This is a genomic window from Candidatus Binataceae bacterium (assembly GCA_035308025.1).
In the GTDB taxonomy this organism is placed as follows: Bacteria; Desulfobacterota; Binatia; order Binatales; family Binataceae; genus JAJPHI01.
This window is the reverse complement of the sequence record DATGHL010000012.1, coordinates 57672-171868: the sequence shown is the minus strand read 5'-3', so window position 1 is coordinate 171868 and position 114197 is coordinate 57672. Positions and strand designations below refer to the sequence as shown.

Annotated in this window: 114 protein-coding genes and 1 tRNA gene (1 of these 115 only partly in view); 53 read left to right on the top strand and 62 right to left on the bottom strand. The window is 62.5% G+C overall.

Going from position 1 to position 114197, the window contains the following annotated elements:
- From atpD to VKS22_03525, 7 genes are all read right to left on the bottom strand, one after another.
- Positions 1-352: the 5' end (the start) of a F0F1 ATP synthase subunit beta gene (atpD, locus tag VKS22_03555; protein ID HLW69679.1), read on the bottom strand. It extends 1076 nt beyond the left edge of the window; 352 of the gene's 1428 nt are visible here — the first part of the coding sequence; it begins with the start codon at positions 350-352; its stop codon lies beyond the left edge, outside the window.
- Positions 353-394: 42 nt separating this feature from the next.
- Complete coding sequence (gene atpG / locus VKS22_03550; protein HLW69678.1) at positions 395-1267, bottom strand: ATP synthase F1 subunit gamma; 873 nt, start codon at positions 1265-1267, stop codon at positions 395-397.
- A 21-nt stretch (positions 1268-1288) separates the two neighbouring features.
- Complete coding sequence (gene atpA, locus VKS22_03545) at positions 1289-2812, bottom strand: F0F1 ATP synthase subunit alpha (protein ID HLW69677.1); 1524 nt, start codon at positions 2810-2812, stop codon at positions 1289-1291.
- 51 nt (positions 2813-2863) lie between these two features.
- Positions 2864-3400 (bottom strand): ATP synthase F1 subunit delta, encoded by a 537-nt coding sequence (atpH, locus tag VKS22_03540; protein ID HLW69676.1) that lies wholly within the window; start codon positions 3398-3400, stop codon positions 2864-2866.
- Positions 3397-3975, bottom strand: coding sequence for a hypothetical protein (locus tag VKS22_03535; GenBank protein ID HLW69675.1), 579 nt, complete (start codon positions 3973-3975; stop codon positions 3397-3399). The genes atpH and VKS22_03535 overlap by 4 nt, the downstream gene beginning before the upstream one ends.
- Entirely contained in the window at positions 3976-4437 is a 462-nt protein-coding gene (locus tag VKS22_03530) for an ATP synthase F0 subunit B (GenBank protein HLW69674.1), read from the bottom strand. It lies immediately after the preceding gene.
- Between the two features lie 87 nt (positions 4438-4524).
- Positions 4525-5103 (bottom strand): polymer-forming cytoskeletal protein, encoded by a 579-nt coding sequence (locus tag VKS22_03525; protein HLW69673.1) that lies wholly within the window; start codon positions 5101-5103, stop codon positions 4525-4527.
- Between the two features lie 197 nt (positions 5104-5300).
- Here VKS22_03525 and VKS22_03520 point away from each other — a divergent pair, with 197 nt between their 5' ends.
- On the top strand, positions 5301-5699 hold the full coding sequence (locus VKS22_03520) for a PPOX class F420-dependent oxidoreductase (GenBank protein HLW69672.1): 399 nt from the start codon (positions 5301-5303) through the stop codon (positions 5697-5699).
- 65 nt (positions 5700-5764) lie between these two features.
- On the opposite strand, the gene VKS22_03515 is transcribed toward VKS22_03520, so the two are convergent.
- Positions 5765-5965 carry a hypothetical protein gene (locus tag VKS22_03515; GenBank protein ID HLW69671.1) on the bottom strand — a complete coding sequence of 67 codons (201 nt, stop codon included), beginning with the start codon at positions 5963-5965 and terminating at the stop codon, positions 5765-5767.
- Between the two features lie 66 nt (positions 5966-6031).
- The gene (locus tag VKS22_03510) at positions 6032-6718 is read right to left on the bottom strand and encodes a 2OG-Fe(II) oxygenase (GenBank protein ID HLW69670.1); all 687 of its coding nucleotides are present in this window, start codon (positions 6716-6718) and stop codon (positions 6032-6034) included.
- A gap of 115 nt (positions 6719-6833) precedes the next feature.
- Between VKS22_03510 and miaB the strand changes: the two genes are divergently transcribed.
- Both miaB and VKS22_03500 read left to right on the top strand, forming a co-directional pair.
- Positions 6834-8186 carry a tRNA (N6-isopentenyl adenosine(37)-C2)-methylthiotransferase MiaB gene (gene miaB, locus VKS22_03505; protein HLW69669.1) on the top strand — a complete coding sequence of 451 codons (1353 nt, stop codon included), beginning with the start codon at positions 6834-6836 and terminating at the stop codon, positions 8184-8186.
- A 63-nt stretch (positions 8187-8249) separates the two neighbouring features.
- Entirely contained in the window at positions 8250-12167 is a 3918-nt protein-coding gene (locus tag VKS22_03500; GenBank protein HLW69668.1) for a DUF748 domain-containing protein, read from the top strand.
- 26 nt (positions 12168-12193) lie between these two features.
- Here VKS22_03500 and VKS22_03495 read toward each other — a convergent pair whose 3' ends face one another.
- A complete protein-coding gene (locus tag VKS22_03495) occupies positions 12194-12964 on the bottom strand; it encodes a glucose 1-dehydrogenase (GenBank protein ID HLW69667.1) in 771 nt (256 codons plus the stop codon).
- A gap of 92 nt (positions 12965-13056) precedes the next feature.
- On the opposite strand from VKS22_03495, the gene rpsU reads away from it, so the two are divergent.
- Complete coding sequence (gene rpsU, locus VKS22_03490) at positions 13057-13254, top strand: 30S ribosomal protein S21 (protein ID HLW69666.1); 198 nt, start codon at positions 13057-13059, stop codon at positions 13252-13254.
- Between the two features lie 33 nt (positions 13255-13287).
- On the opposite strand, the gene VKS22_03485 is transcribed toward rpsU, so the two are convergent.
- From VKS22_03485 to VKS22_03465, 5 genes are all read right to left on the bottom strand, one after another.
- Positions 13288-13833: a hypothetical protein gene (locus VKS22_03485; GenBank protein ID HLW69665.1), complete on the bottom strand. Its 546-nt coding sequence runs from the start codon at positions 13831-13833 to the stop codon at positions 13288-13290.
- A 742-nt stretch (positions 13834-14575) separates the two neighbouring features.
- Entirely contained in the window at positions 14576-15940 is a 1365-nt protein-coding gene (locus VKS22_03480; GenBank protein HLW69664.1) for a hypothetical protein, read from the bottom strand.
- A 54-nt stretch (positions 15941-15994) separates the two neighbouring features.
- Positions 15995-17293, bottom strand: a complete 1299-nt coding sequence (gene asnS, locus VKS22_03475) for an asparagine--tRNA ligase (protein ID HLW69663.1) — start codon at positions 17291-17293, stop codon at positions 15995-15997.
- A 189-nt stretch (positions 17294-17482) separates the two neighbouring features.
- On the bottom strand, positions 17483-17770 hold the full coding sequence (locus VKS22_03470; protein HLW69662.1) for a hypothetical protein: 288 nt from the start codon (positions 17768-17770) through the stop codon (positions 17483-17485).
- 123 nt (positions 17771-17893) lie between these two features.
- Complete coding sequence (locus VKS22_03465) at positions 17894-18442, bottom strand: hypothetical protein (GenBank protein ID HLW69661.1); 549 nt, start codon at positions 18440-18442, stop codon at positions 17894-17896.
- A gap of 82 nt (positions 18443-18524) precedes the next feature.
- On the opposite strand from VKS22_03465, the gene VKS22_03460 reads away from it, so the two are divergent.
- Positions 18525-21395 (top strand): FAD-binding and (Fe-S)-binding domain-containing protein, encoded by a 2871-nt coding sequence (locus tag VKS22_03460; protein HLW69660.1) that lies wholly within the window; start codon positions 18525-18527, stop codon positions 21393-21395.
- 36 nt (positions 21396-21431) lie between these two features.
- Complete coding sequence (locus VKS22_03455; GenBank protein ID HLW69659.1) at positions 21432-22454, top strand: LLM class F420-dependent oxidoreductase; 1023 nt, start codon at positions 21432-21434, stop codon at positions 22452-22454.
- A 78-nt stretch (positions 22455-22532) separates the two neighbouring features.
- On the opposite strand, the gene VKS22_03450 is transcribed toward VKS22_03455, so the two are convergent.
- The 5 genes from VKS22_03450 to VKS22_03430 form a co-directional block, all read right to left on the bottom strand.
- Positions 22533-23456: a hypothetical protein gene (locus VKS22_03450; protein HLW69658.1), complete on the bottom strand. Its 924-nt coding sequence runs from the start codon at positions 23454-23456 to the stop codon at positions 22533-22535.
- 249 nt (positions 23457-23705) lie between these two features.
- The gene (argC, locus tag VKS22_03445; protein HLW69657.1) at positions 23706-24761 is read right to left on the bottom strand and encodes an N-acetyl-gamma-glutamyl-phosphate reductase; all 1056 of its coding nucleotides are present in this window, start codon (positions 24759-24761) and stop codon (positions 23706-23708) included.
- A gap of 278 nt (positions 24762-25039) precedes the next feature.
- Positions 25040-25438 (bottom strand): 30S ribosomal protein S9, encoded by a 399-nt coding sequence (rpsI, locus tag VKS22_03440; protein HLW69656.1) that lies wholly within the window; start codon positions 25436-25438, stop codon positions 25040-25042.
- A gap of 43 nt (positions 25439-25481) precedes the next feature.
- Positions 25482-25922: a 50S ribosomal protein L13 gene (gene rplM, locus VKS22_03435; GenBank protein ID HLW69655.1), complete on the bottom strand. Its 441-nt coding sequence runs from the start codon at positions 25920-25922 to the stop codon at positions 25482-25484.
- A gap of 59 nt (positions 25923-25981) precedes the next feature.
- Positions 25982-26059 (bottom strand) — tRNA-Asp (locus VKS22_03430).
- A gap of 485 nt (positions 26060-26544) precedes the next feature.
- Here VKS22_03430 and VKS22_03425 point away from each other — a divergent pair.
- The 4 genes from VKS22_03425 (at position 26545) to VKS22_03410 (ending at position 29929) form a co-directional block, all read left to right on the top strand.
- Positions 26545-26751, top strand: coding sequence for a ferredoxin (locus VKS22_03425; GenBank protein ID HLW69654.1), 207 nt, complete (start codon positions 26545-26547; stop codon positions 26749-26751).
- A 14-nt stretch (positions 26752-26765) separates the two neighbouring features.
- Positions 26766-28070 carry a cytochrome P450 gene (locus tag VKS22_03420; GenBank protein ID HLW69653.1) on the top strand — a complete coding sequence of 435 codons (1305 nt, stop codon included), beginning with the start codon at positions 26766-26768 and terminating at the stop codon, positions 28068-28070.
- A 219-nt stretch (positions 28071-28289) separates the two neighbouring features.
- The gene (hrcA, locus tag VKS22_03415; protein ID HLW69652.1) at positions 28290-29324 is read left to right on the top strand and encodes a heat-inducible transcriptional repressor HrcA; all 1035 of its coding nucleotides are present in this window, start codon (positions 28290-28292) and stop codon (positions 29322-29324) included.
- An 80-nt stretch (positions 29325-29404) separates the two neighbouring features.
- Positions 29405-29929, top strand: coding sequence for a GNAT family N-acetyltransferase (locus VKS22_03410; protein HLW69651.1), 525 nt, complete (start codon positions 29405-29407; stop codon positions 29927-29929).
- 90 nt (positions 29930-30019) lie between these two features.
- Here VKS22_03410 and dnaB read toward each other — a convergent pair whose 3' ends face one another.
- The 7 genes from dnaB to VKS22_03375 all read right to left on the bottom strand — a co-directional run bounded on the left by dnaB (position 30020) and on the right by VKS22_03375 (position 38547).
- Positions 30020-31399: a replicative DNA helicase gene (gene dnaB, locus VKS22_03405; GenBank protein HLW69650.1), complete on the bottom strand. Its 1380-nt coding sequence runs from the start codon at positions 31397-31399 to the stop codon at positions 30020-30022.
- 247 nt (positions 31400-31646) lie between these two features.
- Complete coding sequence (locus VKS22_03400; protein HLW69649.1) at positions 31647-32321, bottom strand: rhomboid family intramembrane serine protease; 675 nt, start codon at positions 32319-32321, stop codon at positions 31647-31649.
- Between the two features lie 61 nt (positions 32322-32382).
- A complete protein-coding gene (locus tag VKS22_03395; GenBank protein HLW69648.1) occupies positions 32383-33060 on the bottom strand; it encodes a nitroreductase family protein in 678 nt (225 codons plus the stop codon).
- Between the two features lie 73 nt (positions 33061-33133).
- Entirely contained in the window at positions 33134-33793 is a 660-nt protein-coding gene (locus VKS22_03390) for a response regulator transcription factor (GenBank protein HLW69647.1), read from the bottom strand.
- Positions 33793-35421, bottom strand: coding sequence for an ATP-binding protein (locus VKS22_03385; protein ID HLW69646.1), 1629 nt, complete (start codon positions 35419-35421; stop codon positions 33793-33795). Before VKS22_03385 ends, VKS22_03390 begins: the two co-directional genes overlap by 1 nt.
- 24 nt (positions 35422-35445) lie before the next feature.
- Positions 35446-38214 carry a UPF0182 family protein gene (locus VKS22_03380; protein ID HLW69645.1) on the bottom strand — a complete coding sequence of 923 codons (2769 nt, stop codon included), beginning with the start codon at positions 38212-38214 and terminating at the stop codon, positions 35446-35448.
- Positions 38215-38232: 18 nt separating this feature from the next.
- Positions 38233-38547 (bottom strand): hypothetical protein, encoded by a 315-nt coding sequence (locus VKS22_03375; protein ID HLW69644.1) that lies wholly within the window; start codon positions 38545-38547, stop codon positions 38233-38235.
- Between the two features lie 108 nt (positions 38548-38655).
- On the opposite strand from VKS22_03375, the gene VKS22_03370 reads away from it, so the two are divergent.
- Positions 38656-40350: a thiamine pyrophosphate-binding protein gene (locus tag VKS22_03370; GenBank protein ID HLW69643.1), complete on the top strand. Its 1695-nt coding sequence runs from the start codon at positions 38656-38658 to the stop codon at positions 40348-40350.
- Here VKS22_03370 and VKS22_03365 read toward each other — a convergent pair.
- The 3 genes from VKS22_03365 to VKS22_03355 all read right to left on the bottom strand — a co-directional run bounded on the left by VKS22_03365 (position 40333) and on the right by VKS22_03355 (position 42396).
- Positions 40333-41073 carry a thioredoxin family protein gene (locus VKS22_03365; protein HLW69642.1) on the bottom strand — a complete coding sequence of 247 codons (741 nt, stop codon included), beginning with the start codon at positions 41071-41073 and terminating at the stop codon, positions 40333-40335. The genes VKS22_03370 and VKS22_03365 overlap by 18 nt on opposite strands.
- A 56-nt stretch (positions 41074-41129) precedes the next feature.
- Positions 41130-41684, bottom strand: coding sequence for a carboxymuconolactone decarboxylase family protein (locus VKS22_03360; GenBank protein ID HLW69641.1), 555 nt, complete (start codon positions 41682-41684; stop codon positions 41130-41132).
- Between the two features lie 85 nt (positions 41685-41769).
- Complete coding sequence (locus VKS22_03355; protein HLW69640.1) at positions 41770-42396, bottom strand: DedA family protein; 627 nt, start codon at positions 42394-42396, stop codon at positions 41770-41772.
- A 200-nt stretch (positions 42397-42596) separates the two neighbouring features.
- Between VKS22_03355 and VKS22_03350 the strand changes: the two genes are divergently transcribed.
- Positions 42597-43367 carry a dienelactone hydrolase family protein gene (locus VKS22_03350; GenBank protein ID HLW69639.1) on the top strand — a complete coding sequence of 257 codons (771 nt, stop codon included), beginning with the start codon at positions 42597-42599 and terminating at the stop codon, positions 43365-43367.
- 6 nt (positions 43368-43373) lie between these two features.
- Here the strand turns inward: VKS22_03350 and VKS22_03345 are convergent, their stop codons facing one another.
- The 5 genes from VKS22_03345 to VKS22_03325 all read right to left on the bottom strand — a co-directional run bounded on the left by VKS22_03345 (position 43374) and on the right by VKS22_03325 (position 46683).
- Positions 43374-44156, bottom strand: coding sequence for an enoyl-CoA hydratase/isomerase (locus VKS22_03345; protein HLW69638.1), 783 nt, complete (start codon positions 44154-44156; stop codon positions 43374-43376).
- A 47-nt stretch (positions 44157-44203) separates the two neighbouring features.
- Positions 44204-45316 carry a hypothetical protein gene (locus tag VKS22_03340; protein HLW69637.1) on the bottom strand — a complete coding sequence of 371 codons (1113 nt, stop codon included), beginning with the start codon at positions 45314-45316 and terminating at the stop codon, positions 44204-44206.
- Positions 45317-45505, bottom strand: a complete 189-nt coding sequence (locus VKS22_03335; protein ID HLW69636.1) for a hypothetical protein — start codon at positions 45503-45505, stop codon at positions 45317-45319.
- Between the two features lie 79 nt (positions 45506-45584).
- Positions 45585-46472: an IS1595 family transposase gene (locus VKS22_03330; protein HLW69635.1), complete on the bottom strand. Its 888-nt coding sequence runs from the start codon at positions 46470-46472 to the stop codon at positions 45585-45587.
- Between the two features lie 88 nt (positions 46473-46560).
- The gene (locus VKS22_03325; GenBank protein HLW69634.1) at positions 46561-46683 is read right to left on the bottom strand and encodes a hypothetical protein; all 123 of its coding nucleotides are present in this window, start codon (positions 46681-46683) and stop codon (positions 46561-46563) included.
- Between the two features lie 352 nt (positions 46684-47035).
- Here VKS22_03325 and VKS22_03320 point away from each other — a divergent pair, with 352 nt between their 5' ends.
- Complete coding sequence (locus tag VKS22_03320) at positions 47036-48055, top strand: hypothetical protein (GenBank protein HLW69633.1); 1020 nt, start codon at positions 47036-47038, stop codon at positions 48053-48055.
- A gap of 38 nt (positions 48056-48093) precedes the next feature.
- Here VKS22_03320 and rbfA read toward each other — a convergent pair whose 3' ends face one another.
- The 7 genes from rbfA to VKS22_03285 form a co-directional block, all read right to left on the bottom strand.
- Entirely contained in the window at positions 48094-48447 is a 354-nt protein-coding gene (gene rbfA, locus VKS22_03315; protein ID HLW69632.1) for a 30S ribosome-binding factor RbfA, read from the bottom strand.
- Between the two features lie 49 nt (positions 48448-48496).
- Entirely contained in the window at positions 48497-48778 is a 282-nt protein-coding gene (locus tag VKS22_03310) for a DUF503 domain-containing protein (protein HLW69631.1), read from the bottom strand.
- Positions 48779-48817: 39 nt separating this feature from the next.
- Positions 48818-51859 (bottom strand): translation initiation factor IF-2, encoded by a 3042-nt coding sequence (infB, locus tag VKS22_03305; GenBank protein HLW69630.1) that lies wholly within the window; start codon positions 51857-51859, stop codon positions 48818-48820.
- A 29-nt stretch (positions 51860-51888) separates the two neighbouring features.
- Positions 51889-52167, bottom strand: coding sequence for a YlxR family protein (locus tag VKS22_03300; protein HLW69629.1), 279 nt, complete (start codon positions 52165-52167; stop codon positions 51889-51891).
- Positions 52145-53590 carry a transcription termination factor NusA gene (nusA, locus tag VKS22_03295; GenBank protein ID HLW69628.1) on the bottom strand — a complete coding sequence of 482 codons (1446 nt, stop codon included), beginning with the start codon at positions 53588-53590 and terminating at the stop codon, positions 52145-52147. The genes VKS22_03300 and nusA overlap by 23 nt, the downstream gene beginning before the upstream one ends.
- 65 nt (positions 53591-53655) lie before the next feature.
- Entirely contained in the window at positions 53656-54135 is a 480-nt protein-coding gene (gene rimP, locus VKS22_03290) for a ribosome maturation factor RimP (GenBank protein HLW69627.1), read from the bottom strand.
- A 183-nt stretch (positions 54136-54318) separates the two neighbouring features.
- Positions 54319-55287, bottom strand: coding sequence for a quinone oxidoreductase (locus tag VKS22_03285; protein ID HLW69626.1), 969 nt, complete (start codon positions 55285-55287; stop codon positions 54319-54321).
- An 83-nt stretch (positions 55288-55370) separates the two neighbouring features.
- On the opposite strand from VKS22_03285, the gene tsaD reads away from it, so the two are divergent.
- From tsaD to VKS22_03240, 9 genes are read left to right on the top strand one after another with little or no spacing between them, the layout of a single operon-like run.
- Positions 55371-56375, top strand: a complete 1005-nt coding sequence (gene tsaD, locus VKS22_03280) for a tRNA (adenosine(37)-N6)-threonylcarbamoyltransferase complex transferase subunit TsaD (GenBank protein ID HLW69625.1) — start codon at positions 55371-55373, stop codon at positions 56373-56375.
- Between the two features lie 58 nt (positions 56376-56433).
- Positions 56434-57294, top strand: coding sequence for a 16S rRNA (adenine(1518)-N(6)/adenine(1519)-N(6))-dimethyltransferase RsmA (rsmA, locus tag VKS22_03275; protein HLW69624.1), 861 nt, complete (start codon positions 56434-56436; stop codon positions 57292-57294).
- Positions 57287-58120, top strand: a complete 834-nt coding sequence (gene mutM, locus VKS22_03270; protein ID HLW69623.1) for a bifunctional DNA-formamidopyrimidine glycosylase/DNA-(apurinic or apyrimidinic site) lyase — start codon at positions 57287-57289, stop codon at positions 58118-58120. The genes rsmA and mutM overlap by 8 nt, the downstream gene beginning before the upstream one ends.
- 44 nt (positions 58121-58164) lie before the next feature.
- Positions 58165-59028, top strand: a complete 864-nt coding sequence (locus VKS22_03265) for a prepilin peptidase (protein HLW69622.1) — start codon at positions 58165-58167, stop codon at positions 59026-59028.
- Complete coding sequence (tmk, locus tag VKS22_03260; protein ID HLW69621.1) at positions 59028-59693, top strand: dTMP kinase; 666 nt, start codon at positions 59028-59030, stop codon at positions 59691-59693. The genes VKS22_03265 and tmk overlap by 1 nt, the downstream gene beginning before the upstream one ends.
- Positions 59690-60763, top strand: coding sequence for a hypothetical protein (locus tag VKS22_03255; protein HLW69620.1), 1074 nt, complete (start codon positions 59690-59692; stop codon positions 60761-60763). The genes tmk and VKS22_03255 overlap by 4 nt, the downstream gene beginning before the upstream one ends.
- A complete protein-coding gene (gene ricT, locus VKS22_03250) occupies positions 60763-61632 on the top strand; it encodes a regulatory iron-sulfur-containing complex subunit RicT (GenBank protein HLW69619.1) in 870 nt (289 codons plus the stop codon). Before VKS22_03255 ends, ricT begins: the two co-directional genes overlap by 1 nt.
- Before the next feature lie 17 nt (positions 61633-61649).
- Positions 61650-63335, top strand: coding sequence for a methionine--tRNA ligase (gene metG, locus VKS22_03245; GenBank protein ID HLW69618.1), 1686 nt, complete (start codon positions 61650-61652; stop codon positions 63333-63335).
- Positions 63332-64114 (top strand): TatD family hydrolase, encoded by a 783-nt coding sequence (locus VKS22_03240; protein HLW69617.1) that lies wholly within the window; start codon positions 63332-63334, stop codon positions 64112-64114. Before metG ends, VKS22_03240 begins: the two co-directional genes overlap by 4 nt.
- 9 nt (positions 64115-64123) lie before the next feature.
- Here the strand turns inward: VKS22_03240 and VKS22_03235 are convergent, their stop codons facing one another.
- Genes VKS22_03235 through VKS22_03225 form a run of 3 tightly spaced genes read right to left on the bottom strand, consistent with a single transcriptional unit; the run spans position 64124 to position 68151 of the window.
- Positions 64124-65614 (bottom strand): flippase, encoded by a 1491-nt coding sequence (locus VKS22_03235; protein ID HLW69616.1) that lies wholly within the window; start codon positions 65612-65614, stop codon positions 64124-64126.
- Positions 65615-65662: 48 nt separating this feature from the next.
- Entirely contained in the window at positions 65663-67030 is a 1368-nt protein-coding gene (locus VKS22_03230) for a TolC family protein (GenBank protein ID HLW69615.1), read from the bottom strand.
- A 26-nt stretch (positions 67031-67056) separates the two neighbouring features.
- Entirely contained in the window at positions 67057-68151 is a 1095-nt protein-coding gene (locus VKS22_03225) for an efflux RND transporter periplasmic adaptor subunit (GenBank protein ID HLW69614.1), read from the bottom strand.
- Positions 68152-68574: 423 nt separating this feature from the next.
- On the opposite strand from VKS22_03225, the gene VKS22_03220 reads away from it, so the two are divergent.
- The 8 genes from VKS22_03220 (at position 68575) to VKS22_03185 (ending at position 78306) form a co-directional block, all read left to right on the top strand.
- Entirely contained in the window at positions 68575-69210 is a 636-nt protein-coding gene (locus VKS22_03220) for an HNH endonuclease (protein ID HLW69613.1), read from the top strand.
- Between the two features lie 150 nt (positions 69211-69360).
- Complete coding sequence (smc, locus tag VKS22_03215; GenBank protein HLW69612.1) at positions 69361-72906, top strand: chromosome segregation protein SMC; 3546 nt, start codon at positions 69361-69363, stop codon at positions 72904-72906.
- Positions 72907-73151: 245 nt separating this feature from the next.
- Positions 73152-74453, top strand: a complete 1302-nt coding sequence (gene ftsY / locus VKS22_03210; GenBank protein HLW69611.1) for a signal recognition particle-docking protein FtsY — start codon at positions 73152-73154, stop codon at positions 74451-74453.
- A 40-nt stretch (positions 74454-74493) separates the two neighbouring features.
- A complete protein-coding gene (gene zapB / locus VKS22_03205; protein ID HLW69610.1) occupies positions 74494-74727 on the top strand; it encodes a cell division protein ZapB in 234 nt (77 codons plus the stop codon).
- A 94-nt stretch (positions 74728-74821) separates the two neighbouring features.
- Positions 74822-75100 (top strand): cell division protein ZapA, encoded by a 279-nt coding sequence (locus VKS22_03200; protein ID HLW69609.1) that lies wholly within the window; start codon positions 74822-74824, stop codon positions 75098-75100.
- A 346-nt stretch (positions 75101-75446) separates the two neighbouring features.
- Positions 75447-76073 (top strand): 5-formyltetrahydrofolate cyclo-ligase, encoded by a 627-nt coding sequence (locus tag VKS22_03195; GenBank protein HLW69608.1) that lies wholly within the window; start codon positions 75447-75449, stop codon positions 76071-76073.
- Entirely contained in the window at positions 76073-77632 is a 1560-nt protein-coding gene (rny, locus tag VKS22_03190; GenBank protein HLW69607.1) for a ribonuclease Y, read from the top strand. Before VKS22_03195 ends, rny begins: the two co-directional genes overlap by 1 nt.
- A 131-nt stretch (positions 77633-77763) precedes the next feature.
- Positions 77764-78306, top strand: a complete 543-nt coding sequence (locus tag VKS22_03185; protein HLW69606.1) for a hypothetical protein — start codon at positions 77764-77766, stop codon at positions 78304-78306.
- Between the two features lie 108 nt (positions 78307-78414).
- On the opposite strand, the gene VKS22_03180 is transcribed toward VKS22_03185, so the two are convergent.
- The 9 genes from VKS22_03180 to VKS22_03140 form a co-directional block, all read right to left on the bottom strand.
- Positions 78415-78990 (bottom strand): hypothetical protein, encoded by a 576-nt coding sequence (locus VKS22_03180; protein HLW69605.1) that lies wholly within the window; start codon positions 78988-78990, stop codon positions 78415-78417.
- 201 nt (positions 78991-79191) lie between these two features.
- Positions 79192-79410: a Fe-S cluster assembly protein IscX gene (gene iscX / locus VKS22_03175; protein ID HLW69604.1), complete on the bottom strand. Its 219-nt coding sequence runs from the start codon at positions 79408-79410 to the stop codon at positions 79192-79194.
- Positions 79411-79461: 51 nt separating this feature from the next.
- Positions 79462-81285, bottom strand: coding sequence for a Fe-S protein assembly chaperone HscA (gene hscA / locus VKS22_03170; protein ID HLW69603.1), 1824 nt, complete (start codon positions 81283-81285; stop codon positions 79462-79464).
- Between the two features lie 92 nt (positions 81286-81377).
- Positions 81378-82028 carry a hypothetical protein gene (locus VKS22_03165; GenBank protein ID HLW69602.1) on the bottom strand — a complete coding sequence of 217 codons (651 nt, stop codon included), beginning with the start codon at positions 82026-82028 and terminating at the stop codon, positions 81378-81380.
- A gap of 48 nt (positions 82029-82076) precedes the next feature.
- The gene (locus VKS22_03160; protein HLW69601.1) at positions 82077-82391 is read right to left on the bottom strand and encodes an iron-sulfur cluster assembly accessory protein; all 315 of its coding nucleotides are present in this window, start codon (positions 82389-82391) and stop codon (positions 82077-82079) included.
- A 15-nt stretch (positions 82392-82406) separates the two neighbouring features.
- The gene (iscU, locus tag VKS22_03155) at positions 82407-82829 is read right to left on the bottom strand and encodes a Fe-S cluster assembly scaffold IscU (GenBank protein HLW69600.1); all 423 of its coding nucleotides are present in this window, start codon (positions 82827-82829) and stop codon (positions 82407-82409) included.
- Positions 82830-82920: 91 nt separating this feature from the next.
- On the bottom strand, positions 82921-84138 hold the full coding sequence (locus VKS22_03150; protein HLW69599.1) for an IscS subfamily cysteine desulfurase: 1218 nt from the start codon (positions 84136-84138) through the stop codon (positions 82921-82923).
- Positions 84139-84350: 212 nt separating this feature from the next.
- Positions 84351-85115, bottom strand: coding sequence for an SDR family oxidoreductase (locus tag VKS22_03145; GenBank protein HLW69598.1), 765 nt, complete (start codon positions 85113-85115; stop codon positions 84351-84353).
- Positions 85116-85145: 30 nt separating this feature from the next.
- The gene (locus VKS22_03140; GenBank protein HLW69597.1) at positions 85146-85826 is read right to left on the bottom strand and encodes an EthD family reductase; all 681 of its coding nucleotides are present in this window, start codon (positions 85824-85826) and stop codon (positions 85146-85148) included.
- A 130-nt stretch (positions 85827-85956) separates the two neighbouring features.
- On the opposite strand from VKS22_03140, the gene VKS22_03135 reads away from it, so the two are divergent.
- The 4 genes from VKS22_03135 to VKS22_03120 all read left to right on the top strand — a co-directional run bounded on the left by VKS22_03135 (position 85957) and on the right by VKS22_03120 (position 89762).
- A complete protein-coding gene (locus VKS22_03135) occupies positions 85957-86895 on the top strand; it encodes a cobalamin-binding protein (protein ID HLW69596.1) in 939 nt (312 codons plus the stop codon).
- A gap of 13 nt (positions 86896-86908) precedes the next feature.
- A complete protein-coding gene (locus VKS22_03130) occupies positions 86909-87709 on the top strand; it encodes a hypothetical protein (protein HLW69595.1) in 801 nt (266 codons plus the stop codon).
- A 466-nt stretch (positions 87710-88175) separates the two neighbouring features.
- Positions 88176-88736, top strand: a complete 561-nt coding sequence (locus VKS22_03125) for a hypothetical protein (GenBank protein ID HLW69594.1) — start codon at positions 88176-88178, stop codon at positions 88734-88736.
- A 39-nt stretch (positions 88737-88775) separates the two neighbouring features.
- Positions 88776-89762, top strand: coding sequence for a site-specific DNA-methyltransferase (locus tag VKS22_03120; GenBank protein ID HLW69593.1), 987 nt, complete (start codon positions 88776-88778; stop codon positions 89760-89762).
- Positions 89763-89838: 76 nt separating this feature from the next.
- On the opposite strand, the gene VKS22_03115 is transcribed toward VKS22_03120, so the two are convergent.
- The 4 genes from VKS22_03115 to VKS22_03100 are packed head-to-tail and all read right to left on the bottom strand — an operon-like array spanning position 89839 to position 92892.
- Entirely contained in the window at positions 89839-90789 is a 951-nt protein-coding gene (locus VKS22_03115; protein HLW69592.1) for a metallophosphoesterase, read from the bottom strand.
- An 11-nt stretch (positions 90790-90800) separates the two neighbouring features.
- Complete coding sequence (locus VKS22_03110) at positions 90801-91520, bottom strand: HAD family hydrolase (protein HLW69591.1); 720 nt, start codon at positions 91518-91520, stop codon at positions 90801-90803.
- Positions 91521-91530: 10 nt separating this feature from the next.
- Positions 91531-92688: a hypothetical protein gene (locus VKS22_03105; protein ID HLW69590.1), complete on the bottom strand. Its 1158-nt coding sequence runs from the start codon at positions 92686-92688 to the stop codon at positions 91531-91533.
- Between the two features lie 6 nt (positions 92689-92694).
- Positions 92695-92892 carry a hypothetical protein gene (locus VKS22_03100; GenBank protein ID HLW69589.1) on the bottom strand — a complete coding sequence of 66 codons (198 nt, stop codon included), beginning with the start codon at positions 92890-92892 and terminating at the stop codon, positions 92695-92697.
- 4 nt (positions 92893-92896) lie between these two features.
- On the opposite strand from VKS22_03100, the gene VKS22_03095 reads away from it, so the two are divergent.
- A complete protein-coding gene (locus VKS22_03095; protein ID HLW69588.1) occupies positions 92897-93355 on the top strand; it encodes a TspO/MBR family protein in 459 nt (152 codons plus the stop codon).
- A gap of 28 nt (positions 93356-93383) precedes the next feature.
- On the opposite strand, the gene VKS22_03090 is transcribed toward VKS22_03095, so the two are convergent.
- From VKS22_03090 to VKS22_03080, 3 genes are read right to left on the bottom strand one after another with little or no spacing between them, the layout of a single operon-like run.
- Complete coding sequence (locus VKS22_03090; GenBank protein ID HLW69587.1) at positions 93384-94214, bottom strand: ABC transporter ATP-binding protein; 831 nt, start codon at positions 94212-94214, stop codon at positions 93384-93386.
- On the bottom strand, positions 94211-95236 hold the full coding sequence (locus VKS22_03085) for an iron ABC transporter permease (GenBank protein HLW69586.1): 1026 nt from the start codon (positions 95234-95236) through the stop codon (positions 94211-94213). The genes VKS22_03090 and VKS22_03085 overlap by 4 nt, the downstream gene beginning before the upstream one ends.
- Complete coding sequence (locus VKS22_03080; protein HLW69585.1) at positions 95229-96245, bottom strand: helical backbone metal receptor; 1017 nt, start codon at positions 96243-96245, stop codon at positions 95229-95231. The genes VKS22_03085 and VKS22_03080 overlap by 8 nt, the downstream gene beginning before the upstream one ends.
- Positions 96246-96577: 332 nt before the next feature.
- On the opposite strand from VKS22_03080, the gene rpmH reads away from it, so the two are divergent.
- From rpmH to jag, 5 genes are read left to right on the top strand one after another with little or no spacing between them, the layout of a single operon-like run.
- A complete protein-coding gene (gene rpmH, locus VKS22_03075; protein ID HLW69584.1) occupies positions 96578-96736 on the top strand; it encodes a 50S ribosomal protein L34 in 159 nt (52 codons plus the stop codon).
- Between the two features lie 41 nt (positions 96737-96777).
- A complete protein-coding gene (gene rnpA / locus VKS22_03070) occupies positions 96778-97113 on the top strand; it encodes a ribonuclease P protein component (protein HLW69583.1) in 336 nt (111 codons plus the stop codon).
- Positions 97110-97445, top strand: a complete 336-nt coding sequence (gene yidD / locus VKS22_03065; GenBank protein HLW69582.1) for a membrane protein insertion efficiency factor YidD — start codon at positions 97110-97112, stop codon at positions 97443-97445. Before rnpA ends, yidD begins: the two co-directional genes overlap by 4 nt.
- Entirely contained in the window at positions 97438-99129 is a 1692-nt protein-coding gene (gene yidC / locus VKS22_03060; GenBank protein HLW69581.1) for a membrane protein insertase YidC, read from the top strand. Before yidD ends, yidC begins: the two co-directional genes overlap by 8 nt.
- The gene (jag, locus tag VKS22_03055) at positions 99126-100268 is read left to right on the top strand and encodes an RNA-binding cell elongation regulator Jag/EloR (protein HLW69580.1); all 1143 of its coding nucleotides are present in this window, start codon (positions 99126-99128) and stop codon (positions 100266-100268) included. Before yidC ends, jag begins: the two co-directional genes overlap by 4 nt.
- Positions 100269-100422: 154 nt before the next feature.
- On the opposite strand, the gene VKS22_03050 is transcribed toward jag, so the two are convergent.
- Positions 100423-100779 carry a ferredoxin family protein gene (locus tag VKS22_03050; GenBank protein HLW69579.1) on the bottom strand — a complete coding sequence of 119 codons (357 nt, stop codon included), beginning with the start codon at positions 100777-100779 and terminating at the stop codon, positions 100423-100425.
- Positions 100780-101038: 259 nt separating this feature from the next.
- On the opposite strand from VKS22_03050, the gene fumC reads away from it, so the two are divergent.
- The 13 genes from fumC (at position 101039) to tsf (ending at position 114171) form a co-directional block, all read left to right on the top strand.
- Positions 101039-102445, top strand: coding sequence for a class II fumarate hydratase (gene fumC / locus VKS22_03045; protein HLW69578.1), 1407 nt, complete (start codon positions 101039-101041; stop codon positions 102443-102445).
- 41 nt (positions 102446-102486) lie between these two features.
- Positions 102487-102978, top strand: a complete 492-nt coding sequence (locus tag VKS22_03040; protein HLW69577.1) for a hypothetical protein — start codon at positions 102487-102489, stop codon at positions 102976-102978.
- Between the two features lie 77 nt (positions 102979-103055).
- Positions 103056-104465, top strand: a complete 1410-nt coding sequence (gene leuC, locus VKS22_03035) for a 3-isopropylmalate dehydratase large subunit (protein ID HLW69576.1) — start codon at positions 103056-103058, stop codon at positions 104463-104465.
- Between the two features lie 81 nt (positions 104466-104546).
- Complete coding sequence (locus VKS22_03030) at positions 104547-105599, top strand: LLM class flavin-dependent oxidoreductase (GenBank protein ID HLW69575.1); 1053 nt, start codon at positions 104547-104549, stop codon at positions 105597-105599.
- 168 nt (positions 105600-105767) lie between these two features.
- Positions 105768-106355 carry a 3-isopropylmalate dehydratase small subunit gene (gene leuD / locus VKS22_03025; GenBank protein ID HLW69574.1) on the top strand — a complete coding sequence of 196 codons (588 nt, stop codon included), beginning with the start codon at positions 105768-105770 and terminating at the stop codon, positions 106353-106355.
- Positions 106356-106362: 7 nt separating this feature from the next.
- Entirely contained in the window at positions 106363-106908 is a 546-nt protein-coding gene (gene sodC, locus VKS22_03020) for a superoxide dismutase [Cu-Zn] SodC (GenBank protein HLW69573.1), read from the top strand.
- Between the two features lie 2 nt (positions 106909-106910).
- Positions 106911-107888, top strand: a complete 978-nt coding sequence (locus tag VKS22_03015) for an RluA family pseudouridine synthase (protein HLW69572.1) — start codon at positions 106911-106913, stop codon at positions 107886-107888.
- A 213-nt stretch (positions 107889-108101) separates the two neighbouring features.
- A complete protein-coding gene (locus tag VKS22_03010; GenBank protein HLW69571.1) occupies positions 108102-109457 on the top strand; it encodes a DUF1329 domain-containing protein in 1356 nt (451 codons plus the stop codon).
- 83 nt (positions 109458-109540) lie between these two features.
- Positions 109541-109966 (top strand): hypothetical protein, encoded by a 426-nt coding sequence (locus VKS22_03005; protein ID HLW69570.1) that lies wholly within the window; start codon positions 109541-109543, stop codon positions 109964-109966.
- Between the two features lie 7 nt (positions 109967-109973).
- On the top strand, positions 109974-110642 hold the full coding sequence (locus VKS22_03000; GenBank protein HLW69569.1) for a GNAT family protein: 669 nt from the start codon (positions 109974-109976) through the stop codon (positions 110640-110642).
- A gap of 704 nt (positions 110643-111346) precedes the next feature.
- Entirely contained in the window at positions 111347-112594 is a 1248-nt protein-coding gene (gene rho / locus VKS22_02995) for a transcription termination factor Rho (GenBank protein HLW69568.1), read from the top strand.
- Between the two features lie 109 nt (positions 112595-112703).
- A complete protein-coding gene (gene rpsB / locus VKS22_02990) occupies positions 112704-113465 on the top strand; it encodes a 30S ribosomal protein S2 (protein ID HLW69567.1) in 762 nt (253 codons plus the stop codon).
- Between the two features lie 88 nt (positions 113466-113553).
- Entirely contained in the window at positions 113554-114171 is a 618-nt protein-coding gene (tsf, locus tag VKS22_02985; GenBank protein ID HLW69566.1) for a translation elongation factor Ts, read from the top strand.
- Positions 114172-114197 lie beyond the last annotated feature (26 nt).

Below are 114197 nucleotides of genomic sequence, written 5' to 3'. Positions count from 1 at the left end.
TCGGCATCCGGCGCTCGAAGGCGATCGGTCCGGCCTCGTCAATCGGCTCGCCGATCACGTTCATCAGGCGGCCGAGCGTCCCATCGCCGACCGGCACCGAAATCGGGCCGCCGGTGTCGAGCACTTCCATCCCGCGCACCAGTCCTTCGGTCGAGTCCATCGCGATGCATCTGACGACGTTTTCGCCGAGATGCTGCTCGACTTCGAGCACCAGATTGCCGGCGCGATCGTCGATCGACGGATTGCTGACGCGCAGCGCACTCATAATTGCGGGCAACGAGCCGTTGGAAAACTCAACGTCGATGACGTTGCCCAGAACCTGATTGATATGGCCTGCGGTTTGTCCACTCATGGCGTAATTTTCACCTGGGATTGTTTTTTTCGGCGACGCCGCCTAGCTCCGCAGAGCTTCGGCGCCACCCACAATATCCATCAGCTCGCGCGTGATCGTCGCCTGGCGCGCACGGTTCATTTCGAGTGTGAGCGACGCGATCATCTCGGCGGCGTTGTTGGACGCGGCGTCCATCGCGGTCATCTTCGCGCCGTACTCGCTGGCTTCGGCTTCGAGCAGGGCATGGAGCGTCGCGGCTTCGATATAGCTGCGCAGGACGACCGGAACGATTTCACTCGGGCTCGGTTCGACCAGGTAATCGGTGACCGCGATCGGCGCGGAGCCGCCGTCGGTCGTGGGCTGCGCGATCGGGAGTAGTTGCTCGTAAACCGGCCGTTGCGAGATGGCCGAACGAAACTGCGTGTAGACCAGGCCCGCCTCGGCGATCGCGCCGGAGCGCCAACTGCCGAGGATGATCGCGGTGAGGTCGCGCGCGAGACCGATGGTCGCAAGACGCGGCGCGTTGCCGATCCGCTCGCCTTCGAGCGGTTGCCGCGAGCGCCGGAAATGATCGAGCGCCTTGCGCCCGACCGCAAAGAGCTTGAGGTCAGCGCCGGCCTGGCGCTGGCGGCGGACTTCAAGCTCGGCGGCGCGCAGCAGATTCGTGTTGTAACCGCCGCACAATCCGCGGTCAGACGACACCACGATAATCAGCGATGCGCGCGCGGCGTTCTCGGCCGGGGCCGCGACTTCAGGCGCGGAGAGCAGCAGTGAATCAGCGACGCGCTTGAGCGCCTCGTGGTATGGGCGCGCATTGACCAACGCCTCCTGCGCGCGCCGCAGCCGCGCCGCCGCTACGAGCTTCATCGCGCGCGTGATCTGCTGCGTCGATTTGACCGAGCTGATCCGCCGCCGGATTGCCTTGAGTGTCGCCATCGAGTGTTCCGCTCACCCCGCTCAGGCGGCCTTATCCGGCGCAAAACCCTTCATGAAGTCGTCGAGCGCCGCCACCAGCTGCTTGCGCAGATCGTCGCCGATCTCACGCTTGGTGCGAATCTCGTCGAGCAGTACCTTGTGATGCGCGTCGATAAAGCTGTAGAGCTCGCGTTCGAAGAGCTTGACCTGCTCGACGGCGATCTTGTCGAAGTAGCCTTCGTTGGCGGCAAAGATAATCAACACTTCCTTCTCCATGGGGAGCGGATCGTATTGATTCTGCTTGAGCATCTCGGTGAGCCGCGCGCCGCGATTGAGGAGGCGCTGGCTCGAGGCGTCAAGGTCGGAGCCGAACTGCGCGAAGGCTGCCATCTCGCGATACTGCGCAAGATCGAGCTTGAGGGTCCCGCCGACCTGCTTCATGGCTTTGACCGCGGCCGAAAAGCCGACGCGCGAAACTGACAGGCCGACGTTAACCGCGGGCCGGATTCCCGAGTAGAAAAGATCGGCGTCGAGCACGATCTGGCCGTCGGTAATCGAGATGACGTTGGTCGGAATGTACGCGGAAACGTCGCCCGCCTGCGTCTCGATAATCGGCAGCGCCGTCAGCGATCCCCCGCCGAGCTCATCGGACATGCGCGCGGCGCGTTCGAGCAGGCGCGAATGTAAATAAAAGACGTCGCCAGGATAGGCCTCGCGGCCGGGCGGGCGGCGCAACAGCAGCGAAAGTTGCCGATACGCCTGGGCGTGCTTGCTCAAATCGTCGTAGACCAGCAGCGCGTGGCGGCCACTGTCGCGAAAATACTCACCCATTGTGCAGCCGGAGTATGGCGCAATAAACTGCAACGGCGCGGCTTCCGACGCGGTCGCGGCAACGACCGTGGTGTACTCCATCGCGCCATAGCGGTTGAGCTTCTCGACCACCTGGGAAACCGTCGAGCGCTTCTGCCCGATCGCGACGTAGATGCAATTTACGCCCTGGCCGCGCTGATTGATGATCGTGTCGATCGCGAGCGCGGTCTTGCCGGTCTGCCGATCGCCAATGATCAGCTCGCGCTGACCGCGGCCGATTTGCAGCATCGAGTCGATCGCCTTGATCCCGGTCTGGATTGGCTCCTTGACCGGTTGGCGTTTGATGATCCCGGGCGCCTTGATTTCGATCCGCCGGCTCTCGCTCGACTTGATCGGGCCCTTGTCATCGATCGGCTGGCCCAACGCGTTAACGACGCGCCCGAGCAGCGCCTCACCGACCGGGACTTCGGCGATACGGCCGGTGCGTTTGACTTCGTCGCCCTCGCCGATCGCATCCGGGTCGCCGAAGAGCGCCGCCCCGACGTTGTCTTCCTCGAGATTCAGGACCATCCCGAGGATGGCGTTGGGGAACTCGAGCAACTCGCCCGAGGCCGCGTTCTGCAGGCCGTAGATGCGCGCGATACCGTCGCCGCAGGAGAGCACTCGCCCCGTCTCGCGCACGGCGACCGAGCCTTCAAAGCCTCGAATCTCATTGCGCAGAATTTCGCTGATTTCCGCTGGTCTAATATCCGCCATAAAAGTAGTCCGCCAATAGTTTCTGCAAAATATCTCTGATCGGCTGCAAATCTAGCCGGCGAGCCTGCGCGCCGCTTCCGCGAGCCGGCTTGCGAGGCTGCCGTCGTAGGTTTTGCCTTCGAGTTCAACGACCACGCCGCCAATCAGCGCGGCGTCAAGGTTCAGGGTTGGAAGGATTTTTTTGTGGGAGATTGCTTCAAGTCCCGCAACAATTCGCGCTAGCGTTTCGTCGCTTGGGGCTTGTGGAAACGTCAGGGTTGCCCGCGCCCGCACCATCAGATCATCGAGCATCCGCCGATAGGCTTCCGCGACCGCCGGCAGATCATCGATACGGCCGTGGCGTGCAAGGACGGTCGCGAACGAGCGCATCGGATAGCTGAGCTCGAGTTTTTCGCCAATTTTCGCCAGAGCCTCGCTCTTCGCCGACGGCGCAATCTCCGGCGACGCGAAGGCGACGCTGATTTCCGGCGCCGCGACAATCCGAGCTAGCCTTTCAAGCTCCGCACCCCAGGTTTCGAGCTGTGCAGGGTCACTCGAAAGGCCGAGCATGGCCCGCGCGTAGCGCTTGGCGACCTTCGAGCTTCTCATCGAGGCGCCTCCTCGCCGAGTTTGGCGACGAAGCGATCGAGCAGACGAGCCTGATCGGCCGGCTGGAAGTCGCGTTTGACCAGCTCCAGCGCGAGACGGGCGGTCGCGCTCGCGAGCGCCTCGCGCAGGCGTCGCTGACCGCCCTCACGTGCGGCGTTAACGCTAATCGCACTGTCGCGCTTGATTCGTTCGGCGGTCTCCCGCGCGAGTTCGTCGAGATGTTTGATTTGGAACGCGGTCTCGGTCGCGAGATCGGCAGCCAGACGGCTCTTCTCGGACGCGAGCCCGGCAGTCAGGTCGGCGGCGCACCGCGCGAGCGCCTGCGCGTCTTTGAGCGCGGTTTCGGAGCGGCTCGCGGTTTCGCGGATCGATTTGGCGCGGTTCGTGAAAAACGCGGAAATTTGTGGTCCGCCGAAGTAGCGAATGACCCAGAGAAACAGCCCAAAATTGATGACGTAGAAGATCAGCGCCGTCCAGCTCCCCGAAGCCTCAGGCCCTTCGGCGGCGAATGCGCAAAGCGGGCATAACAGCACCGTCACAACCGCGATGATTGTGTGAAGTGATTGGCGTTTCATCTAATTGTCGAGACTGGGCTGCGAGCCATTGCCGGCCGGACGTTCGAGCACGCGCGCGGCGAGCTCAGTCGCCAGGGCGCCAGCTAGCTCTTCCAGTTGTTGCGCGGCGGCGGCGAATTCCGCGTCGATTCCCGCGCGGACCTTTTCCAGCTCGTCCCGCGCCGCGGCGCGGGCGTTTTCAATCAAGTGCGTCGCCTGTTCGGTCGCGGCCCGCCGCTCCTGTTCGCGTGAGGCCAAGGCGGCGCGCCGGACTTCGCTCAACTCGTGCTCGCGACGTGCCAGCACTTCGCGCTCCTCGCCGAGCAGCCGCTCGGTCTCCGCGTGCAACTCGTTCAGCCGGCGTTCGCGAGCGCTCAGCAAACGCAGAAACGGTCCGAAAAAAAGCCATCCGAAGATGACCCAGAAGATCAGAAACGAAATTACCAGGGTTCCGAGGATGCCCCAGTCCGGCGGCAGATGCATTTACAGTCTCAACTCCACCGGCAGACGGTAACTGACGCCGATGTGAGGAGCAAGACTATTGGCGCAGTGAAAAAGTGAAAAACGGCTTCAGGCCTGCTTTTGCCCGACCGCCTGATTCACCGGGCTCACCTGATTCACCGGGCTCAGCCGCTCCTCCTTCGGGAACATCGTCACCTTGCGTTCGTCGCGCACGCCCTCCGGCGTCATCGAGCAATGGCCCTCGAAGGTTGCGCCCTCATGAACCACCAACACGGGCGCAGCCAAATTGCCGATTATCCTGGCGGAAGGGCGAATCTCGATCCGGTTGCTCGCGGAGATGTCGCCGCTGACTTTGCCCGCGACCACAATCGAGGCGGCGCGGATCTGCGCTGTCACGACCGCGGTCTCGCCGATTGTCAGGCTGTCCTTGGCGTTAATCTCGCCATCCACCTGCCCGTCGATGCGGCTGGGGCCGTCGAAGGACAGCTTGCCGCTGATCTTCGATCCGCCGTCGAGATACGCGCCTGCGGTGGAAGGCGCGACGCCCGCGCGCATCGAGGGCTTCTCCGGGCTACTCGCGACGGCAGGGGTGGCCGATGGGGGTGTAGCCTGCACCAGCGGAGCGGTCTTTGGTAGAACTTCCGCCCGCGCGTTCCGATCCTGTTCCTTGTTATTGAATAATGCCATCGTGCTGAACTCCTTGCTCGTAAACACGGCGCGGGAACACTGATGGATCGGCGCGCAACCCAGCCGCCTGCCTCCGGTCTTCCCCCCTTGATTCGCTATTAGACCATAGGCTGGATCGAGTCAAATTGCTACACGCGATCATGCTGCTGCCGAACGCCGAATGATCTGTGTTACGCTGCCCCAATGGAGGATTAGTAATGGCAACGATTCCCGAGAATTACCTGGACCTGCTCGGCGCCAAGAAGGCTTTCGCGAATATCGCGACAGTCCTGAAGGACGGTTCGCCGCAGGTCACCCCGGTATGGTTCGACTACACCGGCGGCAAAATCCGCGTCAACACGGCGCGCGGCCGCGTCAAGGCGAAGACGATGCGGATGGGCGCGCCGGTTGCGCTCGCGATCATGGACCCGGAAAATCCCTACCGTTATCTGCAGATTCGCGGCAAGATCGTCAGCGTCTCCGAGAACGGCGCCAACGCCCATATCGATTCCCTGGCCAAGAAGTACCTCGACCAGGACAAATATCCGTTCCACCAGCCGGGCGACGTCCGTGTGATGTACGAAATCGAGCCGGCGTCGGCGCAGGCGATGGGGTAATAGTTTAACTGATCTCTTTGTTCTCGGCGCTGACCGATGGCCGCGATCGCAGCCTGAGGCGTGGGCTAAATCAATCGGCCCACCGTCGGGGCCCTCTCGACGGTGGTGCCGCATTCAGAGCCGCAGTCTGGGCAGAGGTATTCATATTTGTCGCCGTCGGGCAGAACCAGCAGGAGGCGCTTGCGCACCGGCACCGCGCGCTTGCATTTGGGACAGGCGAGGAGGCTGGCCTCCAGGCGCTCGAAAGCGGCTCGTCGCTGCGGCATATCAATTTAACAGATAATCATGCGCGACGGTCGCCGCAACCGATCGCGGGCCGCTGAACAATTAGTTTATTTCGCGTCGTGGAAAATGATTCCGAGAGTGAAGCGGGCGCCCGCGTCAACCGTCGCGACCCCGTGCCTGACGTTGACTCGGTAATAGCCCCGCGTGCTCCGCATCGGGCGGTAGCGGGTCGCGAATAAAATCGCAGCGCCCAGTTCCAGGCGGACCGCATGGCCGCGCGATTGTGCGCGCGGCCGCTGTTCCATCAGGAGGAACTCGCCGCCACGGTAATCCACCTCGGCGCTCAACATAAAGGTGAACTGCAGCGGGAAGACGACCTCGCCATAAAGGTCCTGATGAAGGCAGTTGTAGCCGCCCGCCGTGTAGCGCAACATCAGCGGCGTCGGCTTGGTCTGCCCGCTCCGATGGCAATGATCAAGGAAGACGTCGAGGGCGGCAGGAAAACGCTCGGCGCTGCGCAGCGCGGCCATCCAGTCGTTGGCGATCGCGGCGACGGCGGGGTAGAGCGTCGCGCGCAGAGTTGCCACCAGGGGCGGAATCGGCGCAGCAAAATACTTGTACTCACCGAGCCCGAAGCGCAGTCGCGCCATATCGACTTTGCTGCGAAAACGGTCGCGTTGGTCGTAGAGCGCGATCAGGCTCGCGCATTCCCCCGGCGTGAGGATCGGCGGGATCATCGCGTAGCCGCGTTCGTCGAGCTCGACGCGAAGCTGCGCCCAGTCGAGTTTGTTCAATGAATCTTGCAACGGCTATCTAAACCCTTGGTTTGGCGCTTCGTGAAATCTCCCAAATTGCGCTGCGCCAGCTTTGCGAGGCGGCGAAAAACCGCCTAAGATTCTTACCTTATCGATGATTGAGACTACCACTAGCTCCGAGGCGGCGCGGGTTTATCTCGAGACCTACGGCTGCCAGATGAATATCGCCGACTCGCAGACGGTCGCCGCGGTGCTGCGCCAGGCCGGCTATGGGGTGGCGATCCGTCCCGAGGAAGCCGACATAATCCTGCTTAATACCTGCGCGATTCGCGAGCATGCCGAGGATCGTGTGATCGGCCGCTTGAGCGACCTCGCGCGGCTCAAAGGCTCGCGTCCGCAGCTCCAGCTCGGGCTGCTCGGATGCATGGCGCAGCACAATCGCGCGGCCCTGATGGCGCGGGCGCCCTGGCTCGACCTCGTCGCCGGGCCCGACACCTATCGGCGGCTGCCCGAGCTGCTCGGCCGCGCCCAATCCGGCCCAGCGCAATCCGACTTCGCAGTTGACGTGCGGCTCGATCGCGGCGAGACCTATGCCGACATCTCGCCTGACTACGAGTCAGGCGTGCGCGCCTATGTCACTGCGATGCGCGGGTGCGATCGCTTTTGCACCTTCTGCGTGGTTCCCTACGTGCGCGGGCGCGAGCGCAGCGTGCCGCCCGCTGATCTCCTCCGCGAAGTTCGCGCGCTCGCCGCGCGCGGGGTCAAGGAAGTCGTGATGTTAGGCCAGACCGTCAATGCCTATCGCCACGATGCGACCGATTTCGCCGCGCTGCTGCGCCGGCTCGCGGAGGTCGACGGCATCGAGCGGATTCGTTTCACCTCGCCCCATCCATGCGACATGACGCCGGCGCTGATCGCCACGATGGCGAGCGAACCCAAGGTGCAGCCGTACTTGCATCTGCCGCTGCAATCGGGCTCGGATCGGGTGCTCGCTGCGATGGAGCGCGGCTATACGGTCGATCAATATCTCGACCTCGTCGCGCGACTGCGCTCGGCGATCCCCGACCTCGCGCTCTCGACCGATATCATCGTCGGCTTTCACGGCGAGGAGGAGCGCGATTTCGCGGCTACGCTCGAGCTCTTGCGCGCGATTCGCTTCGACTCCGCTTTCTCCTTCAAATATTCGGTGCGCGAGCACACGCGCGCCCATCGCCTGGGTGATTCCGTGAGCGAAGCCGAAAAGGGCCGCCGGCTCGCCGAGGTCATCGCGCTTCAGGAGGAGATTGCGCTGGAGCGTAATCGCGCCCTGATCGGCCATAACTTTGCCGTGTTGGTCGAGGGTCCGGCGCGGCGCGGAGCCGGAAAGCTTGCGGGCAAGACGCCGCAATTCAAGACCGCGGTGTTTAGCGGGACGGCCGCAATCTCCGCTGGCGATTCGGTTCAGGTCCGAGTCGAAGCGGCGACCGGCCATTCGCTGATGGGCGCGATCGTCGCAAGTGCGCAGTGATTACCGCCTGAGTCCTTTACTCCGCGCGGTTGCCGTAAGACATTAGGCCTCCGGTAGCTGCGGATGGACGGAATTTTTCAGGCGATCGCCAAGTGGCTCGGTGAACGGTTCGCGCCGATGCGTCAGCGGCGCTGGGTCCGCCGCGTCGCCATCACGCTGCTGGTCGTTCTGATGCTCTATGGTCTCGTTGGCTTCTTCGGCGTGCCCTACGCGCTCCGCCGTATCCTCACCGGTCAGGTGGCGACGGCGATTCATCGGCCGGTGACCGTCGGCAAGATCAGCTTCAATCCCTATCGGCTGCGGCTCGCGATCGATCAACTGCACATCGGTGATCGTGATCCGCAACTCCCGTTTGTCGATCTCGGTCATCTGCGGGTCAAGCTTTCATGGTCGTCGCTGCTACGGCTCGCGCCGGTCGTCGGTCAGGTGACGCTCACGCAGCCGGTCTTTCATCTGGTGCGCACAGGAGAGCAGGTCTTCAATTTTTCGGATTTGATTGCCCAGCCGAGTCCGCCGCCGCGCAAGCCGCCGGCGCGCAAGCCGTTGCGCTTCGCGATGTCGAATATCGAGCTGACCGGCGGCGCGATCTACCTTGACGATCAGGTGCTCAAGCAGCACCACACCGTCGAGCATATCCGGTTGGGCGTACCGTTTATCGCGAATCTTCCGGCCGACGTGAATATCTTCGTCCAGCCGCTTCTCCGCATGGTCGTCGATGGCAGTCCCTTCCGGCTCGACGGCAAAGCCAAGCTCTTTGCGCACACCCAGGAAACCATCGTCGATCTGAGTCTCCATCAGCTCGACCTTCCGCGCTACGTTGCCTACGTCCCCGTCAAGCTGCCGATCAAGCTGCCCAAGGGGACGCTCTCGGCGCTCCTCCATCTGCACTTCATTAACGACGTGAATCAGCCGCACATCAGTCTGGACGGCGGTTTCGCCCTGGATTCGCTCGAACTGCATGACGCGGCCGACGCGCCTTTGCTCAGCCTCGGTCATCTGGCGACGGAGTTGGATCAGATCAAGCCGCTCGAGCGGGTGATCCATCTGAAACGGATCTATATCGATGCGCTGAACGCCCATCTGACGCGCAACGCCGACGGTACGACGAACCTGCCGCCGATCATCGGAAGCGCCGCGCAGCCCTCGAAGGCGGCCACGCCGAGCCCGTCGTCAACGCCCACGCCGTCGATTCAGCCGACGGCGACGCCTACGCCCCAGGCCGCCGCGGCGCCGGTCGCGTCACAAGTCCAGGTTGCCGCACCGGCGGCGTCGCCAACCCCACCGACTCCGCGCGCTTCCCCGGGCGGCAAGGCGCCGCTGGATTTCGCGCTGGGATCGTTTGAGCTGGCAGACAGCGCGATCGAGGTTACCGATCGCAGCCAGCCAACACCGGCCGTTGCGACGCTGAATGCGATCCACGCGACGCTCGGCAATTTGCGCACGGTCGGCGAGAGCACCGCCCCCTATGATTTGAAGGCGAACTTTGCGGGCGGCGGCACGCTCGCCGCAAAGGGCGGCCTCGAACTCTCACACAATCGGGTGACGACGGAGGCGATGCTCGACCAGGTTGACCTGCCGGCGTTGAAGGCCTTTGCTGCGCCGATCCTCAACGGCGATCTGGCGGGCGGCAAACTCACCGCCAGCGCGTCGGTCAAGACCGACTTTGCTCCTGGCGCTGTCAATCTTCACGTCGAGCCGGCGAGCGCGGCGATCGACAATCTGGAGCTGCACGGCGGCGATCCGAACGAAAATCCGCTGGCGTGGACTCGCTTTGCCGTCGCGGTGGGACAGCTTGATCTCGCGACCCATCAGGCGGTGATTAACGCGGTGACTGCCGACGGGCTCAAGCTCTTCGTCAAGCGCGACCAGCAGGGGCAGCTCAACCTGCAATCGTTGATCCGTGCGACGCCACAAGCTTCACCAGTTGCGCCGCCGGCGCCGGTCGTCGCCGCGCGCGCGCCCCGGCGCGCGCTCACGCGCGTCGTGAAAAAACCGGTCGCCGTGTTATCACAGGGGGCATCGCCTGGATCTTCGCCCGCGCCGGGCTCCACCCAGCAATGGCAGTATCGAATCGATTCAGTCGTTGTGGACAAGGCCGAGATTCACTCGCTCGACGAGCGCGCGGCGCGTCCGGTGAAACTCGACGTCGTGCCGCTCGACCTCAACCTGAAGGCCATCTCGAGTGACATGAGTAAGCCGATTGCGGTCGAGGCCGACGGCGTCGTCAACGGCAAGGGCAGCTTCAAAATCGACGGGACGGCAATTCCTGCGCCGCTCGACGCCAAGCTCAACCTCGCGACTAGGCGGCTAGACCTGACCGCCGTGAATCCCTATCTCGGCAACCAGTTCAACGCGACACTGGCGGCGGCGCTGCTGACGATGAACGGGCAGGTGACGGCGACTAACCAGCATGACCATCTCAAGGCCGCCTATCGCGGCGATCTGACACTCGGCGGCGTCAGGCTCCTCGATAAGCTCACCCGGGAAAACTTCGCGAGCTGGAACTCGTTCAGCGCCAGCCATATCGCGGCCGAGTATGGCGGCGACAAGCCGCGCATCCGCATCGGCGGACTGGCGCTGTCAAAGTTCTACTCGCGCATCATCCTCAATAGTAACGGCCAACTGAATCTGAAAGACATCGTCTCGAGTCCCCAGGAGGCGCCGAAGTCGCTGACCCGAGTGAGTAACGCCGTGCCAGCGTCGCCCTCACCGACGCCGACACCAACCCCGGCCTCGGCGCCGACGCCGGGGGGCGGTCAAGCCGCGACGCCTCCGCCTGCGCCGAAGCCGCTGCCGGCGGAAATCGCGATTGGCGGTATCACGCTGCAGAGCGGTCACGTCAACTACACCGACAATTTTATTCAGCCGCACTACACCGCCGATCTCACGGCGATCGGCGGCAAAATTGGCGCGTTGAGCACCTCCTCGAAAGAGCCGGCCGACGTGCTCTTGAATGGACTGGTAAACGGCAGCGCGCCGCTCAATATCAAGGGCTCAGTGAACCCGCTCACCCCGCTCGCGTACGTTAATCTCGGCGCCAAAGCCGATGCGATCGAGCTGCCGGGGCTCTCGCCCTATTCGACCAAGTATACCGGCTATCCGATTGTCAAGGGCACGCTGACGGTGGACGTGCATTATCTGCTGCAGGATCAGAACCTCACCGCGACCAATCATATTTTCATCGATCAGCTCACCTTCGGCGACAAGGTTGCAAGCAAGGACGCGATCAACCTGCCGGTGCGTCTCGCGGTCGCGCTGCTCAAGGATTCCAGCGGCGCGATCGATTTGACGATCCCGGTTTCCGGATCGCTGAACGATCCGCAATTCAGTATTGGCGGCGTCATCTGGCAGGTGATCAAGAACTTGCTGGTTAAGGCGGTGACCTCGCCCTTCAGCCTGATCGGGGCGGCGGTTGGCGGCAGCAACGGCGGGGCGGAGCTCAACTATATCGAGTTCGCTCCGGGCTACGCGGTCCTGACCCCGGACAGCCTTAACCGCCTCGCGACCATAGGCAAAGCGCTGACCGATCGTCCGTCGCTTAAGCTGGATATCTCCGGACGGGTCGACCCGCGCGTCGATGAGGACGGACTGCGCGAGGCCAAGGTCGATCATCTGGTGCGCGAACAGCAGCTCAAGGCCGGGGGCGAGTCTGAAAGCGGCGCCGAGACGCCGCTGACGAAGGACGATTACGACAAGTACCTCGCGAAAGTTTATAAGGCGGCCAAGTTCGAGAAGCCGAAGGATCTTATCGGGCTGACCAAGTCGCTCCCGCCGGACGAGATGAAAAAGCTCCTGATCGCCAATCAGAAAGTGAGCGACGAAGACCTCCATCAGCTCGCCGACGCGCGGGCAAATGCGGTCCGCGCGGCGCTGAGTCAGAAGATCGCGCCGTCCCGCCTGTTTATCCTGCCGTCCAAGCTCAACGCCAACGACATCAAAGACAAGGGCAAGACCACCCGCGCTGATCTGTCTCTGGAGTAAAGTCCGAGTAATCTCCGACGGAGCCACTAATTGATCGAGCGGCCTTGGGCGCCGTCCACCGGCACACAGGCCCCGGTGATCCAGCTTGCGCGCGGCGACGCCAGCATCACGACGGCGTAGGCGACCTCTTCCGGCCGCCCGAGCCGTCCGGCGGGAAACTCGTGGCTGAGGAAATCCTGCTCGAAGCCGGGATTGGCCTTGAAGACATTCTCCCAAGTACCCCCCGGATAAAGGATCGAGCCCGGCGCGATCGAGTTGACCCGCACGTTCTTGGGGGCGAGTTCCCGCGCCAGCCCCTTGGTAAAGGAGATCATCGCGGCTTTCGAGCTGTTGTAGCTGATTGGCCCGCCGGCCTCGCGGCCATAGACTGAGCTGATGTTTATAATTGAGCCGCCGCCGCGTTTCTCCATCGCGGCGGCGCACAGCCGTGACAGCCGGACTGTCGAGAAGAAATTCAGCTCGAAGGCCTGACGCCAGGCCTCTTCGTCGAGCTGTTTGAGCGTGCCGACCTTGGCGCCGCCGGCATTGTTGATCAGGATATCAACGCCGCCGAACTCGCTGACCGTCGCCGCCGTCCAGGTTTCCATCGCACCGCGGTCGTTGACGTCCGCCGCCTGGGCAAGCACGCTCGCGCCGGCGGTCTTTAGCTCGGCCGCCGCCGCTTCGAGCGCCTCGCCGCCACGGGCGCAGATGCTGATCCGCACCCCCTCAGCCGCCAGCGCCCGGGCCATCGCACGCCCCAAGCCGCGACTCGCTCCGGTGAGCATCGCCACTTTTCCGTTCAGGTCCAAGTCCATCATTCGCCTCCTGCGGGAATCGGGGCTGCGGTTGACAGTCAGGGGAGCCGCCCCTATCCTCGACTGTCTAGCTGAATTTACGGCGGAGGACTATGGAAATCAGAGTCGAAGGCTCCCTCGATCAGGCGATGCGCGTGCTCAAGCGCAAACTCGCCAAGGAGGGAGTGTTCAAGGAGATGAAAAAGCGGGCTTTCTATGAGAAGCCCAGCGTCAAGCGCAAGCGCAAGCGGGCCGAGGCTCAGCGTCGCCGACGCAAGGAGCAACGTCGCCGGCGCGCTTCTTCGATGTAATTTTCGTCGTTGATTTCACTTTGGTCCGGCCGTCTACGGCTTGCGCAACGGCCTCCAGGTGAAAATCAGTTGCTGGTTGCGGACGTAGGAATCCAGCTCAAAGTGCGGCAGGCCGAAGGCGGCGCGCAGCCGGCGAAACTCCTCGATCGATTGGCGGATCTCGTCCGCCACCGACACTTCATAGCGACCCGATGAAGCCCGAGCACCGCTTATGCGCATCGGCGCGAGGGCCAGACTAACGCAGCCTGCGGTCTGATGACGCGCGAGGGCGCCTTCACCAAACTCGACTCGCACGCAAGCCAGGCAGAGCGCGATCTCGGCGGATCCAATTTTAGACTCATCAGAACGCGACTCGTCGGAACGGGAATCGTCAAACCGCGCAAGGGGAACTCCACATTCCTCCCAGGACTCATGCGCGCGGGTGGTCGAGTAGCGCCGGATGGCGCGCGCCAGTTTGCTCAGCGTAACCTCTTCGGTGTTGGTCGCGAAGTTGAGCATCGTCGCGCCCGACTCGTCCACAACCGTGCCGAGCTGGTCAGCAAGAAATTCTCTCAGGTTGATGGGCAGACGACATTCCAAATGCACACACGAAGGCTTGAACAGGGTTTTTTGCGTGGTTATCGGGTCCGACGCTAGCGCCGCCTTCCGGCCGAACAGTCGGCTCGAGCTCGCCGCAGCAGACGCTGATGAAGCTGCGATTGTCACACGGGAGACTTTCGCGCCTCTTCGTACCAACGGTCCGTTCCGCAAATTGCCTCTCCTTTAGATACAGCCGTTGGTCGCGCGGTCACACTGCCGATTGCGACTTCACCGGCACTCGCACAGTAGATTTCGCCACCCGGTAGCTCGCCTGCGTCATCGTCGCGCGTCCGAGTTTCCCAACAAATCCGCGCCTGCCCCTGATTCGTGGTTTAGCGCGGGGGCAAAGTTGCGGCAATGGGCTGCGACCGGAGTTTCGTGGAAATCAGCTTTGATGCAAGCGAGATCGGGACGAGCGCGTCGCGGCATCAACCGCCGCGTGATGCGATAGATTATCAGAAACGCTTATATCTAAAACTGGCCGCGGTCCGCTGTTGAACGCTCGTTCCAGATTATGGAAGCCGTTGTACGGCATCGATTTGTTGTCGATCAGGCTTTCCGCGAAGTGCCGGACTGGGACTGGCATAGCGCTCTTCTGACCGAATTCAGCGAGCTGGTAAAATTAAAGAAATGAATATCTCGGCATAAGCTGACGCGGTCAGTCTACCGTCGAGTGATAACTTTATTTTGTCGAACCCGCCGAGCTGATTTTGTGGACAACTCGGCGAGGACGGGCGTTAAGTCAGTCGCCCATTGTCTGCAATTTGGCAAAGACGCGATTGCGCAGGGGCTCATCCCAGAGGGCGGAAAGCGGCTGCATGAGTTGGAAGACTTCGAGCACTGCGCGCTGCACGGTGACATCTTCGGCCTGGAGCAGGTCGAGGGCTGCGAAGTAGCGGGCACCCTCGGCGACCATAGGCGGGCGCTCGCCGCGCGTCTGCGGATAGGCGAAATCGAAATTCGCCGCCAGCGTCCACGGCGTGCTGATGACCTCGGCAGCCTTCGGGAAAAATGCGCCCGCCAGACCCTCGATTCCCTGATTTTGCGTCACGCGTTCACTCAACAGTTCCTGAAAAGCGCGCACTTGCAGCGCGGCCGAGGTCATCCCTTGCCCGTAGACCGGATTGAAGCTGCAGATCGCGTCGCCGATTATTACGAAGCCCTCGGGGAAGCTCGGCATCCGTTCGTAGTGGCGCTGGATACTGGTCGGAAAGCGATGATGCGTGATGTCGTCGAGGCGCTCGGCATCCTTGATCAGCTCGTAAAGGCGCGGCGAGGGCAGGGCCTTGGCGAAGGCAAAAAATCCCGCTTCGTCGATAGGTGGGTAGTCGCCGAAGCGCCCGGCCAAGCTGACGTGCCAGACGTCATTTTCGATTTGGAAAATGCCGCCGCCGGCGGGTTGCTGTGGCGGGCGGCCGCCGATCAGGATCATGGGTTCTTCGGCGTAGGCTGCCGGTTTACGGAATTTCGTGCTGGTGTAGGCGAAATCGACGCCGATCGTGGTCTCTTGCGGCGCCGGAAAACCCATCGCGGCCAGCCAGCGCGGAGCGTGAGAGCCGCGGCCGCCCGCGTCGACCACGAGGTCGGCATCGAGCGAATGCGCGGCGCCTGCACGCTCATAACTGACGCCGCGAACACGCCGGTCGGCGTAAGGCAGCGCCTGCACGGCGACGCCGCTCTCCAGCTTAACGTTGGGAATCGCTACGGTCCGCCGCCGCACCAGTGATTCGAGCAGGGCGCGGCTCTGGCTGTGGGCCTCGAGGCCGAGGTCGCGTCCTTCGCGCACTGAGCCGGTGAGGTTGAAGGATTTGCCGCCGGGGGAGTAAAAAGCCAGGTCCATCCCCGGTCGCCAGCGGACCGCCCCGAGTTCGCACAACTCGTCGGTGAAGCCCGGGTAGAGCGCCGCCAGGACCTGCTGCCCACCTTGCAGCAGCGCGTGCAGATGGTTGCCCTGCGGAACAGATTTGTGCAGGACAATGCCGTCGGGCAGCGCGTCGCGCTCGAAGACCGTGACCTGGTCGAAGTGATCAGACAGGACGCGCGCGCTCATCAGGCCGGCCAGACTGCCGCCGATCACGATCGCATAGGCTCCCAAACGGTTCGTCATGTTCGCTGTTGCCTCATCTGTCTCACTTTGTATTCTCGGGGTCTTCGGGAAAGGTCACGGCTCGAGCCGTTCCATCATGCGCGGGAAGGGGATGGCCTCGCGAATATGATGTATACCGCAGCACCACGCCACCATCCGTTCGATCCCCATGCCGAAGCCGGCGTGGGGCACCGTGCCGTAGCGGCGCAGGTCGAGATACCAGTCGAAGGGTTCGAGCGGCAGACCGTGATCGACGATGCGCTGGCGTAAGGTCTCGTAATCGTCCTCGCGCTGGCCGCCGCCGATAATCTCGCCATAGCCTTCCGGCGCGAGCATATCGACGCAGAGCGCAACCTCAGTGCGCGCGGGATCGCGTTTCATGTAGAAAGCCTTGCAGGCCGACGGGTAGCGATGGACCATCACGGGCGTCTCGAAATCGCTTGAGAGCGCGGTCTCCTCGTCGCCGCCGAGGTCGTCGCCCCAGTTAACCATCATTCCTTTTGCCTTCAGGCGGGATATAGCTTCGTCGTAGGTGATACGGGGATAGGGTTTCGTCGCGGCGCATTCGAGCTTGCTCGTGTCGCGTTCGAGCACCTTCAGCTCTTCGCGCCGCCGATCGAGTACGCGCGACAGGATGTAAGCGACGAACTCCTCGGCGAGATGCATGTCGTCGTCGAGCGTGAACCAGGCGACCTCCGGCTCGACCATCCAGAACTCGGTCAGATGGCGGCGCGTCTTGGATTTCTCGGCGCGGAAGGTCGGACCGAAGCAATAGACCTTGCCGAAGGCGAGAGCGCCGGCTTCGGCATAGAGCTGACCGCTCTGCGTGAGATAGGCCTTGCGCTCGCCGAAGTAATCGATTTCGAAAAGATTGGTGGTGCCCTCGCAGGAGGTGGGCGTCAGAATCGGCGAATCGAACAGCACGAAGCCGCGCTCGTGGAAGAAGTCGCGGCAGGCCGCCTCGACTTCACTGCGGACGCGCAAAATCGCGTGCTGGCGCGAGGAACGGATCCATAGATGACGCTGATCGAGTAGGAAGGCGACCCCGTGCTCTTTCGGTGTGATCGGATAATCGAGGGCGGGCGCGCAGACCTTGAAGTTAGTGACTGTGAGCTCGCGGCCGCCCGCCGCGCGCTTGTCTTCGCGCACCAAACCGGTCACTTCGAGCGAAGTCTCCTGGCCGAGATGGTCGGCCTGCGCGAAGGCCTCGGCGCCGAGATCGGCCATCGAGGCGACGCACTGGCAAATTCCGGTGCCGTCGCGGATGAGCAGAAAATGGATTTTGCCGCTCGAGCGCCGGTTGTAAAGCCATCCTCGAATCGTGACCTCGTCGCCAAGGTGACGGCCAAGATCCTCGATATATGATATGGTCATCCCGGTCAGTTTAGGTGGTTGACGCGAGACTGACTACGCGCTGCCCGCGACCGGTGTGGGCCTTCCTGCCGGTTTAGCAGAAGCTCGGCCTTGGTTGAGTTAGCCGCTCTTTTCGACGCCTTGCATTGGATGGACCTTCACCAGTCGATAGTTTAGCAACGGCGATCGCAGCGAGCAAGGTCGCCTTGTTCACGGATACTGCGTCGGCTCCGGCGCTCCACGGCGGACTGGCGTTCGCATCGCGATAGCATTGGCATGCGATTCCAGCGGTGGCTTCAGCACGAAGGTGAACAGTTTTTCACCTGGGGAGGCCGCGTTAACCTTGGGCAGCTCGAAGGGCTGCGCGAACAGCAGCGTCTGGTCTTCGAAGTCCCCGACCTTTACCTGCGGGTCCGGACTGCAGCGGCTCGTGATTTTCATCGTGTAGGTTTCGACGAGTCTCTGCGGGAATACACTCTGCTCTTCGCCCGCTTTCATCCAGATTTTGTATTTGAATTTGAGCCGGGTGGTGGCTCGCGGGCCGATTCCGATGGAAATCGAGGTGTTGAAGCCGTCGCGCCCAATCTGGATCGGGGTTTGCAGCCGTTCCTGGCCGCCTAGTTAGATCGACGTAACCGTCCCGAGCCGCTGCTCGCCCTGCCCGAATTCGTCAGGCTTCAAGAAAATCATCGATTCGTTGAGGGACTCGCGATCCTGCAACAGGTTTTTAATCTGGTAGTCGGTACAGACCTCGACTTCGTAGGCAAGCAGATCGCTCCGGTACTCTCGAATCTCGATTTCGCGTGTGGCGGTTGATGCACAACTCGCCATTTTTACCATTTGCTGGGCGTAGTAGTGGAGCACCGTATCCGGAATGTCCGTTGTTCCGAACAGGATTTTAATGCGGTCATTGAGACTCTTCGCATAAGGGTTTTCGGGCTTTTCCAGCGACACAATCGAAATCGCCAGGCCCACGACGGTGAAGAAAAGCAGTTCTCCGAGCCACGCGAAGAAGACGTCGCGCTCGTAGTCAACCCGATGGGTTGCGGCAGAAGCGTCGATCAACAGCCAGCCGACGAAAATCGTCAGGCCCCACGCGACTAAGAATGCGAGCGCAATCTTGCGCAGCCTTACGTCTTGAAGGTCACGGCGGAAAGTCCATTTCGGCACGACATCGCTCCTGCGCCCGAGCAACCAATGAGCGCGCTGAGTCTATCGTGGACGGCGCGCGACTGCACTAGAATCCCCGGCGATGGTTTCGCTTGACGTGCTGGCCGGCGAATTGCGCCGCTCGATTGACGGGGAAGTCCGTTTCGACGCGGCCGCCCGTGCGCTCTATTCTACCGACGCCTCGAACTACCGCCGCCTGCCGGCGGGCGTCGTCATCCCGCGGCACAACGGCGACGTTATCCGGACCGTCGCGCTGGCGCGCGAGAACGGCCTGCCGATTCTCTCGCGCGGCGGCGGCACCGCGCTCGCCGGTCAGACCACGACCAACGGCATCGTGCTGGATTTCTCGAAATATATGAATGCCGTCCGCGCGATCGATCCGGCGCGGCGGCTCGCGACGGTCGAGCCGGGGGTCGTGCAGGCGCAGCTTAACGCGGCGGCAAGCGGGCATGGATTGTTCTTCGCGCCCGATCCGACGACCAAGGATCGATGCACGATCGGCGGCATGATCGGCAACAATTCCTGCGGTGCTCATTCGGCGGCCTACGGCAAGACAGTCGATAACGTCGCGGCGCTTGAGGTCCTGCTCTACGACGGCGCGCGGCTGACGCTCGGTGACGCGCGGCGCGGCGGCGAGGCGAGCGCTCCGCCGGATGCCCGCATGATCGCACTCGATGCAACGCTGCATCAGCTAGCCGAACGTTACGGCGATCGCGTCCGCGAGCGTTATCCGAAAATTCCGCGTCGCGTCTCGGGCTACAATCTTGATCAGCTATTGCCCGAAAACGGCTTCAATCTGGCGCGCGCGATCGTTGGCTCCGAGGGTACGCTCGCCGTCGTACTCAGCGCGACGGTGCATCTCGTGCCGACGCCGGCGGCGATCGCGCTCGTCGTGATGGGCTTCTACGACGTCTTTGCCGCGGCCGATCAGACGCCGTGGCTGCTCGAGTATCGGCCCGACGCGCTTGAAGGCTTCGATCATCATCTACCGGATTTTGCGCGGGCGAAGGGAATGGCGGCCGTCGAGTTGCTGCCGGCAGGCCGCGCCTTTCTGGTGATGGAGCTTGCGGGCACCACCGCCGACGAGGTTCGCGGAGTCGCCGAGACGGTCAGACGGCGCGCCGCAAATGTGAAAGCGTGCCGCGGTGCGGTAGTATTGACGGACGCGGCCGAGCAGCGCGCCGTGTGGGGGATTCGCGAATCCGGACTCGGCGCCGGAGCGCTGATCCCCGGCCATCCGCGCACCTGGCCGGGAGCGGAGGATTGCGCTGTGCCGCCGGCGCGGCTCGGTGACTTTCTGCGGCGGTTCGTCCCGATGTTGGCGCGCTACGATCTCGCCGCCGCAACCTACTATGGACATTTCGGCGAGGGTTGCGTTCACTGCCGCGTCAACTTTGATTTCTTCACCGCCGACGGGATCGCGAAGTTCCGCGCCGCGATGATCGATCTGGCTGAGCTGGTGACGGAGTTCGGCGGCTCGCTTTCCGGCGAGCATGGCGACGGCCTCGCGCGCTCCGAACTGCTGCCGCGGATGTTCGGCGCTGAGTTGATCGGAGCTTTCCGCGAGTTCAAACGAGCCTTTGATCCTGCTGGGCGGATGAACCCCGGCGTGATCGTCGATCCCGAGCCGCTCGACGCCCATCTGCGCGTCCGTCCGCTGCCCGATCCGGCGAGCCTGCGCACGCACTTCGATTTCAGTGCGGAGGGCGGACTCGCGGGCGCGGCGCTCAAATGCGTGGGGCTCGGCAAATGCCGTAAGACCGACGCCGGCACGATGTGTCCGTCATATATGGCGACGCGCGAAGAGATGCATTCGACGCGCGGGCGCGCCCACCTGCTCTACGAAGCGCTGACCGGCGGCCTGCGCGACGGGCTCGCGGACGACACGCTCTACCAAAGCCTCGAACTCTGCCTCTCCTGCAAGGCGTGCAAGAGCGAGTGTCCCGCCGCGATCGATATGTCGGCGTACAAGGCGGAGTTCCTTTCGCACTATTACCAGCTCCATCGGCGGCCGCTGCAGGCGAGCTTCTTCGGCCATATCCACGAGTTCGCCCGGATAGCGTCAGCCGCGCCGCGCATTGCGAATCTGTTTTCGAGCGGCCCACTGGCCGGGCTCTCGCGCGCGATGCTCGGATTCCATCGTGAGCGCGCGCTGCCGGTCTTCGCGCGCGAGACTTTTCGCGCCTGGTTTTCGCGCCGCCAAAGTTTGAACGCCTCGGCGCCCGCAGTCGTGCTGTTCCCCGACACGTTCACGAATTTCTTCGAGCCCGCGGTCGCGATTGCGGCGACCGAGGTGATGGAGCGGGCGGGCTTCCGCGTCGTCATTCCGGCGCGCGATCTATGCTGCGGCCATCCGCTCTACGAAGCCGGGATGCTCGATGCGGGACGGGCGCGGCTGGTCGAAGTTCTCGACGTGCTGCGACCCTTTGTCGAGAGTGGGACGCCGATCGTTGGTGTCGAGCCGAGTTGTCTCCTCACCTTGCGCGACGAGTTGCCCTCGATGTTTCCGCGCAGCAGCGCGGCGCGCCGCCTGGCCAGTCAGGCCTTGCTGTTCGACGAGTTCATCAATGCGCAGGCGCCGAATATCGCGATGCCCGCGCACGAAGGGCGAGCGCTGGTCCACGGCCATTGTCATCATAAGGCGCTGGCCGGCATGGGCTCGGAACTCGCCGTGCTCGGACGTGCACGCGGGCTGGTCGTCGATACGCCTGACAGCGGATGCTGCGGGATGGCCGGCGCGTTCGGCTATGGCAAGGATCGTTTCGAGGTTTCGCGCACGATCGCGGAGCGTGTGCTGATGCCGGCAGTGCGCGGCAGCACGCCCGAAACATTGATCATCGCCGATGGATTTGCCTGCCGCACGCAAATTCGGCAATTCTGCTCTGACCGCCATCCGCTCCATCTGGCGCAGGCCTTGAACCTGATGGGCAGCGCCGGCCTCACGGACGGCTGAAAAATCGAGACCGGCTAAAAATCGAGGTTGATCTATATGATGCGCTTGGGAATCACGATTCCGCTCGAAGGCTTTCACGGCCGCCACTTTGGTGAACTGGTGCGCCGCGCCGAACAGCTCGGCTATAGCGACGCCTGGACCTACGAGACTTTTCAGGGCGACGCGATTACTCCGGTCGCGGCGGCCGCGACGATCAGCGAGCGGATGCGGCTTGGCACCGCGATCGTGCCGGTTTTCACCCGCCCGCCGGCGCTGATCGCACTGTCGGCCGCGGGCCTCCAGCAGCTCTCGGGCGGCCGCTTCATCCTCGGCGTCGGCATCTCGACGCCGACCATTGTCGAGAATTGGATGGGCGTGCCGTATCGGCTGCCGATGACGCGCTTGCGCGAGACGGTCGCTGCGATCCGCGCGGCTTTCAGCGGCGAAAAAGTCACGATGGAAGGCAAGACCGTGCGCATCAACGGCTTCCGTTTGGCCGCCCGGCCTGAATCGCCGCCGCCAATCTATGTCGGTGCGCAAGGGGAGCAGATGCTGCGGGTGGCCGCGGAAATCGGCGACGGCGTAATCGTCAACTACATCACGCCCGAGACCTTCGCGAAGATGCTCGCGCCGATCCACGAGGGCGCGCGCAAGGCCGGCCGCGACACCACCACACTCGATATTGCCTGCCGCATCTTGGTCGCGATCGATGAAGATGAAAACGTTGTGCGCGAGAATCTCCGTCGCGAATTGACCGCGTACGTGACGGTGCCGCAGTACAACAAATTCTTCCGCTGGCTCGGTTACGAGAATGAAGCTGGCGCGGTCTTCGACGCCTGGGCTGCGGGCGATCGTAAGAAGGCGCTATCCCTGATGCCCGACTCGATGATGGAGGCGATCTACGTCTTCGGCCCGCCGGCAAAAGTCGCCGCCCGCCTGCGCGAATACGAGCGCGCAGGCATTACCTCGACAGCGTTGCAATTCGTCTCATATGCAAAAGACCCCACGGAAAAGCGCACACGTATCCTGCGCGCCATGGAGACGCTGGCGCAGGCATGGCCGCTCGCAAAATCTTCCTGACAAATTGATCTCGTCGCGACACGCTAAAAAAACGCCCCGCCGTACGGCGGGGCGTTTTCCCAAGTTCAGACGTTAGCTCTAATGCGCGCCGAGTAGCAGCGGCAGCGCCGCGACCAGTGCATTCGTGGTCGGACTGCCATAGGCCGTGTTGCCGTAGTACTGGCTGGCGTTGCCATAATTGCTGTTGCCGTAGTACGGCGCAGCGCCGGTCAGCAGCGCGGAGAGCGGCGAGGAGGCCGGATAGTTGACGCCCTGCCCATAGGCCGCGTTCGGCGCGAAAGCTGACGGACCGTAGGCGGCCGGCGCGTAACCCGGATTGCCATTGTAGCCGATCCGGCGATTGAGCGAGGCGATCCGCTGATCCAGTCCACGCACAACCCCGAGCATCCGATTGGCGCCGCGGTTGTCACCCCGCGCGCGCATCCGGGCAATAATCCCCATCGCGCGCTGGCGACGATTAATCAGCCAGGCGCGTTGCTGAGCGATACCGAGGTTGGCTGGCGGCTGCGCCTGGTACCAGGAATAGGGCGCGCCGTAATTATAACCACCGTTGTTCTGCCAGTACTGCGAGCCGTAGTTGTTAGTCCACCGGCAGCTATCTCCGTCGCCGTCGTCGTCGCATTGATAATTGCGATTCCAACTCGGCGGATAGCCGTTGTTCCAGCCGGTCGGTTGCGGTTGCGCCCAGTAGCGTCGCGGTTCTTGATTGTTGTTCCAGCCTATCGGTCGTGGCTCAGCCCAGTAGCGCCTCGCTCCCTGATTATCGTTGCGGCCATACCAGTTCGGCGCGACTCGCGGCTCCGCATAGTATCGATGTGGATTGAAAGAGGGCTCGGCGGTGGCTAGCCGATGCTGCGCCCAGCCGTTATGAAAGCCCCGGTCGTGGTAGGCGTATGGACGCGGATTGTAGTTGTCTCCACGATGCTTGGCCAAGGCGGTGACGGGCATCGCCATCATCGCTACTCCGGCCATCGCTGAAAGGATTTGCTTACGGGATAACATGATCAGGGACCTCCTTGTGCCTAGACGCATGGGGTCGTCGCCCCGTTTACATGACGTCGTTCGGCAATCTGGGGAGATAACGGAGCATGGACTGTGCCCGCATCTGCTACTAGAAAAAAGGCCCGCCCAGAGGGACTTATTCGCGCAAATTCGGCGGGATGCTCCCGCGCCGCAACGGGCCGGTCTTGAACCGGAACCGCTAGACCGAAAAGGTCGGATTCAAGCTGAACGAATCTTAAGTCTCTGCGACTAAGGGACCGGGGCGGTAGCGAGCAGTCCGGCCGCTTCGTCATAGCCGAGCATCAGGTTGAGATTCTGCACCGCCTGACCGGCGGCGCCCTTGCCGAGGTTGTCAATCGCGGTGAAAACGCACAGCGTCTGCGTGCGGCGATCGAGCGTGAATGACAATTCGCAGAAATTCGTCGCGCGGACGTTGCGCAGCTCGGGCAGCTCACCCGCCTTAAGGATCCGCAGGAAGCGCGATTTCGCAAAGCTCGCCTCGAAGGCCGCGCGCACGTCCTGCTCATTGGTGCCCGCGCGCGGGCGCATAAAAATCGAACTCAGGATGCCGCGCGTGACCGGCAACAGATGGGGCACGAACATCACCGTGATCTCGCGCCCGAGCGCGGCGCCGATCTCCTGCTCCATCTCCGGCACATGACGATGGTTGCCGACTTTGTAGGCGCGGAAGTTCTCGTTGACCTCGGCGAAAAGCTGCTCGACCGCGGCCTGCCGACGCGCCCCGGTAGTGCCCGATTTGGCGTCGATCACGATTGAAGAAGGGTCGATTAGGTCGCGCTTGATCAGCGGAATGATTCCCAGCAGCGCCCCGGTCGGGTAGCAGCCCGGATTCGCAACGAGCCGGGCCTCGCGCAGCTCGCGTCGATGGAATTCGCTGAGGCCGTAAACCGCCTCCTTGAGCAACGCAGGCGCAGGATGATCGGCGCCATAGGTCTGCCGATAGGCGGCCGGATCATGCAGGCGGAAATCCGCGGAAACGTCGATCACCTTGACGCCGGCGCCGACCAGCGACGCTAGAATCGGGGCGCCGATCCGCTCCGGCAGGCACGAGATAACCACCTCCGCGCGGCCCTTGATCGTGTCGTCACGCAGCTCCTCGAAGGGTGGCAGGTCGATGCCGCACAGGTGGCGATAAACCTCTGCCACTTCGCGCCCGGCGTAATGCTCCGACGTGACCATCGCGACCTCGACGAACGGATGGCTCGCGAGGATGCGCACCGCCTCGATTCCCGAGTAGCCGGACGCACCCAGTACCGCGACTTTGACCCGATCAGATGGAGCCATTTCAGGGAACCTCTATCGCTGCGGGAAGAGTTAACGACAGAGCAACGAAATTAGCATCAATCCGTATAGGTATCCAGCTACGCCGCCGCGAGCCTATCAACAGGCGGCATTCCCACGCGAAAGCACATCGCTACTTTCCGTAGCACTAAGCCACTTTGTGTCATTACTGAGCGAAGGCTGCCTAAGCGAAAGCCCGCCCTGAGCCTGTCGAAGGGAATCCCGGATTTTTCGCACAGCTGCCGTTCCGAATGAACCAGCCCAGCTTGTGATGACCTTCGCTAGCGCTTCGAGTATTGAGGACGCTTGCGGGCTTTGTGATGACCGTACTTCTTGCGCTCGACCTCGCGCGGGTCGCGCGTGAGCAGGCCGCCCTTGCGCAGCACCGGCCGCAGCGTCTCCGAGGACCGCACCAGGGCGCGCGAGATCCCATGGCGAACCGCGTCGGCCTGCGCCGATATGCCGCCGCCGCGCACGCTTACGATCGCGTCAAACTGCCCTTTGGTCTCGGTCAGCTCGAAGGCTTCGAGGATGCGCATGCGCGAGGTGTCGCGCGGAAAGTATTCTTCGAGCGTCCGCGCATTGACGGTGATCGATCCCGCGCCGGGGAAGAGGCGCACGCTGGCGACCGCCGTCTTGCGCCGCCCGACGGTTCTGATGAGATTTTTCTTTTCCGGCATCCCTGATTCCTAATACTGAAGTCTGCTGACAGGCGTCGCCGTTCTAAAGCGCCATCGTTTCTGGTTGTTGCGCCGCATGCGGATGTTCCGCGCTGCGATAGACCTTGAGCTTGGTGAAGAGCCGCCGTCCGAGCCGATTCTTCGGCAGCATACCGCGCACTGCGGTTTCGAGCAGCCGCTCGGGCTTGACCGCGAGGATCTTGCCGGCCGTTGTGGTCTTCAGACCGCCCGGATAATCGGTGTGCCGATGATAGAGCTTGTCCACGAGCTTTGTGCCGGTCAGCTTCACGCGCGCTGCATTGATAATGATCACGAAATCGCCGGCATCCTGATGCGGCGTGAAATCCGGGCGATGCTTGCCGCGCAGGACGCTGGCCGCGCGCGACGCGACCCGTCCCAAGGCGCGCCCGTCGGCATCGATCAGGACCCAGCGGCGGCCTTTGAGCGCATTTTCATGCGAGATACTTTTGGTCTGTTCGGTCAGCTTCAACTCTGCGCAACCTTGGCATCGAAGGCGTAAGGGGCACTCGATGCGACATAATCTGGCGGGGCCGATGGGATTTGAACCCACGACTTCCGACGTGACAGGCCGGCGTTCTAACCGGGCTGAACTACGACCCCGCCGCGAACCATACTTTGTATCGTTTCCAATCGCTTGAAACAACCGCCTTGCGGCAGGCGGTTTTGAGTGTCAATCCCAATGCTCCACGCATTTGGTGATTCTGGAATTTGGCTTCTGTAGCCCATGCTCTCCCATACAGACGCCTTTGTTGCAATGGACACAGAAAATCCAAGTCAGACGCAGCCGTCCGAAAATGTGCTCGCATGTCCGGCAGGGGACCGCAAGCTTCTTTTCAATTTTGACCCGATCATTATTTGCTTCATCGAAATCGCTCAGGTCCTGATTCCATGCCATCGAAATGTAGCTCCTTTTAGATTTTCGTCCGTGCGCATCCTATTGGATCACGCTTGCGCTAGCACTTGGAAGTAGCAAGCGGGCGAGCGAGCATTGCTGGTAGGCCGTGTCGCCACTGTGGTGAGCGATTGCCCTTGTGTGACTGTTGCTTCATATACGACAATCATCGCCGCACTGAGGAGAGTTCGCCATGAAGGTAGAGGTCGACCTCGAAATTTGTGTCGGACACGGCAAGTGTTACCTCGCCGCGCCCGAGGTCTTCGAACCCGGCGATGATGTCGGACGCACTCGGATTCTGCGCGAGGTCGGTCCGGACGAGCCGGATCTTTTGCGCAGAACCAAAAATGCGGTCGCCGGTTGCCCCGAGGGTGCCCTTAGGTTCGTCGAAGAAAAATAAACGAGGACAAAATCATGAGCGAGGCGACTGCGATCGCGGCCGGCGCAAACGGCCACAGCTTGTACTCCAATTTCGATCATATCCATCCGCCGATCGGGCCCGATGGCACGCCGAACGCATTTTACGAGGCGCTGCGCGATGAGAGCGTTGAAGCCAACCGGCCGATTGGCTGGAGCGAGGCTTACAACGGCTTCTGGGTGATCACCGGTTACCCGGAAGTGCTCGACGCGATGCACAACACGACCGCATTCTCCAATGATGCGGTCACCTTCCCCAGCTATGGGGTGAACGAACCGCTGATGCTGGCGGGTCAGGACGATCCCGCGCACAAGCGCGCGCGCCTGCTGGTCAACGAACCTTTCTCGCCCGGGAAAGTAGTCGATTTCACCCGCCTGCTGCGCGACAACGTCAACAGTCTGATCGACGGTATCATTCAAAGCGGCAGTGCCGACGTCGCCAAGATCATCGGCAATCCGGTTCCAGCGATCCTGACTGCAGTCATTATGGGCCTACCGGCTGAGCTTGGACCGCGCTTCTTCAGTTGGACGTGGGCGCTTTCGCACGGCAGTTTCACCGATCCCGAAGCCGCTGGCGTCAAGATCAAGGAGATGTACGCCTACTTCGAAAAAGTGATCGAAGATCGGCGCGCCAATCCGGGCGAGGACGTCCTCTCACGCGTCGTGCAGGCCAAGATTGACGGCGACTACCTCAACCAGACCGAGCTCCTCGGCTTCTGCACCACGCTGCTCCTCGGCGGTATCGACAACACCAGCAAGCTTATCGCGACGGCGTTATGGCGCCTCGCCTGGGACCTCGAACTGCGCCATCGCCTCACCCGCGATCCGCGCGTCATCCCGACCGCCATCGACGAGTTCCTGCGCTACTATGCGCCGGCTTCGGTCGGCCGCCTGATCAAGGAAGACGTTACGATAGCTGACGTGCCAATGAAGGCCGGCCAATACGCGATGCTCATGGCGCCGATTGCGAATCGCGACCCGCGCGTCTTTCCGTATCCCGATACGCTTATCGCCGATCGCAGCCCGAACAAGCATCTCGGCCTTGGGACTGGAATCCATCGATGCCTGGGCGCGCACGTCCTGCGGGTAGAGTCCAAAATCGTGCTCGAGGAATTTCTTAAGCGGATTCCCGAGTTCGAGTTGGATCGATCGCAGCCATCAGAGTGGGCTGCGGGTCAAGTCGCCGGCATGGGCACCGTGCCGATCGTCTTCGAGCCGGGCGAACCGCTGAGCAGCGAGCCGCTCAACGAAGGCGTGCGCACCTGGTTGGACCACGCGGCGGGCAAAGAAGCGTTCAACTAAATCGACGCTGGAGTTCGCAGACTGCGGCTAACGCAGGGGCGCGGCCGCGTACGCAAGCCGCCATCCCGCGGCGTCATCGCGAGCGAATTCTTGGGCGTCACCGGGGCTAGTGAACGATTGCCCTTGTGTCACTGTCGCTCCATATACGACAATCACTGAGGGCCAGACCGATGCTGGATCATCGCGGCAGCATCGCGCGGCCGGTAACGACCTACGCCGATGGAAAGCAGCAGCAAGGAGCTCAGCCAACGCCAACACGCGCTCTTGCTGGCGGCGGTGGAGGAGTTTATCGCGAGCGCCGAGCCGGTCGGCTCGCAACATCTGGCGCAGCATCGCTCGCTCGGCGTGCGCGCCGCGATGGTGCGTAACCTGATGGGCGAGCTCGAAGAGGCGGGCTTTCTGACCCAGCCCCATACCTCGGCCGGCCGCATCCCGACCGAACGCGCCTTCCGCTATTACGTCGATCATCTGGCCGCGCCGATTCCGTTCAGCGATCGCGCGCAGATCGAGCTGCATTATTCGGCACCGCCGCTCGACCTCAACGGCGTCATTCGCGATACCTCGCGGCTGCTCGCGCTGATGACCGGGCAGGCCGCGCTGGTGACGGCGCCGCGTCCGCTCGCGGTCACGATCGAGCGGGTGCAGTTTATCCGGCTGCGCGAGCGGCAGGTGCTCGCGGTTTTCGTCGCGGCCGCCGGGCCTATCGAGAATCGGCTTGTCGCCGCCGACCAGGATTATCAGCAGGCGGAACTCGACCGGATGGCGGCGTATCTGAACGAGTCGCTGGCCGGACGCACGCTTGAACAGGCGCGCGAATGGATCGAGAAGAGCCTGCGCGAGGACCGCGCCAATTACGACCGTTTCATGCGCGCGGCGCTGACCCTTGGCGGCGCGGTCACGCGGATCGGCGCCACCGCGGAAGTGTATGTCGAGGGCAGCCTCAAAGCCCTCGAGCAACCCGAGTTTGCCGACCGCGACAAGCTGCGCGAGCTCTTGCGGGCCCTCGAGGACAAGACCGCGCTGCTCGACCTGCTCGAGCGGACGCTGCGGCAGAGTGGGGCGATCGTCTCGATCGGCGCGGAAAACGTCGACGCGCGGCTCGCCGGCTTCAGCGTGATTGCCGCCTCTTACGCCAGCGGTACGACCCCGCTCGGCAGCCTGGCCGTCCTCGGCCCGACGCGGATGGATTACGAGCGCGTGATTCCGCTCGTCACCTACACAGCGAAAGCGCTCTCGCGCGTCCTCGATCACTGAATCTACGCCGCCCGCGACTTAGCTCCTCTCTTCTCAATCCTGCGGGAATATCGCGTCGTCGCCGACAGTCCTAAATGTCTATGAAAAAGCTCGATCGCCAAGGCGCCGGTTCCGACGCAGTCGTAATCCGCGCGGCGCGGCCCGCCGATCTACCGAGCCTGATCCCGCTGATTCGCGCTTATTATCGTTTCGATCACATCCGCTTCAATCCGCGCACGATGAAGCCCGCGCTTGAACGGCTCTTGTGCAGTCCCGCGCTCGGCCGGGTCTGGATCATGCTCGACGGCGCCCGCGCGGTCGGCTATGTCGTGCTGACATTCAACTACGACCTCGAATTTAATGGCCTCGAAGGTATCGTTACCGATCTCTTTATCCACGCCAACTTCCGCGGGGGCGGCCTTGGCCGCCGGGCGCTCGACTTCGTCGATGACTATTGCCGGAAACGCGGAATCGGCACGGTCGAACTCCAGGTCGAGACCGCCAACACGGCTGCTCAGGCGTTCTACCAGAAGATCGGGTTCACGCGGCTCGACCGCGTCGCGATGTCGCGTGATGTTAAACACCAACCGGGGCGTGCGCCAGACTCCATTGATTTGAAAGCTTGACGCAACTTGCAGATTCCTGACCTTGGCCGCGCCTCGCGGACTCGGCCGCCCCCTGTGCTCGCTCCGCACGGCAACTGCGCTCCGCTAGTGCTAGCCCTCGGCGTCGCCGTAGACGTCTGCTTCGGGCGCGTAGTTCTCGAAGCGCGTGTACTGGCTCAGATAGGTCAACTTCGCAGTGCCGGTGGGGCCGTTGCGTTGCTTCGCAATGATCACCTCGGCAACCCCGGGCTCCTTGCTGTCGCGATGGTACATCTCGTCGCGATAGATGAAGGCGATGACGTCGGCGTCCTGCTCGATCGCGCCCGACTCACGCAGGTCGGCGAGTAGCGGCCGGCGATCCGGGCGGGTCTCGACCTGGCGGTTGAGCTGGGAGAGCGCGATCACCGGCACGCGCAGCTCCTTGGCCAGCGCCTTGAGCGAGCGCGAAATTTCGGCGATCTCCTTTTCGCGCGATTCACCGGGACGCGCCGAGCGCATCAATTGCATGTAATCGACGATGATCAGGCCAAGATTCGAGTTGCGCTCGCGCATCAGGCGCCGGCATTTGGCCTTGAGCACCAGCGGTGAGGTGTCGGAATTATCGTCGATATAGATCGGCGCCTCCGACAGCCGCGCCGCGGCCTGCGCGAGCTTGGGGAAGTCCCGCTCGCCGAGAAAGCCGGCGCGGGCCTTCGAGCTGTCGACCCGCGCTTCTGCGCAGAGCATCCGCAAGGCGAGCTGCTCTTTCGACATTTCGAGGGAAAAAAACGCGACGCCGACGGGGGGGTCGGCCTCGGTCGCCGCGTAGGTCGCGAGATTCAGCGCGAGCGCAGTTTTGCCCATGCTCGGGCGCGCCGCGATAATCACGAGGTCGGCCGGCTGCAAGCCCGCGGTCAGCCGGTCGAGGTCGGTGAAGCCAGTCGGCACCCCAGTCACCAGCTCCTTGCGTTCGTAGAGCCGTTCGAGCAGCGCGATCGAGGCCTTGGTGACCTCCTGCATCGTGAAGAAGGCCTGGCGGATGCGCCGCTCGGAAATTTCGAAGATCCGATGCTCGGCGCCGTCTAGATACTGATCGACATCAGTGGGGGCGTCGTAAGCGCCCGAGGCGATCTCGGTCGCGGTCGAGGCGAGGCTGCGCAGGACGGCCTTTTCGCGCACGATCCGCGCATAATGGGCGACGTTGGCGGCGGTCGGCACGCCAGCCGCCAGCTCGGCAATATAACCCGGCCCGCCAATCCCCTCAAGCACGCCGCGCGTACGCAGCGCCTCGGTCAGTGTGATCGCATCGACCGGCTGGTTGCGTTCGACCAGCGCGACCATCGCGCGGAAGATCTCGCGATGAGACTCGCGATAGAAATCATCCGCGACCAGGATTTCGATCGTCTGGTTGATCGCGTCGTTGTCGAGCAGGACCGCGCCCAGCACGGATTGCTCAGCCTCAAGATTCTGTGGTGGAACCCGTCTCAGAATGTCGTCCGCCGCCGCCGCCATCAACCACCTCGCTCCGATGCTCCGGGATACACGAAACCGGACCAAGACCGAAAGCGCGGACCGCGCCGCGGCGCGAAGCCCCTTCCGGAATTGAACATTTTTATGTTATCCGCCGCGCGTCCACCGTCAATCCACTATGCGCGCAGAGTCTATACACACAATTTTGCTCAATCCTGTGGATTCCCCCGCATCCGAGCCAAGCATTTCTTCTCGCGAACGCCAGCCGCCGGCGCGAGTTGTGGAAATCTCATCGTCGCCGGCGCGCGGGAGCTATCGGGCGCGCGAGGATCGGGCCCGCCGCCACGCCAAAAAGAAAGCCGCCGACGTGCGCCCACCAGGCGACCCCGCCGAACATCGGACCGGGCGCGCTGCTTGCCACTCCGGAATAAAGCTGGATCGCAAACCAGGCCAGCAGATAGACGATCGCCGGAATCCGGATTGTGCGGATGAAAATGAAGGTCGTGATCCGCCCGCGCGGAAAGAGTGAAAAGTACGCCCCCAGCACGCCCGCGATCGCCCCGCTTGCCCCCACGACTGCGACCGGCGACGACGGCGCCATCGCGACTGTCGCGAGTCCGGCGGCGACTCCGGCAATCGGGTAGAAGCCGAGAAATCGCCGATGGCCCATTCGCGCCTCGACCGCCGGACCGAAGATCAGGAGATAAAGCATGTTGCCGGCGAGATGGAGCGGCCCGGCATGAAGAAATTGCGACGTCACCAAAGTCGCGAGAATGCTTGCCTCGAGTCCTAGCGGATGCGGCTGGCTCACCAGCGCAGGCACCATCGCGAAACGCACAAGGTCCGCGCCGCTGGACCTCGTTTCCCAGCGCCCGTAGGCGAATATCGCGACGTTCGCCACGATCAATAGGGTGTTGACCGGGCTGAAGCGCCGGACGGCCTCGCTGTCGCGAATCGGGATCATCCGGCGCGATATCAAGCCGGGCCACCGTCGCAAAACGCGCGGCCCGGCTTTTAATGGATCGTTACGCGGGCCAGGGCTTGCCGTAGCTGTCGAGACAGGCCACCTCGCTCACCGGCTTGCGCTGCACCCGGTAGTGATGGCCCTGCGGATAGCCGATCGGCATCAGCGCGTAGGTTTGCACCTCCGCCGGGAGATTCAGGATCGCGCGCACTTCGTCTTCGTAGAAGGCATGAATCGTCGTCAGCGTGGTGCCGAGACCGAAGGCGCGGCAGGCCAGGATGATGTTTTGCACCGCGGGATAAATGCTCGAGCCGGCGATTCGCCCCAGCCCCGCCATCCGCGTCTTGAGGTCGTCCGGCAGGGCCGCAGCCCCGCTCCACATCGAGGCTCTCAGGCACGGCACGAGCAGCACCGGTACCTCGCCCATATGGTCGAACAGATGCATGACGGCCTGCATGAAGCGTTCGTATTTCTTCTCGTCAATATGTTCGGGACGCGGCATCCCGGCGTAAAGCTTCATGAGGATGTCTGAAGTTTTCTTGTACACTGCGCCGAGTCGGCGGCGTTTTTCCGCGTCCTTGACCACGACGAAGAGCCACGCCTGGGTGTTGCTGCCCGACGGCGCCCGGATCGCGGCGTCGAGCACCTTGGTGATGATTTCGTCGGGCACCGGATCGGGCCGGAATTTTCTGATCGCGCCCGCCGAATAGATCGCATCAAACAACGCCATTTCCGCCATAGCTCGCCCTCCTGTCGTCAGTTTTCACAAATTTTTTGCAGCATTAACGGCGCGCTCATTATCCGCAAGCACGCTACCGCAGCTTAACGATTTTGTGCTGGATCGCGTAACGCACCAGGTCGGCGGTGGTGCGTAAGTTGAGTTTGCCTTTGAGATTGTCGCGATGCACCTGGGCGGTCTTGGGACTTATCCCGAGCTGCGCCGCGATCTCCTTGCTGGTCGCGCCGTGACCGACCAGCCGCAGGACGTCGCGTTCGCGGTTCGTCAGCCGGGGCTCACCGTCGGGACTGGGCGCCGGGTCACTGATCCGCCGCAGCAGCAGCGGCGCAACTGAGGGACTCATGTAGCGCCCGCCCGCACTGACCGCGCGCACCGCGCTGAGCAATTCGTCGGGGGCGTCGGACTTCAGCAAATAACCCGCCGCGCCCGCGGCGGTCAACGCTTCAACCACGTCCTTTTCCTCGTCATAGGCCGACAGGAGAATTACCTTGGCGTTGGGCGCCGCCTGCCGCAGCCGGCGCGTCGCGGCAATTCCATCCATCCCCGGCATCTCGAGGTCCATCATGACGACGCGGGGCCGGGTCTTCGGCGCGAGCGCCAAAGCCGTCTGCGCATCGGCCGCCTCGGCGACGACCTCGCAGCCGGACTGCTCGAGCAGTAGGCGCAGCGCCGCCCGCACGATGTGATGATCGTCAACGATCATCACGCGCAGCCCTTTAAGTTCTTCCCCCATCAGCGCTCCGGCACCTCCGCAGTAAGCCGCGTGACGCCGCCGAGCCGTTCGAGCCTGAGCGCACCGCCCATCAGCTTGAGCCGCTCGCTCATTCCGGCCAGCCCCATCCCGACGTTGCCATCCACCTTCAGCGTCAGGGCTTTGCGCGCCGCGATGCCCCGGCCGTTATCGTCGATCCGCAGGAAGATCCGGCCGCCCCGGCGTTCCGTACTGATTTCGGCGCGGGTCGCCCCTGAATGGCGTATCACGTTTGAAATCGCCTCTCGCGCCACCTGGTAACATAGCTCCTGAAGCGGTCGCGGAATAGTTTTGGTCCATTCCGGATGGAGCAGGCGCGCCTTAATACCGGCCTCGGCCAGACGATGGATTTCGAAGCCGATCGCCTCGCGGAGCGTCGAGCGGCCCAACGCGGCCGGCCGCAACTCCCGCACGCGCAGGCGCAGCGCCTCGTCGAGCTGCTTCAAGACCTCGCGCGCTTGTTGCGGATCGGCGGTTAGCGCGAGCCGCGCCGCCGTCAGCAACTGCGCCAGATGGTCGTGCAGATCGCGCGCGATCCGCGCACGCTCGCCATCGATCGCGCTGAACATCCGCATCCCGAGGCTGCGCACCAGGCTTTGCAATCGCGCAGCTTCCTGCTCCGCCAGCCATCGCTCGACGATCGGGCCGAGCGCAAGCCCCAGCCGTTCGAGGCTTGCGAGCACTGTCGGCGCGATCGCGCCGCTTGCCGCCAGAGCAATTGCGCCTTTGGAGAGCGGGACGCAGACGTACACAGGAAAAGCTGAAAATATCCGATCTTCTTCGACAGGAGGCGCAGAGCCGGCGTCGCGCTCGCGGACGGTGACAACGTTACGGCGGAGGCACTCGGCGAGTGCGCTGTTCGCGCCGAGAGCCGTGATCCGCGTCAACGCCGTTGAAGCGGCGGCCACGCGTAGTTCGCCCTCGATTACGGCTGCAACCAGCCACGAGCCAAACGAGCCGAAGCGCGCGACCCGCTCTCCCAAACCGGCGAAACGGCGTTGCGGCGGCAGCTTCAGGCAGTCGGCGACTATCCCTTGAAGCGCCGCGCGCTCTGCCGCGATCGCCGTCAGCTCATCCTGTGCCGCCGCGAGCCGCTCGCCGCTTGCCGACGCCTGCTTTTGCCAGAAGGCCCGCGACGTCGCGAGCTCGTCCATGGCGAGGATCTCGCGTGCCCGGTCGTAGACCAGCCGCGCGAGCGCCGCAACGTCGGCAGCGCGCCGGCCCACCGGCACAAGCGCGATCGTCGTAATCGGAGTGCTCGACAGTGCGAATCCCTGGAGCGCGCAATCGTCAGCCAGTCGCGCCTTCGCGATTGCTGCAAGCTGGCCGGGCTCAAGTTTGACGATTGCGTGCGCTGGAAGATGCTCGCTTTGACGCGCGACCAGCGCCAACAGTGAATTCAGAGCCGCCCGCGCAAAGATCTGATCCGCCGCCTGCACTATCCCCGCGTCAATCGCGCGCCGCCACGCGATTACACAAGCGACGCCGTCGCACGCCGCTCGCGCATTGGCGGCGAGCTGCTGCAGCCCCACGCTGAGTTGCGGCGCATCACCGGCGAGATTGTCGTGCGGCGGCGCAGTTGCGGCAGCGGGCGAAAGGACTTGCTTCACGACCCTCCCCCAAGGGCGCATGCGTTAGTGGCTGGGACTATTCGGGTTTGGACTATTCGGCGGCCGCGCCAGCACTGCACCCAGCGCCTGCATTTCCGTTCCGAAGCGCGGCCAATCACCCTGCTTGAGCGCGTCGAGCGCGTGCTGGTAATGATCAGTCGCGGTAGTCAGATCACTAACGCCGGCCGTCGCCGCGGTTCCGCTCACGACCGCGACACTTGCGGCCGGCGCTGTTGCGGACGGTTTCAGCGCAGCCGGCGTCTCGCCCTTGAAGAGCTTCGCCAGCGTCGATTCCAGATCATCGCCCATCACGATGCGATCGCTGTACGAAGCGATCACGCGCTTTAATTCCGGCAGTTGCCCGTTCGACGCCCGAATGTAGAGCGGCTCGACATAAAGCAGCGCGTCCTCGACCGGAATTACCAGCAGGTTGCCGAGCAGGACTTTCGAGCCCATCTGGTTCCACAGTGAGTATTGCTGCGAAATTTCCGGGTTCTGATTTATGCGGGCCTGAATCTGATAGGGGCCGTAAAACAATTTGTCTTTGGAAAACTCAAATTCAAACAGATGCCCATAGTCGGCGCCGTCACAGCGCGCCGCCAGCCATGAAATCATATTATCGCGCCCCTGCGGCACCATCGGGAGCATCAAGATATACTCAGCCTTGGTCTCTCCCGGCAGCCGCATAATTACGTAATACGGCTGCATCGGCATGGTCTCGTCCGAGTAGTTTTCGCGCGGGAAAGTCCAGACATCCTCGCGATTATAGAAAACCGCCGGGTCAGTCATATGGTAGGTGCCGTAGATCTCCGCCTGAATTAGAAAGAGCTGCTCGGGATAGCGGATATGGGCGCGCAACTCGGGCGGCATCTCGGCCAGCGTTTTGAACATGGCAGGATAGATTTTTTGCCAGGTCCGGATAATCGGATCCGCCGCATCCGAGACATAGAAAGTGGTCTCGCCGGTGTAGGCATCCACCACCGCTTTCACGGAGTTTCGAATATAATTAATCTGGTCGCGATTCCGCTGCGAGTAGGGATAATGATCGCTCACCGTATAGCAGTCAGTTATCCAGTAGAGCCCGCCATCATGCACTACCATGTAGGGATCAGGGTCTTGAAGCAGAAATGGCGCGAGCGTTGCGATGCGATCGGTGATATTGCGGCGCAACAGGATTTTGCTGTCGGCGATTATATTGTCGGTTAGCAGCAGGTTCACGTCGCGATAGTAGAAGCTGAACAGCAGCCGGCGCAAAAAGCCGCTAACGGGAACCCCGCCGCTGCCATGATAGTAGCCGAACGCGTTGTCGTTGCCGCGCGGATAGTCAAATTCGGGCGTCGCCGAATTCACCACCGCATAGTTGTCCGCCGACTCGCCGTAGTAGATGCCGGGCTGCGAAATCTTGAGGTCAATATCTGATTGCGGCGGTATATTCTTGATATAGAGCTGCGGCAGCCCCTCCTGATCTTTGGTGTTCACCGGGCTCATCACGAGCCCGTAGCCGTGCGTGAACTTGAGATGGCGGTTGACCCAGGTCTGCGCGTTCTGCGGCAGCAGCTCGAGGTTCAGCTCGCGGCCGGAGAGCATCACCTGAGTCTCCTCGCCGCCGAGCCAGTAACGATCGATATCGACGTCGCGAAAGTTGTAGTACAGGCGGATTTCCTGCAACTGCTGATAAGTCGCGATCAGCGGACGCGGATCCCACAGCCGGATATTCTTGACCGTGGTCGCGTCGCGTTCGAGCGACGCCGCGGTCAGTTGGCCGGAGCCCTGGAAGGGCTTAACGTCCACGGCGTCAAGCTGATAGGCCGTCCGCGTCAGCTTGATATTGCGCGCGATGTAGGGCTGCTCGATGCGCAGCTCGTCAGGCTTGACCCGCAGGCGTTCGATCACTGGTCCAATCAGGTTCAGAATGATCGCCGGTGCAAACACCACGATCGCCGCGGCGACGGCCTGGCGCGGATTACCTTCGCGCGCATTCGCGATACAGATCGCGGCTGCGGCGACCGCCAGCACCACAAGCACCCACAAAGCCGGCTTCCATAAAACGTCATCGACGTAGCGCAGGCCGAAGACGATATCGTTGGAGTGCAGCGTCAGCGCGTAGCGCGCCAGCCAATAGCCAAAGGCGCGTTGCAGAAAGAAAATTCCCAGCAGGACTGAAAAATGCGCGGCGCACGACGGCGAGATCTGGGGCGGCGATTCACGAAAATCCAGCGAACCGCGCACCCAGTAAATTGCCGCGGTCACGATACTGGCCAGGACCAGAACGGTCAGGAAAAGATCGCGCAGCTCCTCGAGCAGCGGCAGCGCAAAGACGAAAAAGCTGATGTCGAGCCCGAAGGCCGGTTCCTTGACGCCGAAGGGCACGCCCAGCAGGCCCTTCAAATAGACATCCCAGCTCGAGGCCTCGGACTGCGCGACGAAGAACCCCAGCACTGCGGCAACGCCGAGAATCAGCACCTTCCACGGAACGCGATCGCTCAGCGAGCGAATCAGTTCCGGCAGATTGACTTCGGTTACTTCCGGATTGCGGCGTACGACGCGCAGGCGTTCACGATCGCGGCTGAGCCGCAGCGCGAGGAGTCCGCTGGCGCCAATCGCCAGAAACGTGATCGCCCATACTGCGGCGAAAATTGCCGCCTGTGCTATCAGCGTCGTCGTGAAGACGCCGCGAAAGCCCAGCGCGCCGAACCACAGATAATCGACGAGCAGGCTCGCGGTGAGGCTTAGCGTGATAAGCGCGGCGATTATAATCGCCGCCAGGCTGATCAGGAATGAACGGGAGCGCATCGATTCGGTGGTTATTCTCTACGCCCCACGGCCGACCTGCGCAACATGCTCGCGCACGACGTCGGGAGGGCAGAGCCAGAGGAAGAGCTTGAGGGAGATGTAGCCGACCAGCACCCAATCGAGCTGGCCGATACCCGGGATGAAATCGAGCTCGAGTGCGGGCGGCGTCAGCAAGAGCAGCAAGCCCAGAAAGGGCACCGCTTTCGCGATCACCGAGACCCGCTGATCGCCCATCAGGCGATAGAAGACCCGCGCGAACTTCGGCAGATGGACGATCAGCCCACGCATCCGTATCGGGTTCAGCAACTGCGTCCTGAGAAACGAGCGAAACATGCTTGGCCTACGCGTTGAGCTTAGCACATCGTTGCCGACGCCGGTTATATCGCGAAGCGCCGGGATTCCGGCGCGACTTTCAGCTAGAATCGCGCCGGAGGTTACCGGATGAAGCGGCGTATGACCCTGGGCGAGTTTCTCGTCGTCTATCTCAAGAAAATTGGTGTGCGGCACGTCTTCGGGATTCCCGGGGATCTCGCGCTCAAGCTGTTTTTCGCGCTCGGCCGCAAGCATGATTTAGATATTCTGACGCTGGCGCACGAACCGGGAGTCGGTTTCGCGGCCGACGGCTATGCGCGCGCGACCGGCAAGATCGGCGTAATCTGCGTGACCTACGGCGCCGGCGGCCATAACATGGTGAATCCAATCGCCGGTTCCTTCTCCGAACGGGTGCCGCTGCTGATTTTTTCCGGCGGCCCGGGCGAAGAGGAGCGCAAGCTCGGCACCCTGATTCATCATCAGGCGCGCGAGATCGAGTCGCAGCATCGCATCTACCAGGAGGTCTCCTGCGCCTCGCGCGTGCTGACCGATCCGCATACGGCTGCCCGCGAGCTGCATGAGGTGACAACCGCGGTCTGGGCCAATCAGCAGCCGGGGTACGTCGAGATCCATCGCGACATGGTCGACCGTGAAATCGAGGTTCCCGACGAATTAATCGAGTGGGACGGCCGCCTGCACTTTGCCGACTCCGATCGGCGCAAGGTCGTCGAGGCGGCGCGCGAGACCGCCGCCATGTTCAACGCGGCCCGTCATCCAATCGTGATCGCCGGAATCGAAATCCATCGCTACAAGGCCTCGCACGATCTGATCACCCTGGCGGAACGGATGGGCGCGCCGGTCTGCGCCACCGTGCTGGGCAAGGGGGCCTTCCCGATGGAGCATCCGCTTTACCTGGGTGTTCACGTCGGGCCGATCAGCCCGGGGCCGCTGGTGGCCCGGATGGACGCGGCGGACTTCGTACTCAACCTCGGATGCCTGCGCACCGATATGAACTTCGGCAACCGCCCGCCGCATATCATTCAGGCGCAATCGGTATGGGCGGTCGATCGCCGGGTCGACGTCAAGTATCACACCTATACCGACGTCGCCGTGCGTGACTTTGTGCGCGCGCTGCTCAAGCAGGATCTGCGGCGGCATCAGGAGTCGATTACCTACGCGAGTAATCTGCCTGACAACTCCGCGCCTGTTAACGCCGGCAAAGCGCCGGTCAAAGTCAGCGACCTGCTGCGCGCGGTCAATGATTTCGTCGCGAAACATCGCGGCTATATGGTCATTTCTGAGGCCGGCGACATGCTGTTCGGCGGCCTCGACGTGCGGGTCTCCGGTCAGGGCACCTACTTCGCGCACGGCTTTTACGCCTCGATGGGCTTCGCGGTGCCGGCCGCGCTGGGCGCGCAGGTCGGCTCCGGCAAACGGCCGCTGGTGCTCTGCGGCGACGGCGGTTTTCAGATGACCGGGCCCGAAATCTCTCAAGCGCCAAAGTTCGGCGCCAATCCGATCGTGATGGTGGTCAACAATGGCGGCTGGGGCATCTTCCGTCCGATCGCTTCCGACCGCCGCGACCTGCTCGAGATTCCGCCGTGGCCCTACGCGAAGCTGGCCGAGGATTGGGGCGGCGCCGGCTTTGTCGCCAATACCCTAACCGAGCTGCGCGACGCGCTCGAGGCGGCGCATCGCCAAAAAGCCTTCGCGATTATCGACGTGCGGGTGGGACGCGACGACCTCTCACCGGTGACGATCAAGTACATTCAGGCCGCGGCCCGCCACTCGCGCGCGCCCGCGAACTCACGCAGGAATGACTAATCCGCCCGGTCCGCGATAGTCACTGCCGTAGCGATCGTGATGACGCACCCAGGACTGCGCGAAGGTCAGCCCGGCCTCGTCGCGCCCCTTAGGCATCAGATCGAGCCAGTGGTAAGCGCCATTGATCGTTTCAACACCACGTTCGTAGGCGGAATAGGTATGAAAGATGCCCCCGTCGGAGGCTTTGTAGAAGGCGCTGATTCCGACAATTTCTGTTAACGGACTCTGCTTGAGCCGGTAGTTCTGATAAATCTCACCCTTGGCGGCCTGCTCGGCGGTGAATGAGACAAAATAGTCATAGTTGAAGCCGTTCTCGCCCGCGGAAACCCACTTGAATTTCCAACCTATGCGTTGCTTGAACGCTTCAAGTTTCGGCAGCGGAGCATGGGATATGGCGATCAGCGTCACGTCGCCCGCCCGCAGATGCGCGTCGATACCATCGAAGTTGTCGGCCCAGAAGGAACAATGCGGGCAGCCCGCCTCCCACTCGGGCCCGAACATGAAATGATAGACAGCGAGCTGGCTTTTTCCGGCAAACAGGTCACTGAGACTCTCTTTGCCGGACGGACTCTCGAATAGGTATTCCTTTTCGACTCGCACCCACGGCAACTCCCGGCGCTGCTGACTCAGTTGGTCGCCCAGGCGGGAGAACTCCTTCTCCTTGATTAGTAACTGCTTGCGCGCCTCGATCCATTCCTCGCGCGAGACAACTTTGTGAGACATCTCCGTCATCGCTCCTTGCGTTTGCCTACAAGTCCGAGAGCAGCGCCTTGTTCCACTTACTGCTTGGCGCCTTCGAGCAGGTTGACCTTGCCGGCAAAATCCTCGAGTTCGACCTCCGTGGTTTCGAGGATGCGCGCGACCATCCCCCAAAAGCCGATCGCCATGATCAACTCGACGATCTCGCCCGTCCCAAGATGTTGCTTGAGCGCGTCGAGCGTGGCTTTCGAGCCCTTGACGTTGCGTGCGATCTCGTCGGTGAAGCGCAGCACCAGCCGCTCGACGTCGCTGAAACACTGGGCCGCCTCCCAATCGTCGACGCCGCGCAGTTGCTCATCGCTCACGCCGACGCTCTTCGCGATCGGCACGTGCTGAGTGTACTCATAGAGCGAATTGCAGACCCGCGCGTTGCGCAGAATCGCGAGTTCGCGCAGCTTGCCGTTGAGCTTGCCGCGCGTCATCAGCGAGTTGCCGAGCCGCGAGAAGTTCTGAAAGACCGCATCTGCGGCGTTCGCGATCATTCGCGCAACATTGAGCTTGCGCGGCGTGTTGCCCAGGATCTCGCGAGTCTTTGCGGAAGCGTGGCTTTCGTCAACGAACGGTAACAGCGCCATCGGTATACCTCCTTCGGTGATTTCGTGTCGTAATTCCCGCGACACTAATCCGACCCGCGCCGAAGAGGCAAACCGTCCGCCATCTTCAGCCGGGCGGGGCAGAGGCCGACGGCGCGCGCTCGCGCCGCCAGTAATAGATCAGCACGGCGGCGGCGAGAATCAGCGCCAAGGCCATCCAGTGACTCGCGCGATGAGCCGCGTAGATCACCCAATCGAGCTCGTCGCCGACCAGGTAGCCGACCGTGATCACCAGCGAGCACCAGGTCAGCGCGCCCAGCACGTTCCAGCCGAGGAAGCGCAGAAAAGGCATCCCCGCCGCCCCGGCCATCGGGCCGGCCATGAAGCGCGCGCCGGCGACGAAGCGCGCCATAAACACGGCCTTGCTGCCATGCACCGCGAAGAAATCCTGGAGGTGCACGTAGCGCTCGCGCACGAATTTGAAGCGCTGCGCCAGGCGCTCGAAGAGCCGCTGACCGCCGATTCGCCCGCAGGCAAAGCCGCACGAATCGCCGATTACCGCGCTCACGATCCCGACCAGATAGAGCGTCCGCAAATCGAGATCGCCGCGGCCGGCCATAAAGCCCGCAACCAGCAGCACCGTCTCTTCGGGCACCGGGACGCCGAAATTACCGACGAACACCAGCACGAAGATTCCGAGATAGCCCCACACGCCGAGCCAATCCGTCATCTGGGAGGGGTTTATGAGATGCATTTGATAGCAGCTTCGCGGTCTGCGCACCGCATCGGTCAGATCGAAAGTCTGCCGAAGAGAGCCGACAAAAGTAAGGGGGTCATGCTTCCGGCGCGTGCGCCACCCCTTGGGCAAGCACTTGGGATCGATCGGCGAAATGCGCTATCGAGAATTGATCCGCAGCCCAACGATGCGGCTCAATACGTCAGGAGACAACCACTATGGCATTAGCCGGAGAAGTTTCGGATTTGACCAATCTCGACGCGCGCGACGTCAGCTTCCCGAGTGACGGCTTTCAGATGAAGGCTTACCTCGCGCGGCCCAAAGCGGCGGGAAGCTATCCCGCGATTATCGTCCTGCACGAGGCCTTCGGGCTGGTCGAGCATGAGCGCGATGTCGCCCGGCGTCTCGCCAATCTGGGCTTCATCGCGCTCGCGCCGGACATCTATTCGCGTATCGGCGCGCCGAAAAACGCGACCGACATGAATGAAGTTCGCGCCAAGATGTTCGGGCTGACGGACGCGCAGGTCGTGCGCGACGCCGAGGCCGCGGCGGCCTTTATACGCGCCCAGCCGAAGGCGAGCGGACGCGTCGGCTGCGTCGGCTTCTGTGTCGGCGGGCGTTGGACGCTGCTTTTTGCCACCAGCAGCGACAAAGTCAACGCCGCGATTGACTGTTGGGGCGGATTCATCACACGCGCGACCCCTGACGCCGTTACGACGCCGGAGCGGCCGACTCCCGTCATCGACCTCGTTCCACAACTCCACTGTCCGTTATACGTGGTCTGCGGCGAAGAGGATCAGAACCCCTCCCCAAGCGACGCCGAGGAATTGCGGCGGCGGCTGGAAAAATCCGCGAAGAGCTTCCAACTCGAAATCTTCAAAAACGCCGGCCACGCCTTTTTCGCCGATTATCGTCCCAGCTATCGCGAAAAAGCAGCGTTTGAACTGTGGCCGAAGATGCTCGCGTTCTTCAGGCAGCATCTCGCCTGAGCCGCCTCACGCGCCGGTGAATTTCGCCGGGCGCTTCTCCAGGAAGGCGCGGATACACTCTCTACAATCGGCCGACCTGCCCGCGCTCCGTTGCGATTGGCATTCGAGATTGAGCTGCTCCTCGTAAGAATTGTCCGCGCTCTGCCAGTAGAGCCGGCGGATCAGGCCGAGCGCGACAGTCGGACCGTTGGCGAGGTCGCGAGCGAGTTCCGAGGCTTTCCCGATCAGTTCCGCATCGTCATAGACGCGGTTGATCAGACCCCATTCGAGCGCTCTTTCGGCCGGCAGCTTTTCGCCCAGGAGCGAGAGTTCGGCGGCGCGCGCCTTGCCCACGAGGCGCGGTAGCAGCCAGGTCGAACCCCCATCGGGGACCAGTCCGATGCGGCGAAAAGCTTGCAGAAAGTAAGCCGATCGCGCGCAGAGGACGAGATCGCCCATCAGCGCGAAGCTCATCCCGACTCCGGCCGCCGCGCCATTCACCGCCGTCACGAGCGGCATCGGCAGCTCGCGTAGCCGCCGGAGAAAAGGATGAAACAGGGTTTCGAGCAGCGTGCCGGGGTCGGCGGCGCCTGAGGATCCCGGCTGCAAGTTTGCGCCCGCGCAAAAGCCGCGCCCGGCGCCGGTCATCACGAGACAGCGGACGCTGTTTTTCCCGCGCTCGACCTCGTCGAGCGCTTTCATCAGCCCGCGGACCATCTCCGGTGAAACCGCATTCATGACCTCGGGATGATTGAGCGTCAGGACGCCGACGCTTCCATCGAAATCCAACTTTGCACGCTCGAACTCCATCAGCCTTCTCCTCATTGAGCCGCATCGCGGCGGCCGTGAGCCACAATCTAGCATCGCCGGGTCGTGTTGCCGACGCCGGGCGTCTTCATCGTCAGCCCTCCATGCGTTCGAAGGGAACTGTTCGATTGACTGCTTGCGGTGACTAGCTGGTCTGGTTGAAGATAAAACTTGCTGTCTGATCCCTCTATAGGGGAATCTTCCCCCAATTGACACCACAGGGCGACCGCATATATCATCCCTGCGACAGGCTCGTACCAGCGACAAAATGCCGACGTATGCCGACGGCCAGTCCAATCGCTGTAGCGGAAATATCCAAATGCGAAGAACCGCACCGCATCGATATTTCTTTCGGGATGCAGAGCCATATACGTGTTGGTTGCCTCGCGCACAGTGCGTGGTTTTGGAGCGAAGAGTCTGATCCGTCTTTCTTCGTCGGGACCAAGCTTGATGCCCTTGAGCAACCCGCGTTCCTCGCCATAGACCGGGACGCCAGTTTCCTTATCAAGCGATGGAAGCAATTCGCGACCACGCATGCGCATGTGACTCTCAAGAGAAAAGCCTTTTTCATTGCCGATCGATTTCAACGTAATGTTACCCTCAACAATCTTGCTCCAAGTGGCTCCTCGATTATTGAGTACAAAAGCGAACTCTGCGGCTCTTGGCTGGAGCTGGCCAGTTTCATCAGCCGCGAGCAATGCGTCCGGGTCGGTAAGAAGCGCGATATGGCGTATTATCAGGCGTGGCCGGTGGTCGGCGATATAGGTTCGATTAAGGATTCGCAATTGCCATCCAAGCAACCCAACAAGGAGGGCACTAAGAGCAAAAGCCGCATAGTCGATTATGTCGCGCTTAACATTGATGACAGTAACCTTGAGGGTATCGTTTTTGTCGTCTGCGACGTCGTCGGGATGTTTATTATCGGGCTTACCAACGAGTGGAAGGGGTTTAGTCTCGGCGTCATTTGTGCCATCGCCGGGTCTTTGGTCGTTTTTTTTCACGGCTGGCCCTGGGATTGGCCCTTGTTCGTTATAATACCAATTGCCGGAATAATAGTAGTTGTTAGTAGTGCTTGGAGTTGGACTATTTTGCGCGAAGCTACTTTTCCCAGCGGGCAGAAATATCGCCAAGATTAACGCGAGCAAAACTCTTGAGCCTTTCACTTACTGACGCCTACGTCCCCGCCGTCGTTTTTCATGCTCCCCCCGCACAACCTTCGATGGTGGTGTCTCTATGAGCCGCTTCAGCACTTCATGTAAGTGCGGCTCTGGAACGTCGTTTTTAAACTCTAAACCGTGCTCAGCTTTTTCCTTCTCGATTTGTGCAATCAGTTCTTCATCCTTTTTGTGCATGGCTCCTTTCTCACAAAGTCAAATTGCAATTGCATTGGTCTGGCTGGTGGTAGCTGAGGTTCCTGCCAGCGAGGATGCCTCAGCATCCTGCTATGATTTCGCCAAACATGTCAGGGTTCTTTCGGTTGTTATGCCGGAACTGAAATTCCGCCAAATAGAGCGGAAGGTACTTCGCGCTAACATTGTGGTAAGTGCCGACTACACCACGTTTGAGCAGCGCCCAAAACGACTCAATGTTATTCGTGTGAATCTGGCCGCGAACGTACTCGCCAGTACTATGGCTGACCGCTTCATGCGGGAAACCTATCGCGTCCAGATGCGCATACCCGCGATGCTCGTCGGTAGATACAAGGTCAACCGACCCGCTGACCGTCTTACGAACGAAGCGATTGAGCGTAGCTGCATCGGTGTTATCGATTATCTGGCAGACCACGTTGCCTTTACGGCTGATTGCTCCGATGACGCCAACCTTACCCGAACCGAGTCCACCCGTTATATGCGTTCTTTTGTTCCAGTGGCGATTCTTATCTTTTCCGCCGATGAACGACTCATCGATTTCGACAATGCCCATCAATTTCGCGAAGTCGTTATCCTTCATCGCGGCGCGAATCCGATGGCACATATACCACGCGGTCTTTTCTTTCTTGAAACCCATGATGCGCTGAACGTTCAGGGAACTGATCCCCTTCTTTGCGTTCAGAATCAGGAAAGCGACAGTGAACCACTCTTTCAGAGGGCGTTTAGTATCCTGAAAAATGGTCCCACTGATAACGGAGAAGCGATACCCGTTCCGCCCGCCACAATCGCGCTGCTTGCAAACCCAATGGAACGGGCGGTGCGTGACGTGAAAGACCTTCTCGCTACCGCACTTCGGACAGCGCACGCCGTCCGGCCAGCGCTTGGCTACCAGATAGCGCTTGCAGGCTTCTTCGTCTGGGAACTGTTCCAGATGTTCTTTGAGCGTCATGCATTGGAATTTAACAGATTACGGGTGTGGTGTCAATTGGGGGAAGATTCCCCTAATAAGGTTCGGGCCTCGATTTTCGAGGCGAGAGCTATTCCTTGGGGCGGGCTTCGCGCCGCCGGACGTCGCTTTCGAGGCCCGGATCAAACTCGAAATCGAACTCCGAGGTATAGCGCAGGCTGAGCACGCGACCATCCGCTGCACCGCCGCGCAATTTAAGCTTCGCGGTTTTTAAGAGTCATTCGCGCGCGAATGTCCGCCATGACGCGCCAAATTCCAAATAATTCACCATGTACTGAACGAGTACACTTGCTCATGCCGCGGCGGCTTATTAGGCTATTCGAGCGAATTCGGAAAGATTTAAGCGCGACCCGTTGCTCGCTTTTCTTGACCCGTCTCGCGGATACAAAAAAGCAGATCAAGCCGTTTCTGTTGCGCTAAGCGTAGGAAGCTCAAGCGACGGTCCCGCCAGCGCGGGTAAATCTCATAGCTGCGGAGCGTGAGCGCTGTCAGTACATAAACGTCTACTACCAGTTACATACCGATAAGTTCAGTGTGTAGCATGAATGGAGATTTTTATCGAAACTCCAATTGAAATTGTTTATACCGATCCCGGATCTCCTGGATACACCGCGGTTAACTATATGGCGCGGCTCGCCGCCGAACTGCTCAATGGAAAATTAGTCGTGGTTCGCTCCAGGACTGCCACGAAGACTCAACAGTTGGGTAGCTTACTGCCGCGCAAGCGACGGGGAGCAGCTTGCCTGCTCATCTGCCCCGATCCTGCAAATCTTGCTTCGATATTGCTGCTCGAAAATTGGCGGAAAAGATACGGCCGGATAGTCGCCTGGGCATTTGACTCATTCTGGTCAAGCCGCATCCCCCGCTTCGCGCGCCTGGCACGGATATTTGACCATGTATTCGTGACCGAACAGGAGGATCTGAAAAGCTGGCGCGAGGCCGTACCTGCACCAGTAGATTGGCTGCCTTGGGGCTCTGACGTATTGCGTCTGGGTTCATGTAATGGGGTGCGCGCTCTCGATCTTTTGCGAATTGGACGCCAGCCATCAGAATGGGAGGACGATCCGTCAAGCATGCTGCTCTGCCAGTCGCGCAATCTGAGCTTTCAGGGCCGTCCGCCAATTCTCAGTAATGCGACGGACAACCAGCGCTCTTTAATGGAGATTTTGAGTCGAACCAAATTCACATTGGCCTTTTCGAACCGGGTCAGCCCCAGCGTTCAAACCCACCCCGAGCGCGAATACATCACCGCGCGCTGGACCGATGCGCTCGCGGCGGGCGCCACTATCGCCGGAGTCCCGCCACGTAGCGCGCCAGTGCAGTCACTTTTGTGGCCGGAGGCCCAACTCGATCTTGGGACAGTCAATCGCACTGAAGGGCTCGACGTACTTGCTCCCGCGGTTCGCGAATGGACGCCAGGTCGCGCCCGGCTCAACTACAAAAGATCGCTGGAGCGCCTCGATTGGCGTTGGCGCTTCAAGACACTGGCCGACGCGTTGGGTGTGGACGGGCATGGACTGAATATGGAGCTTACACAAGTCAGCCAGATCATCAATGCTATTTAAAAAGAAAGGCTCGGTGCAGCTCGCTGATTTCGCCAGGACTATTCCTTCGGGCGGGCTTCGCGCAGTAGGGTGTCGACGCGGGCGGCGCTTTCGAGACCCGGATCAAACTCGAAAGCGAAATCCGGCGTATAGCGCAGGCTGAGCGCGCGGCCAAGCTGGCGGCGGATAAAACCGCTGGCGCTCTGAAAGCCCTTAATCGCGTCAGCGGCGCGAACCCGGCCCCCGAGATGCGAGAAAAAGATCCGGCCGCGCCGCAGATCGTCGGTCATGCGCACGCGGGTCAGGCTGATCCCGCGCAGGCGCGGATCGCGCAAGTCCCGCAACAGCATCAGGGCCACTTCTCGATGCACCATCTCGGCGACCCGTTCGGGCCGCCTGCCATCGCCTTCCATGGTTTCGAGCCTACACCGCGCGCCGCGCGCACCCTAATAGTTGAAAATTTCAATAGTTGAGAATTTCGAGCGATTCTTCGCCGAGGGGCGCCAGCCCCAGATCGTCGATAAAGTTGACCACTTCGCGCAAAGCCGAATCGACGAAGCCGCGGTCGTTGCCGACCTGGCAGATGCCGAGTTCGGCGCGCTGCCACAGGTCGTTGTCGTCGGATTCCGCGATCGAGACGTTGAACTTATTGCGCACGCGCGCCTTGATCGCGCGCAGCACCTGGCGCTTGCCCTTGAGCGAATGGTTCTCGGGCAGGAAGAGGGTCAGGCGCAAGACTCCCACCACCATATTGGATTCGCCACCGGCGCGCCGATCGACGCCTTAGGGTTGAGGCTGCTTTTCTGCTGCTCCCCCGGCTCCGCGCTGCGCCTCCGCGCGCGGCGCGCCAAGCTTGCGCAACACCGCTTCCATCTCAAAATCCTCGACGACGTCGCCGGGCTTGAGGTCATTGAAGTTCTCGAGCCCGACGCCACATTCGTAGCCTGAAAGAACCTCGCGCGCGTCATCCTTAAAGCGCCGCAGCGAGGCAATTTTCCCTTCCCAAACGACGCGGCCGTCGCGCACCAGGCGCGAGCGCGCGCCGCGCAGCAACTTGCCTTCGGTGACCATCGCACCGCCGATCGTATTGCTCTGAATCATGAAGGTCTGGCGGATCTCGGCGCGGCCGAGCGCCTTCTCGCGATAGGTCGGCGCGAGCAAGCCTTCCATCGCCTCGCGAATATCGTTGAGGACATCGTAGATAATCGTGTAGAGCCGAATATCGACGCCAGCTTTCTCGGCGAGCTGCGCCGCTTTGGGCTCCGGCCGCACGTTGAAGCCGAGGATAATCGCCCGCGAGGCCGAAGCGAGAGTTACGTCGGTCTCGGAGATCGCGCCCACCGACTTGTGGAGCAGCTCGAGTTTCACCTCGCCGGTCGAGAGCCGCTGGAGCCAATCCGCCAGCGCCTCGACCGAGCCGTTGACGTCGCCCTTTACAATGACGCGCAGCTCCTTGACCTCGCCTGCCTGGAGCCGTTCGCTCAAGGTTTCCAGCGAGACGCGGCTGGTCTTTTGCAGTCCGACATCGCGCAACTTGGAGCGGCGGAACTCGGCCACTTGCCGCGCCTTGGATTCCTCCGCGACCACCGTAAAGGCGGTGCCCGGTTCAGGCACGCTGGAGAGGCCAAAGACCTCGACCGGCGTCGAAGGTCCGGCATCCGCGACGCGCTCGCCGAGATGATTTTGCATCGCGCGCACGCGCCCGTAGGAGGTGCCGCAGACGAAGGCGTCGCCGGTATGGAGCGTGCCCTCCTGTATCAGCACGGTGGCGACGGGACCGCGGCCGCGATCGATCTGCGACTCGACGACCGCGCCGCGCGCGGAACGATCGGGGTTGGCCTTGAGCTCCATCACGTCGGCTTGCAGCAGAATCATTTCGAGGAGCTTTTCGACACCTTCGCCGGAGCGCGCCGAGACCGGCACCGTGATGGTCTCGCCGCCGTAATCCTCGGGAATCAGACCCTGCTCGGTGAGTTGCTGTTTGACGCGGTCGATATTAGCTTCGGGCCTATCGATCTTGTTGATCGCGACGATCACCGGCACGCCGGCCGCTTTGGCGTGGTTGAGCGCCTCGATCGTTTGCGGCATCACACCTTCGTCCGCGGCGACGACGAGCACGACGATATCCGTGACCTTGGCGCCGCGCGCGCGCATCGCCGTAAAGGCCTCATGGCCCGGCGTATCGACAAAACTGATCTTGCGGCCGTGTACCTCGACCATGTAGGCGCCGATATGCTGGGTGATGCCGCCGAACTCGCGCTCGGTGACATTGGTGTGGCGGATGGCGTCGAGCAGCGAGGTCTTGCCGTGGTCAACGTGGCCCATCACGGTCACCACCGGCGGGCGCGTAACGCTTTCGCCGGTCGTTACCGCTCCGAGGTCTTCTTCGATCTCCGACTCCGCGTCGAAGGCGACGTTCTCAACGCTATAACCGAATTCACCCGCGACGAGCGTGGCGGTATCAACGTCGAGCACCTGATTGAGCGTGGACATCACGCCGAGACCCATCAACTGCTTGATAATCTCAGCGGCCTTGACGCCCATATTGTGGGCGAGGTCGCCGACGGTAACGCCCTCGGTGATGCGCACGATACGCTTGGAGGCGCGCGGCGTCGTGATCTCGGTCTTATGCAGCTCTTTCCCGGGCATCGCGCGCCGTTTGCGCGGGACGCGCAGGCCGCGCATTTCGCGCTCGGCGGCAATATCCGGCGTGCCGCGTTTTACGACCTTCTTCTTCTTGATCGTGCGCGCGCCGGGTTTGGCCGAATCGGGCGACGGTGGCGGGCCGAAGTTCTCCGGACCCGGCGTCGGCGCGAGCGTGCCGATGCGCCGCTCGCCCGGCCGTGCCGGTGCACCCGGTCGCGAGGGTGCGCCGGGTCGCGGCGGCATCCCCGGACGCGGCGGTCCACCCGGACGCACTCCGGTGGGTGGCGCGGGCTTGGTGGTCGCAGGCTTGCGCAAATCTATTTTGCCGAGCACTTTCGGTCCGGCCTGACCCTCGTCCATCGAGGGCGCCGCAGTATGCGCGCGGTTCGTCAGATTGACCGTGCGGCCCGGTTCGAACTGGCGCCGCACCACGGTTGCGCCCGGCAGGTTGGCCGGCGCTACGCGCGTCGGCGCACCGGTCTTCGTCACTGGCGAAAGCGCCGCCAGAGGCTGAATCTGATCGGCGGGCTGAATCTGCTCCGCGGGCTGAGCTTGGATTACCTCCGGCGGTTCCGCGACGGGAGGCGCGGCCGCGACTGGCGGCGCGGTCTGGGTGAGCGCTGTGGGCCTGGGTTCGGCGTGCGCCTCTGCAATGTGTTTGGCCGCCGCGCCGTTAACCGCCGCGCGCGGCAGTTCAACTTCCGGCGACGCGGCTGGAGGAATCGACGGCGTTGCCGGAGCAGTCGCCGCCGGGGGTACGAACGTTGGTTCGATAATCTGAAGCTCGGGCAAACGCGGCTCGACTTTCAGCGGTTCGTCAAAAATCGGTCCTGAGAAGGTCTGTTCGACAGGCTCCGGGCTCTCCATCTCGAAGTGGAAAGGTTCGACCGGCGCAGCGCCGGGCGCCGGTTCCGCGTGGCGGCGGCGCATGACGGTGGCGTTGAGCCGTTTTTCGACCACCTTGCCGGCACTGGTTTCGAGCGTGGTCTCGCGCCGCATCACGACCGCGCGATGAGCCTGCTCGTCGAGATCGGCCCGGACTCGGCTCGTCTCCTCGGCAGACAGCAGGACTGACTCCGAGAGCGCGTGCGGCAGCTTCAGCCGTTCGCAACTGGCCAACACTTCTTCGACCGGGAAACCCCAATCGTGAGCGAGAGTTTTTATACGCTTGCGCGCCATCGCTGTTATCTTATCTCCGCGTTGCGACGCTATCCAGCCGCGACCTGAAGCAGTTCCGTGATCCTCGAGCGTTCATCGCGCGGAATCCCACGCCGCAACGCGCGGAATTCCTTGACCCGGCTGCGCACGAATTTTTGCAAACAACCGGCGTCACGATGCAGGTAGCCGCCGCGACCGCCGCGCTCCCGTGGCTCGTCGAGGACCAGTGCGCCGTCCACGATCGTCACGCGCACCAGCGTACTCTGCAAGTCGCGGCTGTTGCATCCGAGACAGCTCCGTACCGGTTTATGATTTCGCCTCGACGTCATTTTCCGTGTCCGCGGCGCTAACGGCTGCTGACTCCGCACCGTCGCCTGCATCGGGTGGCGGATACCCTTGAGGCCCTAACGCCGCAGCTTCGCCGACGGCGGATTCCGCCGACTCATCCGCAGCAAGAGCGGCTGTCGCGGCTGCGGCCTGCGCGGCCGCCACCGCCTTTTCTTCTTCAAGCCGGACCTTGGTCGCGACCCAATCGCGCGCCGCATGAATCACCTGGATCGCGCGCTCGGGACTGATGCCCTCGACCTCGAAGTTGTGCTCGTTGGCCTCGGCGAGCTGCTCGGCCGAACGAAAACCCCACTGATAGAGCAGCTCGGCGTTGATGTCGCCGATGCCGGGGATGGCGTTGAGGGAAGCGCGGGCCTCGCGCGCCTCTTCTTCCGCTTCCGAGTCGCTGCGCACGTCGAGCTTCCAGCCGGAGAGGCGATGGGCGAGGCGCACGTTCTGGCCGCGTTTGCCGATCGCCAGCGAAAGCTGGTCGTCGGGCACCACCACTTCCATCGCATGCTCCTCGTCGTCGATGATCACCTTCGAGACCTTGGCCGGCGCCAGTGCGCGGCAGACTAACTCGGCCTGGTCGTCGGTCCATGGCACAATATCGATCTTCTCGCCGCGCAACTCCTGAACGACCGATTGGACGCGGGTGCCCTTCATGCCGACGCAGGCGCCGACCGGGTCGACGTCGCTGTCGTTGGAATAGACCGCAACCTTGGCGCGCCCACCCGGCTCGCGCGCACACTGGCGAATCTCGACAATACCTTCGTACATCTCCGGCACTTCCTGCTCGAACAATTTCATGAGGAAAAGGTCCGAGGTGCGTGACAGGATAATCGCGAGGCCTTTTTCCGAAAGGTCCACTTCGAGGATTATCGCGCGGATGCGGTCGCCCTGACGGTAGCGCTCGTGCGGAATCTGTTCCTTTTCCGGCAGGACCGCTTCGGTCCGCCCAAGGTTGACAAACATGCTCTTGCGCTCGAAGCGCTGCACAATGCCCGAGACGACCTCGTCGCGGCGATCCTTGAACTCGTTGTAGATCTGTTTGCGCTCGGCGTCGCGGATATGCTGAATCAGGTTCTGCTTCGCCGCCTGCGCCGCGATGCGTCCCATGGTCGCGGTATCGAGCTTGATCAGAATTTCGTCGCCGACCTGCGCGTCGGGATCGTATTTGGCGTGCGCCTCCTCAAGCTCGACCTCGGGCCCGGGACTGGCAACCTTCTCGACCACCGTCTTGATCTCGAACAGCTCGACTTCGCCGAGCTCGGCGTTAAAGCGCGACTCGATATTGCGATCAGCGCCGAAGGTGCGGCGCGCCGCCGAATGCATCATCTCCTCGACCGCGCTGACCACGATCGTTTTGTCGATGCCTTTTTCCTTCGAGACCTGTTCAATCACGCGGTTCAGATCGCCCGCCATATTACCTCCGCCGCAACGTCACATCCGTTGATGCGCCGTCGCCGCCGGCCCGCAAGCCGGGAATTTCAGTCGAATCGATGCTCATAGTTGGCGCCCTGGAGCTCCTCGAAGCCGAAGGCCTGCCGGCCGCCGGTCAAGTCGTCATCCAGCTCGATGCCCGCGGCGCTGACGCCTGCCAACACGCCGCCGAAATTCTTGCGCCCCTCCCGCGGCCGATAGGTCCTCAGCTTAATCCGCCGTCCGACATGAGCTTCGAAATCCTTGAGCTTCGTCAAGGGCCGATTGATCCCCGGCGAAGCCAGCTCGAGCGTATAGCGACTCTCGACCGGATCGTAAACGTCAAGCAGATCGCCGACCAGCGGCGTCAGCTGCTCGAGGTCGTCGAGCGAAATTCCGCCTTCGGGCTTGTCGATCAGGAGGCGCAAAAGCGCATGACGGGTCCCTTGGCGGAACTCGACATTGACCAGCTCGAAGCCCTGCCGCTCGATATGCGGCTCGATCAGTTCGACCACTTTCTTCGCCACCGAGTTAAGTTGCAGCACCATCACCGGATTTTACCCGACGCCAATTCTTCGCCGACGGTTCGCTACCAAGTCCTTCAATGTCCGGGAGAACGCGAACCCGCGAAGAACAAAAAATGGGCCGCAGCCCAAGGGCGCAAGATTATCACTATCGAGGATTTGTCGGCAAGCTCGATGACCGAGCGCGCCCGCCGCACCGACAATGGATCAGGGTATCAGCAACAGCTTGCCGACTGAGTTCCGCGACAGCAGATGGCGATGCGCCGCGACGGCCTCGGCCAGCGGATACTTGCCGCCGATCGGAATTTTCAGCTTCCCTTCGCGTGAGAGGCGAAAGACATCTTCGAGACCCCGCCGATGCACTTCGTGATGCGCATAGACCATCGGCACGGCCCATCCGCTGACCTTGAGCGCCTTCGGAAACAGCCGCGTGACGTCGAGCTTGTCTGGAACGCCGCCGGCCCGCCCATATGAGATCAGATGACCGAACATCGCGAGGCAGCTCAGCCCCTTGTCGAAAGTCGGCTTGCCCACGGCGTCCAGAATCAGATCGACGCCGCGATTCGCCGTCAGCCGCATCGCCTCGGCGGCGAAGTCCTGAGTCTCGTAGTTGATGACCTCGTCAGCGCCGTATTGTCGCACGAGATCGCGCTTAACGTCGCTAGAAACCGTGCCGAAGACGCGCGCGCCCGCAGCCTTGGCGAGCTGCACCGCCGCGAGGCCCACGCCGCCGGCGGCAGAATGTACAATCATGGTCTGGCCGGGTTCAGTGCGATGGCAGGTGTTAATCATGTGCCACGCCGTCAGCACCGCGATTGGAAAGGCCGCGGCCTCCTCGAAGCTCAGATGGTCAGGGATCGGAATTACGCGATTTCCGCGAATCCGCGTGTACTCGGCGTACGAGCCCATCCCGATATAAGCGACGCGGGCGCCGGGCTTGAGATCCGTGACATCGTCGGCCACCGCGTCGATTACGCCCGACGCCTCCATACCGGGCGTGTCAGGAAAGACCGGCTTCACGAGATAAGTGCCCTCCGTAAAAAAGAGATCGCCGAAGTTAATCGCGATCGTGTGATTCTTGACGATCACCGTGCCGGGCTTGAGCGCAGGCTTGGGGACTTCCCGCAACTCCATCACCTCCGGGCCACCGAGCCGATCAAACTGAATCGCTTTCATCGAAGTTCGCTGCACTCCCGCTTATGGTAGCATCAGATTTCGATCGATTGATCAAACGGATCACGAATAGCAGACTGCCGATCATGCGAATTCTCGGGATCGAATCCTCCTGCGACGATGCCGCCGCGGCGATAATTGAAACCGATCGCGCAGGCGTCGCGATGGTGCGCGCGAGCGCCGCCGCCAACCAGGATGATATCCATCGCGCGTACGGCGGGATCGTGCCGGAACTGGCCTCGCGCAATCACGTGATTACGATCCAGCCCGTAGTCGAACGCACCCTCGCTGCCGCCGGATGCAAGCTCGGCGATCTCGACGGCATCGCAGTAACCCGCGGCCCCGGACTGGTCGGATCCCTGCTGGTCGGCCTGATGTACGCCAAGGGACTGGCGCAGGCGACCGGCTTGCCGCTGGCGGGCGTCAATCATATCGAGGGCCATCTGCTCGCGCCGCTGCTCGAGCATGAAGTCGCGATGCCCTATCTGGCGCTGGTCGTTTCGGGCGGTCACACCGCGCTGTTTATGGTCGAGGATTTCGGCAGCTATCGCCGGCTCGGCTCAACCCGCGACGATGCGGCTGGCGAGGCTTTCGACAAGGTCGCCAAGTTGATGGGCCTGGGTTATCCGGGCGGCAAGATAATCGACGACCTGGCGCGTAGCGGCAACCCGCGTCGGGTCAAAATTCCGCGCGCGCGGGTCAAAGGCGCGCCGCTCGACTTCAGCTTCAGCGGCGTCAAGACCGCCGTCGCCACGCTGTTGCGCAGTGAAGCCGGCGTGACACTGAGTCACGCCGATTTGGCCGCGAGCTTTCAGGAGGCGGTAGTCGAGATGCTGGTGCGGCCGACCTTGGCGGCCGCGCGCGAAGTTAACGCGGATACGATCGCACTGACTGGCGGGGTCGCGGCCAACTCACGCCTGCGCGAGTGCCTGGCCGCGGACGCCGCGGCTGACGGCCGCCGGATGGTCGCGCCGAGTTTCAAATACTGCACCGATAATGCCGCGATGATCGCGCTCGCCGGCAGCCATCGGCTGCTGCGTGGCGAGCGCGACGCGCTCTCGATCGACGCCGCGGCCAACCTTGCGCTCTAACTCAGTTCCTGCAACGGACCTTGCGTCCGCTCCCAGCTCCGCGCTGGCGCGCGCCGGCGTGCGTCCGCGAAAATCGCGCGGCCAGAACTTCCTGGTGCAGGCGCGCCTCGCTGAGCGGATTGTCGCTGCGGCGCAACTCGTCCCGAATAATCGGGTCGTCGAGATTGGGCCCGGACTCGGAATCCTGAGCGACGCGATCGCGCGTCATCCCCTCGCGCGGCTGACCTTGATTGAGCTTGATCCGCGTCTCGCCGCGCCGCTGGCCGCGCGTTTCGTCGCGGATTCCCGCATCATCGTGATTAACGAAGATTTTCTACGCACCGACCTCAAAGCGCTCGCTGAGGACCGAAAAGCCGTCACGGATGCTCACGAGTTCGATGACCGCAGGTTCAAGGTAATCGGCAACCTGCCGTTTAACGCCGCCGCCGCGATCCTCGAGCGGCTGTGCGCGTCTCGTCCGCTTATCACGCGTATGGTCTTGATGTTTCAGCGCGAGGTCGCCGAGCGTATTCGCGCGCGACCGCGCACCTCCCAGTACGGCGCACTCAGCGTCTATACGGCGCTCTACTGGGAGGTGATTGATCATTTTCGCGTGGCCGCCGGCAATTTCCATCCGCGGCCCAAGGTCGATGCTGAAGTTCTGGTTTTCTCGCCGAGCGCTGATCAATTATTCGCCAGCGAATCTGAGGAGCAGGCGATTCTGACCACTATTCGCGCGAGCTTTTCCACGCCGCGCAAGACGATCCGCAACTCGCTCGCGACCGGACTGCGGCTGCGACTAGGCGTCGCCGAAGAGGCTCTGGCCCGCGTGGCGATCGAGCCGTCAGCGCGGCCCGGGATGTTGGCCGTTGCCGACTTCGTCAGGTTGGCGCGGGCGCTGGGCGACGCCGCACGCCCGCCGGATTGCCGCGATGCCTGAACTCCCCGAGGTCGAATCGTTGCGGCGGATCCTCGCGCACTCGATCGTCGGTCGCACGATCGTCGGCGCGAGCGTCGCCGACCCGCGCCTGCGTCGCGCCGTCGCCGCGGACCTCGCTACGAGTATCGCCGGCGGCGCGATAACTGGCGTGCAACGCCGGGCCAAGTATCTGCTGATCGAACTCCACGACGAGCGTCTCCTGATGGTTCATCTCGGCATGAGTGGCAGCCTGACCCATCGCCACGCCGCGCTTGACGCCGCCGGTTTCGACCCGCGTCACGATCACGTCAGCTTCAGGCTCGACGACGGCAGCGCACTCGTTTTCAACGATCCGCGGCGCTTCGGCCTGATGAAATTGATCGCCCGCGCCGAGCTCGCCGCGATCGCGGAGCTCGCGGCGATCGGCCCTGAGCCCTTCGCGCGCGAGTTCGACGCCGCATACCTGTGGAAAGTCACGCGCGGACGCGCCACCGCGATCAAAAACCTCCTGATGGATCAGCGGACCGTCGCCGGCGTCGGCAATATCTACGCCTCCGAGATTCTCTTTCGCGCCCGCGTCCGGCCGACGCGCCGCGCCGGCAAAGTCACCCGCGCCGAGTTGGCGCGGATCGCGACGATCACGCGCCAGGTCTTGCGCGAAGCGATTGGCGGCGGCGGCACGACCTTTCGCAGCTACCGCGACTCGCGCGGGCAACCCGGCCGCTACGCAAAGCGCCTGCAGGTTTACGATCGTGAAGGTCAGCCATGCGGGGCGTGCGGTGCGGCCATTCGTGCCGTCGTCGTCGGTCAACGCTCGAGCTTTTTCTGCCCTAAGTGCCAAAAGTAGGGCCGCGATAGCGCCGCCTCTGACGCGTATGTAAGCTCAAAATAATGGGCGAGGGGGGCTTACTTGGCGTGCCGGGAGCTATACTTGTGTTCGCGCTCGGCGCCTGCGTCGGCAGTTTCGCCGGCGTCGTTGCTTATCGGCTCCCGCGCGAGCTTTCGATCGTCGCGCCGCGCTCGTTCTGTGCGCGATGCCGCGAGCCGCTCGCGCTCTGGGCCAATCTCCCGCTCATCTCATACATCGTGCTGCGAGGCCGTTGCCCACGATGCGGTGGCGAGATCGGCTTCCGCTACTTTCTTATCGAGGCCGCGCTCGCCTCGGCGGCGATCTACTTATACTTGCAATTTCCTCCCGCCGACGCACTCTCGCGCTTTGTCCTCTGCGCCAGTCTCCTGGTGATCGGCATGATCGACTTTGACTGGGGCGTGATCTACGACGGCGCCGCCCTCACGATGGTTCCGCTCGGCTTCGTCGCCGCATGGTTGCTGATGCCCGAAGTCGGCTGGCGAAGCTCGCTCATCGGCATTATCGGAGGCATCACCTTTTTGTTTGTGACGCGCTTCGGCTACTGGCTGATTCGTCGAAAAGAAGGCGTAGGAGTGGGCGACTTTTACGTAGTTGCGATCGCCGGCGCATTTCTCGGCTGGCCCGGCGCATTTTTCACGCTCTTTTTCGGCTCGCTTTTCGGCTCGATCGGCGGGCTGGCCATCGCCATAAATGGATGGACGTTGCCGGAGGAGCCGCTGTCCGAGGCGATCGCGGAGGTCACAGCCGCGCGCAGCGCTGATTCGCCCACAGATGAGACCTCAGTGCTCCAACGACCGATCCCGTTCGGTCCGTTTCTCGCTCTCGCCGCCGCGGTCTACGCCCTGTTTCAGACACCGCTCACGCGCTGGTATCTTGCGAGCTGATGGCGCGCGGACTCTTCATCACGCTCGAAGGGGTCGAAGGCTCGGGCAAGACCACGCAGGCGGCGATCCTCGCCGACCGCCTGCGGGCCCTGGGCTATGCTCCCGCGACGACCCGCGAGCCCGGCGGCACGCGCGCCGGCGTCGTGATTCGGACGATCTTCCTCGACCCCGCGGTCGCGCTCGAACCTGCCGCCGAACTCCTGCTGGTACTGGCGGATCGCGCGCAGCACGTGCGCGAAAAACTTGAGCCCGCGCTGGCCGCGGGCACAATCGTGATCTCGGATCGCTACTCCGATTCGACCGTCGCCTATCAGGGCTATGGCCGCGGCTTCGATCGGCGATTGCTCGACGAGCTCAACCGCCTTGCCAGTAACGCGACGGCGCCGGACCTGACTTTTGTGCTCGATTGTCCGGTCGAGCTCGGACTCGCCCGCACGCGCGCGCGCCAAACCGGCGGCGCCGCGTCCGCTCGCCAAACGGCCGGCATCAAGCCCGATCGCTTCGAAGGCGAGCAGTTGGAATTCCATCGGCGGGTGCGCGAGGGCTTTCTCGCGATCGCGCACGCAGAGCCGGCGCGCGTCACGGTGATCGACGCGACGCTGTCCGCCGACGCCGTCAGCGCGGCGATTCTGCGCGCGGTGACGCTGCGTTTGGAGCCGTCATGAGTTTCGCCGCCCTCGCGGGAAATCGCGAACTCGTGGCCGGCCTCGCGCGCGAGCTCGAACGACGGCCCTCCCATGCCTACCTCCTCGCCGGGCCGCACGGCGTCGGCAAGGCTTTGATCGCACAGGGCTTCGCGCACAGTATCCTGTGCGAACGTGCGCCAGGACCGGGCTTTTGCTGCACTGTCGTGAGTTGTCCGGTGCGCGAGCCGCAGGGGGCCGGTCGCGGACGCAGCGCCGCCACTCCCGCCCTCAGATGCGCTTGCTGCGAAGCCTGCGTCCAGATCGCGACTGGCGTACATCCGGACTATGCCTACATCGCCCGCGCCGCGAATCGTTCAGACGTCCTCATCGAGCAGGTACGCGGCCTCATCGATCATCTGGGCGTGCGGCCGGCGCGCGGTCCGCGCCGCGTCGCGATCATCGACGACGCCGAGACCCTGAACCTGCCCGCGCAGAATGCGCTGCTCAAGACGCTTGAAGAGCCGCCCGGGGCGACCCTGATCTTTCTGGTCAGCGACAGCGAACGGGCGCTGCTCGACACGATCCGGTCGCGCACGCGGCCGATCCGTTTTGCGCCGCTCGAGACCGCGGAAGTGGCGGCGATCCTGGTTGCGCGCGGCGGGCTCGATGCCGATCGCGCAAACGCGATCTCCCGTCTCGCGCGCGGCAGCGTCAGCCGCGCGTTCGAACTCGCCGAGGGCGAGTCGCCGCCGGCCGAGGATTTGCTGGCGGCGCTCAGCCGCGCCCGCGCGCTCGGCTTCGACGGCGTCCAGGCGCTCGCCCAGGAATTCTTCGGCGGACGCGAGCAGGCTGCCGACAACTTCGAGCTGATCGCGCGCCTGCTCGCCGAGGTGCTATCGTGCAAACTGCTCGGGACGGTGCCGGAGGCGTCAGCCCCAACCACCGCGAAGATGATGGCGCAACTCGCTCTCCAACTCGAAGTTTCCACGATCGCGGGACTCGCCGCGCGCGCGCTGGCAGCGCGCGCCGCGATCGAAGCGATGGCCAATTCACGCCTCCAGGCCGAGCAATGGTGGATGGCGGCGAGCGCCGCCCTCAGAGGTGAATAGTGGCTGCTGACATCGATCCCTTCGAGACCCCAGATAATTCGCCCAAAATCGTCGCGGTCAGCCTGCAACCCACCGGTCATCTCTACAATTACCTGGCGCCGGCTTTTGCGCTCCGGCGCGGGGATCGCGTGCTGGTCGACACCGAAAACGGCGCGCGTCTGGGAACCGTTGAGCTCGCTCCGCATGAGCCCGCCCGCACACTCGATCTCCGCTCGCTTAGAAGCGTTACGCGGATCGCCAACGATCGGGATTATCGCGTCGAGGAGGACAAGCTCGCGCACGAAGCGGAGGCCGAGCGTCTATGCGTCACCCGTATCCGGGAACGCCGCCTCGAGATGAAGCTGGTTAAGGCGGACTACACGCTGGACGGGCGCAAGGCGCTCTTCTACTTCGTCGCCGAAAATCGGATCGACTTCCGCGATCTCGTCCGCGACCTCGCCAACACGCTGCGCGTGCGCGTCGAGATGAAGCAGATCGGCGCGCGCGACGAGACCAAAGTCACCGGCGGTCTCGGGCCGTGCGGCCGCGAGCTCTGCTGCTCATCCTTCCTGCGCGACTTCGACACCGTGACGGTCAAGATGGCGCGCGATCAGGGTCTGGCGCTCAACCCCTCGCGGCTCGCCGGGATGTGCGGCCGGCTCAAGTGCTGCCTGAAATACGAATATGCGACGTATGTCGAACTCAAGCGCGCCCTGCCGAATCTCGGCAAGCGCGTCGAATCGGTAAAAGGCGACGGCAAAGTTACGCGCCAGAATATCCTCAAGCAGACCGTCATGATCCAGCTCGAGAGCGACGGCAGTTTCGTCGAGGCGACGCTCGAAGACCTCGTCGACGCGCGCCGTCCGAAAGAAGCGCCGCCCGCCTCCTAAAGCAGCGCCGATTACCTATGCCTCAGCGCGTCCATATCACGACCGCAATCTTCTATTGCAACGGCGCGCCGCACGTCGGCAGCGCCTACGAAGCGCTCGCCGCCGACGTTTTCGCCCGCTACCAACGGCGGCGGGTCGGCCGCGAGCAGGTGACCTTTCTCAGCGGCACCGACGAGCACGGCGACAAGATTCGCCGCGCCGCGCTCGCCCAGGGACTCGCGCCCAAGGTCTATACCGATCAGATGAGCGAGCTGTTCCGCGCCGCCTTCGCCGGTCTCAACGTCAGCTTCGATTACTGGGTGCGCACGACCGATCCGGTGCATGAAAAATTCGTCCAGGCGATGCTGACCCGGACCTATGCGCGCGGCGATATCTACTTCCGCGATTACGCTGGGCTCTACTGCGTCGATTGCGAGCGCTTCTATACCGAGAAGGAATTATTGCCCGATAGTATTTGTCCCGTACATAACAAAAAGGTCGAGCTGATCAACGAGGGCAACTATTTTCTCAAGATCGACAAGTATCGCGAGGCCGTGCTCCGCCATATCCACGATCATCCCGATTTTATCCGGCCCGAGCGCTACCGCAATGAGGCGCTCAACATGCTCGCCGAACCACTCGCCGATCTCTGCATCTCGCGGCCTAAAACGCGGATGGACTGGGGCATCGAAATTCCCTTCGACGATCGCTATGTGACCTACGTCTGGTACGACGCCTTCTGGACCTACGTCAGCAAACCGGCCACCGACTCGGGCGATATCGACCGCTACATGCGCGAGGTCTTTCCCCATACCGAACACTTCATTGGCAAGGACATCCTCAAGACCCATGCGGTTTACTGGCCACCGATGGTGCTGGCGGCGGGCTTCGACGGGCTTTTTTTCAAGCATCTCAACGTCCACGGCTGGCTCAACTTTGGCGGCTCGCGCATGTCGAAAAGTTCCGGCAACGTGCGCGATCCGGTCGCCTATGAACAATCCTTCGGCCCCGACGTGCTGCGCTACTTCGTGATGCGCGAGATGGCCTACGGTCTCGACGGCGATTTTTCCGAGGAGCGGCTGACCGAGCGTTACAACGCTGACCTCGCCAACAACCTCGGCAATCTCGTGAGTCGTGTCCTGACGATGGCGCGGAATTATTTCAGCAGCGAGATCAAGAGTTTGCCAACAGATCCTTCTCTCTTGGCCAGCTTGGACGTAAAAGCGAGACCCAAGTTCGGTGACCCTCTTGGCCCCACTCCGGCAAATCCGGCTATTATGTCGACACTGACATCGCTCCATCAGACTCCACCGATAGATATAGGACCTCCGGGATACATCGACCTTCATCTTTGCGGTGTTTTCACAGACCAGCCCGCCACGGTCGGAAAACTAGTCGATCAGCTAAGCTTCAACCGTGCACTTGAGGAAATATGGAAGATGCTCGATTTTGCCAATAAGTACGTTGCGATGACGGTGCCATTCACACTATTCAAAACAGATCCAGCACGCGTTCAAGTGATCCTCGCAAATCTGACAGAAGCGGTGCGTGTTCTCGCGAACACCCTCGAACCCTTCATGCCGGTGACCGCACAAAAAATCTTCGCGATGCTCAACGTCGATGAGGAGACTGCGCGCAAGCCCTATGGCGAAGGCTTGAAGCTCGGCCATAAGGTCAATCCGCCGGTCGCGCTTTTCCCGCGTATCGAGAAAGCCAAAGCTTGATTTTTTCCGTCCCCGATAGCCACTGCCATCTCGCCGACCCGCGTCTGCGCGAAGACGTCGAAGCCGTAATCGCCCGCGCGCGCGCGGCGGGCGTCGAGACGATTATCTCAGTGGGCGCGATCGGCACAATCGAGACCGATCGCCGCACCGTCGAAATCGCCGAGCGCAACGACAGCGTTTATGCGGTAATCGGCGTCCACCCGCACGACGCCAAGGATTGCGACGCGGCGCGACTCGACGAGCTGCGCGATCTGGCACGCTCCCGGCGCGTCGTCGCGATCGGTGAAAGCGGCCTCGATTTCCATTACCTGCACTCGCCGCACGAGGCGCAGGAAGCGGCGCTGCGGCGTCATCTCGAGCTGGCCGCCGAGCTCGGCCAGCCCATCGTGATCCATTGCCGCGACGCCGAAACACGCGTCCGCGAAATCGTCGAAGAGGTCGGGATACCGCCGCGCGGCGGCGTGATTCATTGCTTCACCGGCGACACGGAGGCGGCCCGCCGTTTCCTCGCGCTCGGCTTCCATATCTCGTTCTCGGGCATCGTGACTTTTCGCAACGCCGCCACGAGTCGCATCGCGGCGACGGTCGTGCCCGACGACAGGATTATGATCGAGACTGACGCGCCCTATCTCGCGCCCGAGCCGTATCGCGGGAAACGTAACGAGCCGGCCTTTGTCATGCGCACGCTCGAAGTTTTGGCCGGTTTACGCGGCGTTGATTCCGCGGCGCTCGCCGCGATAATCACCACCAACGTCGCCCGCCTGTTTCTCGCTACATAAAGCGCCGAATTATAACGCTTTGCCGCGAAGCTGGCCGAGGCGCTGCGCCAGCCACGGCCGGATGAAGTCGGCGCTCTCGCGCAGCAGCCCCATCTCGGTGGGGGAAACGCCGCCCAGCCTGATCACAATGAACATATAGATTGTACCGCCCGCCAGCGCCAGCGGCGCCAGCGCTAACAACGACTGCGGATGGAGCAAATATAAGAATGCGCCCATCGCCACGCTGGCGACGCACGGGGGCCAGATAATTGCGACCGAATTCAGCGCAAAGCCGGCTTCCCAGACGCCGCCGATCCACGCCGCCAGCACCAGCGACTCGGAAACCATCAGTGCGATACACGGCCCCAGAAAGTTGAAGTACCGCACCAGAATCAAGTCCAGCGCGACACGCACGACCAGCGCGGCCGTCGAAGTGACAAACAGGAAACGCTGGCGGCCGAGTGCGGTCAGCAGAAACGGAAACGGCGTGGTCAGGAAGGCCAGCCAGAGGCCGACGCTCAGCAGGCGCATCGCCGGGGCGGCGGCGCGATAGCTCGCACCCAGCAGTCCGACCGTAAGGACCCCCGGGCAGAGCGCAAACAGTACCGCGAACGGAAAGCCCATCAGCGCGAAGGTTTTGACACTGCGTTCGTAGGCCTCGCGAAATGCTGGGCGCTCGCCGGCGCCCACCGCTGAGCGCGAGTACAAGGGAATCAGGGGCAAAACCAGCGCCTGTGGCAGAAAGCGCAAACCGGTCGCGATTTTGAAAGGTCCGCTGAACAGCCCGACCGCGGTCGCCCCAGCCAGCAGCGTGAGGACGATGATGTCGGCTTGATCGGCGAAGATCCGCACCGCGTTGGCGGCGCCGACCGGAATCGACTCGCGAATCAGATATTTCCACGCCGCAAAATCAAGGCGCATCCGCGGGCGGCCGTAATCGCGGGTCACCTTCCACCGATAAAACCACCATTGCACCAGCGATCCCGTCAGGTGCCCGGCCACCACGCCCGGTAGCCCGTAATGCAGCATCATCGCCGCGCTCACCACCGCCAGCGCCACCATCTTGTGCATGACGAAGCCCAGGGCGTTATTCTCGTAATCCTCCTGCGAGCGCATCACCGCGCCCCAGCATCCGCAGATAAACTGCCCCAGCCCCTCGACGCCCATCAGAGCGACCAGTATCGAGAGCTCGCGGCTGAAGTGAAAAAACGGGATGACCGCGGCCATCAGCAGCGTTGCCCCGAAGCTCATCACCCAGGCGAGTCCGAGGGTCGCGCCCAAGACCTCCTGGATCTTTGCCGGTTCGATAGCAAGGTCGCGCGTGAGGATGATGCTCAGGCCGCCGTCAGCGATCCGGAAAATCACAAAGCAAAAGGCGAGCATGAACGAGTAGGCGCCGAAATCGGCGACCGAAACGTTGCGCGCTACGATAATGATGATGGCGAGCTGGAGCAGGCCCGCGACTGCCGTGGCGCCACCGCTCGCCAGAATATTCTTGGCGATCAGATGGGATTGCTTCACGGCCGCACTTTTTTCATCGTCGCAGGGCGGCGCTTTGTAGTCGCCGCACTATTCGACCCAGGACCAGTTGCCGCCGGCCAGATTCTGCAGCGACGCATACTGCAGTTGTTCCTCGAGTTGCTCGCTGATTACCGCCAATTTGGCGTTGTCCTCGGCGAGTTTTGCCGCTACCAGAGAAAGCTCGTCGGCAACCCCGGCCTGGCGCTGCGCCCGCGTCAGATCACTTTCCCGTTCGAGCTCCAGATAACTCGCTTCCAGTGCGGCCGTGGTGCGTTCGTAGGCGCTGATTTGTCCGTAGACCTGGGTGATGGACGTCCGCAGGGTTTCGGCCGTAGCTTTTAACGTCTCTTTGGAGACGGCGAGGTTCTCGTCGGATTCGTGCTCAGCAGCGCGACGCTGGCCAAAATCCCACAGCGGCATCGTGATCGTTATGTAAGATTCGTAGAGCACCGGGCGCGGAAAGCGCGAGCTGCCGTTGAAGTGCTCGAGGTCCTGGCCGGTGGCGAAATTGGTATTCAGGTTGGCGATCGGCCACTGAGCCACCTTGTCCACCCGAACCTGTTGGCGAGCAACCTCGATCTTGGCTTCGTCCACCATCAGCGACGGATTATTGGGCATCACCTGGGCCAAAAACTCGTCGAGCGGCGCCAGTTGCGGCATCGGCGGAGGGGTGGGCTCAATTTCGAGCGTCCGATCGGCGCCCCGGCCCATCAGCTCAGCCAACTGGATTTTATACGACAGCGCGCTTTGACGGAGCGACTCGGCCGCATCCGTCGCCGATTGCAACTGCCCGCGTGCGATCTCGACATCTTTCGGCAGCTTTAAGCCGAGTTGCCGCTGCGTCTCGACAATGTCGAACTGCCTCTGGTAGCCGGCGACGATCTGCTCCTGCAGCGCGAGCTGATCCTCGAACGACGCCACATTAACGTAGGCCGAAACCACGTTGAAAATCACCTTTTGCTCATTGACCAGCGCCACCGCCTGCTGCTCCGTCATGGTCGCCCGTGACGACGCTACCGCCGGCGGGTCATTCAGTCCCATCAGGCTGCCCTCGTAGAAGAGGGGATAAGTAAGCAGAAATTCCTGGATCGAGAGCGGATCCCAATTGGCGTGATTGTGCGTCGTGACTCCGGTTGCGGCGTTGAAGAGATTGAGCACTGAAAACTCGTTTACCGGCTGACCATTGACGACGTAGGCGCTGGCTTGCGCGGCCAGATAGGGCATCAGGGTGCCGCGCTTCTTGGTAATATCCGCGCGCGCCGCTTCGATCATGTGGCGGCTGGAAGCCAGGTCCGGGCTCTTGTCGAGCGCCTCATCGATACACTCGTGCAGGCTCAATTGCGCCGGCCACGCCGCGAGTGCATGACCGGCAAAGCCCACCATCAGAATCAACGCCAGCAGGTGAGACGATTTCATGTTCACGACTCGACGCAGGCTCCCTCTCACGACTTGTTCCACGGCGCGCTCTGATTGACGCGGACGCGGTCGTTATCATGGAGGCCGAATTGGCCGACGACTACCACCTGCTCGTTCTCGTCGAGCCCTGAGAGGATTTCGGTGGCGTTGCCGACGGTCAATCCGGTGTGGACCTCGCGGATTTTGGCGCGGCCATCGCCGTCAACGATGAACACCGTTGCGTGATCGCCGACCGGGTTGACGACCGCCGTACTAAGCACCGTCAGCGCCATCCTTTGGCCTTTGAGGCGCGCGTAACCCGTGACATCTTTCTTGAGCTTGAGGTCAGGGTTGGCGAGGCGCACATAAGCGCCGAAGGTTCGAGTGGTCGGGTCGACCTGGGAATCGATTTTTTGCACGAGGCCGCTGAAGAGCTCGCCCTGAAAGGCGTCGGTTCTGACCTCGCCCTCCATGCCGAGGTGGACTGCGCCGATCTTGTCCTCGGATACTGCGGCGTCAAAGAGCACCGGATCGAGCACGCCGAGCTGGAAAAGCTGCTCGTCCACCCGGGTCATCTCACCCGGGTTGACGCTACGCGAGAGCACAACCGCGGGCGCGGAACTCCTGAGGGTGGTGTTGGCCAGGTCGATTTGCGCACTCACTACCTGCGCATAGGCGATCGCTTCGGCGACGCGCGCATTCTCTACATCCATCTCGGCGGCAAACCCTTTGCGCCTGAGGGTTTCCTCGCGTGCGACCTGATTCTTGGCATGTTCGTAGGTTACCTGCATGCTCGTCAGATTGGCTTGATAGAGCCGTGGATCGAGCTCGACCAGGAGTTGCCCCGGCCTCACGATCGAACCAAGATCGACCGGCACTGTCAGGACTTGCGCGACGACCTTGGCCGTGAGCGTCACCGGCATGCTCGGTTGAATGGTGCCGCTCGCGCCAATTAGCTCGTTCACTTCTTTGACCGTGGCCGGCATCGTCTGTACCGGAATCGGTTGATTGACCAGGCGGGCGTCAACCTGCTTCGTGCGCACCAGCCGTAGCAGCGCAGCCGCGACAAATACTAAAACGACGAGTGCGAGCAAAACCCAAAGCAGTATTCCTCGCTTCTTTGCCGACATTCCTTCAGCCATGGTTTACCGTCATTGCTTTCCGCCATCGCCCGGTCTGCCATTCGCGCGGATCAATTCGCGGGCGCACTCGTCCAGTATTCTTCTCGGTCAGCTAAAATGTCGAAAAATCGTCAGCTCGGGAAGGAATTGACTACACGCGCGAGCCCATTTCGGCCGCCGACGCGCTCCAGCTTGGTGATCTTCAAAGACTCTCCAAGCCTCAGCCACGTGGAATCTGCTGAGATGCCGTGAGCAGCCCACCGCGACCGTCCCCCTCCTCACCGCCTGATTATGGCCGTTAATCCATTAAGAGCCAAGCCAGAAACTGGACGCAAATCGTAGAGCCGAGCGGATCCGGCTTTAACCAGTCCTAACCGCCCGGCAACTAGTAGTTAAAACCGTTCTACTTGACTTGCTTGGGCGGCGGTCGCTACCTCTTTATAGATGGCTGCCGCAGCACAGGCCACGATGGGCGGGGGCGTGCTTAACAGCAAGGTGCTGGTGCTGAACCGCTCTTATCTACCGGTCCATGTGACGTCGGTAAAGCGGGCCTTCGCGTTGCTCTACCAGGGCGTAGCGCGGGCCGTCGATGAGCACTATCGAACTTTCGATTTTGCGAGCTGGCGGGATCTTGCCGTCGAGATGCATCATGAGCGGGTAGGGATAATCGGCGGGTTGATGCGCGTTCCGCGGGTGCTTTTGCTGGTTGCCTACGAGCGGGTGCCGAAACGCCACGTCCGCTTCTCCCGCTTTAATATCTACGCGCGCGACAACAATACCTGCCAGTACTGTGGCCGCCGCTTGCCGCGCACCGATCTTAACCTCGACCACGTCATCCCGCGCTCGCGCGGCGGCACCTCCACCTGGGAGAACGTCGTCTGCTCGTGTCACGGCTGCAATCGTCGCAAAGGCGGCCGCACGCCGGAGGAGGCGCGGATGCTGCTAATTCGCAAGCCGGAGCGGCCGCACTGGACGCCCTTCAGCAGCGAGATGTTCAGTCTGCGCAATTATCGCGAGTGGATGCCTTTCCTGACCACGGTTGACAGCGCCTACTGGAACGCCGAACTGGTTCCGGAATAGGTTCTCGCGCCAGATCTATTCACAGGCCCTCGCCTCAATTGGCAGGGCTGTTGGTTGATCGATACGCCAGTGGTGGTGGTTTGTCTTGACCCACGCCATTGGCGGTAGGGTATGCTGGGTGGGGTTGCGGAGTGGTGGAGGCTTGGTGGTATGCGTCTCAAAAGCCTGGATGTTGTAGGCTTCAAATCCTTTCTTGAGCCGACGGTTATCAGCTTTAGCCCGGGGATCACGGCGGTGGTCGGCCCGAATGGCTGCGGCAAGTCCAATGTGGTTGACGCGATTCGCTGGGTGCTCGGCGAGCAGGCGCCGACCCGCCTGCGCGGCAAATCTGCTGAAGACCTGATCTACGCCGGCAATGAGTCGAATCAGCCGGCCGGACTCGCCGAGGTTACGTTGCTGCTCGAAGCGGACGACGTCGTTCTGCCGGAGCCTTACGCTACGCTCAGCGAGGTCGCCGTGACGCGCCGGGTCTATCGCTCAGGCGAAGCGGAATATCTGCTCAACCGGATCCCCTGCCGCCTCAAGGACATCACGGAGTTCTTCATGGCGGCGCAAATCCATAGCCGCGGTTATGCCCTGGTCGAGCAAGGGCGGATCGACGAAATTATCCAGGCTAAGCCGCACGAACTGCGTGCGATGGTCGAAGAGGCGGCCGGGCTCGCGCTGTTTAAGGGCCGGCGCGAACTCAGTGAACGCAAGCTCGAACGCGTGCGCGAGAATCTGACGCGGGTCGATGATGTCGTTGCCGAAATCGAACGGCAGCTCAACTTCGCCCGCCGCCAAGCCAAAAAGGCCGAGGCCTACAAGGTAATCCGCGCTGAACTCGGGGAGCTCGAGCAACTGACTGCGGCCCGGCGCATCTTGGATGAACAGGCCGAGCTGAACGCACAGTCAGCTCGTGCAGAGCAGCTCGATGATCAGGCGATAGCGGCTCGCGCCGCGTTCGAGGCGGCGCGGCAGGCCGCGGAAGAGGCGGGCGCGGCGCTGGCCGCGGCGCGCGGCGCGCTGGTCGCGACTGAACGAGAACTGACCAATCTGCAGCGCGCGTTCGAGGAGCGCGCGCGCTCGCGCGGCTTCCTCGAACGCCGCCTCGCCAGCTTGCGCGAATTGACCCCGCAGATCATCGCGCGGCTCAGTGAACTAGAGGCGCAAGCGACGACGGCGCGAGCCTGCCGGGCCGAGACCGGCGCGCGGCTGGCGCGCGCGCGTCTCGCGCCTGATGGCGACGGCGAGGAGCGGCTCAAGCCGCTCGGCGAAGCCCATCGCGCGGCTGAGGCGCGGCTGCGTGCGGGCGAACGCCGCGTCGAAGAGCTCAAAGACCAACTGAGCGAAATGCTGCGCGAAGCCGCGGTGACGCGCGGGCGGCTCGGCGATCTCGCCGGCGAGCGCGCTGACACCGTGCAGCGTCTGGCCGCGATGGCCGGTGAACTGCCGGCGCTGGCGAACGCGGTAAACGATGCGCGCGCGAGTTTGCATCAGGCGGAGAGCGCGAAACGCGAGAGCCACGCGCGCGTCGCGCGCAGCGAGAACCTCCAGGGCGACAGTGCCGAGCGCGCGTTTCAGCTCCGCGCCGCCCTCGAACAGGCGCGGCTAAAACTGGCTGCGGCCGTTGACGCGCGCGATCGCGCGGGCGTCAACGCGCGTCGAATTGTGCCCAACGGCGCCGGCGAGCGGCTGCGCGGCGTGCTCGATTCCCTCAACGGCGACGGCCCGGCGATTCCGCCCGCGATGCTGCTCGACGTGATGAAAGCGCCGCCGGCGCTCGAACCGGCGCTGCGCGCCGTACTGGGCGAGCAGCTCGACGCCGTCATCGTCGATTCACCCCACTTCGCTCTGCGGGCGATCGAAGTGCTCAAGGAACGCGACAGCGGACGGCTCAGCTTTATATCGCAGGCGATGCAGGTCGTCAGCGGCGTTCACGAGACGATCCACGCACCGGGGATCGCCGGGCGGCTGCTCGAAATGGTCGAGGTCGAGCCGCGCTTCGCGCCCCTGGCCGAGGCGCTGATGGGCCACGTGCTGGTGGCTCAGGATTTGCGCGCTGCGCTGGCGGCGTCGAACCTCAACGGTCATGGCGCCATCTTCGTCACCCCCGAGGGGGACATGCTGTGGCCCGACCGCATGATCAGTGGTGGCAGCGGCGGCCGCCGCGACGACGCCGGTGAGATCGATATGCGCCAGCGCGCGGCGGCGCTCGAAGCCGGCGAGCGTGCGGTTGCCGTTGCCGCATCCGACTATGAGGAGTTGCAGCGCCGGGCGGACTGGGCGCGGATCACGGTCCGCGACGAACTCACCGAACTGGAGCGGGGGCGCGCCGAAGTGATCGCGAGCGAGCGCGCGACCGAGACGGCGCGCGCGGCGCTGGCCAAGGCCGAGCAGCAGATGGCGCTGGCGGAGGCAAATCGCGCAGCGGGCGAGCGCCGAGTGGATGAAGCGGCGAAGCTGGCGGTCGCGGCGAATGTGCGCCTTGAGGAATTGGCGCGCGGTGAGCAGGAGCTTCGCGCGCGACTGGGCGACGCCGCCGACGACCTGAGCGAGACGCGCTCGGCGGCGCGACGGCTCGGCGACGAACTGATCGAATTCGGGGCGCGGATCGCTGCGCGCAAGGCCGCGCTCAAGGCGTTCGTGCTTGAGTTAAGCCATCGGCAGAGTACGGCGGCGGGACTCGAGAGCCAGATTCGGCGCGATCGCGAGGAGCTTGAGCGGGTCGGCGCCGAATGCGCGGAGTTCGAACGCGAGCTCGCGATGCTCGCCGAGCAAGATGCGGGCGCCGCGGCGCGGCGGATTGAGCTCGCCGCTGCACTTGAGGAGCTGACCGAGCGGCAGCGCGATTGCGAGACCCGCCTCGCGGCCGCACGGACGGAGCTGGCGCTTACTGAAGAACGCGCGAACGCGCTCGCGGCGGAGCTGATCCAGTGCCAACTCGATCGCGAACATGCGCGAACCTTGGCCGCTGAGCTTGAGCGCGGCTTCGGCGAGAAATTTCCGGCCGCTTTCGCCGCCGTCGTCGACGAACTGCGGCCGCGCCTGGCAGACGGCGACCCGCATCGCGAGGAGGAGCGGCTGAGTGAGTTGCGCGCCCGCGCCGAGCGGATCGGCGAAGTCAATCTGGCCGCCGACAGCGAAGTCAGAGAGCTTGAGGAGCGCGCCGCGAGCCTGGGCGCCGAGCGCGCGGATTTGCAGCAGGCGGCGGACGACCTCGCGCAGACCGTGCAGAAGCTCAATCGCGAGGCGCGCAAGCGCTTCGCGGAGACCTTTGAGGGCGCGGCGAAAAACTTCGCCGAGCTCTTTCCGAAACTGATGCGCGGCGGCCGCGGTCATCTGGAGCTATGCGCCGCCGACGACGTGCTCGACGCCGGCGTCAATATCCTCGTGCAGCCTGCGGGCAAGCGAGTCAAGGAGATCGGCCTGCTTTCGGGCGGCGAAAAGGCGCTCTCTGCAATGGCGCTGATCTTCGCGCTCTTCCTGCTCAATCCGAGTCCCTTCTGCATCATGGACGAAGTCGACGCGCCGCTCGATGAATTCAGTCTCGCCGCGTTCACCGCGCTGGTGCAGGAGCTCAAATCCCGCTCGCAGTTCATTATCGTGACGCACAATCAGCGCACCATGCAGGCGGCGGATCAGATCCATGGCGTGACGATGGAACGCCCGGGAATCTCGCGCGTGCTGTCGTTGAGTATCCCGCAAGCCGCTTGATCCCAGTAACGCTCCGCTGATCAAGAATCTTGAGGCAGCTCGCAGACTGCCGACCTTGGCCGCGCGTCGCAGACTCCAGTCCTTGAACGCAGCTCGCGGACTCGCCTGCTCGCTTTCACTTCGTTCCGCTGGTCCGCCCCTGTGCTCGCTCCGCGCCGTAGCGCTCCGCTAGTGCTGCGTGACTCGATGCTGGTATTCTGGCGTCGCCGCAAACTGCGGCGCCAACGCCCACGCGAGAAATTTTAGTGTCATTGCTATATCTCATTGTGATAATTGCGCTGGTTGCGCAGCTTCCGCTGGCGGTAATCGCGTACCTGATCGAATTCAGCCGGCGCAAGGCGCGTGCGCAGGTCTTTTCGCCGATCGAACCGCAGCACGAAGAGCTGATCGCGCCGGAGTTTCCGCGCGCTGAACCTCACGAGGAGTTGATCGCGCCGGCAGCGCCGCGCGCGCCCGACCCGTCGGTCGATGAGATAGCCGCGGCGCCTGCCGAGGTATCGCCGCCGATCGCGATCCCAGCGGAAGCGATCCCCCCGCTACTGGTCGTCGAGCCGCCACCGGAGCCGGCGCCGCTCACTGCGGCCGCCGTGCCGGCGCCGCGCGCCGAAGCGCCGCGAATCGGTCTCGGCCTGCGGCGGACGCGCGAGAACTTTCTCGCGCGGATCCGCGCGGCGATCACAGGCTCGGCCAAAGCTGACGAGATCTATGAAGGCCTCGAAGAGGCCCTGATCGGCGCCGATGTCGGACTCGAAACCAGCATGAAGATCGTCGAGGCGGTGCGCGCGCGGCTCAAAAATGACGCCCGCGAGGAGGTTGTCCGCGACGCGCTAAAAGCGGAGATTGGCGAGATTCTCCGGGCCGTCGAACGTCCGCTCGCCGACAGCGGCGACGCGCCGTTCGTGATCCTGCTGGCCGGGGTCAACGGGGTCGGCAAGACCACAACGGTGGCCAAGCTCGCCGCCCGGCTCAAGGCGGAGCGCGGCGATGTGATCGTGGCGGCCTCGGACACCTTTCGCGCGGCGGCGATCGAGCAGCTCCAGGTCTGGTGCGATCGCGCCGAGGTGGACCTGATCAAGCAGAAACCGGGCTCTGACCCGGCCGCGGTCGCCTTCGACGCGGTCAAGGCCGCGGTCGCGCGCAAGGCGCGCGTCGTGCTGATCGATACCGCCGGCCGGCTGCAGACCAAGGTCAATCTGATGGAGGAACTCAAGAAGATCGCGCGGGTGATCGGTCGCGAGCTGCCCGGCGCGCCGCACGAAACCTGGCTGGTGCTCGACGCCAACACCGGTCAGAATGCCTTGAGTCAGGCGAAAATCTTTGGTGAGGCGACACCGCTAACCGGCGTGGTGCTGGCCAAGCTCGACAGCACGGCCAAGGGCGGCGTGATCGTGGCGATCGCCGACCGGCTCGAGTTGCCGGTGCGCTTTGTCGGTTTGGGTGAAGGAATTGCAGACTTGCGCGAGTTTGACTCACGCGATTTTATCAATGCTCTGTTTTCGGATGCCGACGATGGCCGAGAGTCGGCGAGCAATACTTATGCGGCTTGACAGGTGAACTTAACAAAATCTAAGGTAAAGGTGGAATTCTGTGGCAGCGGAGATCGATATTCTCAAGCAGTTGGAGGAGCGCATCCAGGCCTCGGTCAATCGAATCCAGCAATTGCAGCGGGAAAACGAGATGCTGGTTAAGCGTCTGGCGGAGAGTGAACAACGGTTCACCGAGGCTGGCGCGCAATTGAAGGACCACGAGCAGGCGCGCGGCGAGATTCGCAACCGGATCGAGAAGATCCTTGAGCGCTTCAACGGCCTCGATTTAGGCTGAACTGGATTGGGCTGATCGCGCGATTTAAACTGATCGCAGGATTTAGGCCGATCAGATAGATGCGTCCGGGTTAGATTAACCGAGGGCGGGAGCGGTGAAAGGCGTCAACGTCGAGATTATGGGTCAGAGCCTGGTGGTCGCCAGCGATGGCGGCGACGACTGGGCGCGGGCGCTCGCCTCGGCGGTCGACGAAAGAATCCAGACTATTCGCGCTGGGAGCCGGACGGTCAACTCCGTCAATCTGGCGATCCTGGCGGCGCTCAACTTCGCCGAAGAACTTGAGCGGCTGCGCCGGGAGCATCAGGCCCTGTTGCGCCAGCTTGAAACGCTGAGCGAGCGTTTGCTGGAAGCAGTGGACGGGGCCGGGCGGTAGAGCGGGACCGATGAGAAGAATTGCGGCGGGCGCGTTGAGATACAAGGTAGCCTCGAGGAACCTGACGAGATGCCGGACGAAATGCCGGAAAGGTTGGAGAGGCGGCGGGATTAGTGGGCCGAACAGCAAAGGGCAGCGGGCGCGCTGATAATAGACGGACCCGCGTGGTTTAGAGCTTTTGGTGTCTAACGGTTTCGAACAACTTGACGGTCGCCAGATCGAGCTGCGCCGCAGCGCCAGCCACCGGAATAATGACCGCCGCCGGAGTAGCGCGCGTACCCCTGGCCAGACCGTGAGGATCGAAGCAGCGCCGATTTAGCCCTCACCCGCCGTCACGAAATATTACGTGGCGGTCGAGAAAAAAGAACTTCGAGACGTGCTGCGCGCCTGTCGCGACGGCCTGCGATCCCCCTACGTGGCTGCAGCGTCGGCCTCGATTCAACGACGTCTGCTCGATTCGGCGGCCTATCGCGCGGCGCAAACCGTCGTGCTCTATGCGGCCAAAGACAATGAAGTTCAGACCGCCCTGATCTTCGCCGACGCGGCGGCCAGCGGGCGCTGCGTCCTGTTTCCCAGAGTGATGCGCGCAGCGCGCGCGCTGGCGCTGGTCAGAGTTTGCCATCAGGCAGAGCTGGCGCCGGGCGCCTTCGGCCTGCATGAGCCGACTGGAGCAGAGACCGTGCCGGTCGCCGCGCTGCGCCATGCGCTGATCTGTCTCCCCGGGCTCGGTTTCAGCCGTGACGGACTACGCCTCGGCCGCGGCGGCGGCTACTATGACCGGCTCCTAACTGAGGCCGATCCCGCGATACAAAGCGCCGGCCTCGCATACGCTTTTCAGGTTCTGGATCGAATCCCGCAGTCGCTGGGCGACCAGCGGCTAAAACTACTCTTCACCGAGTCTGCGACCTATGAAGCCCCGGCTCATGTGCCAGGGCCGCGGGTGCAGACTGATCAAGGAGGACTCCAGTGTTGATGACAGCCGGAGCGCTGCTGGTGGGCGTCATAATCGCCGCCGCAGCCTTCATCCTGAGAGAGACCGCGGCGCGCCGCCGCGACATCGCCGATGGCGCCGGCGCTCGCGCAGAAGCCGAGCGGCTGCTCGCCGAGGCGCAGCGCAAAAGCGAGCTGTTGGTCAAAGAGGCAGAGCTCAGGGGCAAAGACCTCGCAGTGGCCGCGCGCGCTGAGGCGGAGCGCGAATCGCGCGAGCGCCGCCGCGAATTGAGCGCTGTGGAAACCAAGCTGCAGGGCCGCGAAGAAACCCTGGAAAAGCGCCTCGAGGCGTTCGAGCGCCGCGAGGCCGATCTCAGTCGGCGCGATCAGACTTTGCGCAATCGCGAGAAGTCGATCACGGATAAGGAGGCGGAGCATCAGGCGTTGATCGATGAAGCGCGCGGTCGGCTCGAAGCGGTCGCCGGGCTGACGCGCGAGGAGGCCAAGCGCTCGTTAGTCGACGAGATGGTCGGGCAGGCCCGGCACGAGGCGGCGCGGCATATCCGGGTCGTCGAAGAGGAGGCGCGCGAAGACGCCGACCGGCGCGCCAAGCGGATCGTCTCGATCGCGATCGAGCGGCTCGCTGGGGAATTCGTCGCTGAGCGCACGGTCTCCGTCCTCGCGCTGCCCAGCGACGAGATGAAGGGACGCATCATCGGGCGCGAGGGGCGCAATATCCGCGCGATCGAGGCCGCTACCGGCGTCGATATCATAATCGACGACACGCCGGAGGCGGTGGTCATCTCGTGTCACAATCCGATCCGGCGCGAGATCGCGCGGGTCGCGCTCGAGCGCCTGATCTCCGACGGCCGCATCCATCCGGGGCGAATCGAGGAAGTCGTGCGGCTGGCCGAACAGCAGGTCGAGGAGTCGATCAAGGAGGCCGGACAGCGCGCACTAATCGAGGTTGGCGTCCACGGTGTCCATCCGGAGCTGACCAAGCTGCTCGGGATGCTCAAGTATCGCTACAGCTATGCGCAAAATGTGCTGATGCATTCGATCGAAGCGGCCTTTATCTGCGGCGCGATGGCCGCCGAGCTCGGTCTGAACGAAAAGCAGGCGCGCCGCGCCGCGCTGCTCCACGATATCGGCAAGGCCCTCACGCACGAGGTCGAGGGCTCGCACGCGTTGATCGGCGGCGACCTCGCGCGTAAGTACGGCGAGTCGGCGAAGATCGTCAACGCGATCGCGGCCCATCATGAGGAAGTCAAGGCCGAGACCATCCTGGCGCCGCTGGTCGACGCCGCCGACGCGCTCTCGGGGGCGCGGCCAGGCGCGCGCCGCGAGGTGCTCGAGAGCTATGTCAAGCGTCTCGAAGACCTCGAAACCATCGCGAAGTCATTCAAGGGGGTGGACAAGTGCTTCGCGGTGCAAGCCGGCCGCGAGATGCGCCTGATCGTCGAGCCCAGCCAGATTTCCGACGAGGACGCCACGATGCTTGCGCGGGATGTCGCGCGCAAGATCGAAAACGACATGACTTACCCCGGACAGATTCGGGTGACGGTCATCCGCGAGACCCGCGCAACCGAGTTGGCGCGTTAACGTTGCTTCTGCGAGCAGCGGCGCCCCGCCGCTGCTCGCAGCAGGCTCCTCGCCCTCGTCCAAAGCTCGTTCAAGGGAGCGGGTGCCCGACTGCTTTACCGGAGGACCCGGGCCGCGTTAAAGTCCTGGCTGTGCCGACCACCCGCGAGGTCCTCGAGACCACGACTGCTTTGGAACGGCGCAGCATGGCGCTCTATGCGCGCTTCGCCAAAATCTTCCGGGAAAACCCGGCGCAGCATGAGTTCTGGTTCGGGATGGCGCGTGATGAAGCGCGCCATGTCGGCGCGCTCGAGTTGGTCGCGACCGTCCTCGAATTCGAGGGCGTGCTCGAACGTCCGAGTCCGGTACCGATGCAGGATGACGTTATCGCGCGCCTGCGGGCGCTGCTCGAGCGTCATCTCGGCGCGCCCGCGGAGACCCTTGGGATCGAACGGGCGCTCGCGATCGCGCTCGAAGTCGAGGAGACCGAGCTCGAGGATCTGGTCGGCGATCTGCTGATCGCACTGCAGCAGCACGACGAGTACGCGCGCTGCCAGCGCCTGCTAGTCCATGACCTCGGCGAATTGAGTTATATGATCGAGCGCCACTGCCACGATCCGGCGATGCTCCAGCGCTGCGACGAACTCGTCAACCATCACGCCGAGACGCTGCGCAAAACCGCCTCCAGCGGGTAAACCTGTACCGGGTCGCGCGCCAGCGCCGGCGCAGCCGACACGCGAAAAAGGTGAGAGGCGGCCCTTCGAGGACCGCCTCTCCGGATTAACGAATCTTGCTGCGGCCGCTCAGGCGCGAGCTTTGCGCAGATTGCGCGCGGCTGTGTGAGCGCGCACCGGCGTAGCTTTGCCGCTACCGACATGACCGCGCTGGCGCCGCGGAGCGAACACTTTCGCGGTGCGTGCCAACGCTGGCTTCGCCGTCTCGGTTGCGCGGACCGGCTCAATCATGGCCGGCGGTTCCTCGATGACAATCACCGGATTAGCCGCCGCCTCCAGCCGCGCCGCAGCCGCCCGCTCGAGCGCCTCGATCTTGCGCTGCTTCCACTGCTTGAGCCCGCGCCGCAGGTACTCGGGGTTTATATCGAGCATCTCGCAGACGTTGTCGAACGAAAAGACCCAATGCTTGTCCTCGAGAGCAATCCATTCGTCGGCGTCGCGAAACAGCCGCTGACCCTTGCTGCTCGACGCGTCGATACACTTCATGAAGCATTCGACCGCGTCTTCGAGCACGCTCAAGATCAAGCGCTTCTCGCCTTCGAGCAGATGCTTTTTGCGCATCGCCTCGAAATACTGGATGGGCAAAAGCGTGTCAGGCTCGAACAGCCCGGGCAGCTTTTCGTCCAAGGTTTCCTTCTCTTGCATCTTTCCTCCGTGATCAACCCGCGCTTCCACCGCCGCCACCTCCTTCAAATCTAAGTAAACCTAAGTAATCGCTTCAAATCTAGGAACTTGTTTTAAAATCTACGCACTCTTTTGGACGAAATCCTGAATTCCGATCTACAAATCTAAGGGGCGATCGCGCTTACCCTCTATTCAGATGTAACGCAGTCGTCATCCGTTTATTCAGTCGTCTTCGGAGCGCTCCTCGTAAAGCTCATTCCACGCCATCTGAATCGCTTCGAGCTTGCTCTCGTTGGAACCCGCCGGGTCGTCCTCGAACTCATCGAGGTCAATCACCCATTGCCGCAGATCGACAAAGCGCACGTCGAGCGGATTCAGCCCCGGATGATTTTCCGCCAGCACCTCCGCCAAATCCTCGGCCTGATCCCACTTCAAACCCATCGCGCCGTCGCCTCCGGTTCTGTCAAACCCTGAACATCACGACCCTGAGCATCACGAAATCTGCTCGAGCGTGTGCTTCTCGACCGCCGAGCGCAGCGCCTGATCCATGATCCGTTCGGCAAACGGCGTGCTGACTTCATTCAGTACCTCGACCAGATGCGCAATCCGTTCCCGATCGACGCCATCGCGCGCCACCTCCAACTCCGCGGCAAGCGCTTCCATTCGCGCGCGCTCACCTGCTTCGATCAGCCCCGCATAATCCTTAAGCTGCTTGCGCAGCGCTGTCATTATCTGTTGAGCGTCGTTGCGCGCGATTATCAACAGGCGCTGCTCAATATCCTCTTCGCCCAGATCGATCGACTCCTCGAGCATCCGCTCGATCTCGTCGTCAGTCAGCCCATAACTCGGCTTCACATCGACCGAATGTTCCTGTCCGCTGCGCTCATCCCGCGCGGTCACATTCAGGATACCGTTAGCGTCGACAAGGAAAGTGACCTCGATCCGCGGCAGTCCCGCGGGCTGCGGCGCCAGCGGTCCGAGCTTGAAGCGCGCCAGGCTGCGGCAATCCGACGCCAGCTCGCGCTCGCCCTGCAGCACGTGGATATCCACATGCGTCTGATTATCGACCGCGGTCGTAAAGTTGTCAGTGGTGCTGGTCGGGATCGTCGTATTGCGATGAATCAGGCGTTCCATCACCCCGCCCATGGTCTCGATCCCGAGCGACAACGGCACGACGTCGAGCAGCAGCATGTCGCCCTGCGTGCCCATCAGCACGCCGGCCTGCACCGCCGCGCCGCGCGCGACCACTTCGTCTGGATCGAGCGAGGCCAGCGGCTCGCGGCCAAAGCAAGCGACGACTCGCCGCCGCACCAGCGGCATCCGCGTTGAGCCGCCGACCAGCACGACCGCATCGATCTGGCTCGGAGTGAGTCCGGCGTCGGCCAGCGCGCGCTCACAACATGCGATCGTGCGATCGACGAACGGCGCGGCGATGGCCTCGAGTTCGGCGCGGTTGATATTCTTGGCGATCGTGCGATCTTTCAGCTCGACGCGGGTCGCCGTCGTCGACTCCGTGCTCAGCGCTCGCTTGGCCGCCTCGGCGGCCGCTCGCGCCGCCGTCCAGGACTCGCGATCCGCCGGTATTCCGCCCAGCATCCACTCGACCAGAGCGCGATCAATGTCGTCGCCGCCCAGATGAGTATCGCCGTTGGTGGCGAGCACCTCGAAAATTCCACCCTTAATATTCAGGATGGAAATATCGAAAGTCCCGCCGCCAAAATCGTACACCGCGATTTTACCTTCTGCTGCGCTCTGACCTTCCGCGGCTTTCTCCAAGCCGTACGCGAGCGACGCTGCGGTCGGCTCGTTCACCAGCCGCACGACTTCGAGTCCGGCCAGCCGTCCGGCGTCGCGCGTCGCCTGCCGCTGGCCGTCGTTGAAATAGGCCGGCACCGTGATCACCACGCGCTCGACCTTTTCACCGCCGAGTACGGCTTCCGCGCGCCGTTTCAACTCACGCAGGATCGCCGCTGAAATTTGCGACGGCGTATAGGCCCGCGCGCCGGCCTGAAAGCGCACCACCGCTCCGGCGGTGTCGAACGCATAGCGCCGGCGGTCTTCCTCCGCCAGGTCGGCCCCGCCCAAACCCATGTAGCGTTTTACCGATCGCACGACGATCGCGTTGGCGTCACCGTTGGTTTCAAGCGCGATCGCCGCGCTTCCCACCTCGGCGGCGCCGTCGGGCCGCAACGCAACTACTGAGGGCAGCAGCGCATTTCCCGCCGACGGCTCGGCGAAGACGCGTGGCGCGCCTTGCTCCATCACGGCAATCAGGCTGTTGGTAGTGCCGAGGTCTATGCCAAAAATACGCGACATCGCAATCTTCTAATCTTCGATTCTCTAATATGCGGGATTGCCGTCCGTAAAGAACAGCTTATGATCCGGCTTCGCGCGAAAGAACTGTTTTCTCAGGCTGCGGCCCTCCTGTCAAGGGCTTTTGCGATGTCTCTCGTCAGTGTGGTCAGATAAGCCATCGCCGATAAGATCCTTTTAAGTTCATTGAACAGCTCCTCGGACGGCTGAGCTTCGATCCGATCAAAAGCCATAAAGTTGGCTTCGAGCTCGCCTGCGAGGCCTTCGAGCATCCGCATCACCTGCCCCTGCCGTTCGATGACGGCCATCGCTTCGACGGCAACTCCTTCAACTTCGTAGCGCGAACCCGCCGCGCGCAACTCGCTTAGTTCTTCCTGAGCCGCGAAGACGATCGCAGCCAATTCGGCGGGCACCTGGTTGTTCTCGGCGAGCTTGCGGCCATTGAGTTCCAGCCAATAGAGGCCGCGATTGACCGGCTCACGCAGAGTCCGGTAGGCGCGAGTCAGGAGCGCGGTTGCCCGCAAGCTGAGATCGCGCAATTTTGCCGGGGCATTGGCGAAGCGATCCGGATGGAGCCGGCGGCCGAGGTCGTGATAGGCCTGCTCGAGCAGGCGTTGATCAATTTGCAGCTTGCGCGCGAGACCGAGCGCAGCAAAGCAGTCGAGATTGCAGGCCAGCGGCGCGGCGCATTCAGAGCAGATGAGGCGCGGCTCCTGCAGCCGCGCGCATGACGGACATCGAACCATTAGTCGTAAACCCGATCCGGATTCTAAACTCGACCCGAGCCCGCGGCCTCATACCGTGAACGATTCCCCGCATCCGCAGCTGCGCTTGGCGTTGGGGTTGACCAGCCGGAACCCCGACGCCATGAGATCCTCGGCGTAATCGAGCTCCGAACCGTTGAGATAGAGAAAACTTTTCTTATCGACGATCAATCTGGCGCCGTCGCGCTCAAAGATCTTGTCGCGCTCTTTGGCGCTATCGATCTCCATTCGATACGATAGCCCGGAGCATCCGCCGCCCACGACTTTGACGCGCAGTCCGGCGTCGGGCTTGTCGGCCGCCAACTGCTTAATCTTCCCGACTGCGTTCTCAGAGAGCGTTACCACCTGATTCAGCCTCGCTCAGCCCTGCTCGACTTTCTTTTGATCAGTCGCAGCCGCACTCTCCTGATGCTTGCGCCAATCGGAGATCGCCGCCTTGATCGCGTCTTCGGCCAGCACGGAACAGTGAATCTTGACCGGCGGCAGATTCAGCTCCTTGACGATCGCCATGTTCTTGATCGCCAGCGCCTCGTCGACGTGCTTGCCTTTGACCAGCTCGGTCACGTAGCTCGAGCTTGCTATCGCGCTGCCGCAGCCGAAGGTCTTGAACTTGGCATCCTCGATCAACCCGCTGTCGGGATTGATCTTGAGCTGCAGCTTCATGACATCGCCGCATTCCGGCGCGCCGACGACTCCCGTGCCGACATTGTCCTCGCCCTTGGCGAAGCTGCCGACGTTGCGCGGGTTCGTGTAGTGGTCGATTACCTTGTCTGAATAAGCCATCTTTTTCACCAAACCGGGTTTCTGCGAAAATCTTAACTTTTGACGCAGCTCGCGGACTCGCCTGCTCGCTCCGCGCGGCAACCGCGCTCCACTAGTCCTTCCAATTGACTGATTTGAGGTCGATCCCTTCCTTGGCCATCTCGTAAAGCGGCGACATTTCGCGCAGCCGGCTGACTTCTTTGGTCACCCGCTCGGTCACGAAATCAACTTCCTCTTCCGTGTTGAAGCGTCCGAGCCCGAAGCGGATCGAGCTGTGCGCCAACTCCTCGCTGACGCCGAGCGCGCGAATCACATACGAAGGCTCGAGCGTCGCCGAGGTGCAGGCCGAGCCGGAGCTGACCGCGACGTCGCTGATACCCATCAGCAGCGATTCGCCTTCGACATAAGCGAAGCTCACGTTGAGGTTACCCGGCAGCCGCTCGGTCGGATGGCCGTTCAACGAGACCTCTTCCAGCCGCTCGAAGAGACCCGCCTGGAGCTTGTTGCGCAAATCGATCAGGCGGCGGCCCTCGTCGGCCATCTCGGCCTGGGCAAGCTCGCAAGCCTTACCCAAACCAACAATTCCGGTCACGTTCAGCGTACCTGAGCGCATCCCGCGCTCGTGCCCGCCGCCGTCCATCTGCGCAGTGAGCCGCACCCGCGGCCCCTTCGACCGCACGTACATCGCGCCGATCCCCTTGGGACCGTAAATCTTGTGCGCGCTGAGCGACGCGAGGTCGACTCCGTCGCGATCCATATCGACCGCGATTTTGCCCGCCGCCTGCACCGCGTCGCAATGGAACAGAACGCCCTTTTCCTTGGCGATCTTGCCGATTTCGCGAATCGGATGGATCGTGCCGATCTCGTTGTTCGCGTACATGATCGAGATGAGCACGGTCTTGTCGGTAATCGCGGCGCGCACAGCGTCAGGGTCCACCATCCCGTACTTGTCCACCGGCAGATAGGTCACGCTCGCCTTGCCGCCGCGCTCGAGCGCGCGGCACGTGTCGAGGATCGCCTTATGTTCGGTGACACAGGTGATGATGTGATTACCCTTATCCTTGTAGAATTCGATAATCCCTTTGAGCGCGAGGTTGTCCGATTCCGTCGCGCCGCTGGTAAAGACGATCTCCTTGGGCTTGGCGTTGATCAGCGCCGCGATCTGATTGCGCGCGCGATCCACCGCCTCCTCCGCCTCCCAGCCAAAGCTGTGATTGCGGCTGGCGGCATTGCCGAATTTTTCCGTAAAATAGGGCATCATCGCTTCGAGCACCCGCTGGTCCAGCGGCGTCGTCGCGTGGTTGTCCATGTATATAGGCAGTTTGAGCATCCCGTCCCCGTCTTGCGATCCTAGGCCCAAACAAATTAGTGGACCTGTTAGGTATAGAATTACTCCCGGTGCTCCGCTTTGTCAAATTGCGAAGCTGTTCATAATCGCGATATAGCGAGCGTCGCCGTCTGCTATTTAATCGAAACCGGCATCCTAGCACGGTCGCGCTGACGGCGTGCCAGCCCAAAGCGCCGAGGTGTCGCCTTTTCGCGCTAGCGCGCGGTCATGGCGCCATCGACCGGCATCGCGCACCCGGTGACGAACGAGGCGTAATCCGACAGGAGCCAAGTAACCGCCTCGGCGATTTCGGAAGGCTTGCCCATCCGCGCCACCGGCTCGGTGCCGACGAGAATCTCCTTGAGCCGCGGGTCCGCCGCGACCATCTCGCCGACCATCGGCGTATCGATCACGCCGGGACAGACGGCGTTGACGCGAATATTGTGGCGCGCGTATTCGAGCGCCGCCGATTTCGTCAAACCGATCACGCCGTGTTTCGACGCCGTGTAGGCGGGCATCCCTTGCGAGCCGACCAGTCCCGCGACCGAGGCCGTGTTGACGATCGCGCCGCCCGACTCCTGCTTCGCCATCTGCAGGATTTCGTACTTCATGCAGAGCCAGACGCCGCGCAGGTTGATCGCGATGATCTGATCGAAGCCCTCTTCGGTTTCGTCGCCGGTGCGCGCGATTTTGCCGGCGATGCCGGCGTTGTTGTAGGCACAATCAAGGCGGCCGAAATGCTGCACTGCGGTCGCCACCAGCGCTTCAGCGTCAGCGGCCCGCGCCACGTCGCAGCGCGTGAAAACAGCTTCGCCGCCGGCGCTCTTGATCATTTTGACGGTCTCGTGGCCGCCCTCCTCGGTCACGTCGGCGACGAGCACGCGGGCGCCCTCGCGCGCGAAGGCAATCGCGGCAGCGCGGCCAATCCCGGAACTCGCGCCGGTCACCAGCGCAGCTTTTCCCTGCAACATTCCTGGCATTCCTGACTCCTTGCCTTCCGACCTTGAGGTCTAGCGTTCCTGAATGACGACGTGCTCCTGCGCGACAAAATTGCGCGTGACACTCATGTCGAGAAACTTCGCCCCATCGGCCGCCATCGCCCTGCCCTCCGGCGTCTCGAATGCGGCGCGCATCGCTTCGTGACTGTCGAACCAGATCTGCGCGACGCCATCAAATTGCGGTGTCGCATAAAGATAAGCTTCGTCGATCAGATGAGACTGGACGTAGCGCCGGAAGCCCGCGACCTTCGTGCCGAGACCGCCATGCACGTCGATCCAGTAGCGGCGAAACTCATCGAGCGGCATCCCGGCTATCCGCTTGAGCTGCCACACGCCTTTGATCATATTTGGCCCGCTCGGACCGTCGATAATCACGTGGTCCTGCGTCACCATCCACTCGACGCGCTTGAGATCGATAAAATTGCGTTCGTCGGCCAGCGCGCCGTCGAGATATTCCTTGCTCTTGCGCAGCTCGGCCATCGCGGCGAGCGAATCGACCAGCACCTCGGCCTCGCCGTCGTAGGGTGAAGAGCTGCCGACGAAGCCCGGCGCGGCGATCCGATGGCTCTGGACGTAGCGGCGCACCTGCTTGATCTTGCCGGCAATTGGACCGTGGGTCTCGCGCCAGTAGCGATGAAACTCGGCGTCGTCGAGCTTAGCCAACCGGGTTATGAAATAATGCACGTGTAGCATCGCGATCACCTCCTCACTCGGTGGGATTTTATTAGCAGAGCGCATAACTGCCGAACAGTGACAAGGGGCCCGCGGAGTCTGCGACGCGCGGCCGAACTGATCAATAAATCAATCACTGAGGACTCCTGCCATGCATCGAATCGTTTCACTGCTGCCCAGCGCCACGGAGATTGTCTGCGCACTCGGCTTTACGGAGCAGCTCGTCGGCCGCTCGCACGAATGCGACTATCCCGCCGCAGTGACCTCCTTGCCGGTCCTGACCAGCCCCAAGTTCGATCCCGAAGGTTCGAGCGCCGCGATCAACGAGCGCGTCAAGCGGATCGTCGGCAACGCACTGGCGGTCTATCGCGTCGATGCGGACGCGCTGCGGGCTCTGCAACCCGACGTCATCGTGACCCAATCGCAATGCGAGGTCTGTGCGGTCAGCCAGCGCGACGTCGAACTGGCAGTGGCCGATTGGATCGGCGGTCCGCCACCCAGGATCGTATCGCTCTCACCGATGAACCTCGGCGACGTCCTCAATGACATTGGCCGCGTCGCGATGGCCCTAGGCGCAGGCGTGCGCGGGATCGAGTTCGTCACGGATTTGAGCCGCCGGATGAGCGTGATCGAAGGCCGCGCCAAGACCGCCTCGTCAAAGCCGCGCGTCGCCTGTATCGAATGGATCGACCCGCTGATGGCGGCCGGCAACTGGATGCCGGAGCTGATCGCTATGGCGCACGGCCGCAACCTCTTCGGCGTCGCCGGGCAGCACTCACCCTGGATGAAGTTTGAGGAGCTGGTCGCGGCGAATCCCGACGTGATCATGATCGCGCCCTGCGGCTTCAATATGGATCGCAGTGCCGCGGAGATGGCGACGCTCACCGATCGCAAAGAGTGGTCGGCACTCGAGGCGGTCCGGCGCCGCAGAGTTTTCCTCGCCGACGGCAATCAATACTTCAACCGCCCCGGTCCTCGGATAGTTGAGTCGTTGGAAATCCTCGCCGAGATGCTCCATCCGGAGCTCTTCAGCTTCGGCCATCAGGGCTCCGGCTGGCAAAGAATCGAGTCTGGGAAAACAAATTTCTAAGTTGAGAGGACATATGAGCCTTAAAGAGCTTCTTCCCGCCGGCGGAAAACGCAAGGCGCGCACCCCTGAGCAGATTGCTGCGGCCAGGCGTACAGGTCTCGACTACCCCGCTACCCAAGTGGGGGTTAGCGGTAATATCACAGTCGCGTATGACGCCGCGCTCGGCGCTCAAGGATTGAACCTTGCCCAACAGTTGCTGAATGCTGTCACCGGCCCCTACGACGATATGCAAAGGTTCTTCGGTATTGCTGGGGCTCCCGTCGAGGTCCTCATCGCGCCGCTGAGCGGAAACAACGATGGGTCCGGCGGCGCATATCATTATGGTTGTGACTTCGCGTCAGGCAGCGTTCTGTACCTCGATGCGACGTTTGCAACTACGGCCGTCAATCCCCTGAACCTGGAGATCGGGCTTTACGTTGCCGAATTGAGCGAGTGCTTCATGGGTGCGCAGGGCGGCGGATGGGGTTGCGGCTTCAGCAATGGCGAGGGCCTGTCGCGCTTTTGCGCCGAACAGGAGACGCCGGCGGGCACACTGGATGGGTTTGTTACCGGGCCGGCTTGGGCCCAGGCTGGTTTCCCCGACTGGGTCAGCAAAACCGAGCAAACCGATCAGGATGGTGTATCCACCGGATGCGCCATCGTTTACGTCTACTGGATGCGCTCGCTTGGGTTCACTATTCCGCAAATCGTAGAGGCTGCCGGCGCTACCCTCTCGACGAACTACCGGACGCTAACGGGAAAGGCGACGGCGTATCAGGATCTGCTGGCGGCGGTGAAAGGTCTGACCGTCGCGTCCGATAATCCATTCGGCTAGAGCGGCATTATATCGAGGAGTGGCAGGCGGGTGTGAAACCGGTCAGCAGTTAAACCGCACCTTTACGATCAGGCGGAGACGCGGCGGTTGGTAGAGAATCTGAGCGCGTCGCTCGTGTGTGCCCATCCTGAGGTGCTACGCGTTCGCCGCGCGCCGCGCTCCGCAACCCCACCAGACAATACTTATCGTCTTCTACAATACTCATCGTCTGTGGAGCGTGAGAGCTGCTTGGCCTAGCCTTCTGACGTGAAATGAAGGCTATCCAAGGCACGTTGGGCCGACGGGTGCGGACGCTCAGGGTCAGACGTGGCTGGACCCAAGAGGAGTTAGCGTCCAAAGCTAAAAAGCATCCAACTTATATTGGGGGGATCGAGCGCGGCGAGCGCAATCCAACTCTGACTGTACTGGCGGATATCGCCCGAGCCTTTGGTGTCACCCTGGATGTCCTTCTGAGAGAGGATCGGCGGTGACCTCCTCCTCCCATCCATTGGAGAGAAAATTCAACGCTCCGGCGAAAGATATCTTGGAGGCGATCGAGCGCGGGTTCCGTGCTCAGGTTGACGTCAAAGGGAAACTGGCCGAGCTCTATCTGTATCGCCATTTCGAACGATTACGCGCAGACGGCCAGATTATCTCGATTCAGTGGCACGACGCGGATGGGCTACCCGATTTCGAACTTCTGATGCAAGATAGACAAAAACTTCGCGTCGAGTGCAAGAATCTCCGGAGTGGTAAAAATTTCTCCGCGCAACGCGGATGCAAGGTCGAGATTCAAAAGACCCGCGGGGGCTTAGATAAGGCGGGGCGAAAAACCCGAGGCTACTTGGCGGACTATTTCGACCTGCTGGCCGCGTGCACGTTTAATCTGACCGGCGAGTGGAGATTTCGCTTTATCGCGGCGCGTCGCCTCGCGCGGCGCGATGAGGACCCCAAGGTGCTCAAGGTTATGCAGTCCGTACCCCTCATGGGCGACGACAAATATTGGTTCGACGATTTTATTATGGCCACCCAGGATGTGAAAGGTTGACAAAGCCATCGTCATGGCAATACTCATAGTCTGTCCGATATGAAGAAACCGATTTCCGCCTCCGGTCTTCCGGCATTCAAGAAGAAGGCGCTATATGCGACAGGTCTTGGCGCAGCGTACGTGGGCGATTCCCATCTGCTTCTGCGAGAATTGCCGGATGCGAGCGTAAGCTTGGTGCTCACCTCTCCACCTTTTGCACTCCACTTCAAGAAGGAATACGGGAACAAGGATCAGATCGATTACATTCCGTGGTTCCTGGAGTTCGCGCGGGAAGTGAAAAGGGTTCTCACAGAGGATGGGAGCTTCGTCATCGATCTTGGCGGAGCGTACGAGCCGGGCCGGCCGACAAGATCGCTCTATCACTTCAAGCTGTTGATTTCGTTAGTCGAAGATCTCGACTTTTATTTGGCGCAGGAGTTCTACTGGCACAATCCCGGCAAGATGCCGGCGCCGGCTGAATGGGTCACTGTCCGTCGGATACGAGTCAAGGATTCCGTCAACTGTCTCTGGTGGCTCTCGAAAACGCCTAACCCGAATGCCGATAACCGGAGAGTACTGGTTCCCTACAGCCGGGACATGGAGCGCTTGATACAGAAGGGTTACCGCGCGAAGCAAAGACCTTCCGGGCACAACGTCACCCAGAAATGGGGACGTGATCAGGGGGGAGCGATTTGTTCGAACCTAATTGTCCAGGGCAACAATGATTCGAACGGCACATATCTTAAGCTTTGCGCGCAAGCTGGGCTCAAACCGCATCCGGCTCGTTTTCCGCCGCAGCTTCCAGAGTTTTTTATCAACTTTCTGACTGATGAAGGCGATCTGGTTGTGGACATTTTCGCCGGCTCAAACACGACCGGAGCTGTATGCGATCAGCTTAGAAGGCGATGGCTCGCATTCGAATTGGAGTCTCGCTATCTCGAGGCGGGAAGGCTCCGCTTTCCGAAGCTTACGGCCGAGCTCGCAATTGCGGAGCCTGCGGAAGCCGCGAGGGACGGTCAACTCTTTCTTCCTCTGCGTCGACACTAGCCATTGGCGCCGTTGCTCGGAGAGGAGTGAGGCGTCAGGTTGGGCGAAACTCCTCAGCAGACCCACACCCTTACAATCATGCGGAGGCGCGGGCGCGCCGCGGTCGACGCGGAGGCTCGATCGCCGCGGCCTCCGAGCCGGCGCCCTCCTCTAGCATCGCCAGCGAGAAGCGCGAGACCTCGGGGCGGCAGTTGATGCGAATCCGCAGCCAGAAGGTCCCGAGTCCGCGATTCGTATAGATGTAGAATTCATTGTAGCGATTCAAACCGGCGTAAAACTTTTTGCCGATGCGCAGGATCGAGCGGATCGGCGAGCCGTAGTAAGGGATGCGCACGACGCCGCCGTGCGTGTGGCCGGAGAGCATCACGCCCGGCGCGAGATGACGCGCGTACAGAGCAGTATCCGGGTTATGCGCGAGCACGATCGTGCACTCGTCGGGAGCCAGGCCGCGAAAGGCGCGCGTCGGTTCAGCCTTGCGCGCCCACAAGTCGTCGATCCCGACCACGACCAGATGGTCGCCGCGAATCACTACGCGCTGATGTTCATTCGCCAGCAACCGCGCGCCGGCGCGCTTGAGCGCGTCACCCACGACGCTGGCCGAGGCCCAATGGTCATGATTGCCGAGAATCGCAAAGAGGCCCACGCGCGGATTGAGGCTGGCGAGCGCGCGCCGGAAACCGTCGGCATAGCGGCGCATCGTATCGCCGCCGGAAAAATAGTCCCCCGTCAAAAAAACCAGATCAGGTTGCTGGCGATTGATCGCCTTGACCGCCGCTTCAAGGCGCGCGAGATCTTCGTCGCGATCGACGTGAAGGTCGCTGATTTGACATGCGACCAAGCCCGTTAATCCAGGCGGCAACTGCCGTACTGGCAGGTTGGTCGCCGCCACTTCGATGCCATCGATCGTCTTGCGCCACATCCGATGGAGCGGGCGCAGCGGGATCGGCGGCTTGCGCGGCGGGACAGCGCCAGGCTCACGGCGGCGGCGCTTTTGGCCGTCCGCCACAAGCTTTAGTTTCGTACTCATGTGATGGCATCTTAGAACAGTTCGGTCAGATGTGGGAAGCTGGGCACGGTCAGGATCCGCGCGTCCGCCGCAAGCTCCTCCTGTTCCAGGTCCCAGGTTTGCGCGTGCGGGATGTAGACTGCGGCGCGCAGACCGGCGCGAATCGCTGGATTGATGTCGGAGCGCGGGCTGTTGCCGATCATCACTGTACGCGCCGGATCGAGATTGGCCTGCGCGACGAGGCGCTCGTAGGCCGCCGCATCTTTTTCGCGCGGCACGCCGACGCGGCTGAAAAATCCGCGCAGCCGGGAGCGCTCAAGCTTGGCCATCTGCTCGTCGGGTTGCCCTTTGGTAAACAGAATCAGTCGATGACGCGATGCGAGTTCGGCGAGCGTCGCGGCAACCCCCGGCATCAACTCGCAGTGGCGTTCGAGCAGCGCCGCGCCAATCTTTTCAACCAGAGGTTGAACCCGTAGGTGTAACTCAGGTTCGATCAATTCTTCGGCCACCCGCCGGAGCGCCATAACATAAGGTCGGCGGCCATAGCCGATCTCCTCGATGATCGAGAGTTCGTGAGAGCGGATGGCCGCGTAGATGCGCGTCGCGTCATCGAGTCCGGCCTCACGCAGCGCCATGAAGAAAGCCGACTGGGCCTCGAGAAAGTGAACGTTCGAGTCCCACAACGTATCGTCGGCGTCGAAGATCAGATTCCAACCGCCCCGCCGCGCCTGCGCGAGAATCGCTTGCGACATAACGCCGTCGTCAGACCTCGGAATCAGCGATCATCGTGGGCAGACAGCGCGCGGAAGTGAAGAGCTCAGTGACTAACTCGCGTCCTGCGCGACTGTGATAGTCGTAACGCGCGTCAATTTCGGCCACCGCTGTAATTGCCTCCTCCAACGAATTGAATGCGACCAGTCCTGCTCCTGCCGGCACCTTGTCGGGGAACCCGGTATTCTCGGCGAGCACCGGGCGCCCGCTGGCCAGATAGCAGATACTACGATCGCTAATCCATCCGGTTTTTAAATCTCGAAAGATCGGCTTGGGGCATTGGATTTCCGCGCGCGATCGCTGAATATACTGTTGATACTTGAGCGGGGTTGTCGCCACCTCATTGGGATCCGCGAGTTTCCAGTTATTCTCGCTAAAAAAGACGCGGTCTTTTCCGTAGTCGCCGGTGTCAATATTCGCCGCCAACTCAAAGGGCCGCCCGCTGATGCGCGCAAGAGCTGCATATTTGCGATAAGCCGCGCGCTTGGACAGGCTCAAAACGCGGTGATCTAAAGTGAGTTCTTCCCATTCCCACTGCGTTATCGACGTGAAGGGCGCCTGCGGCCCCGGGTCCGGCATGGCCGGCCACAAGGGCAGATAGACAAAAGGGAAGAATGGTTTCCACGTATGTCCAAGCCGTGGAATCTCACAATCCAAATCGTTGATCTTCGAGCCGACGGTCAGGAAGGCGTCGTGAGCTGAGATACCCATATCGAAATGATAGCTCTTCGTAACGACTTGCAGATGACCCGGGTCAACGTCAATCAGCACGCGCCGGCGAAACCTCGAGAGCAGGGGATCGCGCAATGCGCAACAAAAATTCCATAGCAGATCGCTCGCTCTGATCGCTTCCTCGAGTTGATTGCGGGTCTTGCCGAAGAACTGCCCCTCTTCGATCCGTTGTTCGTCCAGATTCGGGAGCAGGACGAGGACGCTATCATCGTCGAGTTGGTAGTCGCGGAGGCGCGTGAAGAAATCGCGAATAAGCGCCGCATCGCTTGCGGGGTCGGCGGTCGACTGCAGCAACTCAACCCACAGGATTTTGTGGCCAAGCGCTTTCAGCCCAAGCGGGTATTGAAGAAACCACGACCAATGACCGCCTCCGGGCGGGTACTTCGCCAAAGAGCCGTTACCTAATGCAATGAACATTTGCCTTTAACTCTGCCGGTTGAGCATCGCGATGACGAAGTTGCGGCGGTGGCGTCTCAGGTGGCGGGAAACCGCCTCGGTAAAGTTGCGCGTGATCAAATCAAATCCAAGTGGAACGAGACGGAAGATTGCAGAACGATTTGCCGGCGGCGAGCCAACCTCCATACGATAAAGGTTGATGCTTGAACGATGGATTTCACTCATTCTCTTGATTGGATTGTGTCTGGGAACTGGAGCGCTGTCAGGCTGGCTCACCCGCGATGCGATCACGGGTTGGTATCATACTCTGCGCAAGCCGCCGCTGAACCCACCCAACTGGGTGTTTGGTCCGGTCTGGGGTTTGCTCTACGTTATCACGACGGTTGCCGCGTGGCTGATCTGGTGCGAGCGAAGCGCCGGCACTGGGGCGCTGGAGATATTCCTTGTTCAACTCGCGCTGAATTTTCTCTGGAGCATCCTCTTTTTTCGTCTGCAGAGCCCCGCCGCCGCCTTGTGCGATCTGATCCTGCTCTGGATCGCGATTGCGGCCACGATCGTGGCGTTCTCGGCGATAGTGCCGTTGGCCGGCGCGATATTAATTCCGTATATCGCATGGGTCAGCTTTGCGGGCTATCTCAACGGCGGAGTTTGGTGGCTCAACAGCCGTGCCGCTCCTGCCACTCAATAAGCCGTAAAAAACTCTGACGGCGGAGTAATCATGCGGGCGGACGTGCCGTGGCAGCCACGGCTGGGTAGACCACCAGCGCACCCGAAACCGGGCTGCGGCCGACGTGGACCTCGACCTCGTAGACCTCCCGCAGCCGCACCGGATCGAAAACCTCTTCGGGCATCCCGTAGCCGACGGTGACGCCGCCTTTGAGCATCAGGATGCGATCAGCATAGAGCGCCGCGGCATTCAGATCGTGCAGGGTGGCGACGACCGCGAGGCGGCGCTCAGCGCGGAGCTGGCGAAAGCACTCGAAGATCTCGGCGACGTGGCGCAGGTCGAGGAAGGCGGTCGGCTCGTCGAGCAAAATCACGCGCGGCTCCTGGGCGAGCGCGCGGGCGAGAAAGACGCGCTTGCGTTCGCCGCCGGAGAGTTCCTGAATCGAACGGCTGCCCAGACCGCTCAGATCGAAGCGGGCCATCGCCGCGCGCGCAATCGCAACGTCGCCCGGCGACTCGAGATGAAATGGGCCGAGATGCGGCGCGCGGCCCATCAGGACGATCTCGGTGACGGAAAACTGAAAGGCGACCGAGTTTTCCTGCGCGACCGACGCCAACGTGCGAGCGATCGCGCGGCGGTCGTAGCTTTTGAGCGGACGACCGAACAGTTCGACCAGTCCCGCGCGCGGCTCGAGCGCCCCGCTGAGCACGCGCAGCAGCGTGGATTTGCCTGCGCCGTTGGGTCCGACAATTGCCAGGAGCTCGCCGGCTCTGACCTCAAGCGCAACGTTATTCAGCACCGGAGGCGCGGCGGGATGGGGATCGTAACTGGCGACGAGCCCGCTTGCGCGCAGCGCGATTTCGTCCGCAAGCGGGCTCATAGCGCGAGCGATTTGCGCCCCTCGCGCCGCAGCACGTAGATGAAGAAGGGTCCGCCGCACAAGGCGGTGATTGCGCCGACCGGCAGCTCGGCCGGCGCGATCACGGTGCGCGCCACGAGGTCAGCCGCCAGCGCGAAGGCCGCGCCGCCGAGAATCGAAGCGGGCAACAGCAGCCGATGGTCGGCGCCCAACGCCATCCGCAGAACGTGCGGCACGATCAGGCCGACGAACGAGATAATGCCGCTGACGGAGACCGCCGCGCCGATCATCACCGAGGTCGTGACGAAGATGAGTCTGCGCGCACGATCAACCTCGACGCCGAGTTCGGCCGCCTCGTCGTCGCCGAGGCTCAGCAGATTCATATCGCGCGCCCGCGCGATCAGTACGATAAATCCGGCGAAGCCCAGCAGCGTTACCATCGCGACTTCCCGATAGGTGGGGGCCTCGAAACTCCCCATCAGCCAGAAAATGATGCTGTGGGTGAAGTAGAAGTTGACGATGCTGTTGATCAGCATGATCGCCGCGCCCCAGAAGGCGTTGAAGATGACGCCGACCAGCAGCAGGGTGAAGGGTTCGAGCCGCCCTTCGACCTGGGCGAGTCGATAAACCGCGGCGGTCGAGAGCAAGGCGGCGAGGAAGGCGGCGGCCGGTACGATCGCGTCGGCGGCGGCGTAATGGGAAAACAGGATCATCGCAGCGACCGCGCCGAAGGCGCCGCCGCCCGAGATTCCGAGGATACCGCCCTCAGCCAGCGGATTGCGCACGAGCGCCTGCAACGCGACGCCCGCCGCGGCGAGCACCGCGCCGACGATCGCGCCGATCAGGACGCGCGGCATTCGGGCGCCGATCAGGATCGCACGATCGGGGCTCAAGGGATCGGCGACCGCGCGCAGCAGACTAATGTGCACGCTGCCAAACGCGGTCGCGATGATCGCGATCGCGACGACGCCCGCCGCGAGCGCGGCCAAGGTCGTCGTCATCCGCGCCGGCGTAAGATGCGCGCCGCGTACACGCTCAGTCACGCGCCGCGTCCTCGAATCCAGGTTGTGCGAGGGCCTCGGGATGAATCCGGCGCGCTAGCAGATCGAGCGTCAGCCCGATGCGCGGTCCCGGATGCAGCGTCGGATCTTCCGGATAGCCGAAGACGCGATGACTCTGGACGGCGGGAATCGTCGGATAGCGGCTCCAGAAGCGGCCCGGAGTTGAGGGATCGGAACCCATCTGGCCGTCGAGAATGACGTCGGGGCGCGTTGCAATGACGTACTCGAGGCTGAGCCGCGGCCAGGCCTGATTCGAGGCGTCGGCGATATTTGCGGCGTCCGCCAGCGTCAGCAACTCGTCGAGGAAAGTGCCGCGCCCAACCGCGACCATCGGCTGATGGCCGACCACCATCAGGACCTTGCGACGCGGCGTACTCCTCAGCCGCCGGGCAACCGCCTCGAGATGACCGCGTAATGCGGCGACCAGCGCGCGCGCCGCGGCGCCCCGTCCGATGCGCTCGCCGACGAGAATCGTGCTGCGCTCGATCGCCGCGACCGAGCCGTCGTCAGCCATCAGGGTGGCGATGCCCATCGCGTTGAGTGCGCGAATTTCGCGGAGGTCCGAGGAGGTTGAGAGCCCGATGACGAGCGTGGGGCGGAGAGCGGCGATCGCCTCGATATTCGGGGTCAGGAAGGAGCCGACGCGCGGCAGACTGCGCACCGCCGGCGGGTAGTCGTCGTACTGCGAGACGCCGACGGTTTCGCCGCCGGCGCCGAGCGCGAAGAGCGTCTCGGTCACCGACGGCGCCAGTGAAACGAGGCGTTGGCGGCCCGCGCCGCCTGGGATCGCAGTCTTGGGATTGCGCGCACATCCTGCGAGCAAGGTCAGGAAGATGAGCAGGATCAGCGGCGCAAGCGCGTTCACGTCGCGACAGTACATGATGAAGGAGGTGGGTTTAAGCGGACGGGCGCGATGCTCGCGGCGCCTGCTCGACGCGCGGCGCGCTTTGCCGAGACGCGCCGCTCGCGGTGGCCATCGGCTTTCAAGCATCCAGCGACCCCCCCCTTAAAATCGCGCATCACGGCTACCGATGAGCCGCGCTCGTCGAAATAATTAGGACCGGGATTCTTCGCTTCGCTCAGAATGACAGAATGGGCGACGGAAACGAGACGGGTTGCTCTGGTAGGCGGGGTGTGGTTCGATGATGGGCTTGCTGGCATAATCCGTCATTGCAGATAGTCGCTATCCGGTAACCTCGCGAGGATCGGGGCGGGGTAAAAGAAAAGACCGGGGTCCTTCGACTGCGTTGCAAGGTGGCTCCGCTCAGAATGACAAAAAGAGAAAGGTGCGAGCATCGGGCTCGTTGAACTTGACCGCGACAGATGAAAAGAACCTATCAACCGCACAATCGCAAGCGCGTCCGCACGCACGGCTTTCTCGCCCGCATGGCGACCCCCGGCGGGCGGAACATTCTCAAACGGCGGCGGGCCAAGGGGCGTACGCGGCTGGCGATCTCGATTCCGCCGAAACAGCCGGGCTAGCCGCGGAGTCGTCCGGCGTTGGTTTTGGCGCGGCTGACCGCCTGCATCGGCGGAGTGAATTCCTCCGTGCCCAGCGCGTCGGCTTCCGCTATCAAGCCGCACATTTCGTGATCTACGCCGCCAAGGCTCCGGAGAATCCACGGGTGCGATTGGGAATCACGGTCTCGCGCAAGATCGGCGGCGCGGTCGTGCGCAATCGGATCAAGCGGCGGGTGCGCGAGTGTTTTCGGCAGAGCCTGCGGCAAGCGATCGCTCCCGGAACCGATGTCGTTGTGATCGCGCGCGGCGGCGCCGGCGAACTCGATTCATCCGCGCTGCGCGCCGAGCTGGCGGCGGCGATCACACAGTTGCCGTCGCGGTTGCACGTCTCCCCATGAACCATGATGCACAGTCGCGGTTAGTCGTGCGGTTTAGCCGCGTCGCGGGAAGTGCGGTCGCGCGCGCTGGCCGGGTGTTGACGCTGGCCGCGTTGGTAATTTATCGCGTCGTGCTGTCGCCGATCTTGGCGGCGGCGCTGGGTCCGGCCTGCCGCTTCGAGCCGACGTGCTCAGAATATGCCAGTGCAGCGATCGCGCATCATGGCGCCGCGCGCGGCGGCTGGATGGCCATCCGACGGCTCCTGCGATGCCGTCCCGGCGGTGGCTGGGGCTACGATCCGGTAGCCGGTGCTTGCACAGCGGCGGGCGAAAAAAGAGAGCTACTTGGATAACAATCGCCTCATACTCGCGATCGTGGTAACGATGGCCGTGATCTTCGGCTATCAGCAATTCCTCCAATGGCGCTATCCGAGCCTTTACGGCCCGAAGGCCAAACATGCCGGGAGCGCAACGCCGGAGGCAGCTCCCTCGGCGGCTGGAGCCGGGCCTGCAGGCGCGTCGCTCGCGGCTAATGCGCCTGCGGCCGGAGCAGGCGCCACGACTGCCGCGACGAGAGCCACTGCGCCGGGCGAGATCGAGCGTTCGGTGACCGTCGAGACCGAGTTGTACACGGCAACTCTGAGCAGTTACGGCGCCCGCCTGGTCAGTTTCCGGCTGAAGAAATATCGCCAGACGGGCGAACGCGGCAGTCCGGATTACGAGCTGATCCGGCCCGGCGATCGGATGCCGATCGGGATGGTAGTGGGGCGCGGCGCGGCGACGATCGATGACGCCGGGATCGATTACACAACCACCTCGCCGGCCCAGATCAAGGTTAGTGCCGGCGCGCCGGCCACAGTCACTTTCACCGCCTCCACCGCTGACGGCCTCAGGCTCGAAAAGAGCTTCAGCTTTGCGCCCGCAGGCTACGTCTTCACGGTCGCGGCGCGCGCGACGACGGCATCAGGTCCCCCGCCCGACGGCGTCGGTCTGACTATGAGTCAGCCGCTCACCGAGCTGGCAGGCTATCGCGACTATCCGGAGATTCAGGCCGATGTAAACGGCAAGGCGCTGACCGAACTGCCAAAGGCGCTGAATAAGGGCGTTGCGCCGCTCAACGGCGCGATCAGCTACGCCGGCTTCGGTGATCGCTATTTCCTCGCGGCTTTCCTGCCGGAGCGTCCGCTGAGCGGCAAGCTCGTGATGAGCGTGAACGGCAATCAGGGCGACGCGCAACTGATCTTCAGCGGGGTCGCGAGCGCCACGAGCCGCGTCTTCATGGGGCCCAAGGCGCTCGAGGTGCTCGAGGCGGTCGATCCGAGTCTGAGCAAGGCGATCGACCTGGGCTTCTGGGGGATCATCGCATTGCCGTTTTTGCGGCTGCTCAAGCTCTTCTATCGCGTTGTGCCGAACTACGGAATTGCTATCATCCTGCTGACCGTAGTGGTGCGCCTGTTGACCCTGCCGATGTCGATCAAGGGTCAGCGATCGATGATGAGGATGCAGCGGCTGCAGCCGCAGGTAACCCGGCTGCGCGAAAAGTTCAAGGACGATTCCGAGCGGCTCAACCGCGAGATGGTTGACCTCTACAAGCGCAATCACGTCAATCCGTTGGGCGGCTGCCTGCCGATGGTCGTGCAGTTTCCGGTCTTTATCGGCCTGTATGAGGCGCTGCTCAATGCGGTCGATCTGCGCCACGCGCCGTTTGTCGGCTGGATTCAGGATCTCTCTGCGCCCGATTGTCTGCATATCGCCGGAATCCCGCAGATCCCGATGACCACCTGTCACGGCATCCCGGTGCTGGTGCTGCTGATGACGCTGTCGGCCTTCGGCCAGCAGTGGCTGTTGCCGCGCCAGCCCGATCCAAGCCAGCAAAAGATGATGATGATCATGCCGCTGGCCTTCAGCCTGATCTTCCTCTCGCTTCCGTCGGGACTCTCGCTGTACTACTTTGCCTCGAACCTGCTGGGAATCGCGCAGCAGGTGGTGCTGAATCGCGAATTCAAACAGGTTGTGCCTGAGCCGGCGACGACATGAGTATGCCGAACGATTCCAACGACTCAATCGAAGTAACTGCGGCGACCGTTGACGAGGCGATAAGCCAGGCGCTCGAACGTCTGGGCGCCGGCGCGGACGACGTCGCGATAACCGTGCTGAGCACGCCGCGTAGCGGGCTGCTGGGACTGGGCGCACGTCAGGCGCGGGTGCGGGTGAGCCGTCGCGCTCCGGCGGCCGCGCGCAGCGGGGTGATGTCGCCGCCGCCGGCACCGCCACCGCGGCCGCGCACGCCCGCTCCGTCGAAGCCGTCAGCCGCGCCGCCACATGCGCGCCCGGCGCAGCCGCCGGCCCGTGGGCCGGTGGCGCCAGTTCGCGAGCCGCCGATTAAAGCTCCGTTAGCGGAGCGGCCTCTCGAACAGCGGCGGCCGGTCAGAGAGGAGAGCCGCAGTCGCGATCGCGACGACAAACTCGAGGCGCGCGCGCCGCGGGTGAACGAGCCCCTCGGGGGTGAGCCCAGCTGCGGAGGTGAAGACGACCGCCGCACCGGCGATACGAAGGCGCTGGTGGCGGAAGGCCGCGCGCTGCTCGAGCGGGTGCTGGAACTGATGGGCGAGCAGGCCGTTGTCGAAACGGTGTGCGACGACGACGCCGAGCTGCTCGAACTGAACATCAAAAGCGACGGCTCCGGGCTACTGATCGGGCGTCACGGGCAGACGCTGGACGCGCTTGAGTACGCGATCAACCGGATCATCGCGCGGCGGCTCAAGGACGCGCCGCCGATTTCAATCGATACGGAATCCTATCGCGCGCGCCGGCGCGGCCAACTTCATCGGATGGCCCTGGCGCGCGGCGAAGAGGCCAAGCGGGAGCATCAGGCGGTAATGCTCGAGCCGATGCCGGCGCGCGATCGGCGGGTCGTGCACCTCGCCCTCAAGGATGATCCGTTGCTGACGACGCGCTCGGCGGGCGAGGGTTTTTTGCGGGCGATCCAGATCGTCCCGGTGGATGAACGGCGCGACAGCGGCGGTGCGAGTCGCGAGCGCGATCCGCGCCGTGGCCGTGAGCCTCGCCGCGAACGCGACCAGCGCCGCGGACCGGACAGTGATCCGCGTGACGACACGCCACCGCCGGTCGGCGAGCAGGGCGGTTTTCGTCACGGCCAGAAGCGGATTGTTTAAGCGCTAGTGGAGCGCCTACTGGCGCGGAGCGAGCGGGCTCGCACCGCTTCGTCCCGCTAGTCCGCACCGTCATTTCGCTAACCAAGAATTTTAACGCAGCTCGCAGACTCGCCTGCTCGCTCCGCGCCAGTAGGCGCTCCGCTAGTGTTAGTGCTCAGCCGTCGGTCCAGCCCCACTTGGCCTTGTTGGCGGCGATCTGATCCGGGGTCGGATGTTCGGTAGTGACGAAGGTTTTCACCTTAAACTGATCGGCCATATCGACGGTCGCGTGATTGAGAGCGATGTCGGCGTTGAAGATTTCGGGGACCGCCGGCTCCTCAAAGATCGCCTGCCACGGGCATTCGGGCTCGCAGGCGCCGCAATCGATACACTCGTCGGGATGGATATAGAGCATGTTGGGAAAGCGTTCGCGATCCTCGCCGACATACTCGTAGATGCAATCGACCGGGCATACGCTGACGCATCCGGTGTCCACGCAATCAATACAGAGGCGGGTTATCGTCCATGGCATGGCGGCAAAATCTCTCCTGCACGTTATGAGGAGTAAACCATATCCTGACGGCCGCGCATGGAAAAGGGCCGCGCGCAAAAGGATTCGGGTCAAACGCTCACGCAGCTTTTTGTCATAGTAGCAGGCTGGTTTCAACGGGCCGCTGACTCAATCTATTGGTGCTGTCTTACGGCCAGTACCAATCTCTTAGGCTTGATTGCTCGGAGCGCGGGTGATGCGCTAGAGCTGTCGCGCAGGAAATTCTTCACGGAGAGTAGTCATGGCGGAAGGCGCTAAACGGGTTCGGGTTGAGAGCGACAGCATGGGCAAGATCGAAGTGCCGGCCGAGCATTACTGGGGCGCGCAGACCGAGCGCTCGCTAATCCATTTCGCGATTGCGCAGGACGTGATGCCGCGCGCGATGATCCGGGCCTTCGGCATCCTGAAGCGGGCCGCAGCCGAGGTCAATCGCGATTTCAACAAGCTGGCGCCGAAGCTGGCGGATTTGATCGTGCAGGCAGCGGACGAAGTGATTGCCGGCCGGCTCGACGCCGAGTTTCCGCTGCGCATCTGGCAGACCGGCAGCGGCACGCAGACCAACATGAATGCGAACGAGGTGATCTCGAATCGCGCGATCGCGCTGGCGGGCGGCGAGCTCGGCAGCAAACAGCCGATCCATCCGAACGATCACGTCAATATGTCGCAATCCTCGAACGACACGTTTCCCACCGCGATGCATGTGGCGGCGGCCGAAGAACTGACCCATCGGCTGGTCCCGGCGGTCAAGGGCTTAATCGAGGCGCTCAGGCGCAAGCAGACGGAGATCGCGGATATCGTCAAGATCGGCAGGACCCATCTGATGGATGCGGTGCCCCTGACCTTCGGGCAGGAGTTCTCGGGCTATATTGCGCAACTTGAGTACGGTATCAAGCGGATCGAAGCGCTACTGCCGGAGGTAATGGAGCTGGCGATCGGCGGCACCGCCGTCGGCACGGGCCTGAATACCCATCCGGAGTTCGCTGAGCGCTGCGCCGCGCGGATCGCGCAATTGACCGGGCTCAAGTTCACCTCGGCGCCGAACAAATTCGCAGCGCTGGCCGGGCATGACGCATTGGTGGCGGCCAGCGGGATGCTCAAGGCGCTGGCCTGCGCGCTGATGAAGCTTGCGAACGACCTGCGCTGGATGGGCTCGGGACCGCGCTGCGGCCTGGGCGAACTCGTACTGCCTGAGAATGAGCCGGGCTCCTCGATCATGCCCGGCAAGGTAAATCCGACCCAGTCGGAGGCGATGACCATGGTCTGCGTGCAGGTGATGGGCAATGACGCGGCGATCGGTTTCGCCGGCTCGCAGGGGAATTTCGAGCTGAACGTCTTCAAGCCGGTGATTATCCATAATCTGCTGCATTCGATCCGGCTGCTGAGCGACGCCTGCGGGCTCTTTGCGGAACATTGCGTCGAGGGACTCGAGGTGAATCGCGAACGGATCGCGGACTACGTCGCGAACTCGCTGATGCTGGTGACGGCGCTAAGTCCGCATATCGGTTACGATAATGCGGCCAAGGTCGCCAAGAAGGCCCATCATGAGGGCACGACCCTGAGGGCGGCCTGTCTGGCGCTGAATCTGCTTAAGCCCGAGGAGTTCGATCGTTACGTGGTGGCGGAGAAGATGATCGCGCCGGAGCAGTAACCGACGGGCGCGCCAGCGAGAATCGAAAAGGAGAGGTGGGATTGAAGACATTCGGTGTCGCGCTAGCTCTGGTGATGATGCTCATGCTCGCGCGCTCGGCGATGGCCGATGCGGTCGCGACGGCGAAGGCGACTGATCAGGCCTACGATGCTGCGCTGCTGGCCTGCACGCCTGGCGCCGCCCTGGATTTTTTTGAGGATCACGCGGCCGCGATCTTTCCCGGCGACGGAGAACTCGGGGGCGGCAAAGCCGAGATTGCCCCGCTAGTGAAGAATTTCGACGCGGCGTTTTGCCCCGATGCGCAGCACAAGGCCGCGCTTAAAACTATGAGCCTCTCGGCGACCTCGATGGGCCCCGACTTCATCATGATCGTGCGGCAGTTTGAGGCCACCGACAAGCTCGGCAATTCGGCGCTGGTGCGGGCCACCGAGTTGATCCATGAGAAGGACGGGAAGTGGCGCTACTTAGTGGTCCACGTCTCGGTCGGCTTGCCGCGCGCGTCGGCCAGTGACGTCGGCAAACCGGCGCAGTAGGCTTTGACGCAGGCGCAGTTGGTCGGATAATTCCTGAAGGTTGGACGATTGGGTTTCCGCGGAGGGAATTTTAGAACATGGCCGCGCAGACGTTGTTTGAGAAAATCTGGAACGAACATGTCGTGTATGAAGCGCCCGGCAGTCCGGCGCTGCTCTATGTCGATCTGCATCTGGTGCATGAGGTGACTTCGCCGGTGGCCTTTGAGTCGCTGACGAAGCTGGGGCGCAAGGTGCGGCGGCCGGATCGCACCTTCGCGACACAAGATCATAACGTGCCGACGACCGATCGTTCGCTGCCGATTCTCGATCCCGATTCCAAGCTCCAGATCGAGATGATGCGCAAGAACTGCCGTGATTTCGGGATCAAGTTGTTTGACCTCGGCGATCGCGAGCAGGGCATCGTGCATATTATCGGACCCGAGCTGGGCCTGTCGCAGCCAGGCATGACGATCGTCTGTGGCGACAGCCATACCGCAACTCACGGTGCGATGGGTGCGCTGGCCTTCGGTATCGGCACCAGCGAAGTCGAACACGTCCTCGCAACGCAGTGCCTGTGGCAGGCGCGGCCAAAGACGATGGAGGTGCGGGTCGAGGGTGAACTCGGGCTGGGGGTCGGCGCGAAGGACGTTATCCTCGGGATCATCGGCAAGATTACCACCGACGGCGGCACCGGCCACGTGATCGAGTATCGCGGCTCGACGATCGAGCACTTCTCGATGGAAGAGCGGATGACCGTGTGCAACATGACGATCGAGGGCGGCGCGCGGGCGGGCATGATTGCGGCGGACCAGAAGACGGTCGATTACCTGCGCGGACGGCGCTACGTAGCGAGCGGCAAGGAGTTCGATCAGGCGGCGGCGCGCTGGCTCGGTTTTCGCACGGACGCGGGCGCGAAATTTGACAAGAGCGTCAGCTTCGATGCGGCCGCGTTCGCCCCGCAGGTGACTTGGGGGACTAACCCCGGGATGGTGACGGAGGTCACGGCGCGGGTGCCCGATCCGTCGAGTTTTGCGGATGCGCCGCAGCGGCGGGCGGCCGAGCTCGCGCTCGAATATATGGGGCTGCGGCCGGGCACGCCGATCGAGGAGATCGCGGTCGATCTGGTGTTTATCGGCTCATGCACGAATGCGCGAATCAGTGACCTGCAGGCGGCGGCGGCGATCGTCAAAGGACGCAAAGTCTCGTCGAAGGTCCGGGCGCTGGTCGTGCCGGGATCGCAGCAGGTCAAGGCCGCGGCTGAGAGTCTCGGGCTCGATCGGATCTTCGTCGAGGCCGGCTTCGAGTGGCGCGAGTCGGGTTGCAGCATGTGCCTGGGGATGAATCCGGATATTCTGGCGCCGGGCCAGCGCTCGGCGAGCACCTCGAATCGCAATTTCGAGGGGCGTCAGGGCAAGGGCGGCCGCACTCATCTTGTGAGTCCGATTATGGCGGCCGCGGCGGCGGTCACGGGCCACTTCGTCGACGTGCGCGAGTGGGCGAAGAGGTAGGAAAGCGCTGCGTATCGCAGGCCCTCCAGATCGCTTCAGCATTAGTGCTGGGAAACAGGCCACGGAGCGAGAGGAACAGCTATGGATTTCGGGATTCTTTGGCTCGCAAGTGTTGATATTCGCAGGGACGTCGCTTTCGCTGAGGCCAGTGGTTTCACACACGCCTGGCTGGGCGATACCCAGATGATCTGGGCTGATGTTTTTCAATGCTTGGCGCTGTGCGCGAACGACACCAGCAAGATCAAATTAGGCACCAACGTCACCAATCCTTCTTCCCGCATCGCTCCCGTGACCGCTTGCAACTTTGCCACGCTCAATGTGCTTGCTCCGGGCCGCGTGATTATGGGTATCGGCACGGGCAATACTTGCAGACGCACGCTGGGGATGCCCGCCGCCAAGCTCGCGGAGCTGCGGACCCACGTCGAGGTGTGTCGCGGCCTCTGGAACCGAGAGACCGTCCCCTATCAGGAAGGCGACCGGCGTCGGCAGATAAGGTTTCTCAACCCTGAGGCCGGTCTAATTAACCTGCGGGACCGGATCCCGGTTTACCTAGCAGGCAGTGGGCCCAAATCGCTCGAGTTGGCCGGGGAAATTGGCGACGGGGTGATCCTGTTCGGGGTGGTCGGCGACAGCCTGCTTGAATACACACTCGGCCACGTCCGGCGCGGCGCCGAGCGCGCGGGCAAGCGGCTTCAGGATCTTTATATTGTGGTTGCCACGGCGTTCCACCTGAGCAAACCTGGCGAGAGTTTCGCTGAGGTCCAACGAGCGGTAGGGCCTTTAGTCACGTCCGAATGCAATATCTTTGCGCTCTCGGTCAAAGACCCACACGAACTGCCCGCCGATATCCGCGATGATCTGATGACCTTCAAGGACGCGTATCGCACGCCCAACACGCCGATCGAGACGCGCCATCTCGACCTCTACTCCGGCTATTGCGTCGAGTTTAAGCCCGAACATGCGCCGCTCGTGACGGATAAAATGATTAAAGAGACCACTCTGACCGGCTCGGCCGAGGAGATTCAGGTGCGAATTCGAAAGATGACCGCGGCCGGGGTCAACCAGGTCGCGATCGCTGGGGACCAAACGGTGATCGACGAGTTCAATACGCAGGTGATTCAGGGGCTGACCTAGTTTCCACGGTCGTGGCGGCCGGACCGCTCCGGGATTCTTCCCCTGGCAGGTTTGATTAGGCCGCGCCTCGTGGATTCAGGTCCTCGGGTGCGGGATAAAAAAGCATCGTTCAAGCTAAAGCGTAATGATTCTTTTGCGAGCGGGTTATGCAGACTGCGGGAGAAGCGAATGCAACCATTCAAGAATTTCACTGGATTAGTGGCGCCGTTGGATCGGCCCAACGTCGATACTGATCAGATTATCCCCAAGCAGTTTCTCAAGGCGGTGCTGCGCAGCGGACTGGGCGCGACGCTTTTTTATGACTGGCGCAATCAGCCCGACAGTCAGTTCGTGCTGTCGGAACCGCGCTTCAAGGCGGCGAGTATCCTGGTGGCGCGCGCCAACTTCGGCTGCGGCTCATCGCGCGAGCATGCGGTCTGGGCACTGGCCGATTTCGGCTTTCGCGTGATAATCGCGCCGTCGTTCGCCGATATTTTTCGCAACAACTGCCTCAAGAACGGCGTGCTGACGATTGTGCTCAAGCCGGAGGAGGTCGAAGCGATCTTTCTCGCGATCAAGCGCCACGAAGGCTACAGCCTGACGATCGATCTTGCGGGACAAAAGGTTACCGATGAGGCGGGCTGGTCGGCGCACTTCGCGATCGACGAATTCCCCAAGAAGTGCCTGCTCGAAGGACTCGACGATATCGCACTGACGCTGGCGCATGAGTCCGAGATCGTCGCCTACGAAACGAAGCATCCGACTGCTCTTCGGTGAGTGCGTGATGATCTCAAGGCTCCCGCTGATTGCATCATTGTCTATCGCGATGACTGCGATAATCGCGATGATGTCGGCGGCTCATGCCGCGCCGCCGGTTACGGTGACCGTCAACTCGATTAGCGCCGCGGGCGTCGGGCCGGCGATCGGCTCTGTCACCTTCGCCGACAGCAAGTGGGGCCTGCTCGTCACGCCGAATCTTTCCGGTTTGCCCGCCGGCGTGCACGGCTTCCATATCCACGAAAAACCTGCGTGCGGGCCGGCCGATCATGACGGCAAAATGGCCGCCGGCTTCGCCGCTGGGGGGCATCTCGATCCCGCCGCGACCAGGCATCATAAGGGGCCCTATGGCAATGGGCATGCCGGCGACCTGCCGCCGCTGGTGGTAAACGCCGATGGCAAGGCGACGACGCCGGTGCTCGCGCCGCGCCTGCTGCTCAAGGATGTTCAGGGTCGCGCGATCATGGTTCATGCGGGCGGCGATAACTATGCCGACGAGCCTGAGCCGCTGGGCGGCGGCGGGCCGCGTATCGCATGCGGAGTAATTCCGTAGAATTGGATCGGCCGCGGATTTTGATCGCGGCTGCGGCCCATCAGCGGATGCGGCTCGATCACTTTATGGCCGGGGCGCTGGCGCCGGAGTATTCGCGGGCGCAGGCGGCGCGGATGATCAAAGCGGGCCGCGTGACGCTCAACGGCGCGAGTGCGCGAGTCTCGGCGACTTTGCGGGCGGGAGATCGGATCGAGATTGGCGCACCGCCCGAGGTGACGCCGGCAGTGGCGAGCGCGGACGCACCGGAAATCACCGTAATCTATGCCGACGACGAACTGATCGCGGTGAACAAGCCGGCCGGCATGACGGTCCATCAGGCGCCGGGCCATCTCCACTCGACTCTGGTCGATGGGCTGCTCGCGCGCTTTCCGGAGCTCGCCGCGATGGCCGAGCCCGACGGAATTATGCGGCCGGGGATTGTTCATCGGCTGGACAAGGACACGTCGGGCGTGATGGTGGTGGCGCGCACGCCATTTGCGCGCACCGCCTTGGCCAGGCAGTTCAAAGAGCGCATGGTCAGCAAGTTCTATGTCGCGCTCGTGCGCGGCGTCGTCGCGCGTGAGCAATTCACGCTCGCTCAGCCGATCGGACGCCATCCGACCGAACGCCAACGGATGTCGGTGCGGTCGCGCACGCCGCGCGCGGCGGTGAGCCATGTGACGGTGCTATGGCGCGGCGCGGGAGTAACGTTAGTCGGGGTGCGGCCCGAGACCGGGCGGACGCATCAGATTCGCGTGCATCTGGCGGCAGCCGGCCATCCCTGCGTCGGCGACACGACTTACGGTTCGCGCGAGACCGCGACCCATCCGATGGGGCGTCAGGCGCTGCATGCCTTCGCGTTGGCGGTGGACCATCCCCGCAGCGGCGCACGGCTCGAGTTTCGCGCCCCGCTGGCGGAGGAAATAGCGAAGTATATGGCGGCACTTGGGCTCGGTGCCGCGGGCGATCTGATCGAGCGATGGGTCGCGGCAGGGGAGTAATTCCGAGTTAGCTTCTGAAGCAGAGGGCTCCCAGCTTTACCCTGACGTCTCATTATTGACAGCAACTCTTATTCGGCGCATAAGCTCGGCTAACGGCCGAGCCAGAGGGGCTGGCTTCTTGAGGTCGTGGGGACCGTCAACTCGCAACTGCTCTGAGCTCCGTACTGCCTGGCTTCGTTTTACGGAGCTTGTTAAGGGCAAAGGAGAAACGCCATGCAGAGGTTCGCGCGCGTGATGGCGGCGGCGATGCTGATTGCATTACTGCCGTCGAGAGGGTGGTCGCAGGCGACCGATCGTAGCGAGATGGATCAGTGGCTCAAGGATTCGCAGAATCAGGGCGAACTCGCGATCGGCACGAAGGTCACCATTCAGAACTGGCAGCAGTACCGGAATTTTTTGCCGCTGGGCATGCAGGAGATGTTCGCCGGGAAGTACTTCTGGAAGATACCGCCGGAAGCCGTGCTAGAGGTGGGGCCGACAGTCCATGATTTCCTATTGAAGAGTTGGATCGAGCGGACCGAGAAGTATTCGCCACAAACCACGGTCGAGTTGCTTCCTAATGGCCATTACGTACTACACAACTACCATGGTGGGACGCCGTTCCCGAATCCGTCGGAGCCGTACAAGGGCTGGAAGGTGCTCGCGAATATCAACTGGCCGGCGGGACCGCAGATGTATGTCAATGGGCCGAATAACTACGGCTCGGTCTGGGCGATTGATCGCTATGGCAATGTCAATGCGACTACGCTGGATGTGGTCTACCGGGTGAGCACGAGTGACTATATCAGCGACCCAGGGATTCCCGCGTCGAGCCTCGATTACCTGCCCGGGGTATGGTACACGGAATGGCTCATGGAGGAGTCGCCGGAACAGGCGCGCTATACCGCGTCGTTAAATCTATTTTACATCGATCAGGAGAAGCAGCCATTTCCGGACACGTACGTATTCGTGCCGGCGTTGCGCCGATCGCTGCGCTTGGCGAGTACGGCGCGTTGTTCGCCGGTGTTCGGCTTTGACTGGACTTACGACGACGCCAAGGGCAACGGCTTTAATGGTAGCACCTCGATCTACACCGGCGATTTTCTGGGCGATCGCAAGATTTTAACGCTAGCGCACTTTAACCAGGACGGCGCGATCTTCCCGGGCGGTTACCTGATGCCGCTTGGATTCCCCAAACCCTCGTGGGGCAAATGGGAAGTGCGGGACATGGCGATCGACGATGTCCACCGGATTTCGAGCGAAGCGTCGGGCTACTGTTATTCGAGCCGGATCATGTATGCCGACAAGGAGCACTGGTTGGGCGACTGGGTTGATCTGTTCGACTCGAATCACAAGCTCTGGAAATCGATTTCGTATTACAACGGAGCCGGCGACGTGCCGGGGATGGGTCATATGTGGGAGGGCATTTCGTCGTCCGCGATGGATTTCCAGAACTCGCACGAGACGGTCTGGTGCGGATTCGGCAATCCCTGGAAGCGCAAGCCGTATATCGATATTAACGTGCCGAAAGAGTATTTCGACGGGGTCAAGTACGGGAGTCCGGGTGGGCTTCAGCAGATCATGCGCTGAGCTTTTCGCAAAGGCGTAGTAGCGGTTGGACGATGCCGGGGCGTAGTCATCAGCCGCGCCCCGGCGCGCCCGGGATCACAGGGATGGAACTGCAAGAACATCGCGGGGGTTGCTATTGTGGTAATCTGCGCTGGACCCTGCGGTCGCAGCTAGCGGTGGCGCAATTGCCGGTGCGGACCTGCGGCTGCGGGTTCTGCCGCAAGCACGGCCTGCTGACAACTTCGGATCCGCAAGGTGAGATGGATTTCAGCGTTAGCGATCGCACGATGCTGCTCCGCTATCGGTTCGATACTGCCACCGCGGACTTCCTGATGTGCGGGCGCTGCGGGGTCTATGTCGGCGCACAAATGGAGGAAGCCGGCCGCCATTACGCGATCGCGAACCTGCGCACGCTCGAGAGCGACGGTGAACTCGGGGTCGTGCAGCCGATGGACTATTCAAGCGAGAACGCTGTCACACGGCGCGCGCGCCGCGCCAGCCGCTGGACGCCGGTGCGCACGCCTGCATGAGAGATCGATGATCGACGCGCATCAGGAGCGGAAGGCGCTGATCGCGGATACGGAGATTTCGTTGGCCGGCGAGGCGGTCGCCCTTGAGCCGCTGACGCCGGCCCATTGCGAGGCGCTGGAAAAAGTCGCCGCCGAGTTTGCGGGCAAGGCCGCGGATTATCCGCACAGCTTCGTGCCGTTAACGCCGTCCGAGGTGCGAATCTACGTGGCCACCGCTCTGGCGCAACGGGAGCGCGGCGAACGCTATCCCTTCGCGATCCGCTTCGACCATTCGATCATCGGGTCGACCAGCTATTTCCCTTTCTTCTGGAGCTGGCCCGAACACTCGCCGTTCGCCCAACGCCAAGCGCCCGATGCCATCGAGATCGGCGCCACCTGGATTGCGCCTTCGACGCAGCGCACGCGATGCAATACCGAAGCGAAACTGCTGCTGCTGACGCACGCTTTCGAGGAATGGCAGGTTCATCGCGTGAGCCTCAAGACCGACGAGCGCAATCAGCGCTCGCGCAACGCAATCGAGCGGATCGGCGCGAAGTTCGACGGGATTTTGCGCGGCGACATGCCCGCCCGCGACGCGACCACAAGAAACTCGGCCTACTACTCGATTATCGCCAACGAATGGCCCGCGGTGAGAGCCGAATTGGAGGCGCGGCTTGCGCGGGACGCGCGGCGGTAAACAAAGAGTGCGCAACCGGTTGATTGACCCATCATCAGATTGGTTGACACATTTGCGGGGCTGCGATAGTCTCGATGTTCTACTCCTGCTGTGAGGCTGTTCAATCGTGCCTCCGGGATTCGGTCGTCCCCTGGCAGCCGGCCCGCCCGCTCCCCGACGTAACGCGATTCGAAGCGTAAGGCGTCGCCCCCAAAATCCGGACGGTGGCAAAAGCAAAGGCGGGCGGAGCAGCCAGGTAACGGACGAAGCTATCACCAAGGCGCGCGATGCATGCGACGCCGGCCGATGCTGCCGGAAGCGACGTTGCCGGAAATAGAGCTTCAATCGGCCGGGAAAAGTCGCGAGACCCAGGAAGTTAGAGGAGTAGACGGAGTTGCGGGGTAAGTAATATGGCAAGAGGTCGGGGACCGGAACGAAACGACATCGAAGAGTCGCCTGAGGAAGGCGCGCAGACCCCGCCGCAGGCGGCGTTTGTACGGCCGCGCGGCGGACAACATTCCCATCGCGAGCCGCATCGCGGAGCGGCCCCGAACGGCGGCGCAGCCGCCAATGGCGGCAACGGTGAGGCGGAGACCGCGGGCGGGACGAATGGCGCGGCGTCGAGCGGCGAGCCTCAATCGGCGCCTTTGGCGGCATCGGCGCCAGCGGTCGCGAGCGGCGGCGATCGGCGAGCCCCAGTCAGCATCATCAGCGAAAGCGGGACGCTGAATCTCAAGGCGCTCAAGGGCGCGAAGATCACGGAACTGGCCGGCATCGCGCGCGATTACAATATCGAAGGCGCGGCCAACATGCGCAAGCAGGAGATGATTTTCGCCATCCTGCAGGCGCAGGCGCAGCGCAATGGTTCGATTCTCGGCGAAGGCGTGCTGGAAATCCTGCCCGACGGCTTCGGCTTTCTGCGCGCACCGGACTACAATTATCTGCCGGGCCCCGACGACATTTATATCTCGCCGAGTCAGATCCGACGGTTCAATCTGCGCACCGGGGATATTACCTCGGGGTTGATTCGTCCGCCCAAAGAGGGCGAGCGCTACTTCGCGCTGCTCAAGGTTGAGTCGATCAACTATGAAGAGCCTGAGAAGGCGCGCGACAAGATTCTGTTCGACAATCTGACCCCGCTCTATCCTGAGGAGCGGATCAAGCTCGAATACAATCACGAGGATTACACCACGCGGATCATCGATCTGGTGGCGCCGATCGGCAAAGGGCAGCGCGGCTTAATCGTGGCGGCGCCGTTTACCGGCAAGACCATGATGCTGCAGGCGATCGCGAAAGCGATCGCGCATAACCATCCGGAAATTATCCTTATCGTTCTGCTGGTGGATGAGCGACCCGAAGAAGTCACCGACATGCTGCGTTCGGTGCAGGGCGAGGTGGTCAGTTCGACTTTTGACGAGCCGCCGACCCGCCACGTGCAAGTCGCCGAGATGGTGATCGAGCGCGCGCGGCGACTGGTCGAGCATGGTCGCGACGTCGTCATCCTGCTGGATTCGATCACACGCCTGGCGCGGGCCTACAACACGGTCGTGCCGCCCTCCGGCAAGATTCTCTCGGGCGGCGTCGACTCCAACGCGCTGCACAAGCCCAAGAAGTTTTTCGGCGCGGCGCGCAACACCGAGGACGGTGGCAGTCTCACGATCATCGCGACGGCGCTGGTTGATACCGGCAGCCGCATGGACGAGGTCATCTTCGAGGAATTCAAGGGCACCGGTAATCAACAGATCGCGTTGGATCGCCGCCTGCTCGAGAAGCGCATCTTCCCGACGATCGATATTCAGCGTTCGTCCACCCGCAAGGAAGAGTTGCTGCTGCCGCGCAGCACTTTGAACCGCGTCTGGATTCTGCGCAAGCTGCTGTCGCAGCTCAACGCGGTTGAATCGATGGAGTTCCTGCTCGACAAGATGCAGGGGACCAAGACCAACGAAGAGTTTTTGGAGTCGATGAACGCGTAGCGCCGATTGAGTAAAATTTGGGATGGGCAAGTAGCCCGCCGGTATTGAGACAGAGTGCCGCCGCGAAGGCGGGAGAGAGGTTTAGACAGCGCCTATGACGGAAATCAGCATGAAGCAGCTGCTCGAGGCCGGCGTACATTTCGGCCATCAGACCAGTCGCTGGAATCCCAAGATGAAGCCCTACATTTTCGGCGCGCGCAACGGGATTTACATCATCGATCTGCAGCAGACGGTCAAGATGTTCCGCAGCGTCTATGAGTTTGTGCGCGACCTCGCGGCCGACGGCGGCACGCTGCTGATGGTCGGGACCAAAAAGCAGGCGCAGGACATCGTGCGCGAAGAAGCCGAGCGCTGCGGCATGTATCACGTCAACAGCCGCTGGCTCGGCGGTATGCTGACCAATTTTCAGACGATTCGCGCCTCGATTGATCGGCTCAAGAAGCTCGAGGAAGTTATGGCCGATCCCGAAATGATCCAGGCGCTGACCAAGAAAGAGATGAGCGATAACGAAAAGATGCACGGCAAACTAATGACCACGCTGTCCGGCATCAAGAACATGCGCAAGCTGCCCGACGCCCTCTGGGTGATCGATACCAAGAAGGAAGAGATCGCCGTGGCCGAGGCCAACCGGCTGGGGATCCCGGTGGTCGCGGTTGTCGATACGAATTGCGATCCTGATCAGATCGCCTACCGGATTCCCGGCAACGACGACGCGATTCGCGCGATCAAACTGTTCACCGCAGCCGTGGCCGACGCAGTGATCGAGGGTAAGGCGCTCGCGGAGGAACGCGCGCGCGGCCGCGACGAAACGCTGCCGCTCAATGATCACAACAACGGCAGCACGTCCGAGGCGCCGCCCCCACCAGCTTAGGGCTCGTGACAATTCAGACTCGGGCTGATTCAGGACACAACAGGAACGACTTAAGCGCCTCAGTGTGCGGCTAATTTCAGGAAAGCTAATGGACGTAAACGCGAATCTGGTCAGAGAGCTGCGCGACAAGACCGGCGCCGGCATCATGGATTGCAAGAAGGCGCTGGCCGAGAGCAAGGGCGAGCTCGAGCAGGCCGTGGTTTGGCTGCGCGAAAAGGGGATCGCTCAAGCCGCGAAGCGCGCCGGACGTGTCGCCTCGGAAGGCTCAGTCGGCACCTATATTCATGCGGGCGGCAAGCTCGGCGTGCTGGTCGAGATCAACTGCGAGAGCGATTTTGTCGCCAAAACGCCGGAATTTCAGACCCTGGTCAAAGAGATCGGAATGCAGATTGCGGCGCAAAATCCGCGCTGCGTGCGGCGCGAGGAGCTCGAGCCGGCCGTGCTCGAGCAGGAACGGCAGATCTACGCCTCGCAGGCGGCCGACAAGCCGCCGCAGGTGATCGCCAAGATAGTAGAGGGCAAAATCGAAAAGTTCTACAAGGATGCGGTGCTCAACGAGCAGGCCTGGGTGCGCGATCCGAATCGCACCATCAGCGATCTGCTGGGCGAGTATGTCGGTAAGCTCGGCGAGAAGATCGAAATTCGCCGCTTCGCCCGCTTTCAGCTCGGCGAGAACCTCGGCAGCAAGCCCGCCTCTGCGGAATAGCGCCTGGCCTTCCGGCGCGAATCCGA

What these genes read in the sequence shown, in the direction of transcription:
- VKS22_03375 (HLW69644.1), bottom strand. Translation starts at nt 38,547, where the DNA reads ATGTTTCGCTCGTTTCTCAGGACGCAGTTGCTGAACCCGATACGGATG.
- argC (HLW69657.1), bottom strand. Translation starts at nt 24,761, where the DNA reads ATGGCTCCATCTGATCGGGTCAAAGTCGCGGTACTGGGTGCGTCCGGC.
- tsaD (HLW69625.1), top strand. Translation starts at nt 55,371, where the DNA reads ATGCGAATTCTCGGGATCGAATCCTCCTGCGACGATGCCGCCGCGGCG.
- VKS22_03320 (HLW69633.1), top strand. Translation starts at nt 47,036, where the DNA reads ATGGAGATTTTTATCGAAACTCCAATTGAAATTGTTTATACCGATCCC.
- atpG (HLW69678.1), bottom strand. Translation starts at nt 1,267, where the DNA reads ATGGCGACACTCAAGGCAATCCGGCGGCGGATCAGCTCGGTCAAATCG.
- VKS22_03285 (HLW69626.1), bottom strand. Translation starts at nt 55,287, where the DNA reads ATGAAAGCGATTCAGTTTGATCGGCTCGGTGGCCCGGAGGTGATGGAG.
- VKS22_03355 (HLW69640.1), bottom strand. Translation starts at nt 42,396, where the DNA reads ATGCATCTCATAAACCCCTCCCAGATGACGGATTGGCTCGGCGTGTGG.
- VKS22_03335 (HLW69636.1), bottom strand. Translation starts at nt 45,505, where the DNA reads ATGCACAAAAAGGATGAAGAACTGATTGCACAAATCGAGAAGGAAAAA.
- rbfA (HLW69632.1), bottom strand. Translation starts at nt 48,447, where the DNA reads ATGGAAGGCGATGGCAGGCGGCCCGAACGGGTCGCCGAGATGGTGCAT.
- VKS22_03500 (HLW69668.1), top strand. Translation starts at nt 8,250, where the DNA reads ATGGACGGAATTTTTCAGGCGATCGCCAAGTGGCTCGGTGAACGGTTC.
- VKS22_03380 (HLW69645.1), bottom strand. Translation starts at nt 38,214, where the DNA reads ATGCGCTCCCGTTCATTCCTGATCAGCCTGGCGGCGATTATAATCGCC.
- rpsU (HLW69666.1), top strand. Translation starts at nt 13,057, where the DNA reads ATGGAAATCAGAGTCGAAGGCTCCCTCGATCAGGCGATGCGCGTGCTC.
- VKS22_03350 (HLW69639.1), top strand. Translation starts at nt 42,597, where the DNA reads ATGGCATTAGCCGGAGAAGTTTCGGATTTGACCAATCTCGACGCGCGC.
- VKS22_03010 (HLW69571.1), top strand. Translation starts at nt 108,102, where the DNA reads ATGCAGAGGTTCGCGCGCGTGATGGCGGCGGCGATGCTGATTGCATTA.
- VKS22_03300 (HLW69629.1), bottom strand. Translation starts at nt 52,167, where the DNA reads ATGACGTCGAGGCGAAATCATAAACCGGTACGGAGCTGTCTCGGATGC.
- VKS22_03145 (HLW69598.1), bottom strand. Translation starts at nt 85,115, where the DNA reads ATGCCAGGAATGTTGCAGGGAAAAGCTGCGCTGGTGACCGGCGCGAGT.
- hrcA (HLW69652.1), top strand. Translation starts at nt 28,290, where the DNA reads ATGGAAAGCAGCAGCAAGGAGCTCAGCCAACGCCAACACGCGCTCTTG.
- miaB (HLW69669.1), top strand. Translation starts at nt 6,834, where the DNA reads ATGATTGAGACTACCACTAGCTCCGAGGCGGCGCGGGTTTATCTCGAG.
- infB (HLW69630.1), bottom strand. Translation starts at nt 51,859, where the DNA reads ATGGCGCGCAAGCGTATAAAAACTCTCGCTCACGATTGGGGTTTCCCG.
- rpmH (HLW69584.1), top strand. Translation starts at nt 96,578, where the DNA reads ATGAAAAGAACCTATCAACCGCACAATCGCAAGCGCGTCCGCACGCAC.
- smc (HLW69612.1), top strand. Translation starts at nt 69,361, where the DNA reads ATGCGTCTCAAAAGCCTGGATGTTGTAGGCTTCAAATCCTTTCTTGAG.
- iscU (HLW69600.1), bottom strand. Translation starts at nt 82,829, where the DNA reads ATGGCTTATTCAGACAAGGTAATCGACCACTACACGAACCCGCGCAAC.
- VKS22_03150 (HLW69599.1), bottom strand. Translation starts at nt 84,138, where the DNA reads ATGCTCAAACTGCCTATATACATGGACAACCACGCGACGACGCCGCTG.
- VKS22_03420 (HLW69653.1), top strand. Translation starts at nt 26,766, where the DNA reads ATGAGCGAGGCGACTGCGATCGCGGCCGGCGCAAACGGCCACAGCTTG.
- nusA (HLW69628.1), bottom strand. Translation starts at nt 53,590, where the DNA reads ATGGCGGGCGATCTGAACCGCGTGATTGAACAGGTCTCGAAGGAAAAA.
- VKS22_03455 (HLW69659.1), top strand. Translation starts at nt 21,432, where the DNA reads ATGATGCGCTTGGGAATCACGATTCCGCTCGAAGGCTTTCACGGCCGC.
- VKS22_03130 (HLW69595.1), top strand. Translation starts at nt 86,909, where the DNA reads ATGAGCCTTAAAGAGCTTCTTCCCGCCGGCGGAAAACGCAAGGCGCGC.
- VKS22_03425 (HLW69654.1), top strand. Translation starts at nt 26,545, where the DNA reads ATGAAGGTAGAGGTCGACCTCGAAATTTGTGTCGGACACGGCAAGTGT.
- VKS22_03030 (HLW69575.1), top strand. Translation starts at nt 104,547, where the DNA reads ATGGATTTCGGGATTCTTTGGCTCGCAAGTGTTGATATTCGCAGGGAC.
- atpH (HLW69676.1), bottom strand. Translation starts at nt 3,400, where the DNA reads ATGAGAAGCTCGAAGGTCGCCAAGCGCTACGCGCGGGCCATGCTCGGC.
- VKS22_03460 (HLW69660.1), top strand. Translation starts at nt 18,525, where the DNA reads ATGGTTTCGCTTGACGTGCTGGCCGGCGAATTGCGCCGCTCGATTGAC.
- VKS22_03535 (HLW69675.1), bottom strand. Translation starts at nt 3,975, where the DNA reads ATGAAACGCCAATCACTTCACACAATCATCGCGGTTGTGACGGTGCTG.
- VKS22_03395 (HLW69648.1), bottom strand. Translation starts at nt 33,060, where the DNA reads ATGGCGGAAATGGCGTTGTTTGATGCGATCTATTCGGCGGGCGCGATC.
- iscX (HLW69604.1), bottom strand. Translation starts at nt 79,410, where the DNA reads ATGGGTTTGAAGTGGGATCAGGCCGAGGATTTGGCGGAGGTGCTGGCG.
- leuD (HLW69574.1), top strand. Translation starts at nt 105,768, where the DNA reads ATGCAACCATTCAAGAATTTCACTGGATTAGTGGCGCCGTTGGATCGG.
- asnS (HLW69663.1), bottom strand. Translation starts at nt 17,293, where the DNA reads ATGACCATATCATATATCGAGGATCTTGGCCGTCACCTTGGCGACGAG.
- VKS22_03515 (HLW69671.1), bottom strand. Translation starts at nt 5,965, where the DNA reads ATGCCGCAGCGACGAGCCGCTTTCGAGCGCCTGGAGGCCAGCCTCCTC.
- jag (HLW69580.1), top strand. Translation starts at nt 99,126, where the DNA reads ATGAGTATGCCGAACGATTCCAACGACTCAATCGAAGTAACTGCGGCG.
- VKS22_03520 (HLW69672.1), top strand. Translation starts at nt 5,301, where the DNA reads ATGGCAACGATTCCCGAGAATTACCTGGACCTGCTCGGCGCCAAGAAG.
- rimP (HLW69627.1), bottom strand. Translation starts at nt 54,135, where the DNA reads ATGGTGCTGCAACTTAACTCGGTGGCGAAGAAAGTGGTCGAACTGATC.
- tmk (HLW69621.1), top strand. Translation starts at nt 59,028, where the DNA reads ATGGCGCGCGGACTCTTCATCACGCTCGAAGGGGTCGAAGGCTCGGGC.
- sodC (HLW69573.1), top strand. Translation starts at nt 106,363, where the DNA reads ATGATCTCAAGGCTCCCGCTGATTGCATCATTGTCTATCGCGATGACT.
- rpsB (HLW69567.1), top strand. Translation starts at nt 112,704, where the DNA reads ATGAAGCAGCTGCTCGAGGCCGGCGTACATTTCGGCCATCAGACCAGT.
- VKS22_03480 (HLW69664.1), bottom strand. Translation starts at nt 15,940, where the DNA reads ATGACGAACCGTTTGGGAGCCTATGCGATCGTGATCGGCGGCAGTCTG.
- VKS22_03050 (HLW69579.1), bottom strand. Translation starts at nt 100,779, where the DNA reads ATGCCATGGACGATAACCCGCCTCTGTATTGATTGCGTGGACACCGGA.
- hscA (HLW69603.1), bottom strand. Translation starts at nt 81,285, where the DNA reads ATGTCGCGTATTTTTGGCATAGACCTCGGCACTACCAACAGCCTGATT.
- VKS22_03225 (HLW69614.1), bottom strand. Translation starts at nt 68,151, where the DNA reads ATGGCTGAAGGAATGTCGGCAAAGAAGCGAGGAATACTGCTTTGGGTT.
- tsf (HLW69566.1), top strand. Translation starts at nt 113,554, where the DNA reads ATGGACGTAAACGCGAATCTGGTCAGAGAGCTGCGCGACAAGACCGGC.
- VKS22_03390 (HLW69647.1), bottom strand. Translation starts at nt 33,793, where the DNA reads ATGGGGGAAGAACTTAAAGGGCTGCGCGTGATGATCGTTGACGATCAT.
- VKS22_03165 (HLW69602.1), bottom strand. Translation starts at nt 82,028, where the DNA reads ATGGTTCGATGTCCGTCATGCGCGCGGCTGCAGGAGCCGCGCCTCATC.
- rpsI (HLW69656.1), bottom strand. Translation starts at nt 25,438, where the DNA reads ATGCCGGAAAAGAAAAATCTCATCAGAACCGTCGGGCGGCGCAAGACG.
- VKS22_03495 (HLW69667.1), bottom strand. Translation starts at nt 12,964, where the DNA reads ATGGACTTGGACCTGAACGGAAAAGTGGCGATGCTCACCGGAGCGAGT.
- VKS22_03000 (HLW69569.1), top strand. Translation starts at nt 109,974, where the DNA reads ATGATCGACGCGCATCAGGAGCGGAAGGCGCTGATCGCGGATACGGAG.
- metG (HLW69618.1), top strand. Translation starts at nt 61,650, where the DNA reads ATGCCTCAGCGCGTCCATATCACGACCGCAATCTTCTATTGCAACGGC.
- VKS22_03220 (HLW69613.1), top strand. Translation starts at nt 68,575, where the DNA reads ATGGCTGCCGCAGCACAGGCCACGATGGGCGGGGGCGTGCTTAACAGC.
- VKS22_03110 (HLW69591.1), bottom strand. Translation starts at nt 91,520, where the DNA reads ATGTCGCAAGCGATTCTCGCGCAGGCGCGGCGGGGCGGTTGGAATCTG.
- VKS22_03005 (HLW69570.1), top strand. Translation starts at nt 109,541, where the DNA reads ATGGAACTGCAAGAACATCGCGGGGGTTGCTATTGTGGTAATCTGCGC.
- VKS22_03115 (HLW69592.1), bottom strand. Translation starts at nt 90,789, where the DNA reads ATGAGTACGAAACTAAAGCTTGTGGCGGACGGCCAAAAGCGCCGCCGC.
- VKS22_03400 (HLW69649.1), bottom strand. Translation starts at nt 32,321, where the DNA reads ATGATCCCGATTCGCGACAGCGAGGCCGTCCGGCGCTTCAGCCCGGTC.
- VKS22_03470 (HLW69662.1), bottom strand. Translation starts at nt 17,770, where the DNA reads ATGAAAGCGGGCGAAGAGCAGAGTGTATTCCCGCAGAGACTCGTCGAA.
- VKS22_03100 (HLW69589.1), bottom strand. Translation starts at nt 92,892, where the DNA reads ATGAGTGAAATCCATCGTTCAAGCATCAACCTTTATCGTATGGAGGTT.
- VKS22_03140 (HLW69597.1), bottom strand. Translation starts at nt 85,826, where the DNA reads ATGCTACACGTGCATTATTTCATAACCCGGTTGGCTAAGCTCGACGAC.
- VKS22_03450 (HLW69658.1), bottom strand. Translation starts at nt 23,456, where the DNA reads ATGTTATCCCGTAAGCAAATCCTTTCAGCGATGGCCGGAGTAGCGATG.
- VKS22_03080 (HLW69585.1), bottom strand. Translation starts at nt 96,245, where the DNA reads ATGCTTGAAAGCCGATGGCCACCGCGAGCGGCGCGTCTCGGCAAAGCG.
- VKS22_03135 (HLW69596.1), top strand. Translation starts at nt 85,957, where the DNA reads ATGCATCGAATCGTTTCACTGCTGCCCAGCGCCACGGAGATTGTCTGC.
- VKS22_03365 (HLW69642.1), bottom strand. Translation starts at nt 41,073, where the DNA reads ATGTCTCACAAAGTTGTCTCGCGCGAGGAATGGATCGAGGCGCGCAAG.
- atpA (HLW69677.1), bottom strand. Translation starts at nt 2,812, where the DNA reads ATGGCGGATATTAGACCAGCGGAAATCAGCGAAATTCTGCGCAATGAG.
- VKS22_03360 (HLW69641.1), bottom strand. Translation starts at nt 41,684, where the DNA reads ATGGCGCTGTTACCGTTCGTTGACGAAAGCCACGCTTCCGCAAAGACT.
- VKS22_03090 (HLW69587.1), bottom strand. Translation starts at nt 94,214, where the DNA reads ATGAGCCCGCTTGCGGACGAAATCGCGCTGCGCGCAAGCGGGCTCGTC.
- VKS22_03180 (HLW69605.1), bottom strand. Translation starts at nt 78,990, where the DNA reads ATGCAAGAGAAGGAAACCTTGGACGAAAAGCTGCCCGGGCTGTTCGAG.
- fumC (HLW69578.1), top strand. Translation starts at nt 101,039, where the DNA reads ATGGCGGAAGGCGCTAAACGGGTTCGGGTTGAGAGCGACAGCATGGGC.
- yidD (HLW69582.1), top strand. Translation starts at nt 97,110, where the DNA reads ATGAACCATGATGCACAGTCGCGGTTAGTCGTGCGGTTTAGCCGCGTC.
- VKS22_03410 (HLW69651.1), top strand. Translation starts at nt 29,405, where the DNA reads ATGAAAAAGCTCGATCGCCAAGGCGCCGGTTCCGACGCAGTCGTAATC.
- leuC (HLW69576.1), top strand. Translation starts at nt 103,056, where the DNA reads ATGGCCGCGCAGACGTTGTTTGAGAAAATCTGGAACGAACATGTCGTG.
- VKS22_03525 (HLW69673.1), bottom strand. Translation starts at nt 5,103, where the DNA reads ATGGCATTATTCAATAACAAGGAACAGGATCGGAACGCGCGGGCGGAA.
- VKS22_03265 (HLW69622.1), top strand. Translation starts at nt 58,165, where the DNA reads ATGGGCGAGGGGGGCTTACTTGGCGTGCCGGGAGCTATACTTGTGTTC.
- dnaB (HLW69650.1), bottom strand. Translation starts at nt 31,399, where the DNA reads ATGGCGGCGGCGGCGGACGACATTCTGAGACGGGTTCCACCACAGAAT.
- VKS22_03120 (HLW69593.1), top strand. Translation starts at nt 88,776, where the DNA reads ATGAAGAAACCGATTTCCGCCTCCGGTCTTCCGGCATTCAAGAAGAAG.
- rny (HLW69607.1), top strand. Translation starts at nt 76,073, where the DNA reads ATGACAGCCGGAGCGCTGCTGGTGGGCGTCATAATCGCCGCCGCAGCC.
- VKS22_03105 (HLW69590.1), bottom strand. Translation starts at nt 92,688, where the DNA reads ATGTTCATTGCATTAGGTAACGGCTCTTTGGCGAAGTACCCGCCCGGA.
- VKS22_03255 (HLW69620.1), top strand. Translation starts at nt 59,690, where the DNA reads ATGAGTTTCGCCGCCCTCGCGGGAAATCGCGAACTCGTGGCCGGCCTC.
- mutM (HLW69623.1), top strand. Translation starts at nt 57,287, where the DNA reads ATGCCTGAACTCCCCGAGGTCGAATCGTTGCGGCGGATCCTCGCGCAC.
- VKS22_03345 (HLW69638.1), bottom strand. Translation starts at nt 44,156, where the DNA reads ATGGAGTTCGAGCGTGCAAAGTTGGATTTCGATGGAAGCGTCGGCGTC.
- VKS22_03330 (HLW69635.1), bottom strand. Translation starts at nt 46,472, where the DNA reads ATGACGCTCAAAGAACATCTGGAACAGTTCCCAGACGAAGAAGCCTGC.
- VKS22_03230 (HLW69615.1), bottom strand. Translation starts at nt 67,030, where the DNA reads ATGAAATCGTCTCACCTGCTGGCGTTGATTCTGATGGTGGGCTTTGCC.
- VKS22_03370 (HLW69643.1), top strand. Translation starts at nt 38,656, where the DNA reads ATGAAGCGGCGTATGACCCTGGGCGAGTTTCTCGTCGTCTATCTCAAG.
- VKS22_03530 (HLW69674.1), bottom strand. Translation starts at nt 4,437, where the DNA reads ATGCATCTGCCGCCGGACTGGGGCATCCTCGGAACCCTGGTAATTTCG.